Origin of the sequence: Streptomyces johnsoniae, from assembly GCF_031845565.1 — a bacterium.
In the GTDB taxonomy this organism is placed as follows: domain Bacteria; phylum Actinomycetota; class Actinomycetes; order Streptomycetales; family Streptomycetaceae; genus Streptomyces; species Streptomyces johnsoniae.
The window spans coordinates 1-111,857 of sequence record NZ_JAVREV010000002.1; the positions used below are offsets into that span (position 1 = coordinate 1).

Sequence of the window (111,857 nt, forward strand, 5' to 3'; positions counted from 1 at the left end):
ATCATCGTTCGACTTGCATGTGTTAAGCACGCCGCCAGCGTTCGTCCTGAGCCAGGATCAAACTCTCCGTGAATGCTTCAAAGAAACAATCCACGCGAGCAATAACCTCGCTGAACTGTAAAACAAAGACCAAGAAACCATCTCGGCCCACAAAACATTGGCGTTGACTTTTGGCACGCTGTTGAGTTCTCAAGGAACGGACGCTTCCATCGAATCCCTCTCAGGACCCTCCGGGCGCTTCCCTTCGCTGTGTCCACCACTCTAGAAGCAATCCCCGCCGAATTCCAAATCCGGCTCCTGAGACCCCATTCCGGGCAAGCCGAAATAGACCCTCGCGGGCTCAAGCTCATAAGTGTGGTAGAAGCTGCTCCCGCCCGCCGGATGAGATGACCCATCGGCTCGGCGACAACCCGGGCAACATTACGGGCGTGTGGCCACGGCGTCAAGCCGAGACCAACTCGGCCGGTGCCTCAGGCCGCCACCGGGGCCTCGGCCTGCCGGTCCGACGCCACGACGTCGCCGGTCTCGCCCGCCGCCACCGCCCGTTTGCCCAGGATGAAGACGTAGGCCAGGAACGCCACTTCGGCCAGGACGCCGATGCCGATGCGCGCCCAGGTCGGCAGGCCGGAAGGGGTGACGAAGCCCTCGATCGCGCCCGAGACCAGCAGCACCACCGCCAGGCCGATCGCCATGCCGAGCGCCGCCCGGCCCTCCTGGCCGAGGGCGGACAGGCGCGTCCGCGGCCCCGGGTCGATCACTGTCCAGCCCAGCCGCAGCCCCACGCCCGCCGCCACGAAGACGGCCGTCAGCTCCAGCAGCCCGTGCGGCAGGATCAGGCCGAGGAACACGTCCAGCCGGTCGGACGCGGCCATCAGGCCCACGCCGGTCGCCACGTTCACCGCGTTCTGCAGGAGGACCCACAGGACCGGCAGGCCGAGCAGCGCGCCGAAGGCCAGGGACATACCGGCGACCTGCGCGTTATTCGTCCAGACCTGAGCCGAGAAGGCCGCCGCCGGGCTGCTGGAGTAGTAGCTCTCGTACGCGCCGCCCGGCCGCGTCATCTCGCGCAGCTCCTCCGGAGCCGCGATCGACGCCTGGACCTCCGGGCTGTCCGCGATCCACCAGCCGAGCGCCGCCACCAGGCCCGTGAACACCAGGGCCGTCGGAACCCACCAGTGGCGCGTCCGGTAGCAGGCCGCCGGGAAGCCTGCGGTGAAGAAGGCCACCGCGTCCCGCCATGTGGCCCGCCTGGTGCCGACCACAGCGCTGCGCGCGCGTGCGACCAGGGTCGTCAGCCGCCCGGTGAGTGCCGGGTCCGGCGCGGAGGACTGGAGGACGGAGAGGTGGGTGGCCGTCCGCTGGTAGAGCACGACCAGCTCGTCCGCCTCGGCCCCGGTGAGCCTGCTCCGCCTGCGGCGCAGCAGGGCTTCCAGCCGGTCCCACTCCGCCCGGTGGGCGGCGGCGAACACGTCGAGATCCATGTTCAGAGCTTGTCAGACGGCAGTGACAGACTGGATGACGGCAGCGAGATTTCCCGGGCAGGGAAGAGCAGAGAAGAGGGGGAGGGCGGATGAGCCAGCTGGTCACGGGCGATGCGGTCGTGCTGGGGCTCCAGCCCGCCCGGCTGCCGACGCGCGCCATGGCCGTCGCACTCGACCTCGCGCTCGTCATCGGCGTCTACCTGCTGCTGTCCGTGGTGCTGCTCAGCACGGTGCTCCCGCTCGGCTCGGCCACCGCGCAGGCCGTGCAGGTGGCGCTGCTGCTGCTCGTGCTCGTGGGGGCGCCGATCGCGGTGGAGACGCTGAGCCGCGGCCGTTCGCTGGGGAAGCTGGCGTTCGGGCTGCGCGTGGTGCGCAACGACGGAGGGCCGATCCGCTTCCGGCACGCCCTCGTGCGCGGGGCGATCGGCTTCGTCGAGATCCTGTTCACCGCCGGTTCCGTCGCCATGATCGCGTCGCTGGTCTCGGCGGAGGGGCGCCGGCTCGGGGACGTCTTCGCCGGAACGCTCGTGGTGCGGGAGCGCGTGCCGCGCACCAAGTCGGCACCCCTGCCGCCCCCGCCGCCCGCGGTGGCGGCGCAGTTCGCGCAGCTCGATCTGTCGCGGGTGCCCGACCCGCTGTGGCTCGCGGTCCGCCAGTACCTGGCGCGCATGGGTCATCTGGACCGCGAGGTCGCCTGGTCGATGGGCGTGCGGCTGGCGGACGACGTGGTGGCGCGGGTGGGCGCCCCCGCGCCGCCCGGGATACATCCGGCGGCCTACCTGGGGGCGGTGGCCGCCGAGCGGCAGCGGCGTGAGGCGGAGCGCACCTTCGGCGCGCCGCTTTCCGCGGCTGCGTCGCCGCAGGCCCCACGGATACCGGACGTTCGGCCGGTGCGGGACGTTCCGCCGGAGCCGGAGCCGGAGCCGGAACCTGAGCGGCCGGGGCCTGAGCCGGAGCCCGAGCCGCCAGGGCGGGCGACCGGGTTCATCCCGCCGGCGTGAAGTCGGAGGGCGGCGTGTCCAGTTCCTCCAGCTCGACGCCGGGCGCGGCGAGCACCACGTCGCCGGACAGGTGCACAGTGCGCCGCTCCCCGGTGTCCAGATCGTCGATCCGGTAGGTGTCCACGGCCAGGGAGGCGCCGTCCGCGGTGTGAACGTCCCGGCCCGTCAGCGTCCACTGCTCGGTGCGGGTGCGCGGGGCGAGGACCGGCGGGGCGAAGGCGATCAGGCGGACGCGGGCGGCCGCGCCGGTGGTTGCCGGCCGCAGGAGGCGGGCGGTCGCGATGAGGAAGGCGGGCGAATCACCGGTGAACGCGCGGGCGGCCGCGTTGCGTTCCTGGCCGTCCTCGCCGGTCTTCGCGGCCATCCTGACCCAGGTCACGCCGTCGAGCGCCGCGCCGCGGACCTGCCAGCCGCCGGCGCGCAGTTCGAGGCGGACCGGACGGCCGAGCGCGTCCAGCGTGAGGTCGACGGAGCCGGCGTCCGCGCCGTCCGGCGCGGTGGACGTGGAGACGTAGCGCCAGCCGGTGGGGCCGGGCGCACAGTGGAACCGTTCCTCGCCGAGGGGCGCGCGGTCGTGCGGGTCGTGGAGGCTGTAGGTGCCGCGGGGCATGAGGGGGAGTGCGGAGCCGCCCGCCCGGCCGCGCGGGCGCGGCCGGGCGGGGGGAGCCGTCAGTACCGGTAGTGCTCGGACTTGTAGGGGCCCTCGACCGGCACGCCGATGTAGCTGGCCTGGTCCGGGGTCAGCTCGGTCAGCTGGGCGCCCAGGGCGTCGAGGTGGAGGCGCGCGACCTTCTCGTCCAGGTGCTTCGGGATGGTGTACACGCCGGTGGGGTACTCGCCGGTCTTGGTGAACAGCTCGATCTGGGCGATCGTCTGGTTGGCGAAGCTGTTGGACATGACGAACGACGGGTGGCCCGTGGCGTTCCCCAGGTTCAGCAGGCGGCCCTCGGACAGCATGATGATGGTGTGGCCGTCGGCGAACGTCCAGGTGTGGACCTGGGGCTTGACCTCGTCCCTGACGATGCCGGGGGTCTGCGCGAGACCGGCGATGTCGATCTCGTTGTCGAAGTGGCCGATATTGCCGACAATCGCCTGGTGCTTCATCCGCGCCATGTCGGCGGCCATGATGATGTCCTTGTTGCCCGTGGCCGTGACGAAGATGTCGGCGATCTCCACGACGTCCGTGAGGCGGGCCACCTGGTAGCCGTCCATCGCGGCCTGGAGGGCACAGATCGGGTCGATCTCGGTGATGATCACGCGGGCGCCCTGGCCGCGCAGCGACTCGGCGCAGCCCTTGCCGACGTCGCCGTAGCCGCAGACGACGGCGACCTTGCCGCCGATCAGCACGTCCGTCGCGCGGTTGATGCCGTCGATGAGGGAGTGGCGGCAGCCGTACTTGTTGTCGAACTTCGACTTGGTGACGGCGTCGTTGACATTGATCGCCGGGAAGAGGAGCTGCCCGTCGCGGAACATCTCGTACAGGCGGTGCACGCCGGTGGTGGTCTCCTCGGTGACCCCGCGGATCTCGGAGGCGGCCTGCGTCCACTTCTGCGGCGACTCGGCGAGGGTGCGGGTCAGCAGCTCCAGGATGACGCGGTGCTCGTCGCTCTCCGCGGTGGAGACGTCAGGAACGCTGCCGTCCTTCTCGTACTCGACGCCCTTGTGGATCAGCAGCGTGGCGTCACCGCCGTCGTCCAGGATCATGTTGGGCCCGCCGGTGGGGGTGTCCGGCCAGGCCAGGGCCTGCTCGGTGCACCACCAGTACTCCTCCAGCGTCTCCCCCTTCCAGGCGAAGACGGGGATGCCGGCCTCGGCGATGGCCGCCGCGGCGTGGTCCTGGGTGGAGAAGATGTTGCACGAGGCCCAGCGGACGCGGGCGCCGAGGGCCACCAGCGTCTCGATCAGCACGGCGGTCTGCACCGTCATGTGCAGCGAGCCGGTGATCCGGGCGCCGGCCAGCGGCTGCGCGGCGGAGAACTCCTCGCGAATGGCCATCAGGCCGGGCATCTCGTGCTCGGCGAGGGTGATCTCCTTGCGGCCGAAGGCGGCCAGGGAAAGATCGGCGACCTTGAAGTCCTGAGCGTTGGTGGCGCTCGTTGTCATGACGACTGCTCCTCGATGGCGATGCGTTGGCGATGCGTTGGCGATGCGTTGGCGGACACGATGCGACTGCGGGCGCGCCGCGGGAGCGCGGTGCGTCCGGAGCTTCGCAGTCCGTCGGAGGGCCTTCTTACCCCTCGGCCGGGCCGACCCCTCGGGCCGCCCGACTGCCATCAGCAGCGACGTCGACTTCTTCCTCCGAATCTACACCGCGCCCCCGGGGGGCTCTCAAGGCCGCGGGGGAACCGGGGTCGGGTTTCCGCCGCCACCGGGCCGCGGCCCGGTGGGTCACAGGGCGACGGTGGCGCGGAAAAGGGTGCCCGTTCCGGCCATGGTGACCCGCTCGCCGGCCGGCACGTACGCGGAACGGCCCGGCGCCAGGACCAGCTCGCGGCCGTCCGCGGAACGCAGCGCGATACGCCCCGCGGTGCACAGCAGGATCTGCGCGGCGGGCGCGGGCAGCGGCCGCGCGGCGGAGCCCGCGGCCAACACGTGCCGGGACAGGCGGAACTCGTCGATGGGCGTCGCGTACACCTCTTCCCCGCTGCCGTCCTCGGCGGGGGCGGGGCGCAGCACGCCGGGGCCGCCCGCCTCGAAGCGCACGATGCGCAGCAGTTCGGGAACGTCGACGTGCTTCGGGGTGAGCCCGCAGCGCAGCACATTGTCGGAGTTCGCCATGATCTCGACGCCGAGGCCGTGCAGGTAGGCGTGCGGGACGCCGGCGCCGAGGTACAGCGCCTCGCCCGGGGCCAGGCGCACGTGGTTGAGCAGCATGGCGGCGATGACGCCCGGATCGCCCGGGTAGTGGCGGGCGAGCCCGGCGTAGGCGGTGAAGGCGGCGGCGGTGGCCCGTTCTGGGTGGTCGGCGCCGAGCCGGGCCGCGGCCTCCGCGGCGCGGTGGACGGTGTCGGCGACGGCGTCGGGGTCGGCGGTCAGCACCGCGGTGAAGACCTCGCGCAGCGCGTCGCCCTCGGGGCGGGCGCGCAGCAGGTCGGCGTAGGGCTTGAGCTGGTCGACGCCGAGTTGTTCGAGCAGGTCGGCGGTGTCGGCGGCGGGGCGGAAGCCGCACAGACCTTCGAACGGGGTGAGGGCGCAGATCAGCTCGGGCTTGTGGTTGGCGTCCTTGTAGGTGCGGTGCGGGGCGTCGACCGGGACGCCGCGCGCCTCCTCGTCGGCGAACCCGGCCTCCGCCTGACCGCGGTCGGGGTGGACCTGGAGGGAGAGGGGTGTCGCGGCGGCGAGGAGCTTGAGCAGGAACGGCAGGCGCGGCCCGAACGCCCCGACGGCCGCCGGGCCCAGCTCGGCGGCCGGGTCGGCGGCGATGACGTCGGCGAGGGATACGGGGCCTGTGCCGCGGTCGACGCGGGAGGGGGCGCCGGTGTGGGCGCCCATCCACAGCTCGGCCTGAGGTCCGCCGGTGGGCTCGGTGCCCAGCAGCTCGGGCAGGGCGGTGGCCGAGCCCCAGGCGTAGGTCTTGACGGTGTTGTCCAGAAGGTCCATCTCGCGGCGGTCTTTCTGCGTCGTGGCGGACACGGGTCGGGGGCGTCGGAGGAACGCGGGCGGGAACGGGACCGCGGCGGCGGCCGGCTAGCCGCGCGCGGCGGCGAGCGTCAGGTAGACGGCGGCGAAGTCGAGCTGGGCGATCAGCTCGGCGGCGGTGCCGAGCGGGCCGCTGTCGCCGGCCGTCTCCAGCTCGCTGAACGTCGCGCCCTGCGCGAAGGCCAGCTCCCGGGCAGCCGCCGCGGCCCCGTCAGGACCGGGCGGGCGGCGCTCGTCGCCGTCCGCGAGCGGGCTGCGCAGCAGCACGACGCGGGGGTGGAGCGGCGCGGGCTCCTCCACGCGGTCGCGGAAGAAGTCGTCGGTGGCGGGGCCGCGGCCCGGCCCGCCGCCGAGGAGCGCGCCGTGCGCGGTGAACGCCTCCGGCAGCTCCGCGGTGAGCGCGGGGTGCCCGGCGAGACCGGTCAGGGTGGCGGCGCCGTGCCGGGCGGCGGCGCGGGCGGCGGGGCCCTCGCTCCACAGCAGGGGAAGCGCGGCGGCGCACTCCGCGGCGAGCGACTTGGCGACATTGCCGTGGGTGCTGACGGCGGGGCCGCAGCGTTCCGCCACGGCGTCGAGCCGGTCGGCCATGGCGTGCACGGCGGCGCTGTCCGCGTCGAAGAGGCCGAGGCGGTCGCCGAGCAGCAGCAGCGGCGTGATCAGCGCCCAGGCCGGGCCGGGTGCGGCCGGATGGCCGGCCGGCTCCGCGTAGGGGGCGGGGCTGAACGGGACGGCCAGGCTGCGGCGATGCGCGGTGGCCTCGGCGAGCGGCGAGCCGGCCGGGGCGACGGAGACGACGGCGCAGCCGCGCCGGTAGGCGCTCTCGACGAGCAGGGCGAGTCCGGGCGCGGTGCCCTCGGCCGAGGCGATGACCAGCAGGTCGAGGGGGCCGGCCCAGCGGGGCAGCGACCAGGTGAGGGCGCCGGGTGCGGCGAGGGCGCCGGTGGGGACCAGCCGGGTGACGCGGGTGCCGTCGCCCGCGAGGGCGGCGAGCAGGTCGGCGGCGAGCGGCACTTCGGGGCCGGTGCCGGCCACGAGAACGGTGCCGGGGCGGCCCTCGGGCGTGAGGCGGCCGAGGGCGGACTCCTCGGCGCCGCGCACGGCGGTGCGCACATGGGCGCCGGCGGAGGCGACGGCGCGCAGCAGCCCGTGCGGGTCGGCGCGGACGAGGGCGTCCGGGTCGTCGAGGAGCGTTTCGTCGATCATGGGAACTCCGGTGGCCCGGGACGGCACACCTAGCCGGTCCTGCGGGCCTCGTCCTCAAGGAGGACGGGGATGCCGTCCTGGACCGGGTAGGCCAGTGCGCAGCTCTCGCCCGTGCACAGCAGCTCGTCGCCCTCTTCGCGCAACGGGGCGTGGCAGACGGGGCAGGCGAGGATGTCGAGCAGAGCGGCCTCGACGAGCGGCATGGGCGTCCCTCCCGCGGTGAGTGGCTGTCGCGATCACCCTACCCGGAGGGACGCCGCGGCGGCACGGCGCGCCCGTGGCCGGCCGGCCCTTCGGTCAGGCGCGGACGAGCGCCAGGACCTCGTCGCGGACCTTGTCGACGGTCGCGGTGTCGCGGCCTTCGATGTTGAGGCGCAGCAGCGGCTCGGTGTTGGAGGGCCTGAGGTTGAACCACCAGTCGTCGGTGGTGACGGTCAGGCCGTCCAGCTCGTCGAGGGTGACGCCGGGCCGTCCCGCGTAGGCGGCCCGGACGGCGGCGGCGCGGCCGGCCTGGTCGTCGACGCGGCTGTTGATCTCGCCGGACGAGGCGTACCGGTCGTAGGCGGCGACCAGTTGGGACAGGGGGCCGTCCTGTTCGCCGAGGGCGGCGAGGACGTGGAGGGCGGCGAGCATGCCGGTGTCGGCGTTCCAGAAGTCCCTGAAGTAGTAGTGGGCGGAGTGCTCGCCGCCGAAGATCGCGCCGGTGCGGGCCATTTCGGCCTTGATGAACGAGTGGCCGACGCGGGTGCGGATGGGGGTGCCGCCGTTCTCCTTGACGACCTCGGCGACGGTCCAGGAGGTGATGAGGTTGTGGATGACGGCGGAGCCGGGGGCCTTGGCCAGCTCGCGGGCGGCGACCAGGGCGGTGATCGCGGAGGGTGGGACGGGCTCGCCGCGTTCGTCGACGACGAAGCAGCGGTCGGCGTCGCCGTCGAAGGCGAGGCCGATGTCGGCCCCGGTCGCCTTCACGCGGGCCTGGAGGTCGACGATGTTGGCCGGATCGAGCGGGTTGGCCTCGTGGTTGGGGAAGGTGCCGTCCAGCTCGAAGTACAGGGGGTCGACCTCGATCGGCAGCCCGTCGAACACGGTGGGGACGGTGTGGCCGCCCATGCCGTTGCCCGCGTCGACGACGGCCCTGAGCGGGCGGATGCCGGTGAGGCCGACGAGGGAACGCAGGTAGGCGGCGTAGTCCCCGAGGGTGTCGCGCTGCCCGAGGGTGCCCGGCCGGGCGACGGGCGCGGGTGCGCCCTCCTCGGCCCACCGTTCGACGAGGGCGCGGATGTCGGCGAGCCCGCTGTCCTGGCCGATGGGCGCGGCCCCGGCCCGGCACATCTTGATGCCGTTGTACTGGGCCGGGTTGTGGCTGGCGGTGAACATGGCGCCCGGCAGGTCGAGGGCGCCGCTCGCGTAGTACAGCTGGTCGGTGGAGCACAGGCCGATCTCGGTGACGTCCGCACCGCGGGCGGCGGCGCCGCGGCCGAAGGCGCGGGCCAGGCCGGGGGACGACGGGCGCATGTCGTGGCCGATGACGACGGCGTTGGCCCCGGTGATCTCGGCGAAGGCGGCGCCGAACAGCTCGGCGAGACCTTCGTCCCACTGGTCGGGAACGACTCCGCGCACGTCGTAGGCCTTCACGATCTGGGACAGATCCGGCACGGCTAACCCCTTGTCTTGAGGGTCGGTGGATGGGCGGTGCTGTCGGGAGCGCTCGCTCCTCAATGTACCGGCCGGGTGTTACGCCTCGGGTGACCGGAGTATCCGCAGGTGGCCGCGGCGGGCGACCTCCATGGGGTCGGCACCCGCGGGGGGCGTGGGCGGCGGCTCCTTGCGCTGCGGCGTGCGCGCCGCCTCACGGACGGCGTCGGCGAGCGCTTCCAGATCGTCCGCGGTGTGCCTGGCGGCGGCGGGGTCCACGGCCAGCCGGACGACCTCCCATCCGCGCGGTGCGGTCAGCCGCTCGGAGTGCTGGGCGCACAAGTCGTAGCAGTGCGGCTCGGCGTAGGTGGCCAGGGGCCCGAGAACGGCCGTGGAGTCCGCGTAGACATACGTAAGCGTCGCGACGGCGGGTCGGGCGCACGCGGTGCGCGAACAGCGACGTACGGGGCTCACGATGTTGGACCGTACCGCACTCCTGAGCGGGTCGCGACGACTCCGCCCGGCGTCACCCCACCGTGTCGTCCCACCTGCGCCCGCGCTGTACGGATTCGTCTGTTGGTTCGGTGTTGTCCCACGGCGGCGGGATGGCGAGCGGTGTTCTCACCCCGCGGCTTCCGGTCCTCTATGGTCGAGTGCGATGGACAATTCCAGCGGCGTCCCCCCCGTCCCGCCCGGCCCGGCCGACCGTCACCGGCATCGCGACCGGCACGGCCGTGGCATGCGCGGGCCCGTGGCGCCGCCCCAGGTGCCGCTCGCGGTCAGCCGGGCCGACACGTTCGACTCCCTGGTGCACGATTCGGCGGAACGGCTGCGGCGCAGGCTCCCGCAGCTGGCCGACGTGGACTTCGAGGTGCAGGAGGTGCCCTGGCTGGCGCGCGAGGGCGAGCCGGGGTCCGGCACGGACGGCGTGCCGCTCGGCGGCGTGCAGCGGGCCAGGCCCGGGCGGCCGGACCGGATCGTGGTGTACCGCCGCCCGGTGGAGCTGCGCAGCCGCGACCGGGACGAGCGCGCGCAGCTGGTGCACGAGGTGGTCGTGGAGCAGGCGGCGGAGTTGCTCGGGCTGGCCCCTGAGTCGGTCGACCCCAGGTACGGGCAGGACTGACGGGACTGAAACGTCTTTTTCCGGCCGTCAGTCCATCAGGATCGACAGGTCGGGCTCCGTTTCGGGCACCGAGACGGTGGAGTGGTCGTCGGGGAGGGTCTGGACGGTCCAGCCGGGCGTTCCCCCGTTGTCGACGGTGAGGGTCCTGGCCGCGTACAGCGGGCCGCCGCGGGGGGTCAGGGTCACCGCGAACGTGCCCTCGATGGAGTCGGGGATCTCCGGGGTGACGGTCATGGTGGTCCGGCCGTCGACCGTGTACGTCTCGGTGACGCTCTCGCCGCCCTCGGCGCCCGCGGACCAGGTGACGTCGACCTCGACGGCCTCGTCGGGGGCCAGCAGGGAGAGCGTGGTGCCGGAGGCGGTGTTCCCCGCGGCGGAGGCGCGGGTGCCGACGGGGGCGGTGGCGGGGATGAACGCCATCTCCTGCTCGTCGTCCTCGCCGAGGGTGACGCGCGCGGCGGCGACGACAGGACCGCCGCCCGTGCCCGCGGCCGGGGTGAGCACGAGTGAACCGGCCTCGCCCTGGGTCAGGTTCTCCAGGTCGATGGCGGTCAGCGTGCCGGCGGGGACGGAGATGCTCTCGTAGCCGGCCGGGGTGATGGTGCCGCCGGGGCCGGCCAGGCCCACGTCCAGGGTGATGTCCTCCTCGCCCGGGGCGAAGACGGCCAGCCGCACGGACCTGGTGTCCGCGGGGATGCCGGGCAGCACGACGGGGCCGCCCGCGGGTGCCGCGGACGGCGGCAGCCAGTCGGCGCCCAGCTGCTGGTCGACGGCCTCGACCTGCGCGCCCACGCGCCCGGTGCGTGCGGTGACCTGGACGGCGACGTTCGTCTGCGGCTCGGGGCTGACGGTGGAGAGCCGGACGGGAACGCTGCTGCGGCCCGGCACCGTGATGCCCTGCCCGGCCTCGGAGTCCAGCGCGCCCTCCGGGCCGTGGAGCACGATGTCCACGACGGTGGCGGCCTCGTCCGGGTTGGTGATGTGGACGTAGTCGGAACGGCTCTCCGCGGTGCTGGCGCCCGCGAACCAGAACTCGGTGTCCGGGGTGCGGCAGGACGTGCCCAGCACGCCGCCCGCGGTGACGGCGGTGGTCTGCTGCACCGTCCAGCCGGGCGCCAACCGCTGCTCGGCGGTGCCGGTCAGGGCGGCGGCGGACTCGTCGACGCGGGCGGAGACGGGCACGCCGGGCTCGGCGAGCGGCACGACGGGCTCCCCACCGTCCTGCCTCTCCCCGGCCTGCTCCTCCTCGCCGCCGGGAACGTGCTCGGGCGCGGGCAGCAGCTCGGCGCGGCCGGGCTCGTCGCCCTCCTCCGCGCGGCCGGGCTCCTCGCCCGCGGGCGGGGTGTAGGCCGTGTACCAGGTCGAGGCCGACTCGGCGGCGGTCGGCCGGGGGCAGGTCAGCGCGGTGCGCTCGACGGGAACGGGCAGGCGCTGCGAGGTGGGGGCCGTCTCGGAAGGGTCGGGCCGCAGGGCGGTGGCGCCGGTCACCGCGGCGAGGGCGGCGGTGACGGCGATGAGGGACATGGTCGCGCGGTTCATCGCTGGTTGCTCCCGTCGCCGTAGTCGGCGGGGTAGTCGTACGGCCGGGTGCTGTCGTAGCTGTTCCCGTCCCAGTCCTGGTAGGGCTGCGGCGGGACGGCGGGGCCGTCCGGGTACGCGGTGCCCTGGTCCTGGTAGGTGCCGGGCCAGGGGTCCTGGTAGCCGGGCCACGGCTCCTGCGCGGGCGGCGCGGGCGGTGCCTGCGGCGCGGGCGGCACCGGCGGCACGCCGTCCGCGCCCGCCGCGCCCGGGGGCCCGGCCTGCGCAGGAACGGGCCCGGCCTGCGCCGGAACGGGCGCGGGCGGCGGCTCCGCGGCGGCCTGGCGGCGCGCGCGGCGGCCCTGGGGGGCGGCGGGCGCGGGCTCGGCCTCCTCGGGCAGGTCGTCGTCCAGCTCGCGGCGGCGGCCGGGCAGCGCGAGCACGGTGAGCACGAGCAGCGCGAAGCCCTGCGCCCAGACCCACAGCGTGTGCGTGCCCGGGGTCTCGTGGACGACGTCAAGACGCCCACCGCCCGCGGGCAGTTCGAAGCCCTGGGCCCAGCCGTCGATGGTGACGGGCGTGAGGGACTGCCCGTCCAGGGTGGCCTGCCAGCCGTCGCCCGCGGTGTCGGCGAGCTGGAGCACGCGCCCGGCCGGCCCTTCCGGCACGTCGGTGTGGATGTCGACCGCGCCGGCGGGGACGGCGAGGGGCTCGGCCCCGGCGCCCTCCTCCTCGGCGGGCAGGATCACGGCGCGGGAGACATCGCTGTTCACCCGCCACAGCGCGCCCTGCTCCTGGCTGAGGCGCTGGAGTCCTGGGGTGGTGTCGAGCACGCGGTGGAGTCCGGCCGGCGAACCGTCCTGCACCAGCACGTACCGCACGGCGTAGGCGGCGAGCGCGGTGGTCTGGTCGGCGCCGGAACCGGCCACCAGATCGCCGACGACCTGGCTCAAGCCGTCGTCGGGACCGAGCAGCTCGGCCAGGTCGGCATCGCCGAGCCGGGCGCCTGAGCCACGGACCAGGCTGTAGTCGACGGCGCCGGGCGCGCCGTCCTCCCCGGCGCCGCGGCCGGACAGCACGAGGGTGCGGGCCTGGTCCTGGGTGGTGCTCTCCTCGGCGACGAACGCGGGCACCTGCACCGGATCGGTGCGTTCCAGCGGGCCGTTCGCGCCGCCGATGATCCAGCCGGCGGCGGCCAGCAGCGGCCCGGCCGCGGCGGCGCCCGCCACGGCGACGGCGACGGGCTGCCGCCAGCCGAAGCTCTGCGCGGCGACCCGGTACCTGGCGCCGTCCGCGCCGAGCGCGGCGGCGGCGAGCAGGGCGAGGCCGTACACCAGGGTGGCGGGCCCGGCCCAGGCGTCGCCGTCGGACCAGACCGCGAAGACGAGGCCGGCGAGGGCGACGGCCCACGCGGTGGTGACGGCGAGCCGCCGTTCGCGGCGCAGCAGCGCGCCGAGCGCGGCCAGCACGATGCCGATGAGCAGCCAGGTGCTGGGGGTGCCAGGACCGCCGGGGTTCACGTTGAGCAGCTGGAACGCGGTGGCACGGCCCGTTTCGAACGGCAGCCCGACCTCCCGCAGGAAGTCGGAGGGCGACAGGAGGACGGACCACGACCAGGGGCCGAGCAGCACGAAGGGGGTGAGGAGCACGGCGCCCAGGCGCAGCGCCCTGGCCCGGACCAGCGCGGGGTCGAGCGGGAGCGGCAGGAAGACGGCGAACAGCGCGAGCACCAGGGCGAGCGGCCAGATCACCGGCGTGAACGCCGTGGCGACGGCGAGCAGCAGGGCGCAGGCCCACACGGCGCGCCAGGAGCCGCGCCCGCCGGGGGCCGCGTATCCGGCGGCGAGGATCGCGGTGCGGGCCAGGGGCGGCAGGAGCACGGCGAGGACCGCGGTGCCGAGGTGGCCGCCGGCGACGGCTCCGGTGAGGGCGGGCAGGAAGGCGTAGGCGATGGACGCCCAGGCGCGCAGCAGGCGGGACATGACCAGCGGGCGCGAGGTGAAGTAGGCGCTCGCGCCCGCCAGGGGCACGCAGGCGACGAGCAGCAGCGTCATCGTGAGCCCCGTGCTGCCGAGCAGGCCGGTGGCCATGAGCGCGAGCAGGGCGAGGTAGGGGGGCGCGGATTCGGTGCCGCCGGTGCCGACGGGCTGCCAGGTCGACAGGTAGCGGTCCCACAGGTCGCCGGCGTCGCCCGGGGCGGGCAGCAGGGCGCCGCCGGTGAGCGCCCCGGTGCCGATGAGGTCGCGGCAGGCGAGCAGGGCGGCGAGCAGCAGGCCGAGGGCCAGCATGGGTCCTGGGCGGCGGGCGAGGCGCCGGACGCGGGCGAACTGCTCGATGTCGAGGGCGTCCGTCTCGTCGTCGGACGGGCCGGATTCGACGGCGCCGTGCCGCCCGCCGCCGGCGGCGGCGGGCTCGGTCCGGCCGCCGAGGTTGCCCGCGACCTGCTCGACGGTGGTGCGCACGGTGGCCAGCGGCGGCGGGAAGAGGGGGCGCAGCTCCCCCGGGTCGTTGTCGGGGGCGACCGCGCGGTCGCGGCGGCGGCGGGCGCCGAGCACGAGGCCGGGGCGCAGCAGGGTGGCCAGCAGCCCGGCGGCCTCGTCCAGGGCGCGGCCCGGCAGCTTGCCGACGAGGTAGGCGAGAACGCGCAGCAGCGTGCCGAAGACCAGCCGGAACAGCACCCAGGGCAGTACGCGTCCGCGGGCGTTGACGAGGAGGGCGTAGGCGGCGGCGGCCTTGTCGACCCGGTGCGGGTTGCCGCCGAGGCGGCCGGCGCAGTCGATGGAACGGCGTTCCCTTGAGGCGGCCTCGGCGTGCCGCAGGACGGCGGCGGGCGCGACGAGCACGCGGTGGCCCGCGGCCTGGGCACGCCAGCACAGGTCGACGTCGTCGCGCATCAGCGGCAGTCTGCGGTCGAAGCCGCCGAGCTGCTCGAAGACGTCGCGGCGGACGAGCATGCCCGCGGTGGAGACGGACAGGACGGGGCGGACCTGGTCGTGCTGGCCCTGGTCCTGCTCCCTGCGGTCGAGGCCGGTCCAGCGGCGGCCGCTGTTGGCGATGGAGACGCCGACTTCCAGCAGCTGCTTCCTGTCGTACCAGCCGCGGAGCTTGGCGCCGACGATCGCGGCGGAGGGGCTGGCGTCGGCCTGGCGGAGCAGCTCGGCGAGGGCGTCCGGCTCTGGGGCGGCGTCGTCGTGCAGCAGCCACAGCCAGTGGACGGGCTCGCCGAACGGCAGCTCCGGCAGGTCGTAGGTGCTCGTGTCCCACGTACGAGTGACGGGGTCCCAGGCGTTGGGGCGCTTCAGGTAGGGCAGATCGTCCGGTGTGAGGACGGGCGCGGTGCGGACGGCCTCCGCGACGGCGGTGCCGAAGCCGCTGCGGCGGGCGAGGTGCAGGACCCGCTCGGCGCCGAGTGTCTCGGTGACCAGCGTGGCGGAGGAGTCGGCGCTTCCGGTGTCGGCGGCGATGACGTCCTGCACCGGCCGCTCCTGCGCCAGCAGGCCGCGCAGGACCTCGGGTAGCCAGCGTTCGCCGTCGTGCGAGACGAGTACGGCGGTGACGACGTGCCGCGGGAATTCTGGGTGGGCGGCCTGCTGGGGCGCCGCCGGCTGGCTGTGCACGGACATCGAGGTGCTGGCCCCGGTTCGCTGGACGGTGTGGACGGTGCCGCCGTGCGGCGACGTCTCGGACAGCGCACCACACTAGCGGCTGGGCCCGCCGGAGCCCGCCGGACCGACGCAACATCGGTCAGCCACCGGTCGGCCGGGGTCAAACCCCGCTCAGACAGCCGCCTTCTTCAGACGCCGACGTTCACGCTCGGACAAACCACCCCAGATTCCGAAGCGTTCGTCGTTGGCGAGGGCGTATTCGAGACATTCGGAGCGGACCTCGCAGGCGAGGCACACTTTCTTCGCCTCACGCGTGGAGCCACCCTTCTCGGGGAAGAACGACTCGGGGTCGGTCTGGGCGCACAGTGCGCGTTCCTGCCAGCCCAGCTCCTCCTCCGCCTGATCGACCAGCAGTTGCTGGAACAGCTCGGTCATATGCGCGCCCCTCGTCTTCTTTGCTTCCCCGTGATGCCGCTGTTATCGATACCGCTCGAACGACATGAGTGAAATTACAGGCGGGGTGCTCACTGGCAGTCAAGCCACGATCTGTTATTCACCCGATGATTCACCCTGTGGCACCACAAGCGCACGGAAAGTGTTCAAATCGGCACAAACTCACACGAGCCAGCGCTCGGCCAGTCGCGTAATCCGGTCGTTCTCCTCTCACTTCGCCGATCCATCGACCGCCTGCACCCGGAGAGACGAACGAGCGCCCGGATGTGTTGCAGCCCGTGGGCGACAGCGACCAGGATCACAGCCGGATCACGGATGGGCAACGGCGGCCCCGGGGCCGCGGATGGAAGCCCGTCTGTCCGCGAAGCGGCCTGCATAAACCTTTCCGCGGCGCACCCTTACCCGAAGTGGTGAAACAATGACCCCGGCCGCGAGCCCCGTTGACAGGCACGTGCGCCTGCCGCTCCGCTAGGGCATCCATCCGTACCCCGAACGATGGCGACACCACCGACCTCATGGACAACGACAACGAAATCGCCGGTGACCCGCTGGCGATCCCGCACCTGCTCCCGCCCGTTCCCGAGCACCCGGCCACCGTCGCGCAGTTCGCCGGTCTGGCCGCCGCGCTCGCGGATGATCGCGCGTGTTGGGCGCCCCTGGTGCGGTACGACGCGGCCAGCCGCTGGTACCACCGGCTGCGCACCGGTCCCGGGTACGAGGTGTGGCTGCTGAGCTGGGTGCCGGGCCAGGGCAGCGGGCGGCACGACCACGGCGCGTCCAACGGCGTGTACACGGTGCTCCAGGGCGCGCTGACCGAGCACGCCGACGGCCGCGGCAGCCGGGTGCTGACGCCCGGCTCGCTGCGGGTCTTCGCGCCCGGTTACGTGCACGAAGTGGTGAACGCCGCGCTGACGCCCGCCGTCAGCCTGCACGTCTACTTCCCCGGGCTCACCGAGATGCGCATGCACGCCCGTTCGCAGGCGGAGCCCGTTCCCCGGGACGTCCTCGCCTGCTGACAGACTGGGCCGCATGCAACGCATCGTGGTTCTGTCCGGCGGCATCGGCGGCGCCCGCTTCCTGCGCGGCCTGCGGCGCGCCGCCCCGGACGCCGGCATCACCGTCATCGGCAACACCGGCGACGACATCCATCTGTTCGGCCTGAAGGTCTGTCCCGACCTCGACACGGTGATGTACACGCTGGGCGGCGGCATCCACGACGGACAGGGCTGGGGCCGGGCCGACGAGACGTTCACCGTCAAGGAGGAGCTGGCCGCCTACGGTGTCGGGCCCGAGTGGTTCGGCCTCGGCGACCGGGACTTCGCCACCCATATCGTCCGCACCCAGATGCTCGGCGCCGGGTATCCGCTCAGCGCCGTCACCGAGGCGCTGTGCCGCCGCTGGGAGCCCGGGGTCACGCTGCTGCCGATGACGGACGACCGCGTCGAGACGCACGTCGTCGTGGACGACGGCGAGGGCGGCCGCAAGGCGGTCCACTTCCAGGAGTACTGGGTGCGGCTGCGCGCCGCCGTACCGGCGCACGCGGTCCTGCCGGTCGGCGCGGACCAGGCGGCGCCCGCCCCCGGCGTGCTCGACGCGCTCGCGACGGCGGACGTCATCGTCTTCCCGCCGTCCAACCCCGTGGTGAGCATCGGCACCATCCTCGCCGTGCCCGGGCTGCGCGAGGGCATCGCCGACGCCGGGGTGCCGGTCGTCGGCCTGTCGCCCATCATCGGTGACGCGCCCGTGCGCGGCATGGCCGACAAGGTGCTGGCCGCCGTCGGCGTGCCCTCGACCGCCGCGGCCGTCGCCCAGCACTACGGCTCCGGGCTGCTGGACGGCTGGCTGGTGGACACCGCGGACGCGGACGCGGTCGGCGCCGTGGAGGCCGACGGCATCCGCTGCCGCGCCGTTCCCCTGCTGATGACCGACATCGACGCCACCGCCGCGATGGCGCGGGAGGCACTGTCGCTGGCCGAGGAGGTCAAGGCCGCATGACGACGGAGCACGAGCCGGCCGCCGCGCCCCCCGCGTACCGGGTGTGGGCGCTGCCGGGCATTCCCGAGGTGAAGCCGGGCGACGAGCTGGCCAAGCTGATCGCCGAGGCCGCGACCGCGACCGGTCTGCCCGGACTCGCGGACGGGGACGTCCTCGTCGTCACCTCGAAGATCGTGAGCAAGGCCGAGGGCCGGGTCCGGCAGGCCGGCGACCGGCAGGAGGCGATCGACGAGGAGACCGTCCGCGTCGTCGCGCGGCGCGGCCAGGCGCGCATCGTGGAGTCCAGGCACGGGTTCGTGATGGCGGCGGCCGGGGTCGACGCCTCCAACACCCCGCCGGGCACCGTTCTGTTGCTGCCCGAGGACTCCGACGCCTCGGCCGCCCGCATCCGCGGCGGGCTGCGGGACCTGCTGTCGGTCGACGTCGGGGTGGTCGTCACCGACACGTTCGGGCGACCCTGGCGCGAGGGCCAGACGGACGTGGCGATCGGCGCCGCGGGCGTCGAGGTGCTCGACGACTTCCGCGGCACCACCGACCCGTACGGCAATCCGCTGGGCGTCACCGTCACCGCCGTGGCCGACGAGATCGCCGCGGCGGGCGAGCTGGTCAAGGGCAAGACGGACGGGCTGCCGGTGGCCGTCGTCCGCGGCCTGGCCCACCGTGTGCGCCCCGGCACCGGCGGGGCCCGCGACCTGATCAGGGCCGCGGCCGACGACATGTTCCGCCTGGGCACCTCCGAGGCCGTCCGCGAGGCCGTCGCCCTGCGGCGCACCGTGCGGGAGTTCACGGACGCCCCGGTCGACCCCGAGGCGGTGCGGCGCGCGGTGGCCGCCGCGGTGACCGCGCCCGCGCCGCACCACACGACGCCCTGGCGGTTCGTGCTGCTGGAGTCCGCCGGGTCGAGGACCGGGCTGCTGGACGCCATGCGCGAGGCGTGGATCGCGGACCTGCGGCGGGACGGCCGGAGCGAGGAGAGCATCGCGCGCCGCGTGCGGCGCGGGGACGTGCTGCGGGCCGCGCCGTACCTGGTGATTCCGTGCCTGGTCGCGGACGGGGCGCACGCCTACCCGGACGAGCGCCGCGCGGCGGCGGAACGGGAGATGTTCGTGGTGGCCGCGGGCGCCGGCGTGCAGAACCTGCTGGTGGCCTTGGCCGGGGAGGGCCTGGGCTCGGCGTGGGTGTCCTCCACCATGTTCTGCCGCGACGTGGTCCGCGAGCGGCTCGGTCTGCCGGAGAGCTGGGACCCGATGGGCACGGTGGCCGTCGGCCACGCCGCGGCGCCGCCCCGCGCCCGCCCGCCGCGCGACGCGGCGGCGTTCATCACCGTGCGCTGACCCGGGGCGGCGCCGGTCAGGTCAGCAGGTGATGTCGTCGGCGTCCGCGGTGGCCGCGGGCGTCGGTGCCGAGCCGGCGGGCCGCTTCGGCGGCTCGGGCAGTGGCCCGTCCTCCCGCAGCGCCGTGAACAGACGGTCGGCCGCCGCCTCGTCCCACATGACGGTGGAGCCGAGCCCGGGCACGTGCCGGGCGGTGTCCGCGACGGGGACGGAGGTGAAGCGGGCCTGCGAGGTCTCGAAGTGGCGCAGCAGGCCGGCCAGCGCCAGCATCTCCTCGGCGCCGAAGCCGGGGTCGGCCCTGACCGAGTCGAGAAGCGCGCCGGCCGTGCGGCCGGCCTTCGCCGGATTGAGCAGAACGCCGCCGCTGATCGCCTCGTCGAGGAACGCGGCGAGGAACCGCTGCTGGCGTGCCATGCGGCTGAAGTCCGAGGTGCCGTCGAGGTGGCGGGCCCTGACGTAGGAGAGCGCCGCGGCGCCGTCCAGTGTGCTGGTGCCGGCCGGCAGGTCGAGGCCCGAGTAACTGTCTTTCAGCGGGCGGGTGGTGCACACCCGCACGCCGCCGATCTCGTCGACCGCGCGCATGAAGCCGACGAAGCTGACTTCGAGGTAGTGGTCCACGCGCAGCCCGGTCAGCCCCTCCACCGTGCCGACCATCAGGGCGGGCCCGCCGTGGGACAGCGCGGCGTTCAGCTTGTCGGCGTGCGCGGGGTGCCGTCCGCCGCCCGCCTCGAAGTCGTGCGCGGGGAGCCTGGCGTAGGAGTCGCGCGGCAGGCTGACGACGGTGGCGCGGTCGCGCGCCTCGGACACGTGCAGCAGCAGCACCGCGTCCGCGCAGCGGCAGGAGGCGTTGCCGACGTGGTACCTGGTGCGTTCCGCGGCGCTGAGCCCGTCGCGCGAATCGGTGCCGATCAGCAGGATGTTGAGGCCGTCGCCGGCGTCCGGGCGGTCGCGCAGGCCGCGGAACGGGTCGACCCGGCGCACCTCGTTCTCCGCCGAGGTGACCATCGCGTGGCCGGCTCCGCTGGCGGTCAGGACCAGTGCGGCCAGCGCGGTTGCGATGCGCAACCCCCAGCGGCGGCCGTTGCGTCGAGCATGCATGCGGGCACCTCCCGCGGTCACCGTATGGCCATACGATCTACGGCCCTGGGGTGGCGCGCGCCGGGGTCCCCCGATCGCGGTAACGTGACCCGGTGACCAGCATCCCGACCGACGCCGTGTCCGTGATCATGCCGGTGCTCAACGAGGAACGGCATCTGCGCAGCTCCGTACGGCACATCCTGGACCAGGACTACCCCGGCGAGCTCGAAGTGGTGATCGCCCTCGGCCCGTCGGAGGACAGGACCGACGAGATCGCCGCCGAGCTGGCCGCCGAGGACGACCGGGTCCAGACCGTACCGAATCCGACGGGGCGCACCCCGGCCGGGCTCAACGCCGCGATCGCCGCGTCCCGCCACCCGGTCGTGGTGCGCGTCGACGGGCACGGCATGCTCTCCCCCGACTACATCGCCACCGCGGTGCGGCTGCTGCACGAGACGGGCGCGGCCAACGTCGGCGGCATCATGCACGCCGAGGGCGAGAACGACTGGGAGCGCGCCGTCGCCGCCGCGATGACGTCGAAAATAGGTGTGGGCAACGCCGCGTTCCACACCGGCGGCACGGCGGGCGAGGCCGAGACCGTGTACCTCGGGGTCTTCCGGCGCGAAGTGCTGGAGCAGCAGGGCGGGTACAACGAGGAGTTCATCCGGGCACAGGACTGGGAGCTGAACTTCCGGATCAGGCAGGCGGGCGGGCTGATCTGGTTCTCGCCCGAGCTGCTGGTCTCCTACCGGCCCAGGCCCTCGGTGCGTGCGCTGGCCAAGCAGTACCGGAACTACGGACGTTGGCGGCACGTGGTGGCCCGTTACCACTCCGGCTCCATCAACCCCCGCTACCTCGCGCCACCGGTCGCGCTGCTCGCCATCGCGGCCGGGACCGTGGTGGGCGCGGTGCTGACGCCGTGGGGGCTGATCGTGCCGGGCGGCTACCTGGCGGCGATCGTGCTGGGTTCGCTGCCCGCGGGCCGGGGGCTGCCGCCGGGCGCGCGCGCCCGGATTCCGCTGGCGCTCGCGACGATGCACCTGTCGTGGGGCTGGGGCTTTCTGACGAGCCCGCGGAAGCTGGCGCGCAAGGTCATCGCCAGCCGCCGGGAGCCGGTCACCACGTATAGGCGGGATTGACCTCCATGCAGTCCGGGCCGTCCTTGCCCGAGGTGATGTCCTCCTCGTCGACGGCCGGTCCTTCGTCCCGCGCCGGGTCCTCGGTCGGGTCGGCGGACGATGCGGGGTAGGCGACGCCCTCGCGCCAGTCGGCGCCGATCACCAGCGTGACGCGGTCCACGGCCGTGGAGGCGCGGACGGCGCCGTGCGGAACGCCGAGCGCCTCGGCGACGGCCTCGGCGTTTGCCTGGTCGGCGATGTCCGGGTAGAGCAGCGCGGTGGCCTCCTCGGAGGCCGCGGTGGTGTCGGTGGCGGCGGCGGTCCAGCCGAGGCGCTGCAGTTCGCCGGTGATGACGCCGGCCCGGCCGGACACGGGGGCCTGGAGGGCCCCTCCGGTGCCGTTGCGGACGGCGACCTCCACCTCGGCGGGCGCGTCCGGGGTCGCCTCGGGCGACTCGGAGCCCTCCCCGCCCGGCTCGCCCGACTCCTCCGGGTCGGCGGGGCGTGCGTCGGGGTCGTCCAGCGGTATGTCGTCGCGGAGCATCGTGAACAGCTCCTCGGACTTCGCCGGGTCCGGGATGATCGTGACGTCCGGGGCGGCCGGGTCGGGCAGCCAGGGCAGCGTGACCATGTTGATGCGGTCGTTCGGGACCTCGCGCAGGTCGCCGGCCAGGTTGTACAGGTCCTGAACGGAGCCGATCTCGTGGTTGACGGTCAGCGCGCTGGTGGCGGCCTCGGCCAGACCCATCAGCTCGGTGGTGTTGGTCAGCGAGGTGCTGGACTGCAGCTCCTCCACCATGTTGCTGAGGTACATCTGCTGCGCCCGGGTGCGGCCTATGTCGCTGCCGTCCTCGAAGCCCTTCCTGGTGCGCAGCCACTGGAGGGCCTGTTCGCCCTCGATGGTGGTCTCGCCCGCTTCGAGGCGCAGCCCGGACTTGGGGTCGTCGACATTGTCGGTCACGCAGACGGGCACGCCGCCGACCGCGTCGGCCATGTCCACGACGCCGGCGAAGTCGACCATCATGAAGTGGTGGATGTAGACGCCGGTCAGGTCCTGCCAGGTGTCGACGACGCAGCCGGGGCCGCCGTGCGAGAGGGCGGTGTTGATGGACGCCGACTCGTCCGCCGGGTACACCTCGCCGGTGTCGGGGTCGGTGCACTCGGGGATGGGCACCTGGGTGTCGCGGGGGATGGAGATCAGGCTGATGTTGCTGCGGTCGGCCGAGGCGTGCAGCAGCATCTGCACGTCGGCGCGGACCGGGCCGCCGGCCAGGTCCGAGGCGCCGCCCAGCTCCGAGTTCTCCTCGCCGTCGCGCGAGTCGGAGCCGAGGAGGAGGATGTTGAGCGGGGTCTCACCGTTCGCGTTCGGCTCGGGGGGCGCGAGGTCGCTGCCGCCCGCGCTGCGGTCCCGTTTGGTGATGTTGTCGTTCAGGTGTTCCAGGTAGAGGTAGCCGGCGACGGCGACCGCGGCGATGAGGACGGCGAGCGAGCCCGCGGTCCACACGAGGATGCGGCGCCACCGCGGCTTCGGCTTCTTCCGCTTGCGCTGCGCCTTGCGGCGGGACCCGGGGCCCGGGTCCCCCGCCGGGTCGGGCCCGGCGCCGCCGGGCGCGGCGGGCGCCCCGGCGTCCGGGGCGCGGCGCTGACCGGGAACGGGCGCGGCGGCGTCAGGACCCGGCCGCCCCGCGGTCTCGTGCCCCTCGTTCAGGGAGCCGCCGTCGTCCTCACCACGTATGCCGCTCCTCCGCACGGAGATCCCCCACTCTTCGCTTTCGCTCATTCCCGCCCGCGGGGGCGGCCCCGTCACGAGGCGCAGACGTCTTCGTCATCCGCCGTGATGCTGTCAACGTCCTCGGGCCGCTCCGCCGGGACCTCGATGGGCCGGCCTGCGCCCTCGAAGTCGTTGCCGAGGATGAGGACCATGGGCTCCTCGCCGGCGTCGGCGTCCTGCTCCTGGAGCGCGGAGTCCGGCAGGCCCATCATCTCGGCGAGCCGCGCCGCCTGACCTGCCTGGTCGGGGCCGTACTCCAGGGTGGTCGTGTCCTGGGGGGCGGGCGCGTTCCCCACGTTGCTGGCGAGCGGCACGCCCTGCTCGGTCTGGAGCCAGTCCAGGGTCTCCTGCGCCGCGCCGATCACGTCGCCGCCGTTGTAGACGTCGACGCGGACGTCCTCGGGGGCGGCCATCTCCGGCTCGCGCTCGGTGTTCCCGCCGTCGTCGCCGTTCCCGCCGTCCTCCGGCTCCCCGTCCTCGGTCATGGAGACGTCCTGCTGGAGCATCTGGAAGATCGGCGCGGCGCGCGCCTCGTCGACGACGACCGTGGCCTTGGCGTCCTCGGGCTCGTCGGGGTTGTCCACGACGGGCAGGGTCACGAAACTCATGTCGGACATCGGGACCTTGCGCACCTCGGAGGCGAGGCCGTAGAGGTCGTCGATGCTGCCGATGCCGGTGTCGACGGTCAGCGCCTTGGTGGCGGTGTCCGCCAGGTCCCAGAAGCTGTTGAGGCTGGAGAGCACATTGCTCTCGGTGATCTCGCGCGCCATGGAGGCCATGAACTGCTGTTGCAGCTCGATCCTGCTCAAGTCGCTGCCCTGGCCGACCGAGTAGCGGGTGCGCACGAACGCAAGCGCGTCCTCGCCCTCCAGCTCGTGTGTCCCGGCGTCGAGTTGAAGACCGGACTTCGGGTCGTCGATGGGCTCGGCGACGCAGACCTCGACGCCGCCGACGGCGCTGGACAGGTCCTTGACGGCGTTGAAGTCGGCCATCATGAAGTGGTTGATCTCAACACCGGTCAACTGCTCGACCGTGCGCCAGACACAGCCCGGGTCGCGGCCGTCGGTGCCCATGCTCTGGTTGAACCTGACGCCCTGCGAACCGGGGATGACCCGCGTCGAGCCGTCCTCGCCGCGGACCTCGCAGTCGGGGACGTCGGTGATCAGGTCACGCGGGATGCTCAGCCCGGTGGCGTGGGTGCGGTCCTCGGAGAAGTGCATGAGGATCGTGGTGTCCGCGCCCTCGCTGGCGTCGCCGCCGTAGCTTTCGTTGCCCGAGCCGGTGCGGGTGTCGGTGCCGATGAACAGGACGTTGATCGGCTCGTCCGAGCTGTAGTCGTTGCTGATCCCGGTGTCGACCTTGTTGATGTTGCCGTTCAGCCGGTTGTAGAGGTACCAGGCGGTCCCGCTCAGCACGACGAGGAGCAGGGCGAGCGAGCCGCCGGTCCACAGGAGGACCTTTTTGCCGCGGCCGCGTTTCTTCTTGGCCTTGCGGCGGCCCCGGCCGGTGGCCGGGGCCTTGGCGCGGCGGTCGCGCTGCGGCGGCACGGAACGGTCGCCCTCGGACTCGCGGTCGCCCTCGCCGGGCGGCCTGCGGTCGCCGGGTCTGGTGGACGGCGCGCGACGGCGCGGTGACGGTGCGTTGTGCGCGGACTGCGGGCGGGCCGCAGCAGGCGACGCCTGTCCCGGCTGCTCGCCCTGCCCGGCTTGGCGTGCGCCGGGCAGCCGCAGCTCGTAGTTGCCGGTGTCCGGATTGAACACCCACTGATCCGCGGGATCGATACCGCCCGCGCCCCCGCGTCCCTGCGCTTCCACGTAACCGTGCGCCCTCCGTGTGCGTACTAGAGGATCAGACGGCTCACCCTAGCCGCCAGGTTCCACGACCCGCGCTTGCGGTGACGCAATCCACCCTTTACAGCGAGGGCAAACCTCCGGCTACTTCCCCTTTTTGGGGTTTTTTGTCGTCTTGCTCTTTACTCTCACATGGTCTTATCGAGCAAACTCCGTAATGCGCCGAGGGCTTCCCCGCGGCGCGGGAGCAGGGCGACGCGCGCGGGGAACGTGTTCGCACGGCGCGGCCGCCGTGCGCTGCCCGCGCGTTATCGCAATTCCGGAACGGGATGTGTCCGCCCCTCCCGCGCGGAACCGTCCGCGGGGGCGCGCGCCGAGCCGTCCGCAGGGGTGTCCGCGGGGACGGCGGGCGCCGGGGCGTCCGCTCCCGCGCGGTGCAGGATCGCCCAGCCGGTCCCGGCCACCACCAGGACCAGCGCGGCGGCGGCGAGCGCCAGCCGGCGCGGCCAGCGGCGGCCGGGGGCCGTCGGGACCGGCCGCCGGCCGCCCGGCGGGTCGACGAGCCGGTGGCCGTCGGCGACGTGGGAGAGCTGTCGCGGCACCCTCATGGTGACGATCCTGTGGGCGCGGGGCGGCAGCGGCCACCGTCAGTCGGCGAAGTGGGTGACGCGCTCACTCTCGCGGCGCGCGGCGAGGGCCGCGGCGTCGAGCCCTTCGGCGTTCCGGCACAGCACCACGGAGCCGCCGACCGCGAGCGGGGCCAGCAGCCCGGCCGAGACGCCGCGCCAACTGTCGTACCCGGCAAGCGACATCACGCGGCTGCCCGGCGCGAACCCGCGCTGGGACGCGTCGGCGCGGGCGCGTTCGACGACCTGCCCGCCGGTGAGTTCGAGGCCGTCGACGGCCAGCGCGGGGTGCGCGGGGCCCGGCGGGTCGTAGGCGGCGAACGTGTCCGGCTGGCCGGGCACGGCCACCGCGTAGTCGGTGAACCCCTCGGGCGGCTGCGGGAATCGGCCGCCGAGGGGGCGCAGGGCCAGTGCGACGCGCTCGCCGCCGCAGGCGCGCGCCTCGGCCAGCCGGTCGGGGCCGCTGACGACGGCGTCGGCGGCGGCCGGGTCGCCGCCGAGGTCGGCGACCACGCCCACGGCGGAGCAGGCCAGCACCCACACGGCCGTCTGCCAGTGCGCGGGCAGGAGCAGGGCGACGCGGTCGCCGGGCTGGGCCGCGAGTTCGTCCTGGAGGAGATTGGCCGTCTTCGCCACCCAGTTGGCCAGGGTCGCGGCGGAGAACTCGACGCGTTCGCCGGTGGCGTCGTCGTAGAACGTGACCAGCGGGCGCGTGGCGTCCACGGCGAGCGTGGAACGCAGCAGGTCAGCCGGGATGCGGTCGTGGATGTTCATCCGCGAAAGCGTACGCCCGCGCGGCCGGGCCCCGGCCGCCGCCCTCGGCGGACACCACCCGCGCGCACGTCACCCGAAGTCACCACGCGGTCACTCCACGAATAGACAGATGTGATGTGCTATGCCCAAGATCCGGATATGCGTTCTTTTCTACCTTCTTCTGTCATTGCATCCGTTTCCGCTTCCACGCTGGGCGCCGCCTGCGCCGCGGCACTCGTCGTTCCCCTGCTGTTCCCCGCCGGTGCCGCCGCCCTGACGGCGAGCCCGCCGCAGGACGGCCACCGGTCGCAGGCCGCGGCGCGGGCCGGCGGCGTTCAGTCACTCGCGCTCCAGCCGCTCGATGTCGGCACCCGCGCCGGGGGCGACCCGACCGGGACGCCGGAGACCGCGGAGCCGGCCGGCACCCAGGGCCTGCCCGCGACGGACACCGAACCGTTCTCCCTGCTCGGCGTCATCTGGGACGACCCGGCGGCCGGGCTGCCCGGCGTGGTGCAGGTGCGCACGCGCGCGGCGGACACCGGCGACTGGTCCGCCTGGACCGACCTGGACCCGCAGTCCGCGCACGCGCCCGATCCCGGATCGGCCGAGGCCGGGGACACCGGGGTGCGCGGCGGCACCGCCCCGCTGTGGGTCGGCGCCTCCGACGGCGTGCGCGTGCGCGTTGTGCCCCACGACGGCGAGCCGGCGCCCGCGCTGCCCGCGGGCCTGCGGCTCGAACTCGTCGATCCGGGCCAGCGCGAGGGCACCGGGGAAACCCTGCCCGCGGCCGACCCCGGCGCCGAGGCGCGCGCCGGCGGCTCAGGCGCGGCGGCGGCCGGGAAGCACGAGGGCCCGCGCCCGCCCATCACCATCCGTTCCGGCTGGGGCGCGGACGAGGGCCTGCGGGAAAGCGGGTTCGTGTACACGAACAGCGTGAAGACCGCGTTCGTGCACCACACGGCGGGCAGCAACAGCTACACCTGCTCCGAGGTGCCCTCGGTCCTGCGCGGCATCTACCGCTACCACGTGCAGAGCCAGGGCTGGCGGGACGTCGGCTACAACTTCTTCGTCGACAAGTGCGGCAAGATCTACGAGGGCAGGGCCGGGGGCGTCGCCGAGCCGGTGCAGGGCGCCCACACCTACGGCTTCAACCACAACAGCATGGGCGTGGCCGTGCTCGGCACCTACTCCTCCAAGGACCCGGGGCGCGACGTGCGCGACGCGCTGTCCCTGCTGACGGCGTGGAAGCTCGGGCTGCACGACGGCAACCCCCAGGGCACCCGCAACCGCACCTCGGGCGGCGGCAAGTACGCGGCGGGCACGACGGTCAGGATGAAGAACATCTCGGGCCACCGCGACGGTTACGCCACCGACTGCCCGGGCGACGAGCTGTACGGCGACCTGGGCACCGTGCGCAGCACCGCCGCCCGCCTCCAGGGGCGCTGACGCACCCGGGCGGGGGCGGCCGGCGCCCGGCACGTAGCCTGCCCGTCATGCCCGACCGCACGTGGACCCCGCCGGAGCCGTACGACCTGCGCCGCAGCCTGCTCGTGCTGCGGCGCGGGCCGTACGACCCGGCGTTCCGCGCGGAGCGCGACGGAACGGTGTGGCGCGCGACGCGCACCCCGTTCGGCCCGGCGACGCTGCGGCTGGTGCCGGGCCCACGCGTCGGGGCGACGGCCTGGGGCCCGGGCGCCGACTGGCTGCTGAGCCGGCTGCCCGCGCTGCTGGGGGCCGAGGACGAACCCGACGCGTTCGTGGCCCACCACCGGCTGGTCGCCGCGGCGCTGCGGCGCCATCGCGGGGTGCGGCTGATCAGGACCGGCCTCGTGCTCGAATCGCTGATCCCCTCCGTACTGGAGCAGCGGGTCACCACGGAAGACGCCTACCGCTCCTGGCGGCGGCTGCTGAAGTGGTTCGGCGAGCCCGCGCCGGGTCCAGGCGCCGGGCTCGGCATGTACGTCATGCCGGACCCGCGGACGTTCGCCCGCATCCCCTCGTGGGACTGGCACCGCGCGGGCGTGGACGGCAAACGGTCCGCCGCCGTGGTGCGCGCGGTGCGGGCGGCGCGCCGCATGGAGGAGGCGGCGACCATGGAACTGCCCGCCGCCATGGCCCGGTTGCAGGCGATCCCCGGTATCGGCCCGTGGACGGCGGCCGAGGCTCTGCAACGCGCCATCGGCGCCCCGGACGCGATCACCGTCGGCGACCTGCACCTGCCGCGCATCATCGGCTTCGCGCTCGGCGGCGAGGACGGCGCCGACGACGCGCGCATGCTGGAGCTGCTCGCCCCGTACACCGGGCAGCGGCACCGCGCGGCACGGCTGGTCCTGCTGACCGGCATCGCCCCGGCCCGCCGCGCCCCACGCCAGCGCCACGCCAACATCGCCCGGCTGTAACGCCCGCCGGTGACGGGCGCAGGGCCCCAAGGGGCGCCGCGTACCATGGAGGGGCGCTCGTCGCACCGCCGTGCCACCGCCCGAACGGGGGTCCCGCCATGACAGAACGCAAGCCGCCCGGCATCTCCACCGAGTCCTGGGTCGACCGGCAGATCCGCGAAGCGGAGCAGCGCGGCGACTTCGCGGACCTGCCCGGCGCGGGCAAGCCGCTGAGCGGCCTCGACCAGCCCTACGACGAGCTGTGGTGGTTGCGGGAGAAGATGGCCCGCGAGCAGCTGTCCTTCCTGCCGCCCAGCCTGGCGCTGCGCAGGGAGGCCGAGGAGGCGCTCGCCGCGGCGAAGTCGGCGCGCGGCGCGGACGAGGCGCGGCGGATCATCGAGGACATCAACGACAAGATCCGCGAGGCGATCCGGCACCCGCCGGACGGCCCCCCGCTGAACATGGCGCCCTTCGACACCGAGCGCGTCGTCCGCGAGTGGCGCGCCCAGCACGCCGGTAGGACGGCCTGATCACACCTGATCACACCTGATCACAGGGGCCGCTGCCGCGACTCCGTGATCTCCCGCCGCCTGGCCAGCCGGTGCGTGCGGCGGATCTCGGCCTCCTGGAAGCGCCGGCGGTCGCGGTCGTTGCCGGGCACGACGGGCGGCACGCGCCGCGGCTTGCCGTTCTCGTCGACCGCGGCGAAGACGAGGTACGCGGTGGCGACGCGGGTCGCGGGCGTCGACTCGTTCCAGCGCTCGGCGAGCACCTTCACCCCGATCTCCATGGAGGTCCTGCCGGTCCAGTTGACCTGGGCGTGGACGTGGACGAGATCGCCCACGTTGACCGGTTCGAGGAAGACCATCTCGTCCATGGAGGCGGTGACGGCCGGACCCTCCGAGTGCCGCCCCGCGACGGCGCCCGCCGCGTCGTCGACGAGTTTCATGATCACGCCGCCGTGCACGGTGCCGAGCAGGTTCACCTCGTTCTGCGTCATGATGTGCGACAGCGTGGTGCGCGACGCGGCGGTGGGCTTGCCCGGAAGTCCGGACGGTTCGGGAAGTTCGGCCATAAAGACAGCGTAAGCGCCGGTCACGCGCGCCGCCGGAATGCATCAGGTCTGCCACATTCCCCGCCCCGAGACCCAGTCGATCACGCGTGGCAGGCAGACTGGCGTGTTATGAGCGACTGGCCCGACGGGTGGACCGACGACGACCAGCCCCGCAACCGGGACCGCTACGGACGGGGCAGCGGCAGCGCGCGCCCCGAGAGCGCCCGCGTGATGCCGCACGTACCGAGACAGCCGCAGCCGCGCCATCCGCGGCAGGCGGAGCCGACCCGGGGGCCGGTCTACGACTCCGGGTACAGCGACGGCCAGGTCTACCGCGGCGCCGCGGGCCGTACCGCTCAGCCGCCGCCAGGACCGCCGCACGACCCGTGCGCCGACGACGGTTTCCGCGACGACCCGCGCCCCCCGCGGACGCGCAACTGGCGCCGCCGTATCGGGTTCACCGCGCTCGGCCTGGTGGTCGTGCTGCTGGTCACGTCCGTCGCCACGTACTTCTGGGCCGACAGCAAGCTGCGCCGCGAGGTCGACCTCGCCTCGGTCGAGGACCGCCCGACGGCGGGCAAGGGGACGAACTACCTCATAGTCGGCTCCGACAGCCGCGAGGGCCTGAGCGAGGAGGAGCAGCAGGAGCTGCACACCGGCAGCACCGAGGGCCAGCGCACGGACACGATCATGCTGCTGCACGTCGGCGACAACGGGAACACCATGGTCAGCTTCCCGCGCGACTCCTGGATCACGATCCCGGAGTTCACCGGCTCGGTCTCAGGCAACCGCATCCCGCCCCAGGAACGGAAGCTGAACGCCGCCTACTCGATCGAGGGCCCCGAACTGCTGGTGCGGACCATCGAGCACAACACCGGCCTGCGCATCGACCACTACGCGGAGATCGGCTTCGGCGGCTTCGCGAACGTGGTGGACGCGCTCGGCGGCGTCGAGATGTGCTTCGACGAGCCGATCCAGGATGACAACTCCGGCGCCGACTTCGAGGCGGGCTGCCACCAGCTGAACGGCGCCGAGTCCCTGGCGTTCAACCGGCAGCGCTACCAGGAGGCGATGGGCGACCTCGGCCGCACGCAGAACCAGCAGGAGTTCCTCGGCACACTCGCCGACCAGGCCGCGTCACCGTCCACGCTGCTGAACCCGTTCCGGCTGTTCCCGACGATGAACGCGAGCCTCGACTCGCTCATCGTGGACAAGGACATGAGCCTGTGGGACCTGCGCGGCATGTTCTGGGGCATGCGCGGCGCCGAACGCATGAACATCCCGGTCGCCGACCCCGGCTACGAAACGTCGGAGGGCTCGGCGGTGCTGTGGGACGACGGCCAGGTCGAGCAGCTGATGGCCCAGCTGAAGAACGACGAAGAGGTAACGGTCGGCCGCGAGTGAGCACGCTCCGGGCTGGCGGGCTCAGCCGCCCGCGAGGGCCCCGAGGACCGCTCCACGGAAATGCCGGAAGCTGGCGGAGCTGTTCGCCTCCAGATCCATGTGCGGGGCGAGCTTCTTCGCCAGCTCGATCTTCCGGAGCCCGCCGGAAAAATAGCCGGCATCCTGGAGCAACTTCTCCAGCTTCTCCCAGGTCCCCCCTTTGACGGCGTCAACGTCGCGAAATCCGCTGCGCTGCTCGAAGTTACCGGGCAACCGGCTGTAGACCTTCCTGAGAGCGGCGGGGTCCCCGAGATACCAGGCCTCAATCTCCTCACAGGCGATGCAGGCCCTGAACGTGCCGCCGGACCACAAAGCTCCTCCCCGGTGGACCGGTAATCCGGAACTCGCAGCCAAACCGTCGATCTTCTTCTTCAGGTCGGCGCAGTCGTCGTCGTCCCTGTCCACCAGCAGCAGAATTCGGACCCCTGCGGCGGCTGCCCAGGCCGAGTAGCCGCGCAGCCGTCCGTCGAGCTTGCGCAGCAAATCGGCCTTGCCGTTGAACTTGCGTAGTTCGAAATCCTGATGTTCGGCCGCGCCGGGTACCAGCCGGGGAATCAGAATCCGCAGAGCGGCCTCCGCGCTCGGCTCTTCGAGAAGGATTTCAAGCACGCCTCCTTCACCGGCCTTCACGGCTCAGCGGATCTCCGACACTGAAATATCCTTCCATCCACAGGTCGCCGAGCGCTGCACCTGATTGGAGCATGCTCCTCACTCGCTCGCTGTCGGAGACCCGGAAGGCTCGCGTGTAGCCATCGCGCGCGCGGTGCAGGATGCGCAACTCTTCCGCCCGGATACCGTTCACCAGAAAGGGCGAGTGAGTGGAAACGAAAACCTGACTTCGCTCCGCCGCCGCCCTGCACTCCTCCGCCAGCTCCGGCAGCAGCCTGGGGTGGAGGTGATTTTCCGGCTCCTCGATCCCGATGAGGGACGGTGGCTCAGGATCATGGAGAACGACCAGGTAGGACAGCATCTTGAGTGTGCCGTCCGAAGTCCAGCGCGACTGAACAGGGTCGTCGAAGGGGGCATCCTTGAGCTGTAGGAGGAGCCGGCCGTCATCCAGCGGTTTCGTCCCCACCCTCTCCAACTGTGGCACACGCATGGCGAGGATCTTCAGGATCTCCGCCAAGCGCCTTTCATGCTGCTCCGCAAGGAACTGCATGACATTGGGAAGATTATCCCCAGTTTTTGACAATCTCTCCTGAGGCCCGGCCTCCGGAATACCGCGTGTATCGTTGGCGGAAATGTAGGACAGGTACCAACCGGTGATGTACCGCCGAAGAGCACTGACTCGTGGATGCGCCGCCAACTGCCCCAGTGCACTCACTGCCAGAAGGTCGGGCGAATCCAGCTTTTCATTGCTTCTTGTATCGCTTTCCTCCGGGGTGTCCCCCGTAATGACCGTACCCTCACCGAATCGAAAGTCGAGGAACTTGTACGGACGACCGTGCGCTTTCCCTCGCCGCCATCGCAGCGACTCGGAGACGACTTCAGGACCGCGCCGCCCGTCGTCGATCGCAAGCTGATAGGTGATCGGACTGAGCCCCGGCTCCCGATACCTGATCTCGAATTCAACCGGCCCCTCCGCCCCACGCGAGCGGATTTCGCGCCCGCGCCCCCGCCTGTCCCAGGCACGCCGCAACCCTTCGTCGAAGCACTCGGCAAGGAAGGCAAAGACATCGAACAGCGTGGACTTCCCGCTTCCGTTCGGCCCCGCCACCACGGTCAACGGCGTGATCTCAGAAAGCTGCAAGTCCCGCAGAGCACGGTAATTCTTGACACGCAGACTCTCGATACGCGCCAAACCTGACCTGGCCGGAACCGATGCCATACTCGCCGCCGCCTCTTCGTCGATCACCACTCCCGGACGCCACCGCCTCGCGCGTGCGGGAGACTCAGCGTAGCCCGCACGGGCACGCGCCGGTGAGGTGTCGGCCCGGCGGTGCGGGCAAGATGGTGGCATGCACGAGTCGACCGGTCGGCAGTCAGCGCGCGAGGCCGAACGCGCGCGTCTCGACGAACTCATCGCTGCCGCCGAGGCGGGGCACGGGCCGATCACGGAGGAGGAGATGGGGGCGCTGCGCGCCCGTCTCCGACACGCCCGCCCTCAGCCGGCGGACAGCCGCCCGTCCTTGACCGCCGTCACGAAACCGGACCAGGGCCCGGGCCCGAACGCGAGTATCGCCCCACCCCGCACCTTGGAATCCCGCACCGGCACCACCGGCATCCCACCCACGACCTCCAGGCACTCTCCCACATCCCCGTTGCTGTAGGAGCTCTTCCGCCAAGCGGCGGTTGCGTAAGCCTCAGGAATCTGCTGCATCTTCGTAGTCTTTCAGATACGTGCGGATGAGGTCGAGCGATTCCGCCTCCGGCAGCGCCTTCGCGCGGACAACATCGAACCTCTGTGTCAGTTTGAAGACCTCCCGCGGAGAGTCGGCCGACTCTCCGGAGGAAAAGCTCTCCGTATACGCCAGGGAAGAACCGGTAGGCAGCGTGAGCAGGCTCATGCTGCCGCCCATCATCGGGTGCACACCCTGGCCGAACGGAAGCACCTGCACGGTGACGTGCTGCGGTTGGCACTCGCGCAGTATCGAGGCAAGCTGCTCGCGCATGCAACGACTGCCCCCTACCGGGCGTTTGAGTCCAGCCTCGTCCACGATCGCCCAGAAGAAGGGAGGTTCCTCCCGCTCGAAGATGCGTTTCCGTCGCATGCGGGCGGTGACGCGGCGCTCGATTTCCTCGTCCGCTTCCCATGGAGCGGTCGCCCTGAACAACGTGCGCGCATACTCCTCCGTCTGGAACAGTCCGGGAATCAGGCTGGAAGTAAAAACCTGGATTCTCTCAGCTCTGGGCTCGTTGCGAAAAATTCCCTCCCCGTAGTCTCTCGTCGAGGTGTCTTGTGCCATCTCCAGCAGGTCCCTGAACAGGTCGACTGTTCCAAAGAACCGGTCGAGCGCCGCGCAGAGCGCTTCCGACGGCACTTGTTCACGTCGTTCCACCCGGCCCAGGTAGCCATACTGATAGGTCAGCGCGCTCGCCAGCCCGCGCAGGGACAGTTCGCGTGCCTCCCTGAATTGCCGCATGTGACGGGCCAGCATGTCCGCCGGATCGGGACCTTCATTGATCAACTCCACCTGCCTCACCCCTTCTTGACCACCGCCCAAACCTTGCATCAGCATCCCCGGCCGTCAACTCCGTCGTTCGCCGCGGAAACGCGTGATCGCCCATTTCACACGGCCGACGCCCCGTGCACGCCCGGGTTTTGGACACGAGGTGGAGAAGGAAACGAACGCGAGTGCGCTCCCGAGATCCGGTCCCCCGGCAATGGGATGTGGGATGTGGCCAACGACCGGTGGCTACCGGGCGAATGTGCGCAGATCATCCAGTCCGGCGGCGAAGGTCACGCTCGGCTGATAGCCCAGGTCGGCGCGGGCCTTGGTGATGTCGTAGCTGCGGTCGCGCCCCATGATCGCGACCAGCCAGTTGTACAGCGGCGGCGGGGCAGGGCGGCGCAGAAGTCGCCATGCCCGGTCGAGAATCCTGGAAACCGGCGAGGCGACCGCGAGGGGAACACTTCGCGCGCGGCTGACATCGGCACCCATGGCCTTCAGGACCGGGGTGAAGAAGTCCCGGATCGGCATCGGAGCGCCGTCGGTGATGTAGTAGGCCCTGCGGTCGTAGCCGCGGCTCAGCGCGGCTGCCGTCGCGGTTGCGAGGTTGTCGACGTGGACCAAGTCCATGATGTGACGTCCGTTGTCGATCCAGGCGAACCGGCCGGCGGCGGCCATGGTCGCCGCGTCGCGCAGTGTTGTCATTCCCCTGCCCCAGATGAACGGGGGACGCAGCGTTATCAGCGTCATCCCAGGGGTGGCGATGTCGGCCAAAGCCCGCTCGGTCGCAAGCTTGACCCGGCCGTACGCGATGATCGGCCGACCGGTTGGCGTCGCCTCGGCGACCACCGCGGGCTTGCCGCGCCGGTCAGTCGACACGGCGGCGGCGCTGATGAGCACGAATCGTTTGACGCCGGCGGAGGCTGCGGCGGTGAACAGGGAAACGGTCGGCCAGTGGTTGTCCCGCTCGAATCCAGCATCCGGCCCCCAGAACTCCATGCGGGCAGCCGAGTGAATCACCGCTTCACACCGGTCCAGAACAGCCAGCCAGGCCGGCGCCGGTCGCGGTGTTCCCGCGGGCGTATCGCCGGAGTGGTGATCCGGCCCGCGCAGGTCGGCGAGATCACCGAGGACGGGCGTCGCTCCGGCTTGCTCCACTCGCTGTGCGGCCTCGGGACTGCGGGCCAGTGCCCACACGGTATGGCCGTCGGCGACCGAGCGGGTGATGAGGTGCTGTCCGACGAAACCGCTACCGCCGGTGAGAAATATGTCCATGCCAGCTCCAATTGCCATCAATGTTTGTCTCGGCGTGCAGAATCGCGCCAGCACTGCGAAGGGGAAATTTCGGAGAGAGACGACCGGCATGCATTCCTGGCCGCCGGTCGGGGCGCCAGTTCCTGCCGCGGGGGCCTTCAGTTGGGCTTCAGTTGGCCTTTGAATGATGCGTCCGTGTGACGGTGCCGGCGATGAACGACTTCAGCTCGGATTTCTTCCCGGGCTTCGCTCGAACTTCCAGGACCACGGTGGCACAGCGGTCAGGCGTGTTGTTCATGAGCTTGATAGTGAGCTGCGGGCCGGTCCTGTAGAAGTCACAGGTCTTCCTGGTACAGCTGGTACCACGCCACGACAGCCGGGCGTGCGGGAGGATGGCGCCCATGAATGAACTCGGTGACGCGTTGCGGGCTTGGCGAGATCGGCTCGACCCCGGCGTCGTTGGGCTCCCTCACCATTCCCCCCGCCGGGTCGTCGGCTTGCGGCGGGGCGAACTGGCGCAGTTGGCTGGGATCTCTGTCGAGTATGTGGTCCGGCTCGAACAGGGCCGGGCATCGACGCCGTCGGCGCAAGTCTGCTCGGCACTCGCCCGCGCGCTGCAACTGTCCGACGATGAGCAGGCCCATCTCCTGCGCCTGGCCGGCCACGCCGCAGATCCGGACCGTATTCCGCGATTGGTCCCCGCCAGCGTGCATCGGATCGTGGAGCAGCTCGCCAACAGCCCGGTGGCGGTGTGCGACGCCGCCTGGCAGTTGTTGCACTGGAACCCGCTGTTCGCGGCGACCTTCGGCGATCCCACGAAACAAGGCGACGACGAGCGCAACGCGCTGATCTTCCAGTTCGAGAACCAGCCGACCCGAATCCGGCAAACCGCCGCGGAGCGGGCCGCGTTCGAAGAGTCACTGGTCGCCGACCTGCGCGCGACGACGAGCCGGTACCCGAACGACCCCGACATCAGGGCGTTGGTCGCAAGACTGAACCGCGGTCACCGGTTCCGTGAACTCTGGGCGCTTCGGTCGGTGGGTGCCCACCAGGGCGCGCAAAAGATCGCCAGACATCCGGTGGTGGGGGACATCGCTCTCGACTCCAATGTGCTCACCACCCAGAGCACCAACCTCCGTCTCGTGGTGGACACCCCGCGCGACGCGGACGCCAGGAGCAAACTTGATCTCCTGTCCACCATCGGCACCCAGGAAATGACCTCATAGAGCTGACGTGCAGGCCCGGTGTAGCAGGAGATACTTCCGTGCTGTCCGCGCTGTCCGTGCTGTCCGTGCAGGACGGCATCTCGGCCCCGACCTGCTCCTGGGTACCGGTTTCGACGACGTGGCGATCGAGGTGTGCACAGGGGTGCTCACCGGACGCTGAGGCGGCCGACCACCTGTGCAGCCGGAACCGTGGCGCCCGCGGGGAAGACCAACGGCAGCGCGCCGCCCGGCGGACTTCAGTGCACGCAGAGGCAGAACGGGTGCCCGGCCGGGTCGGCGTAGACGCGCCAGTCGCGTCGGCCGTCGTCGTCGCCTTCGAGGACGGTCGCGCCCAGGCGCAGCACCTCGGCCTCCGCCGCGTCCAGCTCCTCCCTCGGAACGTCCAAGTCCAGGTGGAACTGCTGCGGCATCTCGGTGCCCGGCCACTGCGGCGGCCGGTGGCCGGGGGACTCCTGGAACGCGAGCTGCCGCCCGTGCGGCCCGATCAGCTCGACCCACTCCCCCTCGCCCTCGATCCGCCAGTCCAGCACGGCCGCGTAGAACTCGGCCAGCTCCCGGGGACTACGACAGTCGAGAACGGTTACTCCCATCGTGGCGATAGCCATGACGCACCTCTTCCTCCGAGTGGCGTTACCCCTATCTGACTCATGCAGGTAACGGTTACCTCATGATGGCGGCTTGCCAGTAACGTTGCAAGTGTGGGAGAGCGAACGACGCCGAGCGGGCTCGTCCTCGTCGAGACACTGGTCAACACCTTCGACGTGGAAGCCGGACGCGACGCGCTGGCCACGCCGGACGGGCTCGAAGCGCTGATGCGCGCCGGGGACGTCGCGCTGACCGCGGACGACATGCCCGCCGTCGTGCGCCTGCGCGAGGCGCTGCGCGCCGCGTGCGCCGCGCACACCGGGCGCGCGATGCCGCCCCGTTCGGCCGCCGACCTGACAGACCTGCTCGCCGAGGCCCCGCTGACGCTCCACGTCGACGGCGCCACGGGCAACGCCACGCTGCACCCCGCGGCCGGGCTGACCGGTGCGCGGGCGCTGACCGCCCGGGTCGCGGCGTCGATCGCCGCCGCCGAGGCCGATGGCACCTGGCGGCGGCTCAAGGCGTGCGAGGCGGAGAGCTGCCGCTGGGCCTACTACGACCACAGCCCGGCGGGGCGGCGCCGCTGGTGTTCGATGCAGTTGTGCGGCGCACGTTCGAAGATGCGCGCCTACCGCGCGAAACGGCGCACCACCTGAGCGGGGGCGCCATCAGGTCAGAGAGACCCGCCGTGCTCGTGCTTCATTCGGTTGACAGGCCGGCGCGGGACCGTAGCCGGTAAAAGATCTCGCCGAGCTGAGCCACCTCATCCGCGGTGAGCGCGTCGAACACCAGGCGTCGTACGGCGCGTACATGGCCGGGCGCGGCACGCTCGATGGCCGTCCGCCCCGTCTCGGTGATGCGGACGAAGGCGCCACGGCCGTCGTCCACGCACCCGAGCCGGGACACCAGGTCCCGTTTCTCCATCCGCGCGACGTGGTGGGACACCCGGCTGCGCTCCCACTGCAACGCTGCCGCCAGGTCGGATACCCGAATGCGTCCTTCGGCGGAGTCGGTCAGCACGACGAGCACTTGGTAGTCCGGGCTGGACAGCCCGGCGTCGGCCTGCATCTCGCGGTTGAGCGTTGCCAGCAGCTCCGCGTCGAAGCCCATCCACTGCCGCCACATGTACTGCTCATCGTCGCTCAGCCACGGATCGTCATTCGTCATAGCCACCTCGGCAGCCTAGCAGGGTACGTGACACGTCATGTATGGTCCGTGTCACGTAGATGACACGTCACGAACCTGTGCCCGGCACGCGCCGATGAGCACTCGACGTTCTGGCAACGCACAAACTACCCATAGGGGTTGATGTCAATGGCCGACTCGAAAGTGGTGCTCATCACCGGAGCGAGCAGTGGCATCGGGCATGCCACCGCACTGCGGCTCGCCGGCCAGGGGCATCACGTCGTCCTCGGCGCCCGCCGTACTGATCGCCTCACCGCGCTGGCCGAAGCGATTCGGGACGCGGGCGGCAGCGCTGACACACACCGCCTCGACGTCACCGACCCGAAGATTGTCGCCACCTTCGTCGACACCGCCGTGGACCGGCACGGCCGGATCGACGTGATCATCAACAACGCCGGGGTCGGTCCCCTGTCGCGGCTGGACTCGTTATTGACCGACGAGTGGAATCAAACGATCGACGTCAACATCCGCGGCCTGCTGCACGGCATCGCTGCGGCATTGCCCCACTTCCAGCGCCACGGCGCCGGCCACTTCGTCACCATCGCCTCCGTCGGAGCCCACGAGGTCATGCCCACGGGCGCCGTCTACTGCGCCACCAAGTACGCCGCCTGGGCCATCACCGAGGGCCTGCGCCTGGAACTCGACCCCGGCATCCGCGTCACCACGGTCTCTCCGGGGATCGTCGAGTCCGAAATCGCCGACTCCATCACCGATCCGGACACCCAGGAAGCCATCCGCGCCTTCCGGGAATCGCCCATCTCCGCCGACGCGATAGCAGCCGCCATCTCCTACGCCATCGGACAACCCCCGGACGTCGACGTCAACGAACTCATCATCCGCCCGGCCGGACAGCGATAGCGCCCGACGTACCCATCACCACATTCACCCCCCTTTCGAGGAGCTGACACATCGTGACCACCGCACTCGGACTCGGCCTCCCGCAGAACCATCAGTACGACGTCGGCAGGGACGTGCCCGACGTGGCACGCGCTGCCGAGCGCATCGGATACGAGAGCCTGTGGGCCTACGAACGGGCTCTCTTCCCCGAACCCGCGACCCAGGGCCTGTTCGGCATGCCCGATGTGCCCTGGCCCGACGACTACCGTTCCGTGGCCGAGCCACTGGTCACGCTGTCCCTGGCGGCCGCGGTCACCGAACGGGTCAGGCTGGGCACGTCCGTCCTGGTGGCGCCGCTGCACGGGCCGTTCCAGCTGGCCAGGTCCCTTGCCACGCTGGACGCGGCGAGCGGCGGCCGGGTGGTCGCGGGCTTCGGCTCGGGGTGGTCCCTCGACGAGTACGCGGCCGCGGGCGTCCGGCCGTTCGAGGAACGCGGCAGGGTGCTGGACGAAGTGATCGAGGTGTGCCGGGCGGTGTGGGGGCCGGACCCGGTGACCTACGACGGCGAGATAACCCGGATCGCCTCGGCCGTGGTCGGCCCCAAGCCCGCCCGGCCGGTCCCGATCCTGCTGGCCGCGGGGAACAAGCAGGCCCAGCGCAGGCTCGTCGACCACGCCGACGGCTGGCTGCCGCTGGCCATGGGCGCCGAGCAGACTGCCGCACAGTGGCGCGAACTTCAGGAACTGGCGGCCGAACGCGGGCGCACCAGGCCGATCCGGACGGTGCTGCGGGCGAACGCCAAGTACACCCCCAAGCCGTACGAGGGCCGCGACCGCGCCCTTTTCCAGGGCGACGCCGAGCAGATCGTCGAAGACCTGGTCGCGCACGCCGGGATCGGCTTCGAGGAGATCCTCATCGACCTCCAGCAGGGCACGCGCGACGCCGAGGAGTTGAAGGACGTCGCCGCCGAAGTGTACGAGAAGGCGCGTGCGGCCGGGGTGTGAACGCCGCCTGGTCCGGCACCGGCAGCGTTCTCACCTTTCGGCCAGGTCCTCGTCCGTGATGGGGCGGACCGCGCGGCACGGGACTCCGACCGCGACGGTCATGGGGGGAATGTCGCGGCTGACGACGCTGCCGGCGCCGATGACCGATCCGTAGCCGATGCGGACGCCGGGGAGAACGACCACGTTGCTGCCGATCCAGACCTTGTCCTCGATCACGATGGGTTCCGAGAACCGCCCGAAGTCCACGCGCCGCGCGGGGTGCACCGGGTGTCCGGTCGTGGTGAGGGTCACGCTGGGCGCGATCATGACGCCATCGCCTATGCGGATGTCCACGTCATCGACGAACGTGAGGTTCACGTTCCCGAAGAAGTCGTCACCGATATGGACATTGCTTCCGAACCCGGCGTGAAACGGGGGCAGCAGTACCGTGCGTTCTCCCACCGCGCCGAATATGGCGACGAGCAGCGACCGTTGCTTTTCCGTTTCGCCCGGTGGTGTGTGGTTGTACTCGAAGATCTCCTCGGTGCGGCGTCGAGGGGCCTGAAAGGCTGCTTCCGATTCGGTGTAGACGAGCCCTTTGCTGATGCGGGCCAGGACTTCTTCCTCATGACCTTGCGACACGGCACTACGCTCCGTTCATCAAGCCCCTCGTCGCGCACAGGCGCGACGCGCTCCCCGTCGATCGCGCGCGTTCGGAAGCCTACGTGCGCTCACGTTCCGCTGGTGGTGACCTCCGCCGTTTCGACCGCCATGTCGGCCATGCCCCACTGGTCGAGGAGCGCGCCGTACGTGCCGTCGTCGATCATTTCCTGGAGCGCCTGCCGGAGGGCGTCGCGCAGGGGCGGGTCGGCGAGGGTCACCGCGAAGCCGACCGGCTCGGCGTCCAACCGGTCGCCGGTGATGACCAGTTCGTCGCCGCCGGCGTCCTGGAGGGGGCCGATCGCGGCGGAGTGGCTGACGTACAGGGCGTCGGCCTCGCCGGTGCGGACGGCTTCCGCCAGGTCTTCGGCCGTCCCGTGCCGGGAGATGTCGACGGGGGTGGTGCAGTCGGCGCTGTGCCGGGCTATCGCGTCCTCGATCTCGAGCGAATGCCACGTGGCGACCGTCCGGCCGCACAGATCGCTGAAACCGCCGACGCCGGCCGCGGCTCCGGCGGGGACCATCAGGACGTGGCTCTCCTCGAAGTAGGGGATGAATTCGAGGTTCGCGGTTTCTGTCTGCGAGGTGGCGTCGCTGGGCATCGCGGTCATGGCGATGATGCCGCTGGGGTCGGGGCTGTTGGCCAGGTAGCCGAGAAGGGTGCCGTAGTCGACGCGCTGGAAGCGGAATTCGATGCCGAGCCGTTCGCCGAGGGCGGCGGTGAGGTCCGGTTCGAATCCGGTCAACTCGTCGGCGGACTCCGGGGACATGAGGGGCAGGGCGTACGTTCCCGAACGCACCGTGACCTCGCCCGATTCCTGGATCGCGGGTGGCAGCAGGTCGTACAGGGGTGCCTGCGCGTCGGCCCCGCCCTGGTCGTCGGCGGGGGTCTGTTCGCCGTCTTCTGGTGCCGTGTCCTGCGGCGCGGAGCTTCCGTCCGTGGGCGCCTCGCCGGCCTCCGGATCGTTCTCCGCACCCGATTCCCGGGTCAGCAGCATGACCAGGGAGGAGACGAGCGCCACGGCCACCGCCACGGCGCCCACCGCGAGGGCACGCCTGGCCGGGGCCTTGCCGGGAGGCGGGGGCGGGACCGCGGTGACGGTGGGGAGCCCGGCGGGTGGCGGGGAGGCGGGCGGCGGCGGTGCCGCGGCCCCGCCCACCTGGGTGGGGACCGGGCCGTCCAGGTCGAGGAGGCTCGCCGCCTGCCGCCCGAGTCGCGCGGTCAGCGCGGGCGGCAGCCACAGTTCACCGTCCGGCCCCGCCGTGTCCGCCGACCGGGCGGCGGCGGCCTCGGCCAACTCCTCGACGGTGGGCCGCGCGGCCGGGTCCTTCACGAGACACCGCTGGACGAGTGCACGCAGGGGCCCGGCCAGCGGACCGGCGTCCGGCCCGAGTTCGGGATCTTCGTGCAGCACGCGGTACAGAACGGTGTGCACCGCGGGCTCGCCGGCGACGAACGGTGAGGTGCCGGTGGCGGCGAAGGCGAGCACGGCGCCCAGGGCGAACACGTCGACCGCGCCGGTGACTTCCTCGCCCCGGATCTGCTCGGGCGGCATGTAGCCCGGCGAGCCGATCATCGAACCGGTGCGCGTGACCAGGCTGGCGTCCACGGCGCGGGCGATGCCGAAGTCGATGACCTTCGGGCCCTCCAGGGTGACCAGCACGTTCGACGGTTTGAGGTCGCGGTGCACCAGGCCGACGCGGTGGATGTCCCGGAGCGCCCGGGCGAGTCCGGCGGCCAGGGTCCACAGCGACTCCTCCGGCAGCGGGCCGTGGGCGGCGGCGACCACCTCGTGGAGCGAGGGTCCGGGGATGTAACCGGTGGCGACCCAGGGCACCGCGGACTCGGTGTCGCTGCCGAGGACCGGGGCGGTCCAACTCCCGCTGACCCGTTCGGCGATGGCGACCTCGCGCCGGAAACGGCGCCGGAACTCCGGGTCTTCCGCCAGTTCGGCGTGGATGAGCTTGACCGCGGCGGTGCGGCCGTTGGGCGAACGCCCGAGAAAGACCTGGCCCATGCCGCCGGCCCCGAGGCGGCCCAGGACGCGGTACGGGCCGACGCGGGACGGATCACCCGGACGAAGAGACTCCACGCTTTCCCCACTTCGTTCTGCGCGCAACGGCCATTGCGCCCGCCGGGAAGACTACAAGCGGATGAACCGCGGAGTACGAGGAGGAGGTCGCCCCTATGCGCACCTACCGCGCGAAACGGCGCGTCACCTGAGCCACAGCGGACGAACGTCGGACCTCACGAGTCCAGACGCTGCGGCGCCTCTTCCAGCAGACCGGCTTCCTCCGCGCACCCCAACTCCTCCGCCATGGCGCGGGTCGCGGTGTTGAGAACATCCATCATGGCGTCCGGGTCCTCGACCGCGCCCTCCCCCACGGAGAGCGAACCATTCAGATCGCTGTCCGCAGCTGCCCCCTCGACGGAACAGCGTACGCTGAGGATGGCGGCCTGATTCTCCACGAATGCCCGGACCCCGGCGTCGTAGGGTACTTGATGACGCTCCACAGGAAATGCCCCCTTCTCCCTGCTCGGGGAAAACCGGAAGTCCAGGCGTACGCTCCAGGAGTCTTCAGACGCGGTGGTGAAGATGGCGCAGAACCGCTCGTGATGAAATTGCCCCTCCTCCAGCAGTGCTCGCGCGCTGTCCGCCAGGGAGGCCCGGTACTCACCAGTCATTTCCCCGAGAGCGGCGTCCTGCGTGATGAACACCAGACTCTCCGCGGCGCCACCCGCAAGCGCCCCATCACACACCTCGTCTGCCGTCATCGGCTCACCGAAGTGGTGTGCGAAGCTATCGTCCGCCTCGTCCGCCTCGCCCGAATCATCCCCGGAACAGGCACCCAGACCGCCGACAACTGCACAACAGACGAACACCGCCACCGGACGCCGCCCGCCAGAAAGGGCCCTGCGCAACCGTCGAACAAACATGTCGCTCCGTCAGTTTCCGGGAGTGCTCGGACCATGGGTGATTGAGATCAAGTCCCGGCCGAGTCGGTACGCACCGTGGAGATCGGCTGCCGAGTCGTCAATGGTACTGCCGGCCGGGAGGCTCTCCTCGATGGTTTCGTCGAAGGTCTCTTTCAGCTGAGTCGTCGCTGTCTCGCCGGCCGAGTAGAATTCCATCCTCGACATCCGTACTTCTGTATCGTCCGCCTCGTGCCGGCTGAAATCGTCGATGGACTGGTTCATGAACTCGCCGATCAGCGGCGGTGTCGCACCCGCGGCGATCGGGACCGCGACCGCGGCGGCTGCGGTGCCTCCTGTCACCAGGGCGAGGCCGCCGAGGCCCGCGCCCACCAGGGCCCCACCGCCTGCTTTGGCCCAGCCGGAAGACTGCGCGAGCGCGCGTTCGGCCTCCTTGGACTGCTCGCCGAAGTCGTGCTCGATGCGCGCCACCAGGGACTGGTCCAGCAAGCCACGTACCTCTGCCGATGTCCGGATGGCGTCGACGCCACCGTCGTACGCCTCCTGACCGGTGGGCTCGATGCCCGCCAGGACACCTGCTGTATATAGCTCCTGGGCCTGTGTCAGGACGCCGTGCCCAGTCTCCTCCTGACCGAGCACGTTCAGGAACCTGGCCGTGTTGAAGAAACCGTTATCAAGCCTGTCCTCGTATGCCGAGCCGAAGACCTGTCCGTTCTCGGCCCGGGCCCCCTCCGTCTGGCCGGACATCGCGTAGTTGATGTCGTCCATATACAGGCCCGTCATGGCGGCCAGGTCCGCCGCCATCTCCGGCTGACCCGCCAGCAGGTTGGGTTCCCTGCTGCCGTAGAGGTGCATCACCTGCGACATGACCGCCGCCGTATCCGCCGTGCGGCGGTCCCCTGTGGCGAGGAACCCGTCGAGGTCGTCACCATCGAAGCCGCCGGCCTCCCGGCCGGTGGCGGCCGCGAACAGCGCATCGCCGAACGCCGGGTGCACGTTCAGCGGATCAGGGCCGCCGTGGTGGTCGTTGCTCAGCCACCATTCGCGGTCCGTGGCGAGGTAGTCCAGGTGCGCGTTGACCTGCTCGTTGTCGTCAGCCGGGTCGAACCGGTTGGGCGGGCGCTCGAAGGTGTCCGTCGGAGCGTAGTCGTCCGGCGGGGCGAAGAACTGGGTGGACGCCTCCGGGTTGTGTCCGAGACCCTGCATGAAGCCGACGACCGGGTCGCGGCCCCAGTCGCCCTCCAGCGCCTCTCCACCGGGGAAGGCGCTTTCGACGAAATTCAGTCTCAGGCTCGGGTCGCTGTCCCACAACTGGGCCGGGGAACGGTCGTCTTCCCGCTCGAACGTGAGCAGCGCGTCCCCATACTCCAGCAGGAAATCCGTGTCGTAGTCGCCTCTGTGCATGAGCGCGCTCATGGTCTGGAAGCCGTAGGGGCCGTCCGGGCCGCCGACCCGCTCGTCGCCGAGCGCGGTCATGTCGCGTTCCCACGCGTCCATCGCGGCGGAGTCGGACTGCGTCGCCGTCCCCAGGACCTGGCCCAGACTGGTCTGGAGGGCGGCTGCCGACTCCCACTCCGAGGAGCCGGGGGGCTGGTCGCGGGAACGGGAGACGTCGGTCCAGAAGTCCAGCACTCCCTGCGGGCCGAGCCCGGTCGCGATCCGTTCGGCGAAGGCAGGGTCGTCCGCGTGCAGTTCAAGGAGCAGAGCGATGTCGTGCAGTTCGTCGTCCGGCAGTTCCTCGCCCCGCGCCATCCGTTCCATGAGCGCGTCGGCGTCCTCCCGGGCCAGCGTGGCCTGCTGGACCGAGGTGTACTCGACCGCGGTGAAGCGGTCCGGGTCGGTGCCCATGGCGGCGCGCAGAGCCTGCGCGATCTCCGCGTCGTCCTCCGCGACCGTCCTGAGGATGTCGGTGATGCGGCCGGACACTTCCACGACGGCGTCCTGGCGTGCTCTGCGGGTCTCCGCGTCCAGGCCCTCCAGGTCGCTGGTGACCTGGCCCGTCGCGCTGACGTGCACGCCCAGCTCCGGGGCCTCGATCTCGACCAGATTCGTCAAGCGGTCCTTGGCGTGCTTGAGGCGGCCGTGCCCGTCGCGGCACAACTCTCGCAAGGTCCTGGCCTGCTTGTGGGCGGCATCGAACTGGTCCGCCTGCTCGGTGACGAAGGGAATGGTGACGTCCGCATTTGCGCCCGCCCAGCTGGCGCTACGCGTGCGCCGGGCCATGCCCGCGGCGTTCTCCTTCATGCTTTCGAGGCGCTGTACCTGCGTGTCCCACTCCCCGATGGCCTCCTCCAGCTTGCCCAACTGGAGGTGAAGCACTTCCTCGAAGGCGATGGCGCCCCGACCGGACATGACCGTGGCCCCCTACAACGCGTCCAGGTGTGCATTCGACCGGACGGCCGACGCGTTCCGAATGTCGGCCGTGGTTTCCAGCTCTCCGGCGGCGTGCGTGCGCACCGTGTCGCCGACGTGGCCGGCGATGCGGAGACAAGCGGCGTGGAGCGCAGCCGCCTGGGACTGCCAGCGGTCGGCGACCTCCGTCAGCGCGACCCCGGTGTCGAGCCCCGGCGTGCGCAGGAGGATACCGGCAACGTAGGTGGCGTTGTGGGCCAGGCTTCCGTTCTGGTCGAGGTCGTTCGCCAGTGCATCGGCGTCGCCCTGAATGGGTGTCAGCTGGCCTTCGCGGTGCTCCAGATCTCCACCGGAGCCATCGCCGCGGCTGTTGAGCCGCGTGTGTGTCAACTCGTCGCGCGCCGCGGCCTGCAGGCCAGCCCACTCCGCATCGAACGACATCCCCTCACCCCCGCGCCGATGCTAACAGCCGCCCCGGACGCCGCCGCTGGTGTTCGATGCAGCTGTGCGGCGCGCGTTCGCAGATGCGCGCCTACCGCGCGAAACGGCGCGTGACCTGAGCCGCCGGGGCCTCAGCGGGCGACCGGGCAGGGCTTTCCCAGCTGCTCCCGGTACGCGAGGGCGGTGTCCATCAGCTCGTCGAGCGCGTCCCTGGTCCGCACGAGGTCCGCGATGTGCGCGGTGAGCCGGTCGCGCTCCTGCGCCATCCGCTCCAGCGCGGAGTCGGAGTTCTCCGCGCTGGGCGCGTCGACGCAGGGCAGCAGCTCGATGATGGTGCGGCTGGACAGCCCCGCGGCGTACATCCGCTGGACGAACGCGACCCGTTCGACCGCGCTGTCCGTGTAGTGCCGCTGCCCGCTGGGGCTGCGGGTGCTGGTGAGCAGCCCCTGCTCCTCGTAGTAGCGCACGGACCGGACGCTGACTCCGGCCCGTGACGCGAGCTCGCCGATCCGCACGAGACCTCCCGGTCGTGTCCTGCGCCACAGCAACTTGCCTCTGACGTCAGTGTCAGGTTTTAGCGTAACCGACGTGCCCGAGTTCCGGGCGCCGCGGACCGCGAAGGAGCCCCTCGTGACGACCCTTTTCACCAGTTACCGGCTCGGCGGCCTGACGCTGCCCAACCGGGTGGTCATGGCCCCGATGACCCGAGTCCGGGCCGCCGCCGGCGGTCTGGCGACGCCGTCCATGGCGGCCTACTACGCCCAGCGGGCCACGGCCGGGCTGATCGTGAGCGAGGGCGTGCAGCCGAGCGCGATCGGGCAGTCGAACCCGGGCACGCCAGGACTGCACACCGACGAGCAGGTCGCCGCGTGGCGACCCGTGACCGAGGCCGTGCACGCCAACGGGGGGCGGATCTTCGCCCAGATCATGCACGGCGGCCGGGTCTCGCACCCCGACACCACCGGCAGGCAGCCGGTCGGGCCTTCGGCCGTCCCGGCCGTCGGCGACGTGTTCACCCCGACCGGGCCCCAGCCGGCCCCGATGCCGCGCGCCCTGGACACCGCCGAAGTGCCCGAGCAAGCGCGGTCGTACGCCGAGGCCGCCCGCCGCGCCATCGACGCCGGGTTCGACGGCGTGGAACTGCACGGCGCGAACGGCTACCTGATCTCCCAGTTCCTCTCCTCCAACGCCAACCTGCGCACGGACCGCTACGGCGGCCGGGTCGCCAACCGGATCAGGTTCGCCGTCGAGGCCACCGCCGCCGTCGTCGAAGCCGTCGGCGGGGCCAGGACCGGCATCCGGCTCTCACCGGGCGGCGAGTTCTGGGGCGTCCGCGAGACCGACGTTCCCCAGCTCTACACCGCGCTGCTGACCGAGCTGGCCGCCCTCGACCCGGCCTACGTGCACCTCGAGGGCACCGCCGACGAAGACCTGCTGGTCGCCCTGCGGCGGACGTGGCCGGGCACCCTCGTCATGAACCCGACGCTGCCGATGGGGCCCAAGCAGACCGGCCGGGACGACGCCGACCGCTGGCTCGGTCTCGGCGCCGACCTCATCAGCTTCGGCCGCGCCTTCCTCGCCAACCCCGACCTGGTCGAACGGCTCCGCGGCGGACTCCCGATCGCCCCCGCCGACGAGGCCACGTACTACGAGGGCGGCGACGCGGGCTACCTGACCTACCCCACCCACCAGTACGACGCGGCCTGAGCCCGGGCGGGCCCCCGGGCGGCCCCCCGGGCCCGCCCGGGCGCGCCACCGCTCACCCCGTCGGTCGGCTGCCCGCGGCCGGGCTCAGCCCGCAGCGGCCCAGGCCCGGCCGACGTACTCCAGCAGTTGCGGGGCCGGCCCGCACGCCTCCTGCCGGGGCCGCTCGCTGTCCTCCGCGTGCTCCGCCTGCTCCGCCTGCTCCGCGTACATCTGGTTCAGCGACTCCCGCAGCTCCGGGTCGCCGCCGTGGAACGCCTCCACCAGTTCCGCCCAGCGGCGGGCCAGGGCCTGCACCCGCGGGTCGGCCGGATCGGTGCCCGCGTCCATCTCCGCCTGCACGTTCGCGATCAGCTGCGGCCACTCCTGCTCCGCCGAGGAGATGGCCTCGTCGCCCAGCGCCTCACGGCGGGCCGCCAGCTTGGCCAGCTGTTCCTCGGAGAAGTGCTTCTGCACGGTCTCTTCCATCGTCGTCACCTTTTCGATCAGGTCGAGGAAGTCGGCGGGAGTGCGGGCCGCGGCGTCGGCCGACAACACCGCGGACAGCCGCCGGTGCAGCAGCCGCAGGGTGCCGAGCTGCCGCTCCACCTGGGTGAGGTGCTCGTGCAGCACGGTGCCCATACCGAGCTCGCCGTCCAGCGCGGTGCGCACGGCGTCCAGCGAAAGACCCAGCTCACGCAGGGCGACGACCTGGTAGAGCCTGGCGGCGCCCGCCTCGTCGTACAGCCGGTGGCCGGAGCGGGTGCGCTCGGCCGGCTCCAGCAGCCCGATGCGCTCGTAGTGGTGCAGGGTCCGCACCGTCAGACCGGTCCGCCGGGCCAGCTCGCCCACCTTCCACGCCATGACGTCCTCGTTCTTTTCCGTCCGGGTCCCCCGGAGTCGCGGCGGCTGCCGCGGCGTGATCGACGCTAAGACCTCCCCCTGCGTCAGGTTCAAGCCAGTCGTCGTTCGTACACTCGTACCGATGGTGCTTCCCGCGGCGCTCCCGTCCCCGCTCGTGCCGGTGTCCGACCCGGAGCTGGCCCGGGCCGGTGTCGAGCTGCGGCTGAAGCGGGACGACCTCATCGACCCGCGCGTCTCCGGGAACAAGTGGCGCAAGCTGGTGCCCAATCTGAAGGCCGCCCTCGACGGGGGGCACACGCGCCTGCTGACGTTCGGCGGCGCATGGTCGCACCACGTCCATGCGGTCGCCGCCGCCGCGGCGGCCTGCGGGGTGGCCAGCGTCGGCGTCATCCGGGGCGACGAGCTGGCCGACGCCCCGCGGAACTGGTCACTGGCCGAGGCCGAACGGAACGGCATGGAGCTGGCGTTCACCGACCGCCGTTCCTACCGCGACACGCTCCGCACGCTGGACGATCCGGCCACCCGCCGCCGCCTCGAACGGCGCTGGGGGCGCTGCTACGTGCTCCCCGAGGGCGGCTCCAACGCCCTGGCCGCGCACGGCACCGCGGGGCTGGTCGCGGAGCTGCCCGGCCTCGGGCCGCGCGACCTCGTCTGCTGCCCGGTCGGCACCGGCGGCACGCTCGCCGGGATAGCCGCGGCGCTCCCGGCGGGCGCGCGGGCCTGGGGCGTCGCGGTCCTGAAGGGCGCCGCCGGGTATCTGGAGGACGAGGTCACGCGCCTGCACCGTTCCGGCTGGGGCCGCACGTTCCCCAACTGGCACATCAGCCACACGCACCACGCCGGCGGCTACGCCCGGCTGCCGGCCGCGCTCACCGCGTTCGCCCGCGCCTTCGAGGAACGCCACGGCCTGGCCGTCGAGCCGCGCTACGTGGCCAAGATGCTGCACTGCGTCTACGACACCGCGCCCGCGCTGCCGCGCGGCACCCGCGTCACCGCCGTGATCACCGGCCGGCCGCACCGACCCGCAACCGCGTAGTCGTCAGCGCAGCCCACCGAGCAGCAGCGGCAGGGCGGTGTGCAGACCCCGTTCGCCGTACGCCGGGTGGTGCGTGCCGGGGTGGAAGTCGGCGGTGACCGGCACGCCGAGGGCGCGCAGCCGGGCGTGCAGGGAACGGTTCAGCGTGCGGATGACGACCTCCGCGGGATCGAACGGGCTGTCCGGATCGAGCGCCCCCGGGTGCCCGTCGCCGCTGGAGAGGAACACGGCCGTGTGCCGCAGCCGCGGCGCGAGCGCGAACGGATCGTGCGCGCGCCACACGTCGTCCTGCTCCCGCGGATCGCCCCACAGCGCCGCCAGGCTGCCGCCGTGGCCCTCCTCCAGCTGCGGCCACGCCGACTCGACGAAGTCCGGGTGCAGCAGGTGAACGGGGCCGCTGAAGCTCGCCGCCGCCCGGAACATGCCGGGCCGCCGCGCCGCGTAGGACACGGCGCCGAACCCGCCCATCGAAAGGCCGGCGGCGGCACGGGCCCGGCCGGCGCCGTAGTCCCGTTCGAGCAGCGGGCGCAGCTCGTCCAGGTGGAACGTCTCCCACGCGGGCGGACCGCCGGCGCCGCCGTTCCACCAGTCGGTGTAGAAGCCGATGCGGCCCGCCTCGGGCATCACCACGAGGACGTCGCGCAGCTCCTGGATCTCCTGGATATCGGTCTCCAGGGTCCACATGCGGTAGGTCGACGGCTCGAACCCGCCGTGCAGCACGTACAGAACGGGCCAGCGGCGGCGCGTTCCCCGCTCCCACCAGCCGTCGGGGGTGAGGAGGCGGACCTGCGCGGGGAAGCCGAGGGCCGGGGAGTCGAGGGTGAGGTCGAGCAGGCGCTCACCGACCCGTTCCGCGCCGATGACGGTCGCGCCCCCCGGCCTCGCCGCGGCCGGGCCCCCGGCGAGGAGGGCCGCCGCGGCGGCCGGGAGACCGGCGGCCAGCAGCGCACGCCGGCGCATCGCGGGCAAGGGGCGTGAACGGGGCACGGGGCGTGAACGGGACATGGGGCGGTCGGGCGTGGCGGTTCCGCTTATTCGGTCCTGGCCGCGGCCCCCGTGGCCACGACCCGTTGGACGGACGGACCGGACGCTACGGAGCGCCGCGGCGCACGGCATCCGCCCGGCGGAGTCGGCCGCTACCCCGCGCGGAGTACCCCGGCGGTCAGTGCTCGGGCCCGGCCGCCGCGCCGAAGAGGGGCAGGCAGGGTTCGAGGCCGCTGACCGTCACGGGCACGTCCAGCGCGCGGGCCGCCGCCGCCCACCGCTCGCGCGGCAGGCGCAGACGGATCTCCGTCGCCGGACGGCCGCGGATCGCGAAGCGCTGCACCCCGTCCCGCTCGTACCCGAGCTTCTCCGAGACCCGGAGCGACGCCGCGTTGTGGTCGAACGCCCCCGAGACCGCCTCGACCGCGCCGAGCCCGGCGAACGCCAGGTGCAGCACCGCAGCGCGCATCTCCGTGCCGATGCCGAGCCCCTGATACCGCCGGCCCAGCCACGAACCGGTCCCGACCTGCCGCAGCACCGCGAAGTGCTCCGCGGACACGTCCTGGAGACCGACCACGCGGCCCTCGGCGAAGACGGCCAGGTGCAGCGCCCAGTTCTCCGGTGTCCAGTCGGCCCGGCGCAGCCAGTGGTGCTGGAGGACGGAGCGGGCCCGTTCGGCCGGGGGCTGATCCGTCCACGGCACCAGGAACGGCATCTCCTCCGGCGGATGCAGTCCCTCCGCCGCGAGATCGGCGAGCGCGGCCAGTTCCTCGGAATCGGGCAGGCGCAGTTCCAGGCGCGGAGTGGTCACACGGAGTCCGAGAAGCGGCCAGTGGTCGATCAGCATGCGTCATTGTGGGGCGGACGCGCGACCACGGGCATCCCGTTTTCCGTGGCCGCGCGCCGCCCGTCCGGCGGGCCTCAGTTCACGGTCGCCGAGAACGAGTCGACGCCGAGCCCCGCGCCGCCCTCCCACGGCTCGAATCCGGCCTGGATGCTGGTCAGGTACCAGTCGTTGCCCGCCATCCCGCGGCTGACGGTCTCGTCGATGAAGTCCTTCACGTCGAAGCTCCAGCTGCTGATCGCGGAGGGCGCGACGAACGAGATGACGTCGTTCGAGCCGTTGCTGCCCGTCCACACCTCCCAGTCGCGCCCGCCGACGTTTGCCGTCCCTACCTGCGAGCCGATGGGCTGGATCGGACCGACGCGGTTGAACCAGATCATGATCTCGGTCTGGTTCACGCCGTCCGTCTTCGGCGTCGGGTCGAGCCAGATGTCGTACGAGGCGTTGTACACCGCGTTGCTCGCGCCGTAGTTGTACGCGATGCTGCTCTGCGCGCTGTTGATCGAGTTGATCTGGGCGGGCAGGTTCGTGTTCGGCGAGCAGTTCGTGTAGTGACAGCCGTTGAACATCGAGGGGTAGGACTTGGGCGCGCCATTGGTCGGGGCGCTGCCGTCCGCCTGCGTGATCTGGAAGCCGGAGCCGGTCACGTTGATGCACTGGGTCGCGCTGCTGCCCCAGCGGTTGTTCTGCGCCACGTACTGGCCGACGACCGAGGTGCCGAACGGTTCGCAGATTTGAACATCCGCCTGTGCGGCGGGGGTGGCGGTGGCCACGGCGGTCAGGGTTCCGGCGGCGACGGCCAGCGCGGTCGCTCCGGCGCGCATACGCGATGTCATGCTGCTCCTCCCATGGTGCGAAACAGTGAGGGGAGCGCTCCCAAGGCTGTTACACCGGCGGACTCTAGGGGGGAAACCGATCCGCTGGCAAGGTCACGGACAGATCTCGGTGGGCCTCAGTCCGCCCTCTGGCGGCGCCCGAGCATCCGGTTCGCCAGCCAGACGCAGGCCCACAGCGCGAGCCCGATGAGCATGAGCCAGCCCGCGATCCGGTAGTCGTCGGCCGGCCGCCCGGCCAGCGGGCCCGCGAGATAGACGCACAGCACCGCGCCGATGACGGGCAGCGCGGTCGGGGCGCGGAAGTGCCGGTGCTCGACCCGGTCGCGCCGCAGCACGAGCACCGCAACGTTGACGACTGCGAACACGCACAGCAGCAGGAGCGAGGTGGTGCCGCCCAGCGCGCCGAGGTCGGCGTAGCCGATGAGGAGGAACGCGAGCAGCGTGGTGAACGTGATGGCGACCCACGGCGTCCTGCGGCGCGGGAGGATGCGGCCGAGCGGCGCCGGCAGGGCGCGTTCCCTGGACATGCCGTACAGCAGGCGGCTGGCCATCAGCATGTTGATCAGGGCGGAGTTCGACACCGCGAACATGGTGATCCACGCGAAGAGGTCGAGCGGGAAGCCGGGCGCGCCCGCCTCGACGACCTTCAGCAGCGGCGTCTCGCCCTCGCCCAGGTCGCTCGGCGCCACCAGGGTGACGCTCGCGATGGCGACGAGCACGTAGACCACGCCGGTGATGGTGAGGCCGATGAGCATCATGCGCGGGAAGATGCGCACCGGGTCCTTGGTCTCCTCGGCCATGTTCACCGAGTCCTCGAAGCCGACCATGGCGAAGAACGCCAGCGCGGTCGCCGCGGTGACGGCGCCGAAGGCCGTTTCGCCGCCGGTGGTGTTGAACTCCCCGACCCGCGAGAACTCGCCGTCGCCCTGGAGGACCGCCCAGGCGCCGATCGCGATGACGATCATGAGACCGGTCACCTCGACGATGGTGAGGACGACGTTCGTCTTGACGCTCTCGCCGACGCCGCGGAGGTTGATCAGGCTGATGCCCGCCATGAACGCGAGCGCGATGATCATGGTGGCGCGGGCGTGGTCGCCGTCGATGTCGAGGGCGGACAGCAGGTTCGCGGCGAACGCCTTCGACGCGCTCGACGCGGACGTCAGCCCTGAGCACATGACCGCGAAGGTGACGATGAACGTCAGGAAGTGGATGCCGAACGCCCGATTGGTGTACGCGGCGGCACCGCCCGCCCTGGGGTACTTGGTGACCAGTTCCAGATAGCTGGTCGCGGTCAGCATGGCCACGACGAAGGCCAGCAGGAACGGCAGCCACACGGCGCCGCCGACCTCGGCGGCCACCTTGCCGGTGAGCGCGTAGACGCCGGTGCCGAGGATGTCGCCGACGATGAACAGCAGGAGCAGCCCGGGGCCGATCACCCGCTTGAGTTCGGTGCCGTCTTCGGCGTCGCCCGTGCCCGCCGCGGTCCGTTTGCCTTCGGTTCCTGAGCTGTCCGGCATGGAAGAACGATTGCCGGAACCGGCCGGACCAAACCGAAGTGGCCGTCTATGCCGTCGGGCGGCCCAGCGCGCGGTACGTCCAGTTCGCCTTGCGCCACAGCGCCGGGTCGAGCGTGTTGCGGCCGTCCAGAACGTGCCGTTCGGACACGACCTCCGCCAGGGCAGCCGGGTCGATCTCGCGGAACTCGCGCCACTCGGTCAGGTGCAGCACGGCGTGCGCCCCCTGCGCCGCGTCGACCACGTCCGCGGCGTAGCGGAGGGTCGGGAAGATCCGCCGCGCGTTGTCCATGGCCTTCGGGTCGTACACGGTGACCTCGGCGCCCTGAAGGTGGAGCTGCCCGGCGATATTGAGCGCCGGCGAGTCACGGACGTCGTCGGAGTCCGGCTTGAACGCGGCCCCGAGGACGGCGATGCGCTTGCCGAGCAGGGAGCCGCCCAGCGTCTCCCGGGTCAGCTCGACCATGAACACGCGGCGCCGCATGTTGATCGCGTCGATCTCCCGCAGGAACGACAGCGCCTCCGCGGCCCCCAGCTCGCCGGCGCGGGCCATGAAGGCGCGGATGTCCTTGGGCAGGCAGCCGCCGCCGAAGCCGATCCCGGCCCGCAGGAACTTCCGCCCGATACGGTCGTCGTGCCCCAGCGCCTCCGCCAGCTTCACCACGTCGCCACCCGCGGTCTCGCAGACCTCCGCCATGGCGTTGATGAACGAGATCTTGGTCGAGAGGAACGCGTTCGCCGCCGTCTTCACCAGCTCGGCGGTCGGCAGGTCGGTGAGGATGAACGGGGTGCCCTCGGCGAGCGGCCTCGCGTAGATCTCGCGCAGCAGCGCCTCGGCCCGCTCACCGGTCCCCGTTCCGGCCCCGGTCCCCGTTCCGCCGTGCGCGCCATGCGCGCCATGCACTCCGGCGACGATGCGGTCCGGCCGCAGCGTGTCCTCGACGGCGAAACCCTCGCGCAGGAACTCCGGGTTCCACGCCAGCTCGGCCGCCTCGCCCACCGGGGCGAGCTCGGCGACCCGCCGCGCGAGCCGGGCGGCGCTGCCCACCGGCACGGTGGACTTGCCGACGACGAGTGCAGGCCGGGTCAGGTGCGGCGCGAGCGCGTCCACGGCGCTGTCGACGTAACTCATGTCGCAGGCGTACTCGCCGGGCTTCTGCGGGGTATTGACGCAGATGAAGTGCACATCGCCGAACTCACCGATCTCGGCGAAGGAGGTGGTGAACGACAGCCGCCCGGAGGAGCCGGGCAGACCGGCGACGTGCCGGCGGAGCAGGTCCTCAAGACCCGGCTCGTAGATCGGCGTCTCGCCACGGGCGAGCGCCTGCGTCTTCTCGGGGACGATGTCGAGGCCCAGCACCTCGAATCCCAGCTCCGCCATGGCGGCGGCGTGGGTCGCGCCGAGATATCCGAGACCGATCACGGTGATCTTCGGGGACATGTGGACGAGCATAGTCCGAAGGCTGTCGGGAAGCTCACGTACCCGTGCCCGTACCCGAGACCGGTCCGCGGCCCTAGGATTACATGTTACTTAACAGTCGTTAGCAGCGTCGCTTGCAGGGAGTGAGACACGTGGCAGGAGCCGCAGACTTCGACCTCTACCGCCCGGCGGAGGAGCACGACATGCTCCGCGCATCGGTCCGTGCACTGGCCGAGGCGAAGATCGCCCCGCACGCGGCCGAGGTGGACGAGGAGAGCCGCTTCCCGCAGGAGGCCCTGGACGCACTGGTGGGCAACGACCTGCACGCCGTTCACGTCCCCGAGGAGTTCGGCGGGGCGGGCGCGGACGCGCTGGCGACGGTCATCGTGATCGAGGAGGTCGCCCGGGTGTGCGCCTCCTCCTCGCTCATCCCCGCGGTCAACAAACTCGGCTCGCTGCCCGTGATGCTGTCCGGCTCACCGGAGTTGAAGGCCACGTACCTGACGCCGCTGGCCAAGGGCGACGCGATGTTCTCGTACTGCCTGTCCGAGCCGGACGCGGGCTCCGACGCCGGCGGCATGAAGACGCGCGCGGTACGGGACGGTGACCACTACGTGCTCAACGGCGTGAAGCGGTGGATCACCAACGCGGGCGTCAGCCAGTACTACACGGTGATGGCCGTCACCGACCCCGAGAAGCGGACGCGCGGCGGGATCTCGGCGTTCGTGGTGGAAAAGGACGACGAGGGCGTGTCGTTCGGGGCTCCGGAGAAGAAGCTCGGCGTCAAGGGCTCCCCGACGCGCGAGGTGTACCTCGACAACGTGCGCATCCCGGCCGACCGCATGCTCGGCGAGGAGGGCACCGGCTTCGCCACGGCGATGCGCACCCTGGACCACACGCGCATCACCATCGCCGCCCAGGCCCTCGGCATCGCGCAGGGCGCGCTCGACTACGCCAAGGAGTACGTGCGGGAGCGCAAGCAGTTCGGCAAGCCGGTGGGCGACTTCCAGGGCGTGCAGTTCATGCTGGCCGACATGGCGATGAAACTCGCGGCGGCCCGCGAGCTGACCTACACGGCGGCGGCCAAGTCCCAGCGGAACGACGGCGACCTGACGTTCTTCGGCGCGGCGGCGAAGTGCTACGCCTCGGACGCGGCGATGGAGATCACCACCGACGCGGTCCAACTCCTCGGCGGCTACGGCTACACGCGGGACTACCCGGTGGAGCGGATGATGCGGGACGCGAAGATCACGCAGATTTATGAGGGCACGAACCAGGTCCAGCGGATCGTGATGGCAAGGAACCTGCCTTAGGTCGTGTCGGTGGCGGTAGCCCGGCGGGCTACCGCCACACCGCCGTGGCGACCCGGCGGAAGTTGCCGCCCAGGATCGCGGTGACGGCGTCCTCGGGGTAGCCCCGGGCGAGGAGCGCGTCCCCGACCGTCAGCAGGTCCTCCGGGGGCATGAAGTCGATCGTGCCCCAGCGCGTGTAGCAGTCGGGGAACAACTCCGGGCTCTGGGCGAGCAAGGCGTTGAAGTCCTCGTGGTCAAACGGGTAGTCGGTCGAAAGACCGACGTGTTCCGGCCCGACGAGGTCGACGGCGTGGTCGATGTGGCACACCAGCGCCTCGACGGAGGCGTCGTTGGGGCCGAGGAAGATTCCGACTCCGGTGATGCCGACGACCCCGCCCGTGGCGGCGCACTCCCTGGCCTGCTCGTCGGTGATGTTGCGGGGGTGGTCCCACAGCGCGCGCATGCAGGAGTGGCTGTAGATCACCGGCTGTTCGGAGACCTCGCACATGTCAAGACCGGTACGGGCGCCGCAGTGGGACCCATCCACCACCATGCCGACCGCGTTCATCTCCCGCACCAGTTCCCGGCCGTAGGCGGTGAGCCCCTCGTCGACCGCGTCCAGGCATCCGCCGCCCGCCGCGTTCCTGTTGTTGTAGCTCGGCAGCATCGTCCGGACGCCCAGCTCGTAGAACTGGCGCACTCGGTCCAACTGCCCGCCGAGCGGCCCGGAGTCCTCCAGGTCGAAGGCCACCGCCACGTCATCCGCGCGCGCGGCGGCTTCGACGTCGCCGATACCCACGGCCGGCCGCAACCGGTCGTCCGCGGCGATCCGCTCCCGCCAGCCCGCGATCAGCCCGACGACATCGTCGGCACTGTGCGGGGCGTAGCCCACGTTCACCGAGACGAAACTGCCTCCGGGCCTGCGGTAACGGGCCAGCTCCCCGACATCCGCGCGTCTCTCCAGCGGGAGGCAGCAGTGCTGTTCCCACAGCAGGGGCGGGCGCGTGGGCGGGCGGCGCGGCGTGGAAGTTTCGTTCGACACGGTATGCATCATGCCCGCCGGAGGCCCGAGGTCCACGTGGTGCGGGATCGGCAGCGGGCGCGTTCGCTACAGCCGGGCCAGCGCCCTGCGAAGAAACTCGTCGCGAGGCGCGGTGTGCGCCGGCGGATCGCATGCGGTGGGCGTGTTCAGTGCCGCAACGGCGTCCCAGTAGGCCACGTCCGTGGCGCGGATGCCGCTGGCTCGTTCCCATCCTTCCAGGACGTACCGCGGGGCGTCCTGGCCGCCCGCGAAAGCCACCTGCTTGCGCAACTCTCCGAGATCCACACCCGGGTCGCCCACGCCGGCGGTCTTCCAGTCGATCAGTGCCCGGCAGGTTGAGCCACTCCACATCATGTTGCCCGGCCACACGTCCCCGTGCACGAAGACCGCCTGACCTGGCGTGGCCACGATGCCCTGGATCAGGGCGTCAGCGCGTGCGAGAAGCGGCGTGGTCGGCATGCGGCCCAGCCGCCGTTCCCGGGCGAAGTCATCGACCGCGATGGGCCGGGGACGCACCGGCAGACGGTCAGTTGGCGCCCGCGGTATCCGATGTACACGGGCGATCGCCGCGCCGGCGGCCCGCAGCCGGTCGGCGGACGCCCGCGCCGGCCAGGCGCTGGACCCCGCGACAGCCGTCTCGACACTGGCCGGCACCCCGCCGGCCCGCCCGTCGAGGTCGACGCCGAGAAGGCGCGGGGCAGGCAGAGCATGCCTTTCCGCCAGCACGAGCGCGTCAACGTTGGTGGCGATCATGTCGCCGTCGATACGACTGGTCGGCGCCCGCAGGACCACCTCGACCAGCCGCCGGGAGGACTCGACACGAAGCAACCACGGCCCATGGCCCGCGTGCAGCGCCCGAACGCCCACAAGCCGAGCATCATCACCCACACACGCCGCCGCCCAGGCCAGCACCGGCCTACTTTTCCCGCACAGCCAGGGACTGTGACAGCACCGCCGGGGAGTGTCAACACCCGCCGCCGCACGAGGAACTCGGCGCACCCGTCGGAAGAAACCAGTGCCTACGCGGATGTCCAACACCGCAGCGCTTCACTTACGGCTGCTCGGTCAGGTGCCGCATTCCGCCGGGACGGGGACATTGGCCGGGTTCCGGTCGGGCACGGTTCGGGGAGCAACACACCACGGCCAGCGACAGGATCAACGTGTCCGGGTTGATCAACCGGTACGCCGTCTCCAACGGCGGCAGATCCACCACCCGGAACTCCGCACGCGCCTCTCGGTACCGCCGGATCTCCTCCGGCCGGGCCGGCCCCCGGCAGCGCGCCGGGGGGCCGGTAGCTGCCGGTGAGCGGCGGCAACGAACGGTCACTCGTCGGCGGATGGGAGGACGAACCCCCGCGTCGGTCCAGAACCCCGTTCCTCCGCGGCGAGCTGGGCAGCCACAACGGCCAGCGCGTCAGCGGTCACGTCCCGGCGCGTGGCCGGGTCGGCCTTGTCGTACACGCGCCATTCCCCCGCCGGATTCTCCGGGTCTTCCGGCGCGACCACACCGGCGACGCCCAACCGCCGCAACACGGCGCCCACGTGCCGGGCCTGCTCAGCATCCACGCTTGCCCCTTTCAGTTGTCCACGATCGGGCCGGCTATTGTCCGCCGCCCGAGCAGTGCGAAGCACAATTACCCGGGTTGATCGGACCACACCCCCCGGGTTTGGGCGTGTGGGAGCAATTAGCCGCGACCGAGAGCAGCCCTGTGTCCGGGCCCGCCCACAACTCACCGTCCACGGTGTGCCCGGCCTGCCCGATGACCGCCACCGTACGCGTGAGCGCCCGCACATCACGCCGCGTGACGTCGGGCCGCTCCGGCCAGTGATGCACGAACCGGCCCAGGTTCTGGCACAACCTCCTGTACAGGTGCGTGTGCAGGATAAGGGCGTGCCAGCCCTCGTCCACGACGCTGGACGGCGTGATCTTGGCGGTGGGAAACCGCGCGGCGGCAACGACGAATTTGAGGGCTTCCATGACGATTCGGTCCGCTGTTGCTTCAGCCATGCCGGGATTGTTGTCGATGACCGTTCCGGCAACACCCCTGAACGCGGCAGGGGTGAGTAATACGCGTACGTCCTGCATGAACATTCCTTCCTGTGGCGGGGCAGAAGATTATGAACGACAGGCGTCGGCCCATTCCGTGAACAGCGCTCTCGCCGCGTCATCGAACCGCGCGTGGCGTTCGTACATGGCGAACACCTCAAGGTGCTCCGCGATGTCCCTGGCGTCCTGAAAGACAATGCGACCGGTGAATGTCTCGACGGTCGCCAGCCGTTGATCGTAAACCGTGAACGTGTTCATCGGGCCACGTCCGACCACAGCGCCCGGGGGGATGACACCAATACGCACATGGGGCAGGCGGGACATCGAGATCAGGTGATCGATCTGCACGGACATTGCCGCACTTGGAACGACAGCCCACCTGACAGCCTGCTCCGTCAGCAGAAAAATGAACTGTTTCGTGTTGTCGTGCAGGACACTCTGGCGCTCCAGCTTCTTTGCGACTGTCTTCGAGGTTTTCACTGGTGAGTGGGCAAGACTTGCCCTGATGTACTCAGGTGTGGCCAGGAGCCCTGTCACCATCGCGGGCAGAAAGTAACGGAGCGTCGTAGCCTCACCTTCCAGACCGGCCAACTCCGCCTGCCGCGTCTCCAGGCCCCTGCGCCAGGACGACCGCTTGTCCTGCCATTCCGTATTGGCCAGGCGAGCAAGGGAGGCAACGTCCGTCTCCACCTGCGAAGATACACCCAAGGCCCTGAGAATCAGCAGCACATCGACGATTCCCGGTGTGATCCTTCCCGTCTCAATGTTGCTCAACTTGGTCTGTGACATGTTGCAGCGCCGAGCGAGCCAGACCTGCGTACGGTCGGCTTGGTTGCGCAACGTTCGAAGTCTTTCGGCCAGGTCAGCCTTCGACTCACCCAGCCGACCGGGGTCAAGCGTCAAGATCTTTCACGTACTCCTCGAAAGGCACCGCATTCTCCAGGGCGACCCGCTTCCACTCCCGATAAGGCTCCGGATCACCTGCGTACACCTCACGATCGATCCGGGTACCGTCCTCCCGGAAACGCAGGTGCACTATCCGTGATTCGTCGAACATCCACCAGTCACGCGTGGAAAGCGGCAAGCCGAAATCTTCCCGCGTGACATCGAGGATTCGGATGTCCTCACCAGCCGCGATGTTGCCGGGGATGCCCCACGCGCATTGGTACCGCTGATAGTCGGTGAGTGGCCGGCGGACGATCCTGACGCGGCCGATTCGCTTGCCCGATTCGATGTGTCCTCGTACCCGTTCATGCCAGCGGGCATTGTGGTCGGCGGGCTTCTCCTCGCCGCGCAGGAAGCGGGCTACGTTCTCCTGCTCCTTGGGCATGGTGTAAGTGGGCTGCGCCTCGAAGCGCCAGGCTTCCCGTTCGAAGGCGTCAAAGAACCGACGCCAGTCCTCACCATCCAAGAGCACGGAACGCCTCCCTCAACACGCGCTCGGGAATCTCCACCAACCCCTCACCAGCGGGCGGAGTGAACACATCGGATACGCTCCCCTGGACGACGAATGAACCGCTCTCGGACCGGTAGACGTTCGGGCAATCGTCGTCGTCACAGTTGGGCCCGCCCACCTTGCCGGTGAGCCGGGTCAGTTCCTCACGCCTCATCGCGCCCCTCCCGGTGCAGGGCCGTTCCCTGCACCACAAGACGGTATGCCGATGGCAGATACCCGGTCCACGGCGCATCGCCAATATGCGCGTTGTCGGGTAGACGATCTTGGTCCTTCCCCGCCGACCGCAAGGGATCGCTCCGGTCATCGGCGTGGCAGTCGGCGTGGGTCGGTGCGGCGGGCGGCCCACAGGGTTGTGGTGCGGGTCAGCGTCATGGTCTCGCCGCCCGTGAAATGGAGGCGTTTCGCGTTGCGCGGCAGGGCCGTCATGTCGCAGATCGTGAAGGTCTGGCCCCCGATCATCAGTTGGTCGCCGCGCCGCACGGAATGCGCGTCGATTTCGACCGCGACCAGCACTCCGTCCCTCACTGGTCCTCCTCGCGGGACAGGTGGGCGTCGATCCGTTTCATCAATTCATCAGCTTCCTCCCACAGTTCCGCCAGCGGCGCCGCCACCTCCGCCGGCTCTGCCCTTTCCGGCTCCTCCGCCCGTGTTCCGCTCACCGGCCACCCACCTCTCCGTCGTCACCACGTGTGCACTCATCACAACCCAGGGGCACCGGCGGGCGGTACGGTGAGGAACGAGGCGGGCGATCAACACATCAATGGCGATGCGAACGGGGTGGCCGATGGGCAGGCGCGAACCGAATGCGGCACTCGCCGTCCTTCTTGCCGAATCCGGCATGGGCGAGGGCCAATTCGCCTGAGCGGTCAACCGGGTCGCCGCGGAGACCGGCCTCGTGCTGCGCTACGACCAGCCGTCCGTGAGTAATTGGCTCTCCGGCACACTCCCCCGGAAGATCGCCCGGCCGTTCGTCGTCGAGGCCCTGAGCCGCCGACTCGGCCGCGCACTCACCCACACCGACCTCGGTTTCCCGCCTCCGGCCGCACACCCGAACGCTCAGGCGGGTATGAGTACCGCCGAGGAGCTGGTGGAGCTGGGGAGGTCGGACATGAATCCGAGCCGCCGAGGCGTGCTCAGTGCGGGGGTCTTCTCGGCGGCCATGGCCGTTCCGGGGTGGTCCGAGGCCGCGGAACGGGCGACGGCCGTCTCGACCGGCCGCGCGTCGCGGGTCGGCATGGCCGAGGTACAAGTCGTGAAGGACATGACCGAGCGGCTGTCGGGGATGTACGACGAGTTCGGCGGCGGCTATGCCAGGCCGCTGTCCGCCGCGTTCATCGCGAACCACCTGGGGGACCACCTCCGGGCCGACGGGCCCGACCACGTGCGGCGGGCCATGGCGAGGGAGGCGGCCTTCCTGTGCTACCTCACCGGCTGGATGGCGGTGGACGAGGGCGATCACGGCATGGCGCAGCGCTGGTACCTGACGGCACTGGAGCTGGCCGCCGAGGCCGGGGACCGCGATGTCCACTGCCACATCCTGCGCGGCATGTCGGTACAGGCGGCCGACCTGGGACACGGGCCCCTGGCCGTGCGGCTCGCCGACGCGGCAGCCGAGGCGGCACCGGGCACCGCGCCGCGGATGCGCGCGTTCTACGCGGGGCAGCAGGCGCATGCCTTCGCCGTCGCGGGTGAACGCACCGGCGCGCTGCGTGCGCTGCGCGAGGCCGAGACCGCCCTCGACCGGGCGGAAAGCGGAACGGCCACGTTCGGCGGGTACGCGCCCTCGACGCTCGCCTACACCACGGCCCAGGTGCGCCACGGTCTCGGGGACACGGCGGGGAGCGTGGCGTCCTTCCGGCTGCACTTCCGGCTCCGCGACGAGGGCGACAGCCGCGGCTCCGCGGTCAGGTTCGGCGCGCTGATGGCGGAACGGCAGCTGGCGGCGGGCCACTTGGACGCGGCCTGCGCCACGTGGCACCGCGTGCTGGACGACTACCCGGGCATCCGTTCCGGCCGGGCGGATGAGCGGGTCGGGGGGATTCGGGGGCTGATCCGGCCGTATCTGGGGAACGGGCGGGCGCGGGGGTTGGACGAGCGGGTTCGTGGGTTGGGGGTGGGTGGGCGGGGTACTCGGGGCGGTGCTGTTGTGTCCCGGGCCGCAGGATCAGGATTGTGAGGGTTCGCCGTGATGACGTTGCCGTCCGCGCGTGGTGAGGTGTCGGCGGCGCTGATCGGGGTGCTGGCTCGGCGGCCGGCGCAGGTGGGGGCGCGGCCGTTCGACGGGGTGGACGCGGGGGCGGCCGACCCGTACGGGGAGGATCTGCACCTGGCGTTGTACCTGTGCTACGAGCTGCACTACCGCGGGATCGGCGGGGTCGACGAGGACTGGGAGTGGGACGCGCGGCTGCTGGGGCTGCGGGCGCTGCTGGAGGAACGGTTCCTCGCCGCGTTGCGGAACGACGTGCCGGCGGCGGGCGACCTGTCGCAGGTACTGGACGAGCTGCTGCTCGAACCGGTGGACGGCACCGGCGTCTCCTACTTCCTGCGGGACCGTGCGGAGCTTGCGCACGTGCGCGAGTACGCGGCGCTGCGTTCGCTGTACCACTTGAAGGAGGGCGACCCGCACGCCTGGGTCATTCCGCGGCTGACCGGCCGGGCGAAGGCCGGGTTCGTCGCCGTCGAGTACGACGAGTACGGCGGCGGGCGGGCCGAGCGCATGCATGTGCGGCTGTACGCCGACCTGATGGCCGATCTGGGCCTGGACGCGGGCTACGGGCGCTACCTGGAGTCCGGAACGGCGGAGCTGCTGGCGACCGTCAACCTCATGTCGCTGCTCGGGCTGCACCGCGCGCTGCGTGGTGCGCTGGTGGGGCATTTCGCGGCGGTGGAGATCACCTCGTCGCCCGGTTCGCGGCGCATCGCGCAGGGCATGAAGCGCCTTGGCGCGGGTCCGGCGGCGGTCGGGTTCTACGCGGAGCACGTGGAGGCGGACGCGGTGCACGAGCAGGTGGTGCGCCGGGAGGTCATCGGCGGGCTGCTGGAGGCGGAGCCGCAGCTCGAACGGGATGTCGCGTTCGGTATCGGCGCCACCGGGTGGCTGGAGGACCGGCTCGGCGACCGGTTGCTGGGGGCGTGGGAGGCTGGGCGTTCCGCGCTACGCACGCCCCTGTGAGCGTTTGCCGCGGCGGCGGTGGCTGGTGTCGCAGAACGGGAAGCGGCGGCTGCGGCGGCAGGTGCACAGGGCGACCACCGGGCGGTCGGAGCGGATGACCGTGCCGTCCTCGGCGACGAACTCCACGGGTCCTTCGATCAGCAGGGGCCCGCCGGGCTCCATGGAGACCCGCCGGGCCTCGGCCGGTCCCTGCTCAGGCGATGCGTTCGGCGCGGACAACGGCCAGCTCCTCCGTGGTGTCGTCGGGCCCGAGCAGGCCCTGGTCGCGCAGCCAGTCGGCGCGCGCGGACATGACCGGGCCGAACGGGACCGGCCGCCGGTCGGTCACCTCGGCGTCGAGGCCGCCGGCGCGCAGCAGGGCGACCGTTCGGTCGGGGTCGCACAGCGCCGAGTGCACGGTCAGCGCGACGCCGCCGGGCCGCAGCAGTGGCGGCAGTTGGGCGCAGATGCGGTCGAGGAGCGCGCGGCCGTCGCGGCCCGCGTCCCAGGCGCGGGCCGGGCCGCGGCGCGGGAGGTAGGCGTGGGGTGAGACGACGTACGGCGGGTTGGCCAGCACCAGGTCGAACGTCTGGCCGTGCACGGGCCCGAACAGGTCGCCGTGGCGAACGCGGACGGGCAGTCCGGCGAGCAGCGCGTTCAGTTTGGTGGTGAGCACCGCGCGGCGCGAGGTGTCGACGGCCGTGACGCTCGCCGCGCCCCTGCGGGCGGCGGCGAGGGCCAGGGCACCGGTGCCGGTGCCGACGTCGAGGACGCGGGCGCCGACGGGGGCGGGTTCACGCAGCAGCGCCTCGCGCAGCAGGGACGTGTCGTCCTGCGGCGCGTACACGCCGGGAGGTCTCAGCAGCCACATCGGCCCCGAGTACCCGCCGGGCCACTTCCGAACCGGCGCCGGTCGGGCTCAGGCGCCGCCGTTCCTGGTTTGGATGAGGCTGTCGATGCCGTCGAGGACGAAGGTGATCCCGTACAGGAAGTCCTCGTCCGCGGTCGCCGCTTCGGCGCTGAAGACGCCGGTGGCCGCGACCCGGGAGACGGTGGGGAAGCGTGCGGGGTCGGCGCGCGCGGTGAGCGTTCTGCCGTAGACCTCCCCCCACTCCTCATAGCTGAAGCCGGTGTGCGGGACGGCGCGGGTCATGGAGAGCTGCCGCTGCACGTCGTGGAGCACGAAGCTGGCGAGGAGCATCAGCATGCCGGCCATGTCCTCGTCGCGCAGGCCGGTGCCGTCGAGGGCGGAGAGGACGGCCTCCATCCAGGTCAGGTTGTTCGGCCCCATGGGCGGGCCGCTGAGCGGGATGTCCGCCATCCAGGGCCGTTCCAGCAGCATCGCGCGGGAGTCGACGGCATAGGCGGTCAGCCGGCCGCGCCAGTCGTCCGGCCAGGCGTCGGTATCCGGCATCCCCGTCGCCATCTCGAACATCAGGTCGAGGAGATCTTCCTTGCCGGGGACGTAGCGGTAGAGGGACATGGTGGTGACGCCGAGCCTTTCGGCGATCTTGCGCATCGAGACGCCGCCGATCCCTTCGGCGTCGGCGATCTCGATGGCCGTGGCGACGATCCGGTCCACGGTCAGCGAGCCGCGCGGCCCGCGGGTGCCGGGCTCCCCGGTGCGCCAGAGCAAGTCGATCGTGCGCTCGATATCACGCGACCCCGTGCCCATCGTTCTCCTTCGGTCGGCGATTGACCGCATCCTAAAACTGTGTATGGTGTACACCCAAGTCTACGACGTACACAGTTTACGGGGGTGGAGAGCGAAGATGGCAGATCACGCGATAGTGGCCGAGAGCCTGCTGAAGCGATACGGGGACAAAAAGGCGCTGAACGGCTTCGACCTGGCCGTGCGCACCGGCACGGTGCACGGGGTGCTCGGGCCGAACGGGGCCGGCAAGACGACGGCCGTGCGGGCGCTGTGCACACTGCTGCGCTTCGACGCGGGCCGCGCCGAGATCTGCGGCGTCGACGTCGCCGGGCAGCCCGCCAGGGTGCGGGAGCGGATCGGGCTGACCGGCCAGTACGCGGCCGTCGACGAGCAGCTCAGCGGCCGGCAGAACCTGGTGATGTTCGGCCGGCTCCTCAAGCTGCGGCCGGCCGCGGCCAAGCGGCGGGCGGACGAGCTGCTGGCGCAGTTCGGCCTCACCGAGGCGGCCGGGCGGAACGCGGGGCAGTACTCGGGCGGCATGCGCCGCCGCCTCGACCTCGCGGCCAGCATGGTGATCGTTCCGCAGGTGCTGTTCCTCGACGAGCCGACCACCGGGCTCGACCCGCGCAGCCGCAACCAGGTGTGGGACGCGGTGCGTTCCCTCGTCGCGGACGGGACGACGGTCCTGCTCACCACCCAGTACCTGGAGGAGGCCGACCAGCTCGCGGGCCGCATCTCGGTGGTGGACACGGGCCGGGTGGTCGCCGAGGGCACGGCGGACGAGCTGAAGGCGAAGATCGGCGGGGACCGGGTGGAGGTCGTCGTCCGGCACGCCGACGAGCTGGCGGCCGTGGCGGACATCGTCGGCCGCGTCTGCCACAGCGTTCCCGAGACCGACCGGGACGTGCGGCGGGTCGGCGCGCAGGTCGCCGACCGGGTCGCGGCACTGACCGGAGTCGTCAGGGCACTGCACGAGGCGGGCATCGCCGTCGAGGACATCGGCACCAGGCGGCCCACGCTGGACGAGGCGTTCCTCCAGCTCACCGGGCACCGGGCGAACGAGGAGGCGACGGCATGAGACGACTGCGCCTCGCGGCGGCCGACGGCTGGATCATGACCCGGCGCAATATGGCGCATCTGGTGCGCACGCCGGAGGAGATGGTCCTCTACTTCTCGCTGCCGATCATGTTCGTCCTCGTCTTCGGCTACGTCTTCGGCAGCGGCATGGCCGTGCCGGGCGGCGGTGACTACCGGGAGTTCCTGCTGCCGGGCGTCTTCGCGATGACGATGCTCTACGGAATGGGCGCCACCGGAACGGCCGTCGCCGTGGACGCGGGCCGCGGCGTGGTGGACCGTTTCCGTTCGATGCCGGTGGCCCGTTCCGCGCTGCTGGTCGGGCGGAGCACCGCCGACCTGATGCGGGCCGCGCTGGAGATGAGCGTGCTGGTGGTCTGCGGCCTGCTCGTCGGCTGGGAATGGCACCGCGGCATCGGCCGGGCGCTGCTCGCGGTGGCGCTGGTGCTCGCGCTGCGCGTCGCCATCACGTGGATCGGGATCTACCTCGGGCTCGTGGTGCCCAACCCGGACACGGTCGGCACGATCGTCTTCCCGCTGGCGTTCCCGCTGACCGCGGTGTCGAACGTGTTCACCTCGCCGGAGCTGATGCCGGGCTGGCTGGGGACGCTCGCCGAGTGGAACCCGCTGTCCGCGACGGTGGCGGCGATCCGTGAGCTGTTCGGCAACCCCGGCCTGCCCGGCACGGGGTCGTGGGCGACGGAGAACGCGATGCTGCTGGCCATCGCGTGGCCCGTGGTGCTGACCGCGGTGTTCGCGCCGCTGGCGATCCGCAGCTACCAGCGGCTGAGCCGCTGACGCGGCGCCGCGACGGCCCGGACGCGACAGGGCCCCGCCGCGGGGGCGGGGCCCTGTCGTCGCCTTCCGGCGCGGATCACCGGCGCGGATCACCGGCGCGGATCACCGGCGCGGATCAGATGGATCAGACGGTGACGCCGTTGGCCCTCAGGTAGGACAGCGGGTCGATGTCCGAGCCGTAGTCCGGGCCGGTGCGCACCTCGAAGTGCAGGTGCGGGCCGGTGCTGTTGCCCGTCGAGCCGGACAGGCCGATCTGGTCGCCGCCCGCGACGGTCTGACCGACGCCGACGCTCAGGGACGACAGGTGGGCGTACTGCGTGTAGTGGCCGTCGTCGTGGCGTATGACGACCTCGTTGCCGTAGGCGCCGCCGGAGCCGGCGGTCACCACCTCGCCGGAGGCCACGGCCTTGATGGGAGTGCCGGTGCCGACCGAGAAGTCGACGCCGGTGTGGTAGCCGGAGGACCAGGACGAGCCGGTGGCGCGGTAGGCGGTGCTCGGCGACGCGTCGACCGGGGCGTGGAAGTCACCGGACGGCTCGGGGGCGGGCTCCGGCTCCGGCGCGGGCTCGGGCTGGGGCTCGGGCTCCGGCGCGGGCTCGGGCTCCGGCGCGGGCTCCGGCTCCTCGGCGGCCTGGGGAGCGGCCTGGGGAGCGGCCTGGGGAGCGGCCTGCGGCGCGGCGCCGCCGGTCGCTTCGAGCGACAGTTCCTGACCGGGCTTGATCAGGTCCGGGTCGTCGCCGATGACGTCCTGGTTGCCGTTGTACAGCGCTTCCCAGCCGCCGTCGACATCCTCGTCGGTGGCGATCCGGAAGAGCGTGTCGCCCTTGGCGACGGTGTAGGTCCCGGCCGGTTCGGCCGCCGGGGCCTGCGCGGATTCCGCGGCCGGAGCGCTCGCGGGAGCGGTTGCCGGAGCGGTTGCCGGAACGCTCGCCGGAGCGGCGTTCGCGGCGCCGGCCGCGACCAGCGGCAGGGCCACGCCCGCGCCACCGGCGGTGAGCATCAGGGAGATGCGGGAAATGCGCCGTACCCGCTGACGGCGGTGACGTCCGCGTGCGGACATAGGTGTGCTCCTCTCCATCGCCTGCGAGGTGAGCTGTCGGGTTCGGGCCGGAGATGCCCGGCCACCGTCGAATACGGTCACGGCGGACCGCGTTCGGCGGTGACTTAACCCCGAGCCGGTGCGCGGAATACACGCTCCGGCGGAAAGTGGTTCCCCCGCTCCTGTCACACGGAAGTGCTGCGTTTCCACCACCGGTGACAGGATTCGGCGTCCGGCGCGGAACGCCGCGGATGCGGCGCGGGGAGCACCGTAAGCCGAAGAATTCGGGCGAGACAAGAAAGTGCGGGCACGCACCCCATGATCGGAAATACCGCCCCCCGCCTCACATGCACATTCCGCGAGCACGCATCAACGGAGAGCAATGGGCGCGTTCCGGACCGTTCACTCAAGTTTCCGACGAGTAAACCGACTTGGCGGAATCGCGGAACGGACCCCATGCGGCGCACCCGCCCCCGGCGGGGCGCCGAGTGAACTCGGTCACGACACCGGGGGGCGACGCCAGAATCAGACGGGAAGTCACGAATGTCCAAATCACCGGCGCGAGCCGGTGCTCCGGGGGACGAACGGGGAGTCCAGCTGCTCGATGGTGGCGAGGGACGGACCGCGGTGGGCGGACAGGTCCCGGGCGACGGCCTCGGCATCGCCGAGCACGCGCACCGCGTTGTGCCAGGTCAGCTTGGCGACATCGGCCGGCGACCAGCGCCGGGCCAGCAGTTCGGCGATCAGCCGTGGGTAGCCCGCGACGCTCTCCAGACCGTCCGGCATGAAGGCCGTGCCGTCGTAGTCGCCGCCGATGCCGATGTGGTCGATACCGGCCACCTCGCGCATGTGGTCCAGGTGGTCGGCAATGTCCGCGACAGTGGCCCGCGGGCGCGGGTGCTCGGCCTCGAACGCCCGGTGCACGGCCATCGCCCGCTCGGACATGTCCAGCCGGTGCAGCCCGTGCGCCTCCATGTTCACGGCCGCGCGCGCGGCCCACTCCATCGCGGCGGGCAGCACGAAGTTGGGCACGAACGTGACCATCGCGACCCCGCCGTTCGCGGGCAGTGCGGCGAGCACGTCGTCCGGAATGTTCCGCGGGTGGTCGCAGACGGCGCGCGCGGAGGAGTGCGAGAACAGCACGGGCGCCGCGGTGACGCGCAGCGCGTCGCGCATCGTCGCGGGCGCGACGTGGGAGAGGTCGACGAGCATCCCGATCCGGTTCATCTCCCGGACGACCTCTTCGCCGAACGCGCTCAGCCCGTCGTGCCGCGGCTCGTCCGTGGCCGAATCGGCCCAGTCGATGGTGTCGTTGTGGGTGAGTGTCATATAACGGACGCCGAGCCGGTGGAACGCGCGGAGCGTGCCGAGCGAATTATTGATGGAGTGGCCGCCCTCCGCCCCCATCAGCGACGCGATCCGGCCCTCCGCCCTGGCCGCCGCCATATCGTCCGCGGTCAGCGCGCGCCGCAGATGCGCCGGATAACGGTCGATGAGCGCCGCGACGACGTCGACCTGCTCCAGGCAGGCGCTGACGGCGCTGTCGCCGATGAGGTCCGTGCGCACGTACACCGACCAGAACTGCGCGCCGACGCCCCCGGCGCGCAGCCGCGGCAGGTCCGTGTGCAGGTGGGCGCTCTGGTCGGCGGCGATGTCGCGGCGGCCCAGGTCGTAGCGGACCTGCTCGCGCAGGGCCCACGGCAGGTCGTTGTGCCCGTCCACGACGGGGTGTTCGGCCAGCAGCTCCGATGCCAGGCTCAGCAGGTCCTCGTGTCCGGCGGCGCTCATGCGGTGCCAGGCCCGGCCACGGTGGCGCGCAGCCGCCGGCCCTTTTCCCTGGCCTGGTCCCGCAGGCCGCGCTGGTAGTCGAGCATGCGCGCGAGCAGCGCCTCGTCGTGCGCGGCGAGGGTGCGGACGGCGAGGAGCCCGGCGTTCTTCGCCCCGGCGACCGAGACGGTCGCGACGGGCACTCCGGCGGGCATCTGCACGATGGAGAGCAGCGAGTCCATGCCGTCCAGGTGCGCGAGCGGCACCGGAACGCCGATCACCGGCAGCGGCGTCAGCGCGGCGAGCATGCCGGGCAGGTGCGCGGCGCCGCCCGCGCCCGCGATGATCGCCTTGAGGCCGCGGCCCGCCGCCTCTTCGCCGTAGGTCACCATCTCGTGCGGCATGCGGTGCGCGGACACGACGTCCACCTCGTAGGGCACGGCGAACTCGTCAAGCGCCTCCGCCGCGGCCCGCATCACCGGCCAGTCGGAGTCCGAGCCCATCACGATGCCGACGCGCGGCGACGGCGGGGAGCTGCTCATTCGTCGATGATCCCTCGCAGGTAGTCGGCGGCGTGGCGGGCGCGTTCGCGGACGTCGGCCAGGTCGTCGCCGTAGGTGGTGACGTGGCCGACCTTGCGGCCCGGCTTCACGTCCTTGCCGTACATGTGGATCTTCAGCTGCGGGTCGCGCGCCATGCAGTGCAGGAACGCCGGGTACATGTCGGGGAAGTCGCCGCCGAGCACGTTGGCCATGACGGTCCAGGGCGCGCGCGGGCGGGGGTCGCCGAGCGGCAGGTCGAGCACGGCCCTGACGTGGTTGGCGAACTGCGAGGTGACCGCGCCGTCCTGCGTCCAGTGTCCCGAGTTGTGCGGGCGCATGGCCAGCTCGTTGACCAGGACCCGGCCGTCGGCCGTCTCGAACAGCTCCACGGCGAGGTGCCCGGTCACCTCCAGTTCGCGGGCGACGGTCAGCGCCATCTCCTGCGCCGCCACGGCCGTCGCCGCGGGCAGGCCGGGCGCCGGGGCGATCACGGTGTCGCAGACGCCGCCGACCTGCACGGACTCCACCACCGGGTAGGCGACAGCCTGCCCGTGCGGGGAACGGACGACGTTGGCGGCCAGCTCGCGGACGAAGTCGACCTTCTCCTCGGCCAGCACGGGCACCCCGGCCAGGAAGGGCTCGGTGACGCGGTCGGCGTCCGCGGCGGAGGCGACGATCCACACGCCCTTGCCGTCGTAGCCGCCGCGCACGGTCTTGAGTACGACGGGGAAACCGCCCGCCTCGGTCTCCGCGAAGCGCCGCACGTCGGCCGGGTCCTCGACGATCCGGTGGCGCGGGCAGGGCACGCCGAGCCGGGTGAGGCGGGCGCGCATGACGCCCTTGTCCTGGGCGTGCACGAGCGCGGCGGGCCCCGGCCTGACCGGGATGCCCTCGGCTTCCAGAACCCGCAGATGCTCGGTCGGCACGTGTTCGTGATCGAACGTGATCACGTCGCAGCCCTTCGCGAACGCACGCAGCGTGTCCAGATCGCGGTGGTCGCCGACGACCACATCGCCGGCGACGAGCGCCGCGGAGTCCTGCGGCGACGCGCTGAGCAGCTTGAACCTGATGCCGAGCGGGATGCCCGCCTCATGGGTCATACGGGCGAGCTGACCGCCCCCGACCATGCCGACCACGGGAAATGTCACGCACCCAGCGTAGCCGCCGCCCCTCGCCGCCCTCCGGCCACCCGGAACCGTTCCGCCGCGAACCGCGTCCCACCGGGAACCGGAGCGGCCCCGCGCGCACGGACCGGAGGGGTCTCGCACGGGAGCGGAGGGGAAGGGGTGTGCACATCGGCGGGAAGGCCCGCACAGACCGGCTGGTTAGCATGGCGGGCATGAAGGACCGCCGCACGCTGCGCGACCGCCTGCGCGGCATGGCCCGGGAGGCCGCGAAGTTCGGCACCGTGGGCGCCTTCGGCTTCCTGGTGAACGTCGCCGTGTTCAACGCGTGCAGCCAGGCCGCCGGCCTGGCGCCCATCCGTTCCGGCATCATCGCCACCTCCGCCGCCATCTGCACCAACTACCTCGGCAACCGGTACTGGACCTACCGGCACCGGGACAAGACCGGCCGCAGCCGCGAAGCGGGGCTTTTCCTGCTGTTCTCCTGCGTGGGCATGGTGATCGAGAACGGGGTGCTGGCGCTGTCGCACTACGGCTTCGGCTTCACCTCGCCGCTGGCCGACAATCTCGCGAAGAACGTGATCGGGCTCGGCATCGGCTCGCTGTTCCGCTTCTGGTCCTACCGCACCTGGGTCTTCCGCCGCCCCGAGACGGACGCGGACGCGAACGCGGAGGCGAACGCGGAGGCGAACGCGGACGCGGCGGAACGGGACCCCGCGCCGGAGCCCGCCGCGGCCGGGCGGCCCCGGCCCGCGGAGCCCGGCGGGCGCTGACGGTCAGGAGGCGTCCGACGCCTGCTCCGCCTCCCTGCTGAGGAACAGTGCGAAGACCGGCGGCCGCTGCTGGAGCAGTTCGAGGCGCCCGCCGTCCGCCTCCGCCAGATCGCGGGCGACGGCCAGGCCGAGCCCGGTCGAGTTCCGCCCGCTCACCGTGCGTTCGAAGACGCGGGCCCCCAGCTCGGTCGCCACGCCGGGGCCGTCGTCCGTCACCTCGACGACGACCTGGTTGCCGGTGGTCCTGGTGCGCAGCGCGACGGTGCCCGCGCCGTGCATCAGCGAGTTCTCCACGAGGCAGGCAAGCACCTGCGAGACCGCGCCCGGGGTGCCGACGGCGCGCAGCCCCGGCTTGCCGGAGTGCACGATGGGGCGCCCCGCGCTGCGGTAGGCGGGCCGCCACTCCTCGACCTGCTGCACCACGACCTCGTCGAGGTCGAAGCCCACCGCCGAGCCGAGGCGCGGATCACGGGAGTTGGTCAGCAGCCGCTGAACGACGTCGGTGAGCCGCTCCACCTGCGCGAGTCCGATGGCCGCCTCCTCCTTGACCGTGTCCCTGTCCTCGGTGGCCATGATCTCCTCCAGCCGCATGGACAGCGCGGTCAGCGGCGTGCGCAGCTGGTGGGAGGCGTCCGCGGCGAGGCGCCGTTCCGCGGTCAGCATGCGGGCGATCCGTTCCGCGCTGGCGTCCAGCACGTCCGCGACCCGGTCCAGCTCGGCGACGCCGTACCGCCGGTGGCGGGGGCGCGGATCGCCGGAGCCGAGCCGTTCCGCGGTCTCGGCCAGGTCGGTCAGCGGCGCCGCGACGCGGCGGGCCTGCCGCACCGCGAGCAGCGCGGCGGCGACCACCGCGAGCAGCGAGACGACGAGGATGATGGTGAGCATCCGGCCGATCTCGTTGCTGACGACGCTCGACGGCTGCTGAACGGTGACCGTCTCGCCGTGCACGCCGGTCTGCTCGGCGCTCATCACGTCGCCCTCGGGCCGTTCGCCCAGCTCGACGGTCGGCACGCCGGGCTGCTCGATCAGCACGAAACGATCGGCGGGGGCGGAGGCACGCAGTTTCTGCTCGGTCACCGGCTCGTCCGCGGCGATGCGGCTCTCGACGTCGGCGAGCACGCGGGCCACGTCCGACTCCAGGCGGTCGCGGGCGCTGGAGGTGATGGTGCGGGTCTCCACGATGAACAGGGAGACGCCGAACACCGCGATCACGATGAGCACCACCGCGAGCGTGGAGTTGATCAGGCGGCGGCGCACGTCCCGGCCCCCGTCCCTGTCCCCGTCCCTGTCCCCGTCCCCGTCAGCTCTTCTCGAACCGGAATCCCACTCCCCTGACCGTGGCGATGTAGCGGGGGTTGGCCGCGTCGTCGCCGAGCTTCTTGCGCAGCCAGGAGATGTGCATGTCGAGGGTCTTCGTGGATGACCACCACGTGGTGTCCCACACCTCGCGCATCAGCTGCTCGCGGGTCACGACCCGGCCCGCGTCGCGCACCAGGACCCGCAGCAGGTCGAACTCCTTGGCCGTGAGGTGCAGCTCGTCCTCCCCCATCCACGCGCGGTGCGACTCCACATCGATCCGGATGCCGTGCACCGTCGGGGCGGGCGCGCTCTCCGCGGTGCCGCGGCGCAGCAGGGCACGGACCCGGGCCAGCAGCTCGGCCAGCCGGAACGGCTTGGTCACGTAGTCGTCGGCGCCCGCGTCGAGGCCGACGACCGTGTCGACCTCGTCGGCGCGGGCGGTGAGCACCAGCACGGGCAGGCCCAGCCCTTCGGTGCGCAGGCGACGGCAGACCTCCAGGCCGTCCATGCCCGGCAGACCGAGGTCGAGCACCACGAGGTCGACGTCGCCCCGCAGGCCGGTCCGCAGCGCACCCGGACCGTCCTCCCGCACCTCCACCTCGTATCCCTCGCGGCGCAGCGCTCGGGCCAGCGGCTCCGAGATGGACGCATCGTCCTCGGCGAGCAGTACTCGGGTCATGGCCTGATGGTAGACGCAGGCGGCTGACCGGCGGGGTCGGTCCGCGGGGTCGGTGGCGGGGCGCGCGGAATCAACCGTCGCGCCGGGCGGGGGGCGAGCGGCCGGGCGGCGCGTGGTGTCAGTCGGCGGGCGGCGCGGCCAGCTCGGCCCAGACGGTCTTGCCCGCGGCACCCGGCTCCCGGGCCACGCCCCAGTCCAGGCAAAGGCGCTGGACGATGAACATGCCGTGGCCGCCGGGGCGTCCTGGGCGCCGGGCCGTGCGCAGGGCGGGCACGCCATCGCCGCGGTCGAGCACCTCGACGCGCAGCACCTTCGTGCCCCGGCCTATCCGCAGCTCCTCCGGGCCGCCGGCGTGCAGGCAGGCGTTCGTGACCAGCTCGGAGACGACGAGCAGCGCATCCTCCGCGGCGGCGCGCAACTCCTCGGTGGGGGCCGGAAGCCACTCCCAGTCGTGGAGGGCGGCGCGGGTGAACTCTCGCGCGCGCGAGACGACGCCCGCGGCATTGGCAAGCCGGAGCCTGCGTACCTGGAGCACGGCCTCCGTCACCGTGGCCGGCGCCCGCTGCTCCGGGTCCTGATCGCCTGCTGGATACGGCCGGGTGATACCCATGCGCGCCTCCCCTCACCGCAACGCCGCGCCGCTGGCCTGCTGGCCTGGCCGAACCGTCCCTGTGGCCCGGCGTGACTGATCTCCTGCCCTGCCGAGCGGCGACCACACCCGTCCGATCCCGGCAATAGTGTGACTCGGCCGACCGCGTCCCGTACAGCGGGCCGGGAACGGCGATCGGTCGGAATCAGTCCGAGGGAAGGGCCGCGAGGGCGTCGTCGAGGCTCCCGTGGAGGGTGAAGACGGCCCCGGCGCCCGTTATCTCGAAGACACGGGCGACATTTGGGCGCATTCCGGCCAGGTGCACTTGCCCTCCGGCGGCCTCGACGTCCACGCGTGTGGCGAGGAGCACATTGAGGCCGGTGGAGTCGCAGAACTCCAATCCCGAACAGTCGATAACGATCCGGAAACAACCATCGGCCACGCACTGGTCCAGTGACTCGCGCAGCTTCTCGGCGGAGTGATGATCAAGCTCTCCGGCCGGCGTGATCACCGCACCCGAGCCCGCGCGGCGCACATCGACCGTCAGGCGGTGGCGGTTCGCCTCGTCCGGCGTGCCACGGTCCATGCAGCCCCCTTCATTTCGGAGCCCGTTCCTGGCTAGGTTCGAAACCTTAGCCCGTAGGGCGACGGCCCAACACCCGAACAACCCCGACGTTCTTCGGAATTCGGGCGTAGCAGACTTGCCATCGCCGCTGCGCGACCGGTAGGTCTAGAGACATTGCATTTTCCGAGCCGGCTTTGGAGGCGCCGCACCCCGCAGTGCACGTCACGGCTTCGGCAGCCATATGCCGAGAGACTTACGGAGGACACACCATGTCACCGGCCCCTCGTACTCATGATCCGCGTTCCGACGCCCCCGCGGCCGACGTTCCGTCCTCCCCCGCCACTGAACCGGCGGCGGACGACTTCCTCGCGTCGCTGCCCGAGATCCCGCCCTACGACGAGGTGGCGCCGCTCGACGCGCGCGCCCTGTCGAAGAGCCTCTTCGCCCGGCTGCGGACGCTCGAAGAGGGCACGCATGAGTACGCATACGTACGGAACACTCTGGTCGAGCTGAACCTGGCGCTGGTGAAGTTCGCCGCGGCGAGGTTCCGTTCCCGCAGCGAACCGATGGAGGACATCGTCCAGGTCGGCACGATAGGTCTGATCAAGGCGATCGACCGCTTCGAGGCCGACCGCGGTGTGGAATTCCCCACGTTCGCGATGCCGACGATCGTCGGCGAGATCAAGCGCTTCTTCCGCGACACCTCCTGGTCGGTCCGGGTGCCGCGGCGTCTCCAGGAGCTGCGGCTCGACCTCGCCAAGGCGGGCGACGAGCTGGCACAGAAGCTGGACAGGTCCCCGACCGTTTCCGAGCTGGCCGAGCGGCTGAAGATCAGCGAGGAAGAAGTCGTGGAGGGCATGGCCGCGTCCAATGCCTACACGGCCAGCTCGCTGGACGCGCAGCCGGAGGAGGACGACGCGGAGGGCGCGCTCGCCGACCGCATCGGCTACGAGGACCACGGACTTGAGGGCATCGAGTACATCGAGTCCCTCAAACCCCTGATCGCGCAGCTCGCGCCGCGCGACCGGCAGATTCTTTCGCTTCGCTTCGTGGCGAACATGACGCAGTCGGAGATCGGCGAGGAGCTGGGCATCTCGCAGATGCACGTCTCGCGGCTGCTGGCCAGGACACTCGGCAAGTTGCGCCGGGGCCTGATGGTGGAGGAGTAACGGAGTAACACCGCCCACCCGACACGGGCGGACACGGCGGAGAGGCCCGGGAACGAACGCACCGTTCCCGGGCCCTTGCTGTCGGGCCAGGACCACGGCGGCGGTGCAGTCGTTCAGCTGCTCAGCGGCGTGCGAGGGCGGCGGCGTCGGGGATCGCGGCGAATGCTTCGCGCATGTGTCCGTACAGCGCTTCGCGGTCGGCCCCCTGGCCCGCGGCGGCCCACTGCCGCACGGCCCACCGCCATGCGGCGAGCATCAGCTCAAGCAGCAGGAGGAGCCGCAGCTCCTGGTCACGGCCGCCGCCGGTGGCGGCCGGCCGGCGTTCCGCGGTGATGTGCAGCACGCGGTCGGTCACCTCCGCGCAGTGCCGGAGGCTGTGCGCGAGCAGCGCCGGGGTGCGCTCGCACAGAGCGCGGCTGCACAGGAACCGGCGTTCCCAGCCCGCGGCCATCTCCCGTACCGCGGCGAACAGCGTCTCCTCGTAGGAGGCCAGCGGGGAGTCGCCGGGGCCCGGCGGGCGGGCCTCGATGTCCGCGACGTACGCCGCCCACAGCTCCTTTTCCGGCGCCAGGGCGACGTCCTCCTTGGACGCGAAGGTGCGGAAGAAGGTGCGCTGCGAGATCTCCACGGCGTCCACCAGCTCGTCGAGCGTGGTCTCCCCGAAGCCCTGCTCGGTGAACAGCCGCAGTGCCTCCTCCACCAGGGCGCGGCGCGTGCGGAGTTTCTTGCGTTCGCGCAGCGTCAGCCCGGCGGGCCCGGCCGGGCCGACGCTCCCGGCCGGGCCGACGCTCCCGGCTGGCCCGGCCTGCCGCTCGTCCCCTTCGTTCCCCGCAGGGCTCCCCTCACGCACGGCGCCGAGTGTACTCGCGGCGCCTCGCCAGCTGCCAGCAAAAGCCTGTTGCCAGCTAATGCTGGTCACTGGCATATTTTTCCCGACCCGGCCGGACCACCGGCCGGGAAGGCACCGTGCCGGGGCCCGAGGGCCCCGGCGGCAAGGGAGAGCCGCGGATGCGCGCCTGGACGATCGACCACACCCGCCCGGACCACCTGACCCTCGCCGAGGTGCCGGAGCCGGCACCCGCCCCGCACCAGGCGCTGATCCGCGTCGCCGCGTTCTCCGTCAACTACGGCGAGGTCGTCTCCGTCGTACCGGACGGCGAGATGGGCACCGTGCCCGGCTGGGACGCGGCGGGGATCGTCGAACGGGCGGCGGCCGACGGTTCAGGGCCCGCCGCCGGCACTCCGGTGGTGTCGTTGGCCGCGGACGGCGCGTGGGCGGAGCTGCGCGCCGTTGACACCGCGCTGCTCGGCGCCGTTCCGCAGGGCGCCGACCTCGGCGCGGTCAGCACGCTGCCGGTCGCGGCCGGGTCCGCGCTGCGCGGCCTGCACCGCCTCGGCCCTCTCCTCGGCCGCCGCGTCCTGATCACCGGGGCGGGCGGCGGCGTCGGGCGGTTCGCCGTTCAGCTCGCCGCACGCGGCGGCGCCCACGTCGTCGCGACGACCACCGACCCGGCCAAGGAGCAGACGCTGCGCGGGCTCGGCGCGGACGAGGTCGTCATCGGCACGGACGGGATCGCGGGGCTGGCCGGGCCGGTGCACGGCGTGATCGACTTGGTCGGCGGGGACCACATGGTGGCGGCCTACCGGACGCTCGGGCGCCACGGCACGCTGATCGCCATGGGGCACACGTCCGGCCGGGGCGAGTCGTTCGCGGAAAGCGACTTCTCCGGACTGCTGGGCACCGACCGCAGCATCGCCACGTTCTTCCTGCTGGACGACGCCGACGGGCTCGGCGCGGACCTGAGCTGGCTCGCCGGGCTGCTGGCCGGCGGCGAGCTGGACGCGCAGGTCGGCTGGCGCGGCGCCTGGACGCGCACCCCGGAGGCCATCACGGCCCTGGCCGAGGGCCGCGTACCCGGCAAGGCGGTGCTCGACCTGCCCGACCTGCCCGACCTGCCCGCGGCCGGCTGACCGGGCGGTGGAAAAGCCCATGCGCCGGGTCTTCGACGGCCGTTAGGGTGCATGCATGCTGCGCACAGTGCTGTCCGTCAATCTCGGGCAGGCGGGTGCCGACGCGTTCACCGACGCGCCGGACGGCCTGACCGGCATCAACAAGCGCCCAGTGCCGGGTCCGGTGGAGGTGTCGGCGCCAGGCCCCAAGGGGGTCGGGGGCAGCGGCCTGGCCGGCGACATGGTCTGCGACCGCCGCCACCACGGGGGTGACGACCAGGCGGTGTACGCGTTCGCCCGCGAGGACCTGGACCGCTGGGAGGCCGCGCTCGACCGGCGCCTGGGGAACGGCGTCTTCGGCGAGAACCTCACGACCTGCGGCATCGACGTCGGCGACGTGCGCATCGGCGAACGGTGGCGGGTGGGCGCCGACCTGATCATCGAGGCCACCTCGGCGCGGATTCCGTGCCGCACGTTCGCCGACTGGCTGGGCGAGCGGGGGTGGGTCAAGCGGTTCACGCAGGATGCCGCGCCCGGCGCCTACTTCCGCGTGATCCAGCCGGGCGCCGTGCGCGCCGGGGACCCGGTGGAGATCGTCGAACGGCCGGACCACGAGGTGTCGGTCTCGTTCCTCTTCCGCGCCCAGACCACGCGGCCCGAGCTGCGCCCGCGCGTCATCGCGGCGGGCGAGGCGCTGCATACGGAGGAGCTGAGGCTGGCCCGCGGGTGGGCCGCCGCAGCCGCCCAGAGTGCGCGGAGCGCGCGGAGCTGAGGCGCGAACGGCGCCCGTGCCGCGTCATCGCGCGTCGGCGAGGGCCTCCGCGATGGCCCGCGCATGCAGGTGCCGGCGCACGTACACCGTAAGAGCGGCACAGATGACGGCGACGGCGAGGAACGGGGCGCGCAGCCCCGCCTCGCGGCCGAACTCCGCCTCCACCAGGGCCACGAGCCCGCCGCCCGCCAGCATGCCCAGCGGCATGGCGCCCCAGCCGAGCAGCCGGTAGACGCTGTTGACGCGCCCCAGCAGCCGGTCCGGAATGATCGTCTGCCGCAACGAAACGGTCGTGACGTTCCACAGCACCGCGCCAAATCCGGTCGCGCTCATCGCCACCCCGACCACCAGGGCGTGGGAGGCCACCGCGGCGGCCGCGAACGCGATCACCTGGAGGGCCAGCAGGACCAGCAGGGAACGCGCCGGACCCAGCCGCCGCGCCGCCCGGCCCGCCAGCAGGCCGCCCAGCACGCCGCCGGCCCCGGCGGCCGAGGTCAGCACGGCGAACCCGACCGGTCCCAGCCCCAGCACCTCCTGCGCGTACAGCACGTAGACGGCGAGCGCCGCCTGCGTCGAACCGTTGATCACCGCAAGCGAGACCGCCAGGCGGCGCAGCACCGGAATGCCCCACAACCAGCGCACGCCCTCGGCGATTTCGGCCCGCATCGAGCGGCGCGGCGCGGCCTTCGCGCCCGGCTCGTGCGCCGTGCGCACGCGGTAGCTGCCGCGCAGCAGGAGCAGCACCGCGCCGGTGGCGACTGCCGCGCCCGCGTCGAAGACGAACGGCGCGGCCAGCGCGAAGCCGAGCAGCGCGCCGCCGAGGGGCCTGGCCACGAAGTCGTCCGACACCATCTGGGCCGCCATGAGCCGGCCGTTCGCGGTGGGCAGGTGCGCACGGGCGACCACGGAGGGCAGCAGGACCTGCGCGGTGTTGTCGAACAGCACCTCGGCGAAGCCGAGGGCCAGCGCGCAGGCGCACAGCACCGGCAGGGACATGGCGTCCAGGGCGACGAGCAGCGCGACGACGCCCACGATCAGCGCGCGGGCGGCGCTCATCCACAGCATGAGGTGCCGCCGGTCGAGCCGGTCCGCGAGCACCCCGGCCGGGAGGCTGAACAGCAGCCAGGGCAGGCGAACCGCCACGCCCGTCAGCGCGACGAGGAAGGCGTCGTTGGTGAGGGTGGTCGCCAGCCACGGGAAGGCGACGGCGCTGGCGCCCTGGCCGAGGTTGGTGACCGTGCTCGCCGACCACAGCGTCCAGAACCGGCTCCCGAGCCCCCGGTCCTCACGCGGCAGTTGTGCGGCCGGTGCGGCGCCCTCGGTCACATCGTCGGTCACGCGTGTCAACTCCCCGTCTCGTTCGGCCGCCCGGTCGTTCCGGCGACGGACACCATGCCGAACGGCGTTCCGCGGCGCTACGGGCCTTAGTCCGGCGCGGGGCGCCTTAGCCGGGGCGCGGGGCCTTAGATCCTGTCCTGGAGCTCGCGCCGCCCCCGGCGCCAGACCGCGGCGACCAGCGGCACGCCGGGACGGTAGGCGAGGTGCACCGGCGAGGGCGCGTCCAGCAGGACCAGGTCGGCGCGGGCCCCGGGCGCCAGGCGGCCGACGTCGGTGCGGTCCAGCGCCGCGGCGCCCCCCGCGGTGGCCGACCACAGCGCCTCGTCGGGCGTCATGCCCATCTCGCGCACCGCGACGGCCACGCAGAACGGCATGGAGCTGGTGAACGAGGAGCCCGGATTGCAGTCGCTCGCCAGCGCGACGACGGCGCCCGCGTCGAGCAGGCGGCGCGCGTCCGGGTAGGGCGCGCGGGTGGAGAACTCGCAGCCCGGCAGCAGGGTTGCCACGGTGCCGCCCTGGGCCAGGGCGTCGACGTCCGCGTCCGTGAGGTGCGTGCAGTGGTCGGCGGACCTGGCCCCGGCCTCGACGGCGAGCCGGACACCGGGCCCGGGGCCGAGCTGGTTGGCGTGCACGCGCGGGCGGAGACCACGCGCCCGGCCCGCGGCCAGCACGGCACGCGCCTGCCCGGCGTCGAAGGCGCCGCGCTCGCAGAAGACGTCGATCCACCGGGCGTACGGCGCGCAGGCGTCGAGCATCGGCCCGGTCACCAGGGCCACGTAGTCCTCGGGGGACGCGGCGTGCTCGGGGGGAACGACGTGGGCGCCGAGGTAGGTCACCTCCTCGGTGTGCTCCGTGGCGATCCGCAGGGCGCGCGCCTCGTCCGCCACGGTGAGGCCGTAGCCGGACTTCGTCTCCACGGTGGTGGTGCCCTGCCGGAGCATTTCGCGCAGGAACGCGGCGAGGTTGGCGGACAGTTCGGCGTCGGTGGCCCGGCGGGTCGCCGCGACGGTGGTCCTGATGCCGCCCGCGGTATAGGGGCGGCCGGACATCCTGGCGTGGAACTCGGCGGTGCGGTCGCCCGCGAACAGCAGGTGGGAGTGCGAGTCGACGAAGCCGGGAACGACGGCTCCGCCTCCCGCGTCGTAGTGACTGTCAGTGGCGGGTGCTCTACTGGATGTGCCGGTCCAGACGATGCGGTCGCCCTCGATGACGACGGCCGCGTCCCGGACCGGTCCGAGCGGGCCTGGGCCGAGGGAGGGGTCGTTGGTGATGAGTACGCCGATGTTGGTGATCGCGGTGCTGGGGGCGCCGGCCGTGCTGGGGGTGCTGGGGGCGCGGTGCGTGCCGTGGGCGCGGTGCGCGTCGGGGCCGGTGGGCCGGGACATGGCGGGCTCCTCCTCCTGGTCCTCTTCCTGGTCCTCTTCCTGCTCCTGGTGCCCCTGGTGCCCCTGGTGCTCCTGCCGCTGTTCAGCGGGCGGCGCGGAGCGCGGCGACGGATTCCGCGAGGGCCGCGGGCACATTCGGCACCAGTTGGTGGCCGCCGTCCCTGACGATGTGCCGCCCGCCGACGACGGTGTGGCGCACGTCGGCCCCGGTCGCGGCGAAGACGGCGGCCTGGAGCGCCATCCGGGGCGGCGGCCCCGCGGTCCTGACGCTGTCGAGCGCGACCGTGGTGAAGTCGGCCAGGCACCCCGGCTCGATCCGCCCGGCCTCCGGCCAGCCGAGGGCGGCGTGCCCGTCCTCGGCCGTGAAGCGCAGCAGCTGGTCGGCGGTGAAGTGGCCGCGGACGCGGGTGCTGAGGCGCTCGTGCAGTTCGAGGGCGCGCGCCTCCGCCAGCAGGTCGATGACGGCGTGGCTGTCGCTGCCCAGGCACAGCGGGCTGCCCGCGGCGCGCAGCCGGGCGGCGGGGCCGATGCCGTCGGCGAGGTCGCGTTCCGTGGTGGGGCACAGACAGACGACGGTGGCGCTGCGGCCGAGGAGTTCGATGTCCTCGCCGGTGAGGTGCGTGGCGTGCACGGCGGTGGTGCGCGGCCCCAGCACCCCGTGGTCCGCGAGGAGTTCGGCGGGGGTGCGGCCGTGCGCGCCGAGGCAGTCCTCGTTCTCCTTCGGCTGCTCGGAGAGGTGGACGTGCAGCGGCGCCCCGCGCTCCTCGGCCCAGGCGGCGACCTGGGCCAGCTCCCCGGCGGGCACCGCCCGGACGGAGTGGATGGCCGCGCCGATCCGGGTGGTGCCGTTCCCGCGCAGCGCGTCGGCCCGTTCGGCCCACCGCGCCGCGGTGCCGTCGGAGAAGCGCAGCTGCACGCCGGTGGGCTCCCGGCCGAAGCCGGCGGCGAGGTAGCAGGTGTCGAGGAGCGTCATCCGGATTCCGGCGTCCGCCGCCGCGGCGATCAGCGCCTCGCCCATCGCGTTCTGGTTGCCGTAGCGGGTGCCGCCCGCCGCATGGTGGACGTAGTGGAATTCGCCGACGCACGTGACGCCCGCCAGTGCCATCTCCGCGTAGACGGCGCGGGCCAGGGCGTGGCAGAGGTCGGGGTCCAGCCGGGAGGCGATGTCGTACATGGCGTTGCGCCACGTCCAGAAGGTGCCGCTGCCCACCTGGGTGGCGGAGCGCAGCGCCCGGTGGAACGCGTGGCTGTGCACGTTGGCCAGGCCGGGCAGGGTCAGGCCGCGCAGCGGGACGCAGCCCACGGGCGGCTCCGCCGCGCCGGGCGCCACGGACGAGATGTGTCCCGTGCGGGACGTGGAGATGACGACGCCCGGCTCCACCGGGCCGTTGAGCCAGGCGTATTCCGCCCAGTAGGTCTGCTCGGTCAGGGACACGCCAGGCCCTCCAGTACGTCGGCCAGCGCGGTCACCCCGGCCAGGCAGTCGGTCTCCTCGGCGTGCTCCTCGGGTGCGTGCGAGACGCCGGTCGGATTGCGTACGTACAGCATGGCGGTGGGGACGGCGGCGGCGAGGATTCCGGCGTCGTGTCCCGCGCCCGTGGGCAGCGCGGGCGCGCCGCCGAGCCGGGCGGCGAGCGCGTCGCGCAGCCCCGGGGCGAAGGCGACGCCCGGCGTGTGCGACTCCCGGGTGACCGCGACGGTGACGCCGTCCCGGCCACCGCGTTCGGCCGCGCCCTGTTCGATCGCGGCGACCAGCGCGTCGAGGGTCGCGGTGTCCTGGGCCCTGGAGTCGAGCCAGCCGCGGACGAGGGCGGGCACGGCGTTGACGGCGTTCGGCTCGGCCTCGACCTTGCCGAAGGTGGCGAGTGCCCCGGCCAGCCGGGCGCGCTTGCGGGCGGCGAGCACGGTGTGGGCGTACGTCAGCATCGGGTCGTGCCGGTCCTCGATGCGGGTGGTGCCCGCGTGGTTGGCCTGGCCGCGGAAGTCGAAGCGCCAGCGCCCGTGCGGCCAGATGACCGAGCCGACCCCGACGGGGCGGCCCAGACCGGCCAGCGCCCTGCCCTGCTCGACGTGCAGCTCGACAAAGGTGCCGATGCGCCCGAGCCGTTCCGGATCGGGGCCGATGGCCGCCGGGTCGAGGCCCGCCCGTTCCAGCGCGCGGGCCAGCGTGACGCCGTCCGCGTCGCGCAGCCGCCGCGCCCGGTCGGGGTCGAGCAGCCCGCAGGCCAGCCGGGAGCCGACGCAGGCCACGCCGAAGCGGGCGCCCTCCTCGTCGGCGAAGCCGACCACGCCCAGCGGGCGGGTCGCGGCGGTGCCGCGCTCGCGCAGCTCGTCGATCGCGGCAAACGCGGAGACCACCCCGAGCGGCCCGTCGAACGCTCCGCCGTCCGGCACCGAGTCCAGGTGCGACCCGGTGACGACCGCGTCGCCCGCCGCCGGGTCCCCGGCCCACGCCCACTGGTTGCCGTTGCGGTCCACCTCGTACCGCAGCCCGCGCCGCGCGGCCTGCTCGCGGAACCAGGCACGCAGCTCCCCGTCGGCGGCCGTCCAGGCGTACCTGTGGTACCCGCCCGAGGCCGCCCGCCCGACCGGCCGCAGCCCGGCCCACATCTCGCGGAAGGAGCCGGCGCCGCCCCCGCCCGCCGCCGCGGCGTCCCGGGCATCGTCCCGGGCGTCATCCCCGGCGTCCCCGGCGTCCCCGGCGTCGTGGCCCGGCACGTTCACGGGGTCTCCCGCATGGGGATGCGGACGCCGCGTTCCGCCGCCACCGCCTCGGCCTCGCCGTAGCCCGCGTCGACGTGCCGGATCACGCCCATGCCCGGGTCGTTGGTCAGGACACGGCGGATCTTCTCGCCCGCCAGGGCGGTGCCGTCGGCCACCGTGACCTGCCCGGCGTGCAGGGAGCGGCCCATGCCGACGCCGCCGCCGTGGTGGATCGACACCCACGAGGCACCGGAGGCCACGTTGACCATGGCGTTCAGCAGCGGCCAGTCCGCGATGGCGTCCGAGCCGTCCCGCATGCCCTCGGTCTCGCGGTACGGGGAGGCGACCGAGCCGCAGTCCAGGTGGTCACGGCCGATGACCACGGGCGCGGCCAGCTCGCCGCTCGCCACCATCTGGTTGAACCGCTCGCCCGCGCGCTCCCGTTCGCCGTAGCCCAGCCAGCAGATCCGGGCGGGCAGGCCCTGGAAGCGGACCCGCTCCCCCGCCAGCGTGATCCAGCGCGCGAGGGACTCGTTTTCGGGGAAGAGTTCGAGTACCGCCCGGTCGGTGGCCGCGATGTCCCGCGGATCGCCGCTGAGCGCCGCCCAGCGGAAGGGGCCCTTGCCCTCGCAGAACAGCGGCCTGATGTAGGCGGGGACGAAGCCGGGGAAGGCGAACGCCCGGTCGTAGCCGGCCAGCCGCGCCTCGCCGCGGATCGAGTTGCCGTAGTCGAAGACCTCGGCCCCGGCGTCCTGGAAGCCGACCATGGCCTCGACGTGCCGGGCCATCGACTCCCTGGCGCGCCGGGTGAACTCTTCGGGGGCCCGCGCCGCGTAGGCCGCCATGTCGGCGAGGTCGACCCCGGTCGGCAGGTAGGCCAGCGGGTCGTGCGCGCTGGTCTGGTCGGTCACGATGTCCACCGGCGCGCCCTCGGCCAGCAGCCGGGGCAGCACCTCGGCGGCGTTGCCGAGGACGCCGACGGACAGCGGCCTGCGGGCGGCGCGGGCCTCGGCCGCCAGGTCCATGGCCTCCGCGACCGAGTCGGCCCGGACGTCGAGGAAGCCGTGGGCGATGCGCCGCTCGATGGCCCGCGGGTCGCAGTCGACGCAGACGGCCACCCCGCCGTTCATGGTGACCGCGAGCGGCTGCGCGCCGCCCATGCCGCCGAGCCCGGCCGTCAGAGTCACCGTCCCCGCCAGGCTCCCGCCGAACCGCTTGGCGGCGACCGCGGCGAACGTCTCGTAGGTGCCCTGGAGGATGCCCTGCGTGCCGATGTAGATCCACGAACCGGCCGTCATCTGGCCGTACATGGTCAGCCCCAGGCGTTCGAGGCGGCGGAACTCCTCCCACGTCGCCCAGTCGCCGACGAGGTTCGAGTTCGCGATCAGCACCCGGGGCGCCCAGGGGTGGGTGGTCATCACCCCGACCGGCCGCCCCGACTGCACGAGCATCGTCTCGTCGGGGCCGAGCGAGCGCAGCGTCGCGGCCATCGCGTCGAAGGACGCCCAGTCACGTGCCGCCCGGCCCGTGCCGCCGTAGACGACGAGCTGGTCCGGATGCTCGGCGACCTCCGGGTCCAGGTTGTTCTGCAGCATCCGCAGCGCGGCTTCCTGCGGCCAGCCCTGCGCACTCAGCGCGGTGCCGCGGGGCGCGCGCACGGGTCGAGGTCCTGCCATGGCCAGCCTCCCCGGTGAGAACCATTCATTCACTCTAGATCCTGAATACTTTCAGTCAACCGCGCCCCGGCCGCCGACCCCACCCACTCCCCACCCGCTCCCCGACCGGGCCCCGGCCGTGTTTGGCTGGAGGCATGGTTCTGCCCTCCCGACGCGACCTGGCCGTGCGCGCGCTGCTCGCCCGGCATCCCCTCACCGACGACCAGCCGCTGGCCGCCCTGCTCGACCTCCAGGGCGTCCGCGACGCGGCCAACGACCTCCACGCCGCTTTCGACGAGGTGACCGCGCCCGGCCGGCCCGTGCTGCACACCTTCGCTGTGAAGGCCGGTTCGCTCGTTCCCGTCCTGCGGCTGCTCGACGGGTTCGGGATCGGCTGCGAGGTCGCCAGCCCCGGCGAGCTGGCCCTGGCCCGCGCGGCGGGACTGGCCGCCGACCGCATCGTTCTGGACTCCCCCGCGAAGACCCCGGCCGAGCTGGCCGAGGCCCTGGCGCTCGGGATCGCGCTGAACGCGGACAACCCGCAGGAGCTGGCCCGCCTGGACGCGCTGGTCGGCGCGGGCCGCGAGCCCGCCGGGCCGGTCGGCCTGCGCGTCAACCCACAGCTCGGCGGCGGCACGATCGACGCGATGAGCACGGCCACCGCGACCTCCAAGTTCGGCGTGGCGCTGGGCGATCCCGGCGCCCGCGACTGGGTCGTCCGCGCCTGCACCGACCGTCCCTGGCTGACGCGGCTGCACTGCCACGTCGGGTCCCAGGGCATGGCCCTGGAACGAATGGCGGCGGGCGTCCGCGCCACCTACGAGCTGGCCGAGGAGATCAACGCGGCGGCCGGCCGCCACCAGATCGACACCCTGGACATCGGCGGCGGCCTGCCGGTCAACTTCGGCTCCGACGAGGTGAAGCCGACCTTCCGCGAGTACGCCCGCCTGCTGCGCCGCACCGTTCCCGGGCTGTTCGACGGCAGGTACGGGCTCGTCACCGAGTTCGGCCGGTCGCTGCTCGCCAAGTCGGGCTTCATCCTGGCCCGGGTGGAGTACACGAAGTCCGCGGGCGGCCGGCCCATCGCGGTCACCCACGCGGGCGCCCAGGTCGCCGTGCGCACCGTGTTCGTTCCCGAGTCCTGGCCGATCCGCGTGGCCGCCTACCACGCCGACGGCCTGCCGAAGCAGGACGGCCCCCAGGTCCGGCAGGACGTGGCGGGTCCGTGCTGTTTCGCCGGCGACCTGGTGGCGCGCGACCGGCCGCTGCCCCGGCTGGTGCCGGGCGACCTGGTGGCGCTGCTCGACACCGGCGCGTACTACTTCTCCAATCCGTTCGGCTACAACGCGCTGCCGCGCCCCGGGGTCTACGGGTACTCGGCGGACGGCGAGGGCCCCGCGGTCCTCACCACGCTGCGCCGCCCGCAGACCGTGGCGGAGCTGGTCGCGGAGTACGGCGGGGACTGCTGAACGCGGCGGGGCCGGGCGCGGCCGGCGGGCGTGCGGCGAGCCTGGGGCGGGCGTGATCGGGGCGAGCGGGGCGGGTGTGATCGGCGGGCTCAGCCGAGGAAGAGGCCCCGTTCCGCCGCCCGGGTGTCGAAGCGCTCCAGCCGGGACTGGGCATCCGGCAGGGCGTCGCACATGGCTTCCAGCACGGCACGGCCCAGCAGCGCGGGCGCGCAGGCGGTGTCGAACGACAGGCCGGTGCCGACCCCCGCCGAGAGCAGCAGGTCCCCGGGCCCGGCGACGGGCGCGACCGCGCTGTCGGCCACGGTGACCACGCGCAGGCCCGCGCCCCTGGCCACGGCCAGCGCCTCGGCGGCCTCGCGCGGGTGGCGGGGCAGCGCGAAGCACAGCAGCGCGCTCGCCCCCGCGTCGGCGGCGGCCTCGATGCGGTCGGCGAGCACAGAACCGCCCTCCGTCAACAGCCGGACGTCCGGGTGCACCTTCGCGGCGAAGTACGCGAAGCCGCCCGCCTCGGCCGCGGCGGCCCGCAGGCCGAGAACGGGCAGCGGGCGGGAGGCGGCCAGCAGGCGGCCCGCCTCCTCGATGCGGGCGGTGTCCGCGAGCGCGGCGGCCAACTGCCGCAGGTGGCCGATCTCGGCGAGAACGGCGCGCTGGTAGACGTTCGCCGGCGGGCCGGCGTCGTCGGGCCCGGCCGCCGCGCGCCCGTCGCGCAGGCTCTCGCGCAGCCGCCTGCGCAGCGCCGGGTACCCGTCGAACCCGAGGGCGACGGCGAAACGGGTCACCGACGGCTGGCTCACCCCGGCGAGCCCGGCCAGCTCCACGCTGGACAGGAACGGCGCCTCGTCGGGCCTGCGGATCAGGCACTGCGCGATGCGGCGCTGCGTCGGGGTCAGCCGGTGGCCCTCGAACAGCCGGGTCAGCCACGCGCTCGCCTCACTCATCTGCATAATTCTATGCAGTCGGAAATGGGGGGTTACCCCTAGTGCGACGGCCGCGGCGGCACCGTACGGTGGCGCCATGATGAGTGGTCGTGATTCCGAGCTGAATCAAGATTCCGACCTCAGAAGGGATCTCGAAGCCGCCGTGCAGACGCGCAAGGAGCTCGGTGAGACCTACGAGTCGGAGCTCGTCGATTCGTTCCTGGAAAAGGTGGAACAGCGCATCGACAGTACGGTGGACAAGAGGGTGCGCCGGCAGCTCGCAGAGCAGCAGATGGTGATCGCGCGCGGCGGGCGCGCGCCGCAAGGGCCGGGCGACGGTCATGGCCCCGGTGCGGCGTTCGGCCTCGCGGCGCTCTCCCTCGTTCTGGCGATCCCGCTGTCGGCGATCGCCGCGGTCCAGACGGGCCTCGCGGGGCTGCTGACCTGCTGGGGCGGCATCGTGGGCGTGAACGCCTGCTACGTCGGACGGCACGTGCTGCGCCGCGACAAGGGCTCCGACGACTGGGACTGAGCCGGGCGGACCCGGGACGCGCGGCCCTCGCGGGCCGCGCGAAAGGCGAGCGCGAAAGGTAAGCGGAGAAGCGATTGGCGGGGACCGCCGCACCCCGGTGAGTCCACCAGGGGCGGGACGACGGCGGTCCCCGCGGGGACACGGGCCGGGTCGGGGCCACGTGTCCGGGCGACCAGGGAGGTCCGGGAGCCGCTCCGGAGGTCCTTGGTGCCAACACCTGTACTCTGCACGGCCGGTGTTAACGACGCGTTGCTCAGCCGTGACGCTTCAGAATCTCTTGCCCGTCGCGCCGTCGTCCCCACCGCGAAGTGTGCCCAGGGTCACATCAAGTATGTCCCCACGGCAGAACCGCCGCGCCCCGGTTCAGCGTTCCGCGGCCAGGAACGAGAGCAGGTCCTGCCGGCTCACCACGCCCGTCGGTTTGCCGTCCACCAGGACGACCGCCGCGTCCGCGTCCTGGAGCACCGCCATCAGGTCGGCCACCGGCTCGCCGGAGCCGACGTGCGGCAGCGGTTCGCACATGTGGCGTTCCAGCGGGTCGTCCAGGGCCGCGCGCTGCGTGAACAGCGCGTCCAGCAGCTCCCGTTCGACCACGGAGCCGACGATCTCGGCGGCCATCACGTCCGGGTGCCCCGCGCCCGGCTTGACCACGGGCATCTGCGAGACGCCGTACTCCCGCAGCACCTCGATGGCCTGGCCGACCGTCTCGTCGGGGTGCATGTGGACCAGGGAGGGCAGGCCGCCCGCCTTGTGCCGCAGCACGTCGCCGACCCGCGTCTGCGGCCCGCCGTCCTCAAGGAAGCCGTAGTCGGCCATCCACTCGTCGTTGAAGATCTTGCTGAGGTAGCCGCGCCCGCCGTCCGGCAGCAGGACGACGACCACGTCGTCCGGGCCGAGCCGCCGCGCCACTTCGAGGGCGCCGACCACCGCCATCCCGCAGGAGCCGCCGACGAGCAGGCCCTCCTCGCGCGCCAGCCGCCGCGTCATGCGGAAGGAGTCGCGGTCGGAGACGGCGACGATCTCGTCCGGCACCTCGGAGTCGTAGGCCGTGGGCCAGAAGTCCTCGCCGACGCCCTCGACGAGGTAAGGGCGGCCGGAACCGCCCGAGTACACGGAGCCCTCCGGGTCGGCGCCGATGACCCGCACCTTGCCGCCGCTGGCCTCCTTGAGGTAGCGGCCGGTGCCGGTGATGGTGCCGCCGGTGCCGACGCCGGCGACGAAGTGCGTGATGCGGCCCTCGGTCTGCTTCCAGAGTTCGGGGCCGGTCGTCTCGTAGTGGGAGAGCGGGTTGCTCGGATTGCTGTACTGGTCCGGCTTCCAGGCGTCGGGCGTCTCGCGGACCAGGCGGTCGGAGACGTTGTAGTACGAGTCCGGGTGCTCGGGGTCGACGGCCGTGGGGCACACGACGACCTCGGCGCCGTACGCGCGCAGCACGTTGATCTTGTCCGTGGAAACCTTGTCAGGGCACACGAAGATGCAGCGGTACCCCTTGCGCTGGGCGACGATGGCCAGGCCGACGCCGGTGTTGCCCGAGGTGGGCTCGACGATGACGCCGCCGGGCCGCAGTTCGCCGGAACGTTCGGCCGCCTCGATCATCCGCAGGGCGATTCGGTCCTTCACCGAGCCGCCGGGGTTGAAGTACTCCACCTTCGCCAGCACGGTGGCCTCGATGCCCTCGGTCACGCTGGTCAGCCGGACCAGAGGGGTGTTGCCGACAAGGTCGATCATCGACTCGTGAAACTGCACCAGGATCTCCGCATATCAGGGGCGGGTTCGTCCGCCTGCCGGAGAGCACCCTATTGCGTTGCGCGGGCTGCCGTGGTGGGCACCACACAAGTGGAGGCGTGCGACGGTCGGGAGGGGTCATGTCAAGGGCGAGAGTGGCACGGAGGATCGCGACGGCGGCGGCCTACGGAGGCGGCGGGATCAGCCTGCTCGGCGGGGCGGCGGCCGGTCTGCTGTTCACCGAGATGCGGTACGCGCGGCGGCACGTGGCCCGCTCGCCCGCGGGGGAGCCGCCGCTCGCGGACGGCGTCTACGGCACGGCGTTCGCGGCCTCGGCCGGGCCGCCGTGGCGCCTGGCGATGCTGGGCGACTCCACGGCCGCCGGCCTGGGCGTGCGCCGCTCGGGGCAGACGCCGGGCGCGCTGCTGGCCTCAGGGCTCGCGGCGGTGTCGGAGCGGCCGGTGGAGCTGCACAGCGTGGCGCTGTCGGGGGCCGATTCCGCGGATCTGGAACGGCAGGTCTCGCTGCTGCTGACGGAGCCGGGACGGGCCCCGGTGCCGGACGTCTGCGTCCTCATGATCGGTGCGAACGACATCACCGGCCATGTGCCGCCGGCCCGTTCGGTGAAGCATCTGGCCGACGCGGTCTCGCGGCTGCGCACCGCGGGCTGCCAGGTCGTCGTCGGTACCTGTCCCGATCTGGGCTCGGTCGAGCCGGTGGGGCAGCCGCTGCGCTGGATCGCCAGGCGGCTGTGCCGTCAGCTCGCCGCCGCGCAGACCATCGCCGTCGTGGAGCTGGGCGGGCGGACGGTGTCGCTCGGCACGCTGCTCGGCCCGGAGTTCGCGGCCAATCCGCGGGAGTTGTTCGGTCCCGACCGCTACCACCCCTCGGCGGAGGGCTACCAGACCGCGGCGATGGCGATGCTGCCCACGCTGTGCGACGCGGTGGGCGCCTGGCCGGTGGAGGAACGGGCCGAGGCGGCACGCCGCGAGCGGCTGCTGCCGGTCGCGGCCGCCGCCGCGGCGGCGGCCGCCGAGGGCGGCACCGAGGTCAGCGCGGCGGGCGGCGCGGCGGGCGGCGAGGGGCGGCGGACGCTGGGGGCGATGCTGCGCAGGCGCCGCAGGCGGCCGCTGCCCGCGGCGGACGAGGGGGTCACGGCGTCCGCGGGCACGTGACACCGTTACTACTTACGGGTAACTTCAAGAGGGGGCCACCCCGCAGGACCGCACCACGAGCCGGGGCCGCGCCGCGACGCGGACCCCGCATCGCCGCCCGGAGGTACCGCCGTGCCAGAAGCAGTGATCGTCTCCGCCGCCCGCTCGCCCATCGGCCGGGCCGGCAAGGGCTCCTTGAAGGACCTCAGGCCCGACGACCTGACCGCCACCGTCATCCGGGCCGCCCTCGACCGCGTGCCCGCGCTCGATCCGGCGGACCTGGACGACCTGCTCCTCGGCTGCGGACTTCCCGGCGGCGAGCAGGGGCACAATCTGGCGCGCGTGGTCGCCGTCCAGCTCGGGCTGGACGGGCTGCCCGGCGCCACCGTCACCCGCTACTGCGCCTCGTCGCTCCAGACGACCCGGATGGCGTTCCACGCGATCAGGGCCGGGGAGGGCGACGCGTTCGTCTCTGCGGGCGTCGAGATGGTGTCGCGGCGCGACCGCGGCACCTCCGACGGCATGCCGGGCACCCACAACCCGCTGTTCGCGGCGGCGGAGGCGCGCACCGAGGCGCGTGCGCAAGGCGGCGCGCCCATGTGGCGCGACCCGCGCGAAACCGGGGAACTCCCTGATGTCTACCTCGCCATGGGCCAGACCGCGGAAAACCTGGCGCAGCGCGAGGGCGTGACGCGCGAGGAGATGGACGCGTTCGCCGTGCGCTCGCAGAACCTGGCGGAGAAGGCGCTCGCCGACGGCTTCTGGCAGCGCGAGATCACCCCGGTCACCACGCCCGACGGCGCGCTGGTCGCGGCGGACGACGGGCCGCGCCCCGGCGTGACCCTGGACGCCGTGCGCGCCCTGAAGCCGGTGTTCCGCCCCGACGGCCTCGTCACCGCGGGCAACTGCTGCCCGCTGAACGACGGCGCCGCCGCGCTGATCGTGATGTCCGACACCAGGGCGCGCGACCTCGGCCTCACGCCGCTGGCCCGCATCGTCGCGACCGGCGTCTCCGCCCTCTCCCCCGAGATCATGGGCCTGGGCCCGGTGGCGGCGACCCGGCAGGCGCTGGCACGCGCCGGTATGACGATCGACGACATCGATCTGGTCGAGATCAACGAGGCGTTCGCCGCCCAGGTGCTCCCGTCCGCCCGCCACCTGGGCATCGACCTGGACCGGCTCAACGTGAACGGCGGCGCCATCGCGGTCGGTCACCCGTTCGGCATGACGGGCGCCCGGATCACGACTACGCTGATCAACTCCCTGCAACGGCACGACAAGCAGGTCGGCCTTGAGACCATGTGCGTCGGTGGCGGGCAGGGCATGGCCATGGTGATCGAGCGACTGTCCTGAACGTGGCACGAGGTGCACACGGTACGGAAGTGACCCGCGTCACCCGGTATATACGGGCGATACCGAAGCGGGCCCGGGATGTGATCCATGCCGGTTCCGTGAATGAAGCCGCAGGTCAAGAGCCTGCGGGGGACGCGTTCCTGACCAAAGACCTGTCCAATTCATGACGTTATGCACTGCACGCCGTGGCCGCGCCCCGGAAACCTGAGATAAGAAGTCAGGGACCAAGACCACTGGGAGCGAGTCCGTGAGCGCCATATCCGTCATTCTGCTGGTGGCCGCAGGCACCGCCGTCGTCCTGGGCGCCCTGGCCCTGCACACCGCGCGCGCCCTGCGCGCGGAGCTGGCGGCGCTGCGCGGCGACCTGACCCGGCGGGCCGCCGTGCCCGCCGCCAGGTCCGTGCCACCGGCGGAGATCCGCGGCGCGGTCGCGGAGGCGCTGGCCGAGGAGCGGGAGCGCGAGCTGGCGGAAGCCCGCGCGTACTGGGCCGAGCAGGAGGCCAGGGAGCACGAGGGTCCTGGCGCGCTGCTGGCCGGGCGGGGCCTCGGCTACGAGGTCGCCGAGGCCGACGAGGAGCTGCTCGACGCCCTGCTGGAGCGCTACCTGCTCAGTGACTCGGGCTTCCCCGCCACCGGCCGCGACGGCACGCCGCCCGCCGCGCGGCCGACCGCGGACGAGCCCGCGGAAGGCACGGCCGGGCCCGCGCAGGAGGCCGCGGACGGCGGCGAATCCGCCGAGCTGGCCGCGGCCCGCCGCCGCCACCCCTCCCACCCCGGCTACACGCTCTCGGGCGAGCCGACGGGCCGCGAGGCGCCCGGCAGGCCGGGCGGCGAGGAGCACCGGCGCACCGCCGAAGGACTCTCCCGGCTGGCCGAGGCCCGCACCCCGCTCGCCGACGTCCGGCACGGACCGCTGGGCACGCTGGACGTCTTCCTCTTCGCGGACGGCACCACCCTCTGCCTCTCGCCCAGCCACCAGGAGGCCGCCGAACAGCTGGCCGCCGCCGTCCGCGCCGGTGAACAGCCGGTCCTGATGGGCGGTTCCGGCGTCTCCGGCGCCTACGCGCTGACGTTCGCCTGCGGCCAGGACAGCGTCTACCTGCTGGCCGACCGCGTCGTGACCACGTCCCACCGCGGCGGCGAGTGACCGCGGTGACGGACGGAACGGCACGGCAGGACGGAACGGCACGGCAGGACGGAACGCAGGACACCGCGGCGCTCGACGCGGCCGTGGAGGCCGCGGCGGACCGGCTGCGGACCCTGCCGGAGAGCCGCCTGCGGCGCGGCGCCGCCGCCGCGGGTCTCGGACTGGCCAGGGAGCTGACGCGCCGCGCCCAGCGGCTCGAACGGCCGCAGGCGCCCGTCAAGGAGCTGCCGGACGCGGGGATCTACTCGGTCGGCGACCAGCTCGCGGTCGCCGGGCACGACCTGGCCGCGGCGCTGCGGACGGCCGGCGCCACGGACCCGGCGGCGGCCCGGCACGAACTGGCCGCGGCCCTCGCCCTGATACACGCGCACGCAGAACGCTGAGGGAACGCCCGGAGGGCCGGGGCACGCACGGGGGCCCCGGCGGAAGATCTCCGCCGGGGCCCCATGCCGTCAGCTGCCCGTGCGCTCAAGGCCGGGCGGCACGGCTGCGTCACTCGCCTTGCAGGATGGCGACCAGCCGCAGGAACTCCAGGTAGATCCACACCAGGGTGAGGGTCAGCCCGAAGGCGGCCATCCACGATTCCTTCTCCGGGGCACCGTAGGCGATGCCGTCCTCGACCATCTTGAAGTCGAGCGCGAGGAAGCAGGCACCGAGCAGCACACCGGCGATGCCGAACAGGATGCCGAGACCGCCGTCCCGCAGGCCCAGGCCGTTGCCGCCGCCGATCATGGCGACCACGAGGTTGACCAGGGAGAGCAGGATGAAGCCGACCGCGGCGGCCAGCACGAACTTGGTGAACCGGGCGTTGACCCGGATGATCCGCTGCTTGTACATGAACAGCACACCGGCGAAGACCGCCATGGTGCCGATCACGGCCTGCATCGCGGCGCCGGGCGCCACCGCGTTGATCGCACTGCTGATGGTGCCGAGGAACAGACCCTCGGCCACCGCGTAGGAAAGGATCAGCGCGGGGGACGCCTCGCGCTTGAACGACTGCCACAGCCCGAGGCCCAGCGCGACCAGCGCGAAGACGAACCCGAGGGCGAGCGGCATGTCGGTCACCCAGGCGACGGCCGCGAAGGCGACCACGGTGCCCAGGGTGAGCGCGGTACGGGAGACGACACTGTCAATCGTCATCACGCCGGCGCGCGGGGGCGCGGCCGGCGGCACAGCACCGCCGTGGGGACCCACCTGCGGCTGCGCATACGGGTTCCCCGGCTGCGCGTAGGGGTTGGTCGGGCTCCCCGCGTACGGATTCCCGGTCTGCGGCTGCCCGGCGTTGAAGCCGGCGTAGCCACCGTCCCGACTGAACCCCCGACGCGTGAAGACCGGGTTGCTGCTCCTCATCTCACTCCTCCATGGCCGCACGGCACGACCTTGACTACCAGAGTAATGCGTTAGCAAAGACTGCACGGTAGTGCACTCGTAGAAACGAGCGAAAGGGGTGTGTTGGTTCCCTGAGCGCCATATCCCCCGCAGTCGCCGGAGAACGGACCAGCGCTCCCTGCCGCCGCATTCCCTGACCAGCCTGAACGCCGGCCGGGCCCCGGCCATTCCCGACCCGCGCGGCCCGCACCCGGTGACCCGTTCGGATGATCACCCGCGCGCGGACCGCCGCGGAACGCGGGACCTTACTGGTAGCTGATGTCCGACTCGTCGTACAGACAGTGCGTACCGTCCGGGCCCGAGCCCGACTCCTCCGGCTCGTCACCCTCGTCGTTGCCGATGTACCGCTGGCACACGGTCATCTCGTCGTCGCCGACGATGGTGATGTTGCTGAAGGTGGCCGTGTCGCCGTAGTTCTCGTTGATGCCGGCGATGGTGTCGCCCGGGGCGGTAACCGTGACGCCGTCCAGCACGATCGTCCGCTCGGACATCGACGAGCAGTTGCCGCAGGAGCGGACCATGGTGCCGAAGTCCTCGGCCGCGAAGCCAGAGATGTTCAGCGTGCCGCCACCGTTGAACTGGAGCACCTTGTCGTCGGCCCCGACCGCGCCGCCGCCGACGACGTTGTACGTCGAGCCGTTCCGGAAGGTGGCGGCGTCCTCGCCGACGTCCTCCCAGTAGACGTTCTCCAGGGTGCAGTCGCCCTCGCAGTGGATGCCGTCCGCACCCGGAGAGCCGATGATGACGTTGCTGAGCGTGGCGCCGTCGCTGACCTCGAAGACGGCTTCCTGGTCCTCGTCCTGGTCGCCGCCGCCAAGCCCGTCACCGGGGATGTAGCGGGTGCCGCCGCCGTCGAAGTCCTCGGTGATCTCGATGGTCTCCTCGACCACCTCGTCGGCGGTGGCCGTCGGGATCTCGACGACGGAGGCGGGCGACGCCTCGGCCGCCGGTGCGGGGCTTTCCGCGGCGGCCGTCTGGGCCAGGGCGGTCAGCCCGGTGGTGGCCAGGGCGCCGGTGAGGAAGACGGCGGCCAGCCCGCGGCCTCGCCTCGTGGTGCGATGGCGATGCACAGTTCGCACGGTGTTCTCCTCGAACGTGGGGGGACTGTTCTCGGAGTGGTTGCCGCCGGGGCGCGGGAGGTTGCCGGGCGGCGCGGCCCGGCTCATTCGGCGACGGATCGGCACAGGTCCCCCACCGGACACGCACACCTCACCACGGCAACCGCACGGCGCGCTCGGGGCGTTCGCGGCCGGAACCGGCCACCGCCCTTGCGCCGCGCGGCGGGTGGGTGAGGCTCAGCCGTTACGGCTGGTCAGCGGCTGTATGCTCTGGGGTGCCCGGAGCCGGACTTGAACCGGCACGGCCCGAAGGCCAGCGAGTTTTAAGCTCACCGTGTCTGCATTCCACCATCCGGGCACAGATCCCAAGCCGTACCGGGCGCGTACGCGCCAGTGTCTCGTCCGAGCTTATCCGGCGGATTCGCCCGAACACCGGTGCCCCGAGCCGATGTTGTCTGATTTTATGAGCCCCTGATGGCTCATCAAAGGGCTACTGCCCGGTCACAGGCCGTTCCCGCCGCTTTCGCGCCAGGTGGCCGTGGCCGAGGAATGACGCAAATCAACCCTCCGCATCCACTTAGGTACTCAGGGGCGTTCCTCCTCCCCAGGTATGACAGCCGAAGCGCGTATGTACCCCTGAAGAACTCCAAGGAACAGTCATCCCGAGGGATCACCCGGCGGCGACCGGGGAGAAGGATGGTGTACGGCACCACAACCGTCCCGACAGGAGAGTGTTCCCGTGTCCACCTTCACCGCCCCGGCCGGCGCCGTCTCGAACGGTGCGGTGGCCGCCAAGGCCACGGACCTCACCAAGGTCTACGGAGAGGGTGAGACCAAGGTCGTCGCCCTCGACCACGTGTCCGTCGAGTTCAGGCAGGCCGAGTACACCGCCATCATGGGCCCCTCCGGCTCGGGCAAGTCGACGCTCATGCACTGCATGGCCGGGCTCGACACCGTGTCCGGCGGCTCGGCCCGCATCGGCGACACCGAGCTGACCGGCCTCGGCGACAAGAAGCTGACGCAGCTGCGCCGCGACCGCGTCGGGTTCATCTTCCAGACGTTCAACCTGCTGCCGACGCTCAACGCCCTGGAGAACATCCGGCTGCCCATGGACATCGCCGGGCGCAAGCCCGACCCCGACTGGCTCGATCGCGTCATGGCCACGGTCGGCCTCGGCGGCCGGCTCAAGCACCGGCCCGCCCAGCTCTCGGGCGGCCAGCAGCAGCGCGTCGCCGTGGCCCGCGCCCTCGCCAGCCGCCCCGACATCATCTTCGGCGACGAGCCCACCGGCAATCTCGACTCCCGCGCCGGGGCCGAAGTCCTCGGCTTCCTGCGGAACTCGGTGCGCGAGCTGGGCCAGACCGTCGTCATGGTCACCCACGACCCGGTGGCCGCGGGCTACGCCGACCGCGTCGTCTTCCTGGCCGACGGCCGCGTCGTCGACGACATGCCCGACCCGACCGCGGAGAGCGTCCTTGAGCACATGAAGCGGTACGACGCCAAGGGCCGCACCAGCTGACACCACCCCGGCCGACACCACCCCGGCCGGCACCGCACCACCCACCGCGCCGCCTTTCACCCCTTCCTCACCACCGGTCAGGTTCCGCCATGCTCAAAACCGCCCTGCGCAACGTGCTCGCGCACAAGGCCAGGCTGCTGATGACCACCCTCGCCGTCCTGCTCGGCGTGGCCTTCGTGTCCGGCACGCTCGTCTTCACCGCCACCCTCTCCGAGGCGTTCCAGCGCAGCTCCGAGAAGGGCCTGACCCACGTCGACCTCGCCGTCCAGCCCGACGGCGACACCGACGCCGCGGAAACGGGCCCGGGTGACGCGGACGACCTCGGGCAGGACCTGCTCGACGCCACGGCCGCGCTGCCCGGGGTCGCCTCGGCCACCGGCGAGGTCTCCGGCTTCGCGGCCCTCGCCGACAAGGACGGCGACCTGGTCGGCGCCGGCTGGGACACCCGCGGTGCCAACTACTACGCGGGCACCGAAGGAACGGGCACGGACGCGCGCCATCCGCTGACCGAGGGCCGCGCCCCGCAGGCCGCGGGCGAGATCGCGCTCGACTCGGCCACGGCGGAACGCACCGGCTACCGGATCGGCGACACCGCCCGCGTCTCGGTCGACGGGCCGGTCCGCGAGGAGACGGTCACCGGCATCTTCACCACCGAGGACGGCGCGGTGGCCGCGGGCGGCAGCCTCGTCCTGTTCGACACCGCCACCGCGCAGGAGCTGTTCACCGCGCCGGGCGAGTACAGCCGCATCACCCTCCAGGCGGCGGACGGCGCCACCCAGCAGGACCTGAAGGACGCCGTCGCGCCGCTGCTGCCCGAGGACGCCGAGGCGATCACGGGGCAGCAACTCGCCGCGGACCAGGCCGAGGAGATCGAGCAGCAGACGAGCGGGATGCGCACGGCGCTGCTGGCGTTCGCCGGGATCTCGCTGTTCGTCGGCGTCTTCATCATCGCCAACACCTTCACCATGCTGGTCGCCCAGCGCACCAGGGAGCTGGCGCTGCTGCGCGCGGTGGGCGCGAGCCGCCGGCAGGTGACGCGTTCTGTGCTGATCGAGGCGCTGGTCGTGGGCACCGTGGCGGGCGTGACCGGCTTCGCGGCCGGCATCGGCATCGCCGCGGGGCTGCGTTCCCTCATGGACGCCTTCGACGTCACCGTTCCGGAGGGCCCGCTGATCGTCGACGGCACCGCGGTGCTCGCGTCGCTGATCGTCGGCATCGTCGTCACGGTGCTCGCGGCCTACCTGCCCGCGCGCCGCGCCGCGAAGATCCCGCCGGTCGCGGCCATGAGCAGCATCCACGCCGCACCGACCGCCCGCCGCATGGTGGTGCGCACGACCATCGGTGCCGTCGTCGCGCTGGGCGGCGGCGCCCTGGTGGTCGCCGGCATCGGCTCGGGCGACAAGGGCGCCACGATGGGGCTCGGCGCGGCACTGCTGGTGATCGGCGTGTTCATCCTGACGCCGCTGCTCTCCCGCCCCGTCATCGCCGCCGCGGCGCCGCTGCTGCGCCTGTTCGGGGTGTCAGGGAAGCTGGCGAGGCGCAACGCGGTGCGCAATCCGCGCCGCACCGCCGCCACCGCGTCGGCGCTGATGATCGGGCTGACGCTGATCACCGGCATCACCGTGATCGCCGACTCGATGGCCAAGAGCATCGACAAGATGGCGACGGAGTCGCTGCGTTCCGACTACGTGGTCTCCATGGCCAACTTCTCGCCGCTGTCGCCCGAGGTCGAGGAGACGCTGGCCGCGCGCCCCGAGGTCACCGACATCACCGGGCTGAGCATGTCGCCCGCGCTGATCGCCGACGAGTCCGACGAGCGGTACCTCACCGGCGTCAACGGGGCGGCGATCGGCGAGCTGACGAACCTCGACTTCGAGGCGGGCTCCTTCGAGGGGCTGGACGGCGAGAACGCCGTGGTGGACACCGACACCGCCGAGGACCTCGGCCTCGGCCTGGGCGACACGTTCCCCGTGCGGTACGAGGACGGCACCGACGGCAGCCTGACGGTCTCGGGGCTGTACGAGGGCAACGAGATGATCCGCGGCGTCATCCTGGACGACGCGGCGCTCGACCCGCATATGGAGCGCGTGACCGACTTCCAGGTCATGCTGCGCACCGCGGACGGGGCGAGCGAGGAGGCCCGTTCCGCGCTGGAGGCGGCGCTCGGCGACAACCCGGCCGTTCTGGTGCAGGACAAGGAGGACGTCTCCGAGGACATCGCGTTCATGTTCACGCTGCTGCTGAACATGCTGTACGCGCTGCTGGGCATGGCGGTGATCGTCGCGGTCCTCGGCGTCATCAACACCCTGGCCATGTCCGTCTTCGAACGCCGTCAGGAGATCGGCATGCTGCGGGCGATCGGCCTCGAACGGCGCGGCACCAAACGGATGGTGCGCCTGGAGTCGGTGGTGATCGCGCTGTTCGGCGGTGTGCTCGGAGTGGGGCTCGGCGTGTTCTTCGGCTGGGCCGTCGGCGAGATGCTGCGGGACTACCTGACCACGTACGAACTCGTGCTGCCGTGGGGCCGGATGGCCGTCTTCCTCGGCCTGGCCGCCCTGGTCGGCGTCCTGGCCGCGCTGTGGCCGGCCCGCCGCGCCGCCCGGCTGAACATGCTGGAGGCCATCAAGGCCGAGTAGCCCGCCCGGCGCCCGGGTCCCGGGCGCCGGGCGGGCCTGGTCAGTGCGGCTGTTCCTGCGCTTGCGCTCGCGCGGGTGCCGCGGGCTGCTGCCGCTCCGGCCGCTCCGGCCGCTGCGTCCGCTCCTGCACCGTTCCGCGTTCCGTCCAGGCGCGCGGGCGCAGCGGGAGGCCGGGGCCGCCGGCGACGGGCAGGCGGACGGCCAGGACCTGGTTGACGCCGATACCGGCGCGTTCGAAGGACAGCGCGGAGGCGGCCATGTACAGGCGCCACACACGGGCGCGGCCCGCGCCCGCCAGGCGCGTGGCCTCCGCCCGGCGCGCCTCCAGGTTGTGCACCCAGCGGCGCAGCGTGAGGGCGTAGTGCTCCCGCAGGGACTCGACGTCGCGCACCTCGAACCCGGCGCGTTCCAGCAGCGTCACGGTACGGCCGACGGGGGCCAGTTCGCCGTCGGGGAAGACGTAGGCGTCGATGAACGGGTCCACCCGGTAGCTGCTCTCGTCGGCGCGCGGCGGCCGGGCGATCTGGTGGTTCAGCAGCCGGCCGCCCGGGCGCAGCAGGCCGTACAGCCGCTCGGCGTACTCGCGGTAGCGCGCCGCGCCGACGTGCTCGGCCATGCCGACGGAGGAGATGGCGTCGAACGGGCCGTCCGCCGTCTCGCGGTAGTCCTGGACGCGGATCTCGACGAGGTGTCCGAGACCCTGCTTCGCCACCCGTTCCCTGGCGTAGACGGCCTGCTCCTCGGAGAGCGTGACGCCGACGGCCCGCACGCCGTAGTGGCGGGCGGCGTGCAGCACCAGCGAGCCCCAGCCGCAGCCGACGTCGAGGAGCCGCTGCCCTTCGCGCAGGCCGAGCTTGCGGCAGATCAGGTCGAGTTTGGCGGTCTGCGCGGCCTCCAGGGTGTCGGTGTCGTCGTCCCAGACGGCGCACGAGTAGACCATGGAGGGGCCGAGGACCAGCTCGTAGAACGCGTTGCCCACGTCGTAGTGGTGGCTGATGGCCTGGCGGTCGCGCCGCAGCGAGTGCAGCGGTCCGGTGCGGCGCGCGACCTCCTCGCGCGGCGGGGGCGGCGGCACGGGCGCGGCCGGTCCCGCCAGCCGGACGAGTTCGCGGGCGATGGTGAGCTTCTGCCGCGGCGGGATGTCGCGTTCCGCCTGGATGGGCGCGAGCAGCAGGCCGAGAGCGGCGTACAGGTCGCCCTCGACGTCGATCTCCCCGGCCACCCAGGCTCTGGCGAGGCCCAGTTCACCGGGTTTGAAGAGGAGCCGGCGCAGCGCCCTGCGGTGCCGCACCACGATGACCGGGCCGCCGGGCGGGCCGGTTTCCGAGCCGTCCCACGCGCGGAGGCGGAGGGGGAGCGCCGCACCGAGTAGCTGTTCGGTGAGCGCGGCGAGCCGGGGGGCGACAGCCATGCAGACACACCTCCAGGAATGAGGACGAATCGTCCTCGCCACCTTGGCATCCAGCCCAGGGAGAACACCGCCATTCCCCGGTCGATTCCCGGTGTGATTCCGCCAGCGAGCGTAAGCAAGGCAAAGACAAGACAAAGAAACAAGACAAAGAAAGGAGGCACGCAACGAAAGCGGAGGACGGCCGGCCCGGGGCCGTCCGTCCTCCGCCACTGCCGTGCCGTCAGCCCGCCTTGGCCTTCGGCTTGTCGGCCGGCCGGTCCGTGCCGCGCGGCGCGCCCGCACCGGACGCGGCCGCCGCGGTGACCGGGGCCGCCGCCTCGTAGAACTCCTCGCGCGGGTGCTCCATGGCGCCGAGCGAGACGACCTCGCGCTTGAGGAACAGCCCCAGGGTCCAGTCCGCGAACACCCGGATCTTGCGGTTCCAGGTGGGGACCGCCATGCCGTGGTAGCCGCGGTGCAGATACCAGCCGATCCGGCCGCGGAAACGGAGGGTCAGCTTGCCGAGCTTGATCATCGCGACGCCCTTGCGCAGACCGAGCCCGGCCACCGCGCCCATGCTGGCGTGCTTGTAATCCTTCTGCGGGAAGCCGCGGAGCCCGGCGATCACATTGTCGCCCAGGACCTTGGACTGACGCAGCGCGTGCTGGGCGTTGGGCGGGCACCACGCGTTCTCCTGGCCGGCGGCGCGGGCGGCCAGGTCGGGCACCTGCGCGTTGTCACCGGCGGACCAGATGTAGTCGGTGCCCGCGACCTGGAGCGTGGCCTCGGTGTCCACGTGCCCGCGCGGCCCGAGCGGCAGGCCGAAGCGGGTGAGCGCCGGGTTCGGCTTGACGCCGGCCGTCCACACGATGGTGTGGGAGTCGGCGGTGACCCCGTTGCTCAGCTCGACGTGGCCGCCGACGCAGGACTTGACCGAGGTCTTCAGGTGCACCTCGATGCCGCGCTTCTGGAGGTGTTCGAGCCCCCACTCGCCGAGCTTGGGGCCGACCTCGGGGAGGATCTTGTCGGCGACGTCGACGAGTACGAAGCGCATGTCCTCGCGCTTGATGTTCGGGTAGTACTTCGTGGCGTCGCGGGCCATGTCCTCGACCTCGCCGATGGTCTCCGCGCCGGCGAAGCCACCGCCCACGAAGACGAACGTCAGCGCCTTGCGGCGGACGTCATCGTCGTTCGTGGAGTCGGCCTTGTCGAGCTGCTCCAGCACGTGGTTGCGCAGCCCGATCGCCTCCTCGACACCCTTCATGCCGATGCCCTGCTCGGCCAGTCCGGGGATGGGGAACGTGCGCGAGACGGCGCCGAGCGCCACCACCAGGTAGTCGAAGGGCACCTCGTACGGCTGGCCGACGAGCGGCGCGACGGAGGCGACCCGGCGGTCCTGATCGATGGAGGTGACGCGGCCGGTGAGGACTTCGGCCTGGGGCAGCACGCGCCGCAGCGGCACCACGACGTGCCGCGGAGAGATGCTGCCGGCCGCCGCCTCGGGGAGGAAGGGCTGGTACGTCATGTACGAACGCGGGTCGACGACGGTGACGGTTGCCTCGCCGTAGCGCATCTTCTTCAGGATGCGGCGGGCTGCGTACAGTCCGACGTACCCGCCACCAACGACGAGAATTCGGGGACGCTCCGTGGTGCTCATGCCATCGAGTATCCACCCGGCCCGGGAGGGAAGCTCGTGAGGGGCTTCACAAGCTAGGGGGGTGATTCTGCTACACTGCGCCCCTTTCTCCGGATACGGGTGGACACCTCCGACCGGCCCCCCGGGCAACATCCCAGGTGGCAGCGGGTCCGCGAGCCGCAGAGGGCCTCGGCGACGGCCTGGTCGAACGGCCGAGCGGGGTGGGACCCGACCGGAAACGGTGACTCCTGAGCACCGGAGGGGCCCGTCGGGCCCGACCGGGCGACTCCTCGCCCCCGCATCATGTGAAAAACTTCACGAGACTGTTTCCGCGCCACCGCCGCAGACCTTCGCGGACCGGCGCCGACCGACGCGCGCCAGCGCCGAACGCCCCGGACCGGTGCGGGCCCGCGTGGGCCCGCGTGGGCCCGCGTGGGCCAGGGTGTCAGCCGCGGGCCGCCGCGGTCCAGAGCAGGCCGTCGAGGATGTCGTGCTCGCTGACCACGACCTCCGCCGCCCCGACACGCTCCATGACCTTCGCCAGCACGAGCGCCCCGGCACCGATCACGTCGACCCGCCCCGGGTGCATCACCGGGATCGCGGCGCGCTCCGCGTGCGTCGCGGCCAGCAGGCGGTCGGTGACCTCGCGCACCTGCCCGGCCGTGAGCCGCGCGTGGTGCAGGGCCGCGGAGTCGTAGGCGGGCAGGCCGAGCGCGATTCCGGCGACCGTCGTCACCGAGCCCGCGAGGCCGACCAGCGTGTGGGTCTCGGTCAGGGGCACCCGTTCCGCGGCCAGGTCGAGCGCCGCGTCGATGTCCGCGGCGATGGCGGCGATCTGCGCGGGCGTCGGCGGGTCCGCGACGCGGCCGTCGCGCAGCAGGTGACGCTCCGTCAGCCGCACGCAGCCGATGTCCACGCTGCGCGCGGCGCGGACCCGGGCATCGCCCAGCACGAACTCGGTGGAGCCGCCGCCGATGTCGAGCACCAGGTAGGGCGGTGTCGTCCCGTCCCGCCCGATCAGCTCCCGGGTGGCGCCGACGAAGGACAGCTCGGCCTCCTCGTCGCCGGTGATCACCTCGGGCACGATGCCGAGCACGTCCTTCACGCCGCGGACGAAGTCCTCCCGGTTCTCCGCGTCGCGGGACGCGGAGGTCGCCGCGAACCTGATGCGGTCCGGCGTGATGCCGTGCTCCGCGATGGCGTCGGCGTACTGGCGGCAGGCGGCGAACGTCCGTTCCAGGGCCTCGGGGGCGAGGCGGCCCGTGCGGTCGACGCCCTGGCCCAGGCGGACGATCTCCATGCGCCGGTCGAGGTCGGTCAGCCGCCCGGCCGCCGGATCGGTGTCCGCGATCAGCAGGCGGATGGAGTTGGTGCCGCAGTCGATGGCGGCGGCTGCCGTCATGCGTCGTCTCCCTCGGGTCCGGTGCCGGATTCCGTGCCGGTCGTCGTGCCGGTTTCCGCGCCCGTGTCCGCGCCCGTGTCCGCGCCCCGTTCCGCCACGCAGGGCCCCTTGCGCCACCACTCGGGCAGCGCGGCCAGCGCCTCGTCGCCCAGCGGGTTGACGCCGGGGCCCGCCACGAGCGCGTGCGCCACCAGGACGTGCAGGCACTTGACCCGGTCCGGCATGCCGCCGGCGCTGGGGAAGCCGGGCAGCGGCCCGATCGCGTCCCGGCGGGCGAGGTAGTCCTCGTGCGCCGCCCGGTAGGCGGCGGCCAGCTCGGGGTCCTCGGCCAGCCTTGCCGTCATGTCCTTCATCATGCCGTCCGCCTCCAGGGTGCCGATGGCGGAGGCGGCGCGCGGACAGGTCAGGTAGTAAGTGGTGGGGAACGGCGTGCCGTCGGGTAGCCGCGGCGCCGTTTCGACGACGTCCGGGTGGCCGCAGGGGCAGCGGTGCGCGACCGCGCGCAGGCCGCGCGGCGGGCGGCCGAGCTGCTGCCTGACCGCCTCGGTGTCGGTCGGGCTCGGGGTCGGAGTCGGGGTTTCCACGGGATTGCGTCTCTCCGGCGTCTGTCCTGGGGTCACTGCGTCCGGTCGGCCCCGTCGACGCGCTCCCACAGCGTCTCGTACCAGGGGCGGGCGGCCGGGGCGCCGCTGGTGCGGCGGCCGTCGTCCTCCTCGTCCGCCCGCTCCTGCGGGAGGATGAACCCGGTCTCGCCGGGCCGCAGGAAGCTCAGCCGCTCGCGGGCCTGCTGCTCGACGTAGGAGGGGTCCTGCCAGCGGGCCTTCTCGTCCCGCAGCTCCTCCACCCGCCGCCGCTCCTCCTCCGTCTGCCGCCGCAGGTCGTCGACTTCGGCGCGCTGCTGGACGTACTGCCGCAGCGGATAGGCGAGGGCGACGATCAGCGAGCAGACGACGAGGGCGAGGACCGCGGCGCGGCCGGTGAGGCGGCTGCGCCGCGGCGGGCGGCGCAACCGCCGGTTCTGCGCGCGGTAGACGCGCGCGGCGGCCTGCTCGCCCAGGGCCCTGATCCTGGTGGCGGTGGAGAACCGGTCCCGGTCCGCGGCCACATCGCCTCCCTGATCGCCCTGCCCGGTGTCTGTCCCCGCCACCGTACGGGACGGACGGCGGGGACGGCGGGCAGGCAGCCGGTGTCAGCCGCGGAAGCGGGGGAACGCGTCGCGTCCGGCGTACACCGCGGCCTCGTCGAGGATCTCCTCGATGCGCATGAGCTGGTTGTACTTCGCGACCCGCTCGGAACGGGCGGGGGCGCCGGTCTTGATCTGGCCGCAGTTGGTGGCGACGGCCAGGTCGGCGATGGTGACGTCCTCGGTCTCGCCGGAGCGGTGGGACATCATGCACTTGAACCCGTTGCGCTGGGCCAGCTCGACGGCGTCCAGGGTCTCGGTGAGGGAGCCGATCTGGTTGACCTTCACCAGCAGCGCGTTGGCGGTGCCGGACTCGATGCCGCGCTGGAGGCGGTCGGGGTTGGTGACGAACAGGTCGTCGCCGACGATCTGCACCTTGCCGCCCAGCTCGTCGGTCAGGGTCTTCCAGCCCTCCCAGTCGTCCTCGCTCAGCGGGTCCTCGATGGAGACCAGCGGGTAGGACTCGACCAGCTCGGCGTAGTAGGCGGTCAGCTCCTGGGCGGTGAGGCCCTTGCCCTCGAAGGTGTAGACGCCCTCGCTGTGGAACTCGGTGGCCGCCACGTCGAGGGCGAGCGCGATGTCCTGGCCCGGGGTGTAGCCGGCCTTCTGGATGGCCTCGACGATCAGGTCGAGCGCCTCGCGGTTGGACGACAGGTTGGGCGCGAAGCCGCCCTCGTCGCCGAGGCCGGTGCCGAGGCCGCGCTCCTTCAGCACCTTCTTCAGGGTGTGGTACGTCTCGGCGCCCCAGCGGACGGCCTCGGAGAACGACTCGGCGCCGATGGGCGCGATCATGAACTCCTGGATGTCGACGTTGGAGTCCGCGTGGGCGCCGCCGTTCAGAATGTTCATCATGGGCACCGGCAGCAGGTGCGCGTTGGGTCCGCCGAGGTAACGGAACAGCGGCAGGTCGCGGGACTCGGAGGCGGCGTGCGCGACGGCGAGGGAGACGCCCAGGATCGCGTTGGCGCCCAGCGAGGACTTGTCGGCGGTGGCGTCCAGGTCGAACATGGCCTGGTCGATCAGGCGCTGCTCGGTGGCGTCGTAGCCGACCAGCTCGGGGCCGATCTGCTCGATGACCGCGAGCACGGCCTTCTCCACGCCCTTGCCGAGGTAGCGGCTCTGGTTCCCGTCGCGCAGCTCCAGGGCCTCGAAGGCACCGGTGGAGGCGCCGGAGGGGACCGCGGCGCGGCCGGTGCTGCCGTCGTCGAGGCCGACCTCGACCTCGACCGTGGGATTGCCTCGCGAGTCGAGGATCTCGCGGGCTACGACGACGTCGATGGACGGCACGAGGTTCTCCTTTGGTCCGAGTGGTTCTTCCGTAGGCGTCTTCAGCCCTCTGAGCCTAACCGCCTTCGGGAGCCGCACCGTCCTCCCGCCCGCCGCCGGCCGCTCCGGCCACGTCAAAGGCGCAGTTCAGAGCGGGCCGGGGGGCGTCTCATCTTTTTGTTTACAAGGTGAAGAAAATCCGGTGCGGCCAGGTGGCCCCGGCCGCACCGGGATGAGGCCGGGTCAGACGGTGAGCTGCTGGCCGGGGATGATCAGGTCGGGGTCGTCGCCGATGACGGCCTCGTTGTCGGCGTACAGCTGCTGCCAGCCGCGGCCGTGGTCGTCGGCGATGCGGGAGAGCGTGTCGCCGGACTCCACGGTGTACTGCTCGCCCGTGGCGGGGGCGGGCGCCTCCTCCTCGCGGGCCTCGTCGGGGGCGGACTGCGGAACGGCCTGCGGCTGCTCCTGCTCCTGCTCGGGCGCCGGGGCCGCTTCGCCACCGGTGTCCACGTCGGCGGCCGGGCCGCCGCCGGACAGGCCGGCCTGCGCGCCGCAGACGGGCCAGGCACCCGGGCCCTGGATGCTCAGCAACTCCTCGGCGGCGGCGATCTGCTGGTCCTTGGTGGCCTGGTCGGCGCTCGGCGCGTACTGGGTGCCGCCGGCCGCCTCCCAGCTGGACTGGGAGAACTGAAGGCCGCCGAAGTAGCCGTTGCCGGTGTTGATGGACCAGTCGCCGCCGGACTCGCACTGGGCGACGGCGTCCCAGGTGTCGACCGAGGCGGCGTTGGCGCCGGTGGCGCTGAGGAGCGGGATGGCGACCGCGGCGCCGGTGACGGTGGCGGCGGTGGCGATCCTGGTCGATTTGGACGGACGGCGGTGACGGCCCTTGCCCGTGAACAGCATGACGTTCCTTCTCACCGACGCCTGCGAGGTGAGCTGTCGGGTTCGGGTCAGGTGAGTTGCCCGGCCCCGAGTGCCTTGCGGTACTCGGGGCTTCACCCCAAGCCGCTCGGGCCCGTATGGGTCCTTCGCGGCATCCGCGGTCCGGTCCTCGTCGTGAGGGCCGGGCCGTGGCCTGGGTCCCCCGCTCCTGCCTGCGGTGGTGCGCGATGGTGGTCCCCCGGCCGGCGGCAGGATTCGGCGTTGCGGCCCGGGTGCCCGGCTCGGAGCCAGGCGGAGGGACACTAAACACACGCCAGCTAACGATTCAAGAACGAAGAAGATCGTCGGCGTGGCGGGGCTTGACGCGCGGGGGGCCACATCTGCGCAGGTCAACGACGGCCCGGACAGGGCGGGCGAGTCGGACACTCCGACTGAACGGGGAGATGATGGTCACATTTGACCATCCGTGAAATAGCACGCGCGAACCGGGCGCTAACGACCCGTAATGGTCAAGTCCAGCTCCTGACCAGGGAGTATGTAGTCCGGATCATCACCAATGACCGTTTCGTTCGCGGCGTAGAGGACCGGCCAGCCGCCGGGCACCCCGTACTCCACCGCGATGGCGGACAGCGTGTCCCCCCGCCGGACCTCATGGCGTTCCGCATGCCGGCCGCCCCCCGACTCCCCCAGGCGCCCCGCCTCCTCGGGGTCCGGATCGCCGCGGTGCCGGCCACCGCGCGCATCGTCCGCGCCGCCCTCGGCCGAACGGTCCTCGCCGGCGCGCTCCCCGCCGGCGCGGTCCTCGGCCGGCCGCTCGTCCGGCACCTCCTCGGGCGGCTGCGCGGGCAGTTCCTCCTGAGGCCGTTCGGGAACGTCCTCGGCCCCCGCGTCCGCGTCCCCGGAGGGGGCGTCCCCCGGTCTCTCCTCCCCCGTGCCGGCCGACGGCTCCTCGGGCGCCTCGGGCGCCTCGGGCGCCTCGGACGCCTCGGACGCCTCCTCGCCGGCCCCGTCCTCCTCCGGCGTCCCCTCGCGCGCCGCCGACTCCTCGGGCCCGCCGATCTCCTCCTCGGCCTGCGCCTCCTCGGCCTCCTCGGCGCGATCCACCTCGTCGGCCTCCTCGCGGTACTCCTGCCACAGGCCGGAGAGCACGCCGCAGGCCGGGAAGGCGTCCTTGCCCTGGTCCGCGAGTATCCGTTCGGCCACGCTGATCTGCTGGACGCGGCTGGCCAGATCGGGCCGCGGCGCGAGCTCGAGTCCGCCGTACTGCTCCCACATGCCGAGGGTCAGCTGGAGCCCGCCGAAGTACCCGTTCCCCGTGTTGGCACTCCACAGCCCGCCGCTCTCGCACTCGGCCGCCCTGTCCCACGTCTCGTCCCCCACGGCCTGCGCCGACCCCGCGCTCAGCAGCGGCAGGGCTATTCCCGCGCCCGTAACGCCCGCGGCGACGATGAAGGCCGGAGCCTGTCGCGGACGACGATGACGACCAGTCCCGGAGCGCATCTGATGGGCCTCCCATGCGAACAGTGATGCGGTTGAGGGGAACCTAGCCCTCCGTCCACACGATCACAAGCCGATCCCATGCAGATCACA

108 protein-coding genes, 1 tRNA gene, 1 rRNA gene, 1 pseudogene and 2 riboswitches are annotated in these 111,857 nt (G+C 72.2%); of the genes and pseudogenes, 34 read left to right on the forward strand and 77 right to left on the reverse strand.

The window, feature by feature from the left end; translation table 11 throughout:
• Both RM779_RS03015 and RM779_RS03020 read right to left on the reverse strand, forming a co-directional pair.
• A 16S ribosomal RNA gene (locus RM779_RS03015) occupies positions 1–73 on the reverse strand; the annotation flags it as partial.
• Between the two features lie 397 nt (positions 74–470).
• The gene (locus tag RM779_RS03020) at positions 471–1,481 is read right to left on the reverse strand and encodes a stage II sporulation protein M (RefSeq protein WP_311615499.1); all 1,011 of its coding nucleotides are present in this window, start codon (positions 1,479–1,481) and stop codon (positions 471–473) included.
• Between the two features lie 89 nt (positions 1,482–1,570).
• On the opposite strand from RM779_RS03020, the gene RM779_RS03025 reads away from it, so the two are divergent.
• Positions 1,571–2,482, forward strand: a complete 912-nt coding sequence (locus RM779_RS03025) for an RDD family protein (RefSeq protein WP_311615500.1) — start codon at positions 1,571–1,573, stop codon at positions 2,480–2,482.
• On the opposite strand, the gene RM779_RS03030 is transcribed toward RM779_RS03025, so the two are convergent.
• The 7 genes from RM779_RS03030 to RM779_RS03060 all read right to left on the reverse strand — a co-directional run bounded on the left by RM779_RS03030 (position 2,466) and on the right by RM779_RS03060 (position 9,433).
• A complete protein-coding gene (locus RM779_RS03030; protein ID WP_311615502.1) occupies positions 2,466–3,092 on the reverse strand; it encodes a hypothetical protein in 627 nt (208 codons plus the stop codon). The two genes, RM779_RS03025 and RM779_RS03030, sit on opposite strands and share 17 nt — an antisense overlap.
• A 59-nt stretch (positions 3,093–3,151) precedes the next feature.
• Positions 3,152–4,585, reverse strand: a complete 1,434-nt coding sequence (gene ahcY, locus RM779_RS03035) for an adenosylhomocysteinase (RefSeq protein WP_311615503.1) — start codon at positions 4,583–4,585, stop codon at positions 3,152–3,154.
• A gap of 285 nt (positions 4,586–4,870) precedes the next feature.
• The gene (gene manA / locus RM779_RS03040; RefSeq protein ID WP_311615505.1) at positions 4,871–6,082 is read right to left on the reverse strand and encodes a mannose-6-phosphate isomerase, class I; all 1,212 of its coding nucleotides are present in this window, start codon (positions 6,080–6,082) and stop codon (positions 4,871–4,873) included.
• A gap of 87 nt (positions 6,083–6,169) precedes the next feature.
• Positions 6,170–7,324: an SIS domain-containing protein gene (locus tag RM779_RS03045; protein ID WP_311615508.1), complete on the reverse strand. Its 1,155-nt coding sequence runs from the start codon at positions 7,322–7,324 to the stop codon at positions 6,170–6,172.
• A gap of 29 nt (positions 7,325–7,353) precedes the next feature.
• Positions 7,354–7,527 carry a Trm112 family protein gene (locus RM779_RS03050; protein ID WP_077061065.1) on the reverse strand — a complete coding sequence of 58 codons (174 nt, stop codon included), beginning with the start codon at positions 7,525–7,527 and terminating at the stop codon, positions 7,354–7,356.
• Between the two features lie 94 nt (positions 7,528–7,621).
• On the reverse strand, positions 7,622–8,980 hold the full coding sequence (locus tag RM779_RS03055) for a phosphomannomutase/phosphoglucomutase (RefSeq protein WP_311615511.1): 1,359 nt from the start codon (positions 8,978–8,980) through the stop codon (positions 7,622–7,624).
• A gap of 78 nt (positions 8,981–9,058) precedes the next feature.
• Positions 9,059–9,433 carry a DUF3499 domain-containing protein gene (locus tag RM779_RS03060; RefSeq protein WP_216355954.1) on the reverse strand — a complete coding sequence of 125 codons (375 nt, stop codon included), beginning with the start codon at positions 9,431–9,433 and terminating at the stop codon, positions 9,059–9,061.
• A 184-nt stretch (positions 9,434–9,617) separates the two neighbouring features.
• Here RM779_RS03060 and RM779_RS03065 point away from each other — a divergent pair, with 184 nt between their 5' ends.
• The gene (locus RM779_RS03065) at positions 9,618–10,082 is read left to right on the forward strand and encodes a metallopeptidase family protein (protein ID WP_311615515.1); all 465 of its coding nucleotides are present in this window, start codon (positions 9,618–9,620) and stop codon (positions 10,080–10,082) included.
• A 27-nt stretch (positions 10,083–10,109) separates the two neighbouring features.
• On the opposite strand, the gene RM779_RS03070 is transcribed toward RM779_RS03065, so the two are convergent.
• The 3 genes from RM779_RS03070 to RM779_RS03080 form a co-directional block, all read right to left on the reverse strand.
• Positions 10,110–11,621: a DUF5719 family protein gene (locus tag RM779_RS03070; protein ID WP_311615517.1), complete on the reverse strand. Its 1,512-nt coding sequence runs from the start codon at positions 11,619–11,621 to the stop codon at positions 10,110–10,112.
• Entirely contained in the window at positions 11,618–15,223 is a 3,606-nt protein-coding gene (locus tag RM779_RS03075; RefSeq protein WP_311615519.1) for a glycosyltransferase family 2 protein, read from the reverse strand. Before RM779_RS03075 ends, RM779_RS03070 begins: the two co-directional genes overlap by 4 nt.
• Before the next feature lie 153 nt (positions 15,224–15,376).
• A complete protein-coding gene (locus RM779_RS03080) occupies positions 15,377–15,640 on the reverse strand; it encodes a WhiB family transcriptional regulator (RefSeq protein WP_077061059.1) in 264 nt (87 codons plus the stop codon).
• Positions 15,641–16,173: 533 nt separating this feature from the next.
• On the opposite strand from RM779_RS03080, the gene RM779_RS03085 reads away from it, so the two are divergent.
• From RM779_RS03085 to RM779_RS03095, 3 genes are read left to right on the forward strand one after another with little or no spacing between them, the layout of a single operon-like run.
• The gene (locus RM779_RS03085; RefSeq protein ID WP_311615521.1) at positions 16,174–16,674 is read left to right on the forward strand and encodes a cysteine dioxygenase; all 501 of its coding nucleotides are present in this window, start codon (positions 16,174–16,176) and stop codon (positions 16,672–16,674) included.
• Positions 16,675–16,687: 13 nt separating this feature from the next.
• Positions 16,688–17,653, forward strand: coding sequence for a 2-phospho-L-lactate transferase (gene cofD, locus RM779_RS03090; RefSeq protein ID WP_311615523.1), 966 nt, complete (start codon positions 16,688–16,690; stop codon positions 17,651–17,653).
• Positions 17,650–18,987 (forward strand): coenzyme F420-0:L-glutamate ligase, encoded by a 1,338-nt coding sequence (locus RM779_RS03095; RefSeq protein ID WP_311615525.1) that lies wholly within the window; start codon positions 17,650–17,652, stop codon positions 18,985–18,987. Before cofD ends, RM779_RS03095 begins: the two co-directional genes overlap by 4 nt.
• A gap of 21 nt (positions 18,988–19,008) precedes the next feature.
• Here the strand turns inward: RM779_RS03095 and RM779_RS03100 are convergent, their stop codons facing one another.
• A complete protein-coding gene (locus RM779_RS03100; protein ID WP_311615527.1) occupies positions 19,009–20,085 on the reverse strand; it encodes an LCP family protein in 1,077 nt (358 codons plus the stop codon).
• A 128-nt stretch (positions 20,086–20,213) separates the two neighbouring features.
• Between RM779_RS03100 and RM779_RS03105 the strand changes: the two genes are divergently transcribed.
• Positions 20,214–21,203 carry a glycosyltransferase family 2 protein gene (locus tag RM779_RS03105; protein WP_394813228.1) on the forward strand — a complete coding sequence of 330 codons (990 nt, stop codon included), beginning with the start codon at positions 20,214–20,216 and terminating at the stop codon, positions 21,201–21,203.
• Here RM779_RS03105 and RM779_RS03110 read toward each other — a convergent pair.
• From RM779_RS03110 to RM779_RS03125, 4 genes are all read right to left on the reverse strand, one after another.
• Entirely contained in the window at positions 21,181–22,962 is a 1,782-nt protein-coding gene (locus tag RM779_RS03110; RefSeq protein ID WP_311615530.1) for an LCP family protein, read from the reverse strand. The two genes, RM779_RS03105 and RM779_RS03110, sit on opposite strands and share 23 nt — an antisense overlap.
• A gap of 23 nt (positions 22,963–22,985) precedes the next feature.
• Positions 22,986–24,767 carry an LCP family protein gene (locus tag RM779_RS03115; RefSeq protein ID WP_311615532.1) on the reverse strand — a complete coding sequence of 594 codons (1,782 nt, stop codon included), beginning with the start codon at positions 24,765–24,767 and terminating at the stop codon, positions 22,986–22,988.
• A 284-nt stretch (positions 24,768–25,051) separates the two neighbouring features.
• Positions 25,052–25,351, reverse strand: a complete 300-nt coding sequence (locus RM779_RS03120; protein ID WP_311615534.1) for a hypothetical protein — start codon at positions 25,349–25,351, stop codon at positions 25,052–25,054.
• 39 nt (positions 25,352–25,390) lie between these two features.
• Positions 25,391–26,143, reverse strand: a complete 753-nt coding sequence (locus tag RM779_RS03125) for a TIGR03089 family protein (protein ID WP_311615535.1) — start codon at positions 26,141–26,143, stop codon at positions 25,391–25,393.
• Between the two features lie 138 nt (positions 26,144–26,281).
• On the opposite strand from RM779_RS03125, the gene RM779_RS03130 reads away from it, so the two are divergent.
• The 3 genes from RM779_RS03130 to RM779_RS03140 all read left to right on the forward strand — a co-directional run bounded on the left by RM779_RS03130 (position 26,282) and on the right by RM779_RS03140 (position 29,030).
• A complete protein-coding gene (locus RM779_RS03130) occupies positions 26,282–27,568 on the forward strand; it encodes a peptidoglycan recognition protein family protein (protein ID WP_311615536.1) in 1,287 nt (428 codons plus the stop codon).
• Between the two features lie 47 nt (positions 27,569–27,615).
• Positions 27,616–28,521: a DNA-3-methyladenine glycosylase family protein gene (locus tag RM779_RS03135; protein ID WP_311615537.1), complete on the forward strand. Its 906-nt coding sequence runs from the start codon at positions 27,616–27,618 to the stop codon at positions 28,519–28,521.
• A gap of 98 nt (positions 28,522–28,619) precedes the next feature.
• Positions 28,620–29,030 (forward strand): DnaJ family domain-containing protein, encoded by a 411-nt coding sequence (locus tag RM779_RS03140; RefSeq protein WP_311615538.1) that lies wholly within the window; start codon positions 28,620–28,622, stop codon positions 29,028–29,030.
• A gap of 20 nt (positions 29,031–29,050) precedes the next feature.
• On the opposite strand, the gene RM779_RS03145 is transcribed toward RM779_RS03140, so the two are convergent.
• Positions 29,051–29,575 carry an acyl-CoA thioesterase gene (locus tag RM779_RS03145; RefSeq protein ID WP_311615539.1) on the reverse strand — a complete coding sequence of 175 codons (525 nt, stop codon included), beginning with the start codon at positions 29,573–29,575 and terminating at the stop codon, positions 29,051–29,053.
• Positions 29,576–29,683: 108 nt separating this feature from the next.
• On the opposite strand from RM779_RS03145, the gene RM779_RS03150 reads away from it, so the two are divergent.
• Positions 29,684–30,958, forward strand: a complete 1,275-nt coding sequence (locus RM779_RS03150) for an LCP family protein (protein ID WP_311615540.1) — start codon at positions 29,684–29,686, stop codon at positions 30,956–30,958.
• Positions 30,959–30,979: 21 nt separating this feature from the next.
• Here the strand turns inward: RM779_RS03150 and RM779_RS03155 are convergent, their stop codons facing one another.
• The 6 genes from RM779_RS03155 to RM779_RS03180 form a co-directional block, all read right to left on the reverse strand.
• The gene (locus RM779_RS03155; protein WP_311615541.1) at positions 30,980–31,606 is read right to left on the reverse strand and encodes a DUF4276 family protein; all 627 of its coding nucleotides are present in this window, start codon (positions 31,604–31,606) and stop codon (positions 30,980–30,982) included.
• A 7-nt stretch (positions 31,607–31,613) separates the two neighbouring features.
• Complete coding sequence (locus tag RM779_RS03160; protein ID WP_311615542.1) at positions 31,614–32,855, reverse strand: AAA family ATPase; 1,242 nt, start codon at positions 32,853–32,855, stop codon at positions 31,614–31,616.
• A 246-nt stretch (positions 32,856–33,101) separates the two neighbouring features.
• Positions 33,102–33,317 (reverse strand): DUF397 domain-containing protein, encoded by a 216-nt coding sequence (locus RM779_RS03165; protein WP_311615543.1) that lies wholly within the window; start codon positions 33,315–33,317, stop codon positions 33,102–33,104.
• Positions 33,301–34,131 carry a helix-turn-helix domain-containing protein gene (locus RM779_RS03170; protein ID WP_311615544.1) on the reverse strand — a complete coding sequence of 277 codons (831 nt, stop codon included), beginning with the start codon at positions 34,129–34,131 and terminating at the stop codon, positions 33,301–33,303. The genes RM779_RS03165 and RM779_RS03170 overlap by 17 nt, the downstream gene beginning before the upstream one ends.
• Positions 34,132–34,353: 222 nt before the next feature.
• The gene (locus RM779_RS03175; protein ID WP_311615546.1) at positions 34,354–35,382 is read right to left on the reverse strand and encodes an NAD-dependent epimerase/dehydratase family protein; all 1,029 of its coding nucleotides are present in this window, start codon (positions 35,380–35,382) and stop codon (positions 34,354–34,356) included.
• Positions 35,383–35,530: 148 nt separating this feature from the next.
• On the reverse strand, positions 35,531–35,659 hold the full coding sequence (locus tag RM779_RS03180; protein WP_311615548.1) for a hypothetical protein: 129 nt from the start codon (positions 35,657–35,659) through the stop codon (positions 35,531–35,533).
• Between the two features lie 103 nt (positions 35,660–35,762).
• Between RM779_RS03180 and RM779_RS03185 the strand changes: the two genes are divergently transcribed.
• Complete coding sequence (locus tag RM779_RS03185) at positions 35,763–36,587, forward strand: helix-turn-helix domain-containing protein (RefSeq protein WP_311615550.1); 825 nt, start codon at positions 35,763–35,765, stop codon at positions 36,585–36,587.
• Positions 36,588–36,823: 236 nt separating this feature from the next.
• Here the strand turns inward: RM779_RS03185 and RM779_RS03190 are convergent, their stop codons facing one another.
• Positions 36,824–37,192: a VOC family protein gene (locus RM779_RS03190; protein ID WP_311615551.1), complete on the reverse strand. Its 369-nt coding sequence runs from the start codon at positions 37,190–37,192 to the stop codon at positions 36,824–36,826.
• 93 nt (positions 37,193–37,285) lie between these two features.
• Between RM779_RS03190 and RM779_RS03195 the strand changes: the two genes are divergently transcribed.
• Complete coding sequence (locus RM779_RS03195) at positions 37,286–37,828, forward strand: CGNR zinc finger domain-containing protein (RefSeq protein WP_311615553.1); 543 nt, start codon at positions 37,286–37,288, stop codon at positions 37,826–37,828.
• A 43-nt stretch (positions 37,829–37,871) separates the two neighbouring features.
• Here the strand turns inward: RM779_RS03195 and RM779_RS03200 are convergent, their stop codons facing one another.
• Positions 37,872–38,339 carry a MarR family winged helix-turn-helix transcriptional regulator gene (locus tag RM779_RS03200; RefSeq protein ID WP_311616484.1) on the reverse strand — a complete coding sequence of 156 codons (468 nt, stop codon included), beginning with the start codon at positions 38,337–38,339 and terminating at the stop codon, positions 37,872–37,874.
• Positions 38,340–38,486: 147 nt separating this feature from the next.
• On the opposite strand from RM779_RS03200, the gene RM779_RS03205 reads away from it, so the two are divergent.
• Positions 38,487–39,215 (forward strand): SDR family oxidoreductase, encoded by a 729-nt coding sequence (locus RM779_RS03205; protein ID WP_311615555.1) that lies wholly within the window; start codon positions 38,487–38,489, stop codon positions 39,213–39,215.
• A gap of 53 nt (positions 39,216–39,268) precedes the next feature.
• A complete protein-coding gene (locus RM779_RS03210; RefSeq protein WP_311615556.1) occupies positions 39,269–40,198 on the forward strand; it encodes an LLM class F420-dependent oxidoreductase in 930 nt (309 codons plus the stop codon).
• A gap of 30 nt (positions 40,199–40,228) precedes the next feature.
• On the opposite strand, the gene RM779_RS03215 is transcribed toward RM779_RS03210, so the two are convergent.
• From RM779_RS03215 to RM779_RS03235, 5 genes are all read right to left on the reverse strand, one after another.
• Positions 40,229–40,819, reverse strand: coding sequence for a sugar O-acetyltransferase (locus RM779_RS03215; protein WP_311615557.1), 591 nt, complete (start codon positions 40,817–40,819; stop codon positions 40,229–40,231).
• A gap of 89 nt (positions 40,820–40,908) precedes the next feature.
• Positions 40,909–42,930 carry a serine/threonine-protein kinase gene (locus tag RM779_RS03220; protein WP_311615559.1) on the reverse strand — a complete coding sequence of 674 codons (2,022 nt, stop codon included), beginning with the start codon at positions 42,928–42,930 and terminating at the stop codon, positions 40,909–40,911.
• Positions 42,931–43,085: 155 nt separating this feature from the next.
• Positions 43,086–43,727 carry a hypothetical protein gene (locus RM779_RS03225; protein WP_311615561.1) on the reverse strand — a complete coding sequence of 214 codons (642 nt, stop codon included), beginning with the start codon at positions 43,725–43,727 and terminating at the stop codon, positions 43,086–43,088.
• Positions 43,728–43,784: 57 nt separating this feature from the next.
• The gene (locus RM779_RS03230; RefSeq protein ID WP_311615564.1) at positions 43,785–46,124 is read right to left on the reverse strand and encodes a DUF6571 family protein; all 2,340 of its coding nucleotides are present in this window, start codon (positions 46,122–46,124) and stop codon (positions 43,785–43,787) included.
• 12 nt (positions 46,125–46,136) lie between these two features.
• Entirely contained in the window at positions 46,137–46,565 is a 429-nt protein-coding gene (locus RM779_RS03235) for a hypothetical protein (protein ID WP_311616542.1), read from the reverse strand.
• On the opposite strand from RM779_RS03235, the gene RM779_RS03240 reads away from it, so the two are divergent.
• Positions 46,508–46,684, forward strand: coding sequence for a CGNR zinc finger domain-containing protein (locus RM779_RS03240; RefSeq protein ID WP_311615566.1), 177 nt, complete (start codon positions 46,508–46,510; stop codon positions 46,682–46,684). The genes RM779_RS03235 and RM779_RS03240 overlap by 58 nt on opposite strands.
• 12 nt (positions 46,685–46,696) lie before the next feature.
• Here the strand turns inward: RM779_RS03240 and RM779_RS03245 are convergent, their stop codons facing one another.
• Complete coding sequence (locus tag RM779_RS03245) at positions 46,697–47,080, reverse strand: MerR family transcriptional regulator (protein WP_311615568.1); 384 nt, start codon at positions 47,078–47,080, stop codon at positions 46,697–46,699.
• 115 nt (positions 47,081–47,195) lie between these two features.
• On the opposite strand from RM779_RS03245, the gene RM779_RS03250 reads away from it, so the two are divergent.
• Positions 47,196–48,272 carry an alkene reductase gene (locus RM779_RS03250; RefSeq protein ID WP_311615570.1) on the forward strand — a complete coding sequence of 359 codons (1,077 nt, stop codon included), beginning with the start codon at positions 47,196–47,198 and terminating at the stop codon, positions 48,270–48,272.
• Between the two features lie 84 nt (positions 48,273–48,356).
• Here RM779_RS03250 and RM779_RS03255 read toward each other — a convergent pair whose 3' ends face one another.
• The gene (locus tag RM779_RS03255) at positions 48,357–49,112 is read right to left on the reverse strand and encodes a MerR family transcriptional regulator (RefSeq protein ID WP_311615572.1); all 756 of its coding nucleotides are present in this window, start codon (positions 49,110–49,112) and stop codon (positions 48,357–48,359) included.
• 121 nt (positions 49,113–49,233) lie between these two features.
• Here RM779_RS03255 and RM779_RS03260 point away from each other — a divergent pair, with 121 nt between their 5' ends.
• Positions 49,234–50,148 carry a 1-aminocyclopropane-1-carboxylate deaminase/D-cysteine desulfhydrase gene (locus RM779_RS03260; RefSeq protein WP_311615574.1) on the forward strand — a complete coding sequence of 305 codons (915 nt, stop codon included), beginning with the start codon at positions 49,234–49,236 and terminating at the stop codon, positions 50,146–50,148.
• 3 nt (positions 50,149–50,151) lie between these two features.
• On the opposite strand, the gene RM779_RS03265 is transcribed toward RM779_RS03260, so the two are convergent.
• The 5 genes and pseudogenes from RM779_RS03265 to RM779_RS03285 all read right to left on the reverse strand — a co-directional run bounded on the left by RM779_RS03265 (position 50,152) and on the right by RM779_RS03285 (position 55,767).
• Positions 50,152–51,108 (reverse strand): alpha/beta hydrolase, encoded by a 957-nt coding sequence (locus RM779_RS03265; protein ID WP_311615575.1) that lies wholly within the window; start codon positions 51,106–51,108, stop codon positions 50,152–50,154.
• 202 nt (positions 51,109–51,310) lie between these two features.
• Positions 51,311–51,943: a GNAT family N-acetyltransferase gene (locus tag RM779_RS03270; RefSeq protein WP_311615576.1), complete on the reverse strand. Its 633-nt coding sequence runs from the start codon at positions 51,941–51,943 to the stop codon at positions 51,311–51,313.
• Between the two features lie 113 nt (positions 51,944–52,056).
• Positions 52,057–52,812 (reverse strand): annotated as a pseudogene (locus tag RM779_RS03275) (GH12 family glycosyl hydrolase domain-containing protein); the annotation flags it as partial.
• 116 nt (positions 52,813–52,928) lie between these two features.
• On the reverse strand, positions 52,929–54,329 hold the full coding sequence (locus RM779_RS03280; protein WP_311615578.1) for an APC family permease: 1,401 nt from the start codon (positions 54,327–54,329) through the stop codon (positions 52,929–52,931).
• 46 nt (positions 54,330–54,375) lie between these two features.
• Entirely contained in the window at positions 54,376–55,767 is a 1,392-nt protein-coding gene (locus RM779_RS03285; RefSeq protein WP_311615579.1) for a UDP-glucose dehydrogenase family protein, read from the reverse strand.
• 131 nt (positions 55,768–55,898) lie between these two features.
• Between RM779_RS03285 and RM779_RS03290 the strand changes: the two genes are divergently transcribed.
• Positions 55,899–57,059 (forward strand): acyl-CoA dehydrogenase family protein, encoded by a 1,161-nt coding sequence (locus RM779_RS03290; RefSeq protein WP_311615581.1) that lies wholly within the window; start codon positions 55,899–55,901, stop codon positions 57,057–57,059.
• 28 nt (positions 57,060–57,087) lie between these two features.
• Here RM779_RS03290 and RM779_RS03295 read toward each other — a convergent pair whose 3' ends face one another.
• From RM779_RS03295 to RM779_RS03340, 9 genes are all read right to left on the reverse strand, one after another.
• Complete coding sequence (locus RM779_RS03295; protein WP_311616486.1) at positions 57,088–58,089, reverse strand: dipeptidase; 1,002 nt, start codon at positions 58,087–58,089, stop codon at positions 57,088–57,090.
• 57 nt (positions 58,090–58,146) lie between these two features.
• Complete coding sequence (locus RM779_RS03300; RefSeq protein WP_311615584.1) at positions 58,147–58,992, reverse strand: phosphotransferase family protein; 846 nt, start codon at positions 58,990–58,992, stop codon at positions 58,147–58,149.
• Between the two features lie 411 nt (positions 58,993–59,403).
• A complete protein-coding gene (locus tag RM779_RS03310; RefSeq protein ID WP_311615586.1) occupies positions 59,404–59,646 on the reverse strand; it encodes a hypothetical protein in 243 nt (80 codons plus the stop codon).
• Between the two features lie 34 nt (positions 59,647–59,680).
• The gene (locus tag RM779_RS03315) at positions 59,681–60,166 is read right to left on the reverse strand and encodes a glycine-rich domain-containing protein (RefSeq protein WP_311615588.1); all 486 of its coding nucleotides are present in this window, start codon (positions 60,164–60,166) and stop codon (positions 59,681–59,683) included.
• Between the two features lie 30 nt (positions 60,167–60,196).
• Entirely contained in the window at positions 60,197–61,030 is an 834-nt protein-coding gene (locus RM779_RS03320) for a helix-turn-helix domain-containing protein (protein ID WP_311615590.1), read from the reverse strand.
• Positions 61,020–61,544 (reverse strand): DUF6879 family protein, encoded by a 525-nt coding sequence (locus RM779_RS03325; protein WP_311615592.1) that lies wholly within the window; start codon positions 61,542–61,544, stop codon positions 61,020–61,022. The genes RM779_RS03320 and RM779_RS03325 overlap by 11 nt, the downstream gene beginning before the upstream one ends.
• A complete protein-coding gene (locus RM779_RS03330; RefSeq protein WP_311615594.1) occupies positions 61,528–61,737 on the reverse strand; it encodes a hypothetical protein in 210 nt (69 codons plus the stop codon). Before RM779_RS03330 ends, RM779_RS03325 begins: the two co-directional genes overlap by 17 nt.
• A 146-nt stretch (positions 61,738–61,883) precedes the next feature.
• Positions 61,884–62,096 carry a hypothetical protein gene (locus RM779_RS03335; RefSeq protein ID WP_311615596.1) on the reverse strand — a complete coding sequence of 71 codons (213 nt, stop codon included), beginning with the start codon at positions 62,094–62,096 and terminating at the stop codon, positions 61,884–61,886.
• 8 nt (positions 62,097–62,104) lie between these two features.
• Entirely contained in the window at positions 62,105–62,242 is a 138-nt protein-coding gene (locus tag RM779_RS03340) for a hypothetical protein (RefSeq protein ID WP_311615598.1), read from the reverse strand.
• A 236-nt stretch (positions 62,243–62,478) separates the two neighbouring features.
• On the opposite strand from RM779_RS03340, the gene RM779_RS03345 reads away from it, so the two are divergent.
• Both RM779_RS03345 and RM779_RS03350 read left to right on the forward strand, forming a co-directional pair.
• Positions 62,479–63,759: a tetratricopeptide repeat protein gene (locus tag RM779_RS03345; RefSeq protein ID WP_311615600.1), complete on the forward strand. Its 1,281-nt coding sequence runs from the start codon at positions 62,479–62,481 to the stop codon at positions 63,757–63,759.
• Between the two features lie 12 nt (positions 63,760–63,771).
• Positions 63,772–64,755 (forward strand): iron-containing redox enzyme family protein, encoded by a 984-nt coding sequence (locus RM779_RS03350; RefSeq protein ID WP_311615602.1) that lies wholly within the window; start codon positions 63,772–63,774, stop codon positions 64,753–64,755.
• Here RM779_RS03350 and RM779_RS03355 read toward each other — a convergent pair.
• Genes RM779_RS03355 through RM779_RS03365 form a run of 3 tightly spaced genes read right to left on the reverse strand, consistent with a single transcriptional unit; the run spans position 64,738 to position 66,409 of the window.
• Positions 64,738–64,917, reverse strand: coding sequence for a CDGSH iron-sulfur domain-containing protein (locus RM779_RS03355; RefSeq protein ID WP_311616488.1), 180 nt, complete (start codon positions 64,915–64,917; stop codon positions 64,738–64,740). The two genes, RM779_RS03350 and RM779_RS03355, sit on opposite strands and share 18 nt — an antisense overlap.
• 31 nt (positions 64,918–64,948) lie before the next feature.
• Positions 64,949–65,605: a HemK2/MTQ2 family protein methyltransferase gene (locus tag RM779_RS03360; RefSeq protein ID WP_311615604.1), complete on the reverse strand. Its 657-nt coding sequence runs from the start codon at positions 65,603–65,605 to the stop codon at positions 64,949–64,951.
• A 48-nt stretch (positions 65,606–65,653) separates the two neighbouring features.
• Positions 65,654–66,409, reverse strand: coding sequence for a TetR/AcrR family transcriptional regulator (locus tag RM779_RS03365; RefSeq protein WP_311615607.1), 756 nt, complete (start codon positions 66,407–66,409; stop codon positions 65,654–65,656).
• 97 nt (positions 66,410–66,506) lie between these two features.
• Here RM779_RS03365 and RM779_RS03370 point away from each other — a divergent pair, with 97 nt between their 5' ends.
• Positions 66,507–67,466: an ATP-binding cassette domain-containing protein gene (locus tag RM779_RS03370; RefSeq protein WP_311615609.1), complete on the forward strand. Its 960-nt coding sequence runs from the start codon at positions 66,507–66,509 to the stop codon at positions 67,464–67,466.
• The gene (locus RM779_RS03375) at positions 67,463–68,260 is read left to right on the forward strand and encodes an ABC transporter permease (RefSeq protein WP_311615611.1); all 798 of its coding nucleotides are present in this window, start codon (positions 67,463–67,465) and stop codon (positions 68,258–68,260) included. Before RM779_RS03370 ends, RM779_RS03375 begins: the two co-directional genes overlap by 4 nt.
• 124 nt (positions 68,261–68,384) lie before the next feature.
• On the opposite strand, the gene RM779_RS03380 is transcribed toward RM779_RS03375, so the two are convergent.
• The 4 genes from RM779_RS03380 to RM779_RS03395 all read right to left on the reverse strand — a co-directional run bounded on the left by RM779_RS03380 (position 68,385) and on the right by RM779_RS03395 (position 72,756).
• The gene (locus tag RM779_RS03380; protein ID WP_311615614.1) at positions 68,385–69,320 is read right to left on the reverse strand and encodes a M23 family metallopeptidase; all 936 of its coding nucleotides are present in this window, start codon (positions 69,318–69,320) and stop codon (positions 68,385–68,387) included.
• A gap of 3 nt (positions 69,321–69,323) precedes the next feature.
• Positions 69,324–69,512: riboswitch (cyclic di-AMP (ydaO/yuaA leader) on the reverse strand.
• Between the two features lie 339 nt (positions 69,513–69,851).
• On the reverse strand, positions 69,852–71,087 hold the full coding sequence (locus RM779_RS03385; protein ID WP_311615616.1) for a dipeptidase: 1,236 nt from the start codon (positions 71,085–71,087) through the stop codon (positions 69,852–69,854).
• A complete protein-coding gene (gene purE / locus RM779_RS03390; RefSeq protein ID WP_311615618.1) occupies positions 71,084–71,608 on the reverse strand; it encodes a 5-(carboxyamino)imidazole ribonucleotide mutase in 525 nt (174 codons plus the stop codon). Before purE ends, RM779_RS03385 begins: the two co-directional genes overlap by 4 nt.
• Complete coding sequence (locus tag RM779_RS03395) at positions 71,605–72,756, reverse strand: 5-(carboxyamino)imidazole ribonucleotide synthase (RefSeq protein WP_311615620.1); 1,152 nt, start codon at positions 72,754–72,756, stop codon at positions 71,605–71,607. Before RM779_RS03395 ends, purE begins: the two co-directional genes overlap by 4 nt.
• Before the next feature lie 191 nt (positions 72,757–72,947).
• On the opposite strand from RM779_RS03395, the gene RM779_RS03400 reads away from it, so the two are divergent.
• Entirely contained in the window at positions 72,948–73,505 is a 558-nt protein-coding gene (locus RM779_RS03400; RefSeq protein WP_311615622.1) for a GtrA family protein, read from the forward strand.
• Between the two features lie 3 nt (positions 73,506–73,508).
• Here RM779_RS03400 and RM779_RS03405 read toward each other — a convergent pair whose 3' ends face one another.
• The 4 genes from RM779_RS03405 to RM779_RS03420 form a co-directional block, all read right to left on the reverse strand.
• On the reverse strand, positions 73,509–74,762 hold the full coding sequence (locus RM779_RS03405) for an ATP-binding protein (protein WP_311615624.1): 1,254 nt from the start codon (positions 74,760–74,762) through the stop codon (positions 73,509–73,511).
• A gap of 43 nt (positions 74,763–74,805) precedes the next feature.
• Positions 74,806–75,483, reverse strand: coding sequence for a response regulator transcription factor (locus RM779_RS03410; RefSeq protein WP_311615626.1), 678 nt, complete (start codon positions 75,481–75,483; stop codon positions 74,806–74,808).
• Between the two features lie 118 nt (positions 75,484–75,601).
• Entirely contained in the window at positions 75,602–76,093 is a 492-nt protein-coding gene (locus RM779_RS03415) for an ATP-binding protein (protein WP_311615628.1), read from the reverse strand.
• Between the two features lie 184 nt (positions 76,094–76,277).
• A complete protein-coding gene (locus RM779_RS03420) occupies positions 76,278–76,658 on the reverse strand; it encodes an STAS domain-containing protein (protein ID WP_077061015.1) in 381 nt (126 codons plus the stop codon).
• Between the two features lie 248 nt (positions 76,659–76,906).
• Between RM779_RS03420 and RM779_RS03425 the strand changes: the two genes are divergently transcribed.
• A complete protein-coding gene (locus tag RM779_RS03425) occupies positions 76,907–77,806 on the forward strand; it encodes an RNA polymerase sigma factor SigF (RefSeq protein WP_311615631.1) in 900 nt (299 codons plus the stop codon).
• Between the two features lie 121 nt (positions 77,807–77,927).
• On the opposite strand, the gene RM779_RS03430 is transcribed toward RM779_RS03425, so the two are convergent.
• Positions 77,928–78,656 carry a TetR/AcrR family transcriptional regulator gene (locus RM779_RS03430; protein WP_311615633.1) on the reverse strand — a complete coding sequence of 243 codons (729 nt, stop codon included), beginning with the start codon at positions 78,654–78,656 and terminating at the stop codon, positions 77,928–77,930.
• Between the two features lie 158 nt (positions 78,657–78,814).
• Here RM779_RS03430 and RM779_RS03435 point away from each other — a divergent pair, with 158 nt between their 5' ends.
• Both RM779_RS03435 and RM779_RS03440 read left to right on the forward strand, forming a co-directional pair.
• Positions 78,815–79,777, forward strand: a complete 963-nt coding sequence (locus tag RM779_RS03435) for a zinc-binding dehydrogenase (RefSeq protein WP_311615635.1) — start codon at positions 78,815–78,817, stop codon at positions 79,775–79,777.
• Between the two features lie 55 nt (positions 79,778–79,832).
• Positions 79,833–80,528, forward strand: a complete 696-nt coding sequence (locus RM779_RS03440) for an MOSC domain-containing protein (protein ID WP_311615637.1) — start codon at positions 79,833–79,835, stop codon at positions 80,526–80,528.
• Between the two features lie 24 nt (positions 80,529–80,552).
• Here RM779_RS03440 and RM779_RS03445 read toward each other — a convergent pair whose 3' ends face one another.
• From RM779_RS03445 to hutU, 5 genes are all read right to left on the reverse strand, one after another.
• Entirely contained in the window at positions 80,553–81,866 is a 1,314-nt protein-coding gene (locus RM779_RS03445; RefSeq protein WP_311615639.1) for an MFS transporter, read from the reverse strand.
• 125 nt (positions 81,867–81,991) lie between these two features.
• Positions 81,992–83,251 (reverse strand): imidazolonepropionase, encoded by a 1,260-nt coding sequence (gene hutI, locus RM779_RS03450; protein ID WP_311615642.1) that lies wholly within the window; start codon positions 83,249–83,251, stop codon positions 81,992–81,994.
• An 82-nt stretch (positions 83,252–83,333) separates the two neighbouring features.
• Positions 83,334–84,686, reverse strand: a complete 1,353-nt coding sequence (locus tag RM779_RS03455; RefSeq protein ID WP_311615644.1) for a formimidoylglutamate deiminase — start codon at positions 84,684–84,686, stop codon at positions 83,334–83,336.
• Entirely contained in the window at positions 84,677–85,861 is a 1,185-nt protein-coding gene (locus tag RM779_RS03460; protein ID WP_311616490.1) for an allantoate amidohydrolase, read from the reverse strand. Before RM779_RS03460 ends, RM779_RS03455 begins: the two co-directional genes overlap by 10 nt.
• A gap of 110 nt (positions 85,862–85,971) precedes the next feature.
• On the reverse strand, positions 85,972–87,630 hold the full coding sequence (gene hutU / locus RM779_RS03465; protein WP_311615646.1) for a urocanate hydratase: 1,659 nt from the start codon (positions 87,628–87,630) through the stop codon (positions 85,972–85,974).
• Positions 87,631–87,764: 134 nt separating this feature from the next.
• Between hutU and RM779_RS03470 the strand changes: the two genes are divergently transcribed.
• Positions 87,765–89,078, forward strand: a complete 1,314-nt coding sequence (locus RM779_RS03470) for a type III PLP-dependent enzyme domain-containing protein (RefSeq protein WP_311615648.1) — start codon at positions 87,765–87,767, stop codon at positions 89,076–89,078.
• 89 nt (positions 89,079–89,167) lie between these two features.
• Here RM779_RS03470 and RM779_RS03475 read toward each other — a convergent pair whose 3' ends face one another.
• Positions 89,168–90,016 carry a MurR/RpiR family transcriptional regulator gene (locus RM779_RS03475; protein WP_311615650.1) on the reverse strand — a complete coding sequence of 283 codons (849 nt, stop codon included), beginning with the start codon at positions 90,014–90,016 and terminating at the stop codon, positions 89,168–89,170.
• 79 nt (positions 90,017–90,095) lie between these two features.
• On the opposite strand from RM779_RS03475, the gene RM779_RS03480 reads away from it, so the two are divergent.
• Positions 90,096–90,527 (forward strand): hypothetical protein, encoded by a 432-nt coding sequence (locus RM779_RS03480; RefSeq protein ID WP_077063515.1) that lies wholly within the window; start codon positions 90,096–90,098, stop codon positions 90,525–90,527.
• Between the two features lie 363 nt (positions 90,528–90,890).
• Here RM779_RS03480 and RM779_RS03485 read toward each other — a convergent pair whose 3' ends face one another.
• Complete coding sequence (locus RM779_RS03485) at positions 90,891–92,273, reverse strand: cystathionine beta-synthase (protein ID WP_311615652.1); 1,383 nt, start codon at positions 92,271–92,273, stop codon at positions 90,891–90,893.
• Positions 92,274–92,392: 119 nt separating this feature from the next.
• Between RM779_RS03485 and RM779_RS03490 the strand changes: the two genes are divergently transcribed.
• From RM779_RS03490 to RM779_RS03505, 4 genes are all read left to right on the forward strand, one after another.
• A complete protein-coding gene (locus tag RM779_RS03490) occupies positions 92,393–93,427 on the forward strand; it encodes an SGNH/GDSL hydrolase family protein (protein ID WP_311615654.1) in 1,035 nt (344 codons plus the stop codon).
• Between the two features lie 111 nt (positions 93,428–93,538).
• Entirely contained in the window at positions 93,539–94,759 is a 1,221-nt protein-coding gene (locus RM779_RS03495) for an acetyl-CoA C-acetyltransferase (RefSeq protein ID WP_311615656.1), read from the forward strand.
• Positions 94,760–95,006: 247 nt separating this feature from the next.
• Positions 95,007–95,906, forward strand: a complete 900-nt coding sequence (locus RM779_RS03500; RefSeq protein WP_311615658.1) for a hypothetical protein — start codon at positions 95,007–95,009, stop codon at positions 95,904–95,906.
• Positions 95,903–96,289 carry a hypothetical protein gene (locus tag RM779_RS03505; RefSeq protein ID WP_394813209.1) on the forward strand — a complete coding sequence of 129 codons (387 nt, stop codon included), beginning with the start codon at positions 95,903–95,905 and terminating at the stop codon, positions 96,287–96,289. The genes RM779_RS03500 and RM779_RS03505 overlap by 4 nt, the downstream gene beginning before the upstream one ends.
• Positions 96,290–96,398: 109 nt before the next feature.
• Here the strand turns inward: RM779_RS03505 and RM779_RS03510 are convergent, their stop codons facing one another.
• The 3 genes from RM779_RS03510 to RM779_RS03520 all read right to left on the reverse strand — a co-directional run bounded on the left by RM779_RS03510 (position 96,399) and on the right by RM779_RS03520 (position 98,711).
• Entirely contained in the window at positions 96,399–97,256 is an 858-nt protein-coding gene (locus RM779_RS03510; protein WP_077061003.1) for a Bax inhibitor-1/YccA family protein, read from the reverse strand.
• A 284-nt stretch (positions 97,257–97,540) separates the two neighbouring features.
• Positions 97,541–98,374 carry a pectate lyase gene (locus tag RM779_RS03515; protein ID WP_311615661.1) on the reverse strand — a complete coding sequence of 278 codons (834 nt, stop codon included), beginning with the start codon at positions 98,372–98,374 and terminating at the stop codon, positions 97,541–97,543.
• 255 nt (positions 98,375–98,629) lie between these two features.
• Positions 98,630–98,711: transfer RNA gene (locus RM779_RS03520), tRNA-Leu, on the reverse strand.
• A gap of 381 nt (positions 98,712–99,092) precedes the next feature.
• On the opposite strand from RM779_RS03520, the gene RM779_RS03525 reads away from it, so the two are divergent.
• A complete protein-coding gene (locus RM779_RS03525) occupies positions 99,093–99,872 on the forward strand; it encodes an ABC transporter ATP-binding protein (RefSeq protein ID WP_311615663.1) in 780 nt (259 codons plus the stop codon).
• 89 nt (positions 99,873–99,961) lie between these two features.
• A complete protein-coding gene (locus RM779_RS03530; RefSeq protein WP_311615665.1) occupies positions 99,962–102,508 on the forward strand; it encodes an ABC transporter permease in 2,547 nt (848 codons plus the stop codon).
• Positions 102,509–102,548: 40 nt separating this feature from the next.
• On the opposite strand, the gene RM779_RS03535 is transcribed toward RM779_RS03530, so the two are convergent.
• The 8 genes from RM779_RS03535 to RM779_RS03570 all read right to left on the reverse strand — a co-directional run bounded on the left by RM779_RS03535 (position 102,549) and on the right by RM779_RS03570 (position 111,767).
• Positions 102,549–103,919, reverse strand: coding sequence for a cyclopropane-fatty-acyl-phospholipid synthase family protein (locus RM779_RS03535; RefSeq protein WP_311615667.1), 1,371 nt, complete (start codon positions 103,917–103,919; stop codon positions 102,549–102,551).
• Between the two features lie 220 nt (positions 103,920–104,139).
• Positions 104,140–105,555, reverse strand: coding sequence for an NAD(P)/FAD-dependent oxidoreductase (locus RM779_RS03540; protein ID WP_311615669.1), 1,416 nt, complete (start codon positions 105,553–105,555; stop codon positions 104,140–104,142).
• 424 nt (positions 105,556–105,979) lie between these two features.
• On the reverse strand, positions 105,980–106,936 hold the full coding sequence (locus tag RM779_RS03545; RefSeq protein ID WP_311615671.1) for a Ppx/GppA phosphatase family protein: 957 nt from the start codon (positions 106,934–106,936) through the stop codon (positions 105,980–105,982).
• Positions 106,933–107,520, reverse strand: coding sequence for a DUF501 domain-containing protein (locus tag RM779_RS03550; RefSeq protein ID WP_311615673.1), 588 nt, complete (start codon positions 107,518–107,520; stop codon positions 106,933–106,935). Before RM779_RS03550 ends, RM779_RS03545 begins: the two co-directional genes overlap by 4 nt.
• Positions 107,521–107,552: 32 nt before the next feature.
• Positions 107,553–108,041 (reverse strand): FtsB family cell division protein, encoded by a 489-nt coding sequence (locus tag RM779_RS03555; protein ID WP_077060996.1) that lies wholly within the window; start codon positions 108,039–108,041, stop codon positions 107,553–107,555.
• An 84-nt stretch (positions 108,042–108,125) separates the two neighbouring features.
• Positions 108,126–109,406 carry a phosphopyruvate hydratase gene (gene eno / locus RM779_RS03560; RefSeq protein WP_311615677.1) on the reverse strand — a complete coding sequence of 427 codons (1,281 nt, stop codon included), beginning with the start codon at positions 109,404–109,406 and terminating at the stop codon, positions 108,126–108,128.
• A 222-nt stretch (positions 109,407–109,628) separates the two neighbouring features.
• The gene (locus RM779_RS03565) at positions 109,629–110,288 is read right to left on the reverse strand and encodes a transglycosylase family protein (RefSeq protein WP_311615678.1); all 660 of its coding nucleotides are present in this window, start codon (positions 110,286–110,288) and stop codon (positions 109,629–109,631) included.
• A gap of 3 nt (positions 110,289–110,291) precedes the next feature.
• A riboswitch (cyclic di-AMP (ydaO/yuaA leader) is annotated at positions 110,292–110,445 on the reverse strand.
• A 314-nt stretch (positions 110,446–110,759) separates the two neighbouring features.
• Positions 110,760–111,767, reverse strand: coding sequence for a transglycosylase family protein (locus tag RM779_RS03570; RefSeq protein ID WP_311615680.1), 1,008 nt, complete (start codon positions 111,765–111,767; stop codon positions 110,760–110,762).
• Between the last annotated feature and the right edge of the window lie 90 nt (positions 111,768–111,857).

Excerpts from the sequence above, each read along its gene's own strand:
- RM779_RS03375 (WP_311615611.1), top strand. The coding sequence starts at position 67,463 with ATGAGACGACTGCGCCTCGCGGCGGCCGACGGCTGGATCATGACCCGG.
- RM779_RS03355 (WP_311616488.1), bottom strand. The coding sequence starts at position 64,917 with ATGGAGCCCGGCGGGCCCCTGCTGATCGAAGGACCCGTGGAGTTCGTC.
- RM779_RS03065 (WP_311615515.1), top strand. The coding sequence starts at position 9,618 with ATGGACAATTCCAGCGGCGTCCCCCCCGTCCCGCCCGGCCCGGCCGAC.
- RM779_RS03135 (WP_311615537.1), top strand. The coding sequence starts at position 27,616 with ATGCCCGACCGCACGTGGACCCCGCCGGAGCCGTACGACCTGCGCCGC.
- RM779_RS03565 (WP_311615678.1), bottom strand. The coding sequence starts at position 110,288 with ATGCTGTTCACGGGCAAGGGCCGTCACCGCCGTCCGTCCAAATCGACC.
- RM779_RS03410 (WP_311615626.1), bottom strand. The coding sequence starts at position 75,483 with ATGACCCGAGTACTGCTCGCCGAGGACGATGCGTCCATCTCGGAGCCG.
- manA (WP_311615505.1), bottom strand. The coding sequence starts at position 6,082 with ATGGACCTTCTGGACAACACCGTCAAGACCTACGCCTGGGGCTCGGCC.
- RM779_RS03365 (WP_311615607.1), bottom strand. The coding sequence starts at position 66,409 with ATGGGCACGGGGTCGCGTGATATCGAGCGCACGATCGACTTGCTCTGG.
- RM779_RS03490 (WP_311615654.1), top strand. The coding sequence starts at position 92,393 with ATGTCAAGGGCGAGAGTGGCACGGAGGATCGCGACGGCGGCGGCCTAC.
- RM779_RS03100 (WP_311615527.1), bottom strand. The coding sequence starts at position 20,085 with ATGCATGCTCGACGCAACGGCCGCCGCTGGGGGTTGCGCATCGCAACC.
- RM779_RS03380 (WP_311615614.1), bottom strand. The coding sequence starts at position 69,320 with ATGTCCGCACGCGGACGTCACCGCCGTCAGCGGGTACGGCGCATTTCC.
- RM779_RS03030 (WP_311615502.1), bottom strand. The coding sequence starts at position 3,092 with ATGCCCCGCGGCACCTACAGCCTCCACGACCCGCACGACCGCGCGCCC.
- RM779_RS03080 (WP_077061059.1), bottom strand. The coding sequence starts at position 15,640 with ATGACCGAGCTGTTCCAGCAACTGCTGGTCGATCAGGCGGAGGAGGAG.
- RM779_RS03110 (WP_311615530.1), bottom strand. The coding sequence starts at position 22,962 with ATGAGCGAAAGCGAAGAGTGGGGGATCTCCGTGCGGAGGAGCGGCATA.
- RM779_RS03330 (WP_311615594.1), bottom strand. The coding sequence starts at position 61,737 with ATGAGGCGTGAGGAACTGACCCGGCTCACCGGCAAGGTGGGCGGGCCC.
- RM779_RS03105 (WP_394813228.1), top strand. The coding sequence starts at position 20,214 with ATGCCGGTGCTCAACGAGGAACGGCATCTGCGCAGCTCCGTACGGCAC.
- RM779_RS03025 (WP_311615500.1), top strand. The coding sequence starts at position 1,571 with ATGAGCCAGCTGGTCACGGGCGATGCGGTCGTGCTGGGGCTCCAGCCC.
- RM779_RS03315 (WP_311615588.1), bottom strand. The coding sequence starts at position 60,166 with ATGCAGGACGTACGCGTATTACTCACCCCTGCCGCGTTCAGGGGTGTT.
- RM779_RS03545 (WP_311615671.1), bottom strand. The coding sequence starts at position 106,936 with ATGACGGCAGCCGCCGCCATCGACTGCGGCACCAACTCCATCCGCCTG.
- RM779_RS03480 (WP_077063515.1), top strand. The coding sequence starts at position 90,096 with ATGAGTGGTCGTGATTCCGAGCTGAATCAAGATTCCGACCTCAGAAGG.
- hutI (WP_311615642.1), bottom strand. The coding sequence starts at position 83,251 with ATGTCCCGGCCCACCGGCCCCGACGCGCACCGCGCCCACGGCACGCAC.
- RM779_RS03085 (WP_311615521.1), top strand. The coding sequence starts at position 16,174 with ATGGACAACGACAACGAAATCGCCGGTGACCCGCTGGCGATCCCGCAC.
- RM779_RS03070 (WP_311615517.1), bottom strand. The coding sequence starts at position 11,621 with ATGAACCGCGCGACCATGTCCCTCATCGCCGTCACCGCCGCCCTCGCC.
- RM779_RS03420 (WP_077061015.1), bottom strand. The coding sequence starts at position 76,658 with ATGGACCGTGGCACGCCGGACGAGGCGAACCGCCACCGCCTGACGGTC.
- RM779_RS03230 (WP_311615564.1), bottom strand. The coding sequence starts at position 46,124 with ATGTCCGGTCGGGGCGCCATCGCCTTCGAGGAAGTGCTTCACCTCCAG.
- RM779_RS03145 (WP_311615539.1), bottom strand. The coding sequence starts at position 29,575 with ATGGCCGAACTTCCCGAACCGTCCGGACTTCCGGGCAAGCCCACCGCC.
- RM779_RS03200 (WP_311616484.1), bottom strand. The coding sequence starts at position 38,339 with ATGACGAATGACGATCCGTGGCTGAGCGACGATGAGCAGTACATGTGG.
- RM779_RS03180 (WP_311615548.1), bottom strand. The coding sequence starts at position 35,659 with ATGAACAACACGCCTGACCGCTGTGCCACCGTGGTCCTGGAAGTTCGA.
- RM779_RS03205 (WP_311615555.1), top strand. The coding sequence starts at position 38,487 with ATGGCCGACTCGAAAGTGGTGCTCATCACCGGAGCGAGCAGTGGCATC.
- RM779_RS03255 (WP_311615572.1), bottom strand. The coding sequence starts at position 49,112 with ATGGCGTGGAAGGTGGGCGAGCTGGCCCGGCGGACCGGTCTGACGGTG.
- RM779_RS03570 (WP_311615680.1), bottom strand. The coding sequence starts at position 111,767 with ATGCGCTCCGGGACTGGTCGTCATCGTCGTCCGCGACAGGCTCCGGCC.
- RM779_RS03235 (WP_311616542.1), bottom strand. The coding sequence starts at position 46,565 with ATGTCGTTCGATGCGGAGTGGGCTGGCCTGCAGGCCGCGGCGCGCGAC.
- RM779_RS03140 (WP_311615538.1), top strand. The coding sequence starts at position 28,620 with ATGACAGAACGCAAGCCGCCCGGCATCTCCACCGAGTCCTGGGTCGAC.
- RM779_RS03440 (WP_311615637.1), top strand. The coding sequence starts at position 79,833 with ATGCTGCGCACAGTGCTGTCCGTCAATCTCGGGCAGGCGGGTGCCGAC.
- RM779_RS03075 (WP_311615519.1), bottom strand. The coding sequence starts at position 15,223 with ATGTCCGTGCACAGCCAGCCGGCGGCGCCCCAGCAGGCCGCCCACCCA.
- RM779_RS03370 (WP_311615609.1), top strand. The coding sequence starts at position 66,507 with ATGGCAGATCACGCGATAGTGGCCGAGAGCCTGCTGAAGCGATACGGG.
- RM779_RS03050 (WP_077061065.1), bottom strand. The coding sequence starts at position 7,527 with ATGCCGCTCGTCGAGGCCGCTCTGCTCGACATCCTCGCCTGCCCCGTC.
- RM779_RS03175 (WP_311615546.1), bottom strand. The coding sequence starts at position 35,382 with ATGGACATATTTCTCACCGGCGGTAGCGGTTTCGTCGGACAGCACCTC.
- RM779_RS03425 (WP_311615631.1), top strand. The coding sequence starts at position 76,907 with ATGTCACCGGCCCCTCGTACTCATGATCCGCGTTCCGACGCCCCCGCG.
- RM779_RS03265 (WP_311615575.1), bottom strand. The coding sequence starts at position 51,108 with ATGCGCCGGCGTGCGCTGCTGGCCGCCGGTCTCCCGGCCGCCGCGGCG.
- RM779_RS03385 (WP_311615616.1), bottom strand. The coding sequence starts at position 71,087 with ATGAGCGCCGCCGGACACGAGGACCTGCTGAGCCTGGCATCGGAGCTG.
- RM779_RS03185 (WP_311615550.1), top strand. The coding sequence starts at position 35,763 with ATGAATGAACTCGGTGACGCGTTGCGGGCTTGGCGAGATCGGCTCGAC.
- RM779_RS03540 (WP_311615669.1), bottom strand. The coding sequence starts at position 105,555 with ATGAGCACCACGGAGCGTCCCCGAATTCTCGTCGTTGGTGGCGGGTAC.
- RM779_RS03150 (WP_311615540.1), top strand. The coding sequence starts at position 29,684 with ATGAGCGACTGGCCCGACGGGTGGACCGACGACGACCAGCCCCGCAAC.
- RM779_RS03260 (WP_311615574.1), top strand. The coding sequence starts at position 49,234 with ATGGTGCTTCCCGCGGCGCTCCCGTCCCCGCTCGTGCCGGTGTCCGAC.
- RM779_RS03470 (WP_311615648.1), top strand. The coding sequence starts at position 87,765 with ATGGTTCTGCCCTCCCGACGCGACCTGGCCGTGCGCGCGCTGCTCGCC.
- RM779_RS03285 (WP_311615579.1), bottom strand. The coding sequence starts at position 55,767 with ATGTCCCCGAAGATCACCGTGATCGGTCTCGGATATCTCGGCGCGACC.
- RM779_RS03415 (WP_311615628.1), bottom strand. The coding sequence starts at position 76,093 with ATGGGTATCACCCGGCCGTATCCAGCAGGCGATCAGGACCCGGAGCAG.
- RM779_RS03190 (WP_311615551.1), bottom strand. The coding sequence starts at position 37,192 with ATGGCTATCGCCACGATGGGAGTAACCGTTCTCGACTGTCGTAGTCCC.
- RM779_RS03095 (WP_311615525.1), top strand. The coding sequence starts at position 17,650 with ATGACGACGGAGCACGAGCCGGCCGCCGCGCCCCCCGCGTACCGGGTG.
- RM779_RS03510 (WP_077061003.1), bottom strand. The coding sequence starts at position 97,256 with ATGAGGAGCAGCAACCCGGTCTTCACGCGTCGGGGGTTCAGTCGGGAC.
- RM779_RS03280 (WP_311615578.1), bottom strand. The coding sequence starts at position 54,329 with ATGCCGGACAGCTCAGGAACCGAAGGCAAACGGACCGCGGCGGGCACG.
- cofD (WP_311615523.1), top strand. The coding sequence starts at position 16,688 with ATGCAACGCATCGTGGTTCTGTCCGGCGGCATCGGCGGCGCCCGCTTC.
- RM779_RS03120 (WP_311615534.1), bottom strand. The coding sequence starts at position 25,351 with ATGAGGGTGCCGCGACAGCTCTCCCACGTCGCCGACGGCCACCGGCTC.
- RM779_RS03475 (WP_311615650.1), bottom strand. The coding sequence starts at position 90,016 with ATGAGTGAGGCGAGCGCGTGGCTGACCCGGCTGTTCGAGGGCCACCGG.
- ahcY (WP_311615503.1), bottom strand. The coding sequence starts at position 4,585 with ATGACAACGAGCGCCACCAACGCTCAGGACTTCAAGGTCGCCGATCTT.
- purE (WP_311615618.1), bottom strand. The coding sequence starts at position 71,608 with ATGAGCAGCTCCCCGCCGTCGCCGCGCGTCGGCATCGTGATGGGCTCG.
- RM779_RS03530 (WP_311615665.1), top strand. The coding sequence starts at position 99,962 with ATGCTCAAAACCGCCCTGCGCAACGTGCTCGCGCACAAGGCCAGGCTG.
- RM779_RS03125 (WP_311615535.1), bottom strand. The coding sequence starts at position 26,143 with ATGAACATCCACGACCGCATCCCGGCTGACCTGCTGCGTTCCACGCTC.
- RM779_RS03400 (WP_311615622.1), top strand. The coding sequence starts at position 72,948 with ATGAAGGACCGCCGCACGCTGCGCGACCGCCTGCGCGGCATGGCCCGG.
- RM779_RS03045 (WP_311615508.1), bottom strand. The coding sequence starts at position 7,324 with ATGATCGACGAAACGCTCCTCGACGACCCGGACGCCCTCGTCCGCGCC.
- RM779_RS03460 (WP_311616490.1), bottom strand. The coding sequence starts at position 85,861 with ATGTGGGCCGGGCTGCGGCCGGTCGGGCGGGCGGCCTCGGGCGGGTAC.
- RM779_RS03435 (WP_311615635.1), top strand. The coding sequence starts at position 78,815 with ATGCGCGCCTGGACGATCGACCACACCCGCCCGGACCACCTGACCCTC.
- RM779_RS03350 (WP_311615602.1), top strand. The coding sequence starts at position 63,772 with ATGACGTTGCCGTCCGCGCGTGGTGAGGTGTCGGCGGCGCTGATCGGG.
- RM779_RS03130 (WP_311615536.1), top strand. The coding sequence starts at position 26,282 with ATGCGTTCTTTTCTACCTTCTTCTGTCATTGCATCCGTTTCCGCTTCC.
- RM779_RS03535 (WP_311615667.1), bottom strand. The coding sequence starts at position 103,919 with ATGGCTGTCGCCCCCCGGCTCGCCGCGCTCACCGAACAGCTACTCGGT.
- RM779_RS03295 (WP_311616486.1), bottom strand. The coding sequence starts at position 58,089 with ATGCATACCGTGTCGAACGAAACTTCCACGCCGCGCCGCCCGCCCACG.
- RM779_RS03360 (WP_311615604.1), bottom strand. The coding sequence starts at position 65,605 with ATGTGGCTGCTGAGACCTCCCGGCGTGTACGCGCCGCAGGACGACACG.
- RM779_RS03165 (WP_311615543.1), bottom strand. The coding sequence starts at position 33,317 with ATGCAGCAGATTCCTGAGGCTTACGCAACCGCCGCTTGGCGGAAGAGC.
- hutU (WP_311615646.1), bottom strand. The coding sequence starts at position 87,630 with ATGGCAGGACCTCGACCCGTGCGCGCGCCCCGCGGCACCGCGCTGAGT.
- RM779_RS03020 (WP_311615499.1), bottom strand. The coding sequence starts at position 1,481 with ATGGATCTCGACGTGTTCGCCGCCGCCCACCGGGCGGAGTGGGACCGG.